Source organism: Acinetobacter sp. CIP 101966 (assembly GCF_000369725.1).
GTDB classification, from domain to species: Bacteria; Pseudomonadota; Gammaproteobacteria; order Pseudomonadales; family Moraxellaceae; genus Acinetobacter; species Acinetobacter lwoffii_Q.
Map to the genome: position 1 here is coordinate 549,367 of NZ_KB850160.1, position 114,124 is coordinate 663,490.

Annotated in this window: 129 protein-coding genes and 3 pseudogenes (1 of these 132 cut by a window edge); 49 read left to right on the forward strand and 83 right to left on the reverse strand. The window is 42.8% G+C overall.

Annotation, left to right across the window (positions count from 1 at the left end; all coding sequences use genetic code 11):
• The 6 genes from F891_RS08605 to F891_RS08625 form a co-directional block, all read right to left on the reverse strand.
• Window positions 1-857: tape measure protein (locus F891_RS08605; RefSeq protein WP_005263159.1), on the reverse strand; the 857-nt coding region annotated here is incomplete at its 3' end.
• A 58-nt stretch (window positions 858-915) separates the two neighbouring features.
• Complete coding sequence (locus F891_RS08610) at window positions 916-1,107, reverse strand: hypothetical protein (RefSeq protein ID WP_005263161.1); 192 nt, start codon at window positions 1,105-1,107, stop codon at window positions 916-918.
• Window positions 1,108-1,178: 71 nt separating this feature from the next.
• Window positions 1,179-1,505, reverse strand: a complete 327-nt coding sequence (locus tag F891_RS08615; RefSeq protein WP_005263163.1) for a DUF4236 domain-containing protein — start codon at window positions 1,503-1,505, stop codon at window positions 1,179-1,181.
• Window positions 1,506-1,514: 9 nt separating this feature from the next.
• Window positions 1,515-1,652 (reverse strand): YHYH domain-containing protein, encoded by a 138-nt coding sequence (locus tag F891_RS18550; RefSeq protein ID WP_415867430.1) that lies wholly within the window; start codon window positions 1,650-1,652, stop codon window positions 1,515-1,517.
• Between the two features lie 81 nt (window positions 1,653-1,733).
• Window positions 1,734-2,558 (reverse strand): BRO family protein, encoded by an 825-nt coding sequence (locus tag F891_RS08620; protein ID WP_034439549.1) that lies wholly within the window; start codon window positions 2,556-2,558, stop codon window positions 1,734-1,736.
• A gap of 74 nt (window positions 2,559-2,632) precedes the next feature.
• Window positions 2,633-2,791, reverse strand: coding sequence for an Arc family DNA-binding protein (locus F891_RS08625; protein ID WP_005103718.1), 159 nt, complete (start codon window positions 2,789-2,791; stop codon window positions 2,633-2,635).
• A 118-nt stretch (window positions 2,792-2,909) separates the two neighbouring features.
• Between F891_RS08625 and F891_RS08630 the strand changes: the two genes are divergently transcribed.
• Window positions 2,910-3,221: an Arc family DNA-binding protein gene (locus F891_RS08630; RefSeq protein ID WP_005263169.1), complete on the forward strand. Its 312-nt coding sequence runs from the start codon at window positions 2,910-2,912 to the stop codon at window positions 3,219-3,221.
• Between the two features lie 127 nt (window positions 3,222-3,348).
• On the opposite strand, the gene F891_RS08635 is transcribed toward F891_RS08630, so the two are convergent.
• From F891_RS08635 to F891_RS08780, 34 genes are all read right to left on the reverse strand, one after another.
• Window positions 3,349-3,834: a phage tail assembly chaperone family protein, TAC gene (locus tag F891_RS08635; RefSeq protein ID WP_005263171.1), complete on the reverse strand. Its 486-nt coding sequence runs from the start codon at window positions 3,832-3,834 to the stop codon at window positions 3,349-3,351.
• A gap of 40 nt (window positions 3,835-3,874) precedes the next feature.
• Window positions 3,875-4,339, reverse strand: coding sequence for a phage tail tube protein (locus F891_RS08640; protein WP_005263173.1), 465 nt, complete (start codon window positions 4,337-4,339; stop codon window positions 3,875-3,877).
• Window positions 4,340-4,410: 71 nt separating this feature from the next.
• Window positions 4,411-4,929, reverse strand: coding sequence for a Rha family transcriptional regulator (locus tag F891_RS08645; RefSeq protein ID WP_005263174.1), 519 nt, complete (start codon window positions 4,927-4,929; stop codon window positions 4,411-4,413).
• A gap of 118 nt (window positions 4,930-5,047) precedes the next feature.
• Window positions 5,048-5,419 (reverse strand): DUF3168 domain-containing protein, encoded by a 372-nt coding sequence (locus tag F891_RS08650; protein ID WP_005263175.1) that lies wholly within the window; start codon window positions 5,417-5,419, stop codon window positions 5,048-5,050.
• Window positions 5,416-5,874: an HK97-gp10 family putative phage morphogenesis protein gene (locus F891_RS08655; RefSeq protein ID WP_005263176.1), complete on the reverse strand. Its 459-nt coding sequence runs from the start codon at window positions 5,872-5,874 to the stop codon at window positions 5,416-5,418. Before F891_RS08655 ends, F891_RS08650 begins: the two co-directional genes overlap by 4 nt.
• Before the next feature lie 3 nt (window positions 5,875-5,877).
• On the reverse strand, window positions 5,878-6,207 hold the full coding sequence (locus tag F891_RS08660) for a phage head closure protein (RefSeq protein ID WP_005263177.1): 330 nt from the start codon (window positions 6,205-6,207) through the stop codon (window positions 5,878-5,880).
• 8 nt (window positions 6,208-6,215) lie between these two features.
• Entirely contained in the window at window positions 6,216-6,506 is a 291-nt protein-coding gene (locus F891_RS08665; protein ID WP_005263178.1) for a head-tail connector protein, read from the reverse strand.
• On the reverse strand, window positions 6,503-7,945 hold the full coding sequence (locus tag F891_RS08670) for a phage portal protein (RefSeq protein WP_005263179.1): 1,443 nt from the start codon (window positions 7,943-7,945) through the stop codon (window positions 6,503-6,505). The genes F891_RS08665 and F891_RS08670 overlap by 4 nt, the downstream gene beginning before the upstream one ends.
• A 10-nt stretch (window positions 7,946-7,955) precedes the next feature.
• Window positions 7,956-8,123 (reverse strand): hypothetical protein, encoded by a 168-nt coding sequence (locus F891_RS18080; RefSeq protein WP_005263181.1) that lies wholly within the window; start codon window positions 8,121-8,123, stop codon window positions 7,956-7,958.
• 88 nt (window positions 8,124-8,211) lie between these two features.
• The gene (locus F891_RS08675) at window positions 8,212-9,513 is read right to left on the reverse strand and encodes a phage major capsid protein (protein WP_005263187.1); all 1,302 of its coding nucleotides are present in this window, start codon (window positions 9,511-9,513) and stop codon (window positions 8,212-8,214) included.
• Window positions 9,510-10,100, reverse strand: coding sequence for an HK97 family phage prohead protease (locus tag F891_RS08680; RefSeq protein WP_005263189.1), 591 nt, complete (start codon window positions 10,098-10,100; stop codon window positions 9,510-9,512). The genes F891_RS08675 and F891_RS08680 overlap by 4 nt, the downstream gene beginning before the upstream one ends.
• Before the next feature lie 55 nt (window positions 10,101-10,155).
• Window positions 10,156-11,658 (reverse strand): terminase large subunit, encoded by a 1,503-nt coding sequence (locus F891_RS08685; protein ID WP_005263191.1) that lies wholly within the window; start codon window positions 11,656-11,658, stop codon window positions 10,156-10,158.
• Between the two features lie 35 nt (window positions 11,659-11,693).
• Window positions 11,694-12,035 (reverse strand): TerS protein, encoded by a 342-nt coding sequence (locus F891_RS08690; protein ID WP_228129152.1) that lies wholly within the window; start codon window positions 12,033-12,035, stop codon window positions 11,694-11,696.
• 233 nt (window positions 12,036-12,268) lie between these two features.
• The gene (locus F891_RS08695; protein WP_034439410.1) at window positions 12,269-12,601 is read right to left on the reverse strand and encodes an HNH endonuclease signature motif containing protein; all 333 of its coding nucleotides are present in this window, start codon (window positions 12,599-12,601) and stop codon (window positions 12,269-12,271) included.
• Between the two features lie 5 nt (window positions 12,602-12,606).
• Window positions 12,607-12,807, reverse strand: a complete 201-nt coding sequence (locus F891_RS08700) for a hypothetical protein (protein ID WP_005263197.1) — start codon at window positions 12,805-12,807, stop codon at window positions 12,607-12,609.
• A 53-nt stretch (window positions 12,808-12,860) separates the two neighbouring features.
• Complete coding sequence (locus F891_RS08705) at window positions 12,861-13,349, reverse strand: recombination protein NinB (protein ID WP_005263198.1); 489 nt, start codon at window positions 13,347-13,349, stop codon at window positions 12,861-12,863.
• Between the two features lie 37 nt (window positions 13,350-13,386).
• A complete protein-coding gene (locus F891_RS08710; protein ID WP_005263199.1) occupies window positions 13,387-13,626 on the reverse strand; it encodes a hypothetical protein in 240 nt (79 codons plus the stop codon).
• Window positions 13,627-13,792: 166 nt separating this feature from the next.
• The gene (locus F891_RS17395; protein ID WP_081401690.1) at window positions 13,793-14,068 is read right to left on the reverse strand and encodes a DUF968 domain-containing protein; all 276 of its coding nucleotides are present in this window, start codon (window positions 14,066-14,068) and stop codon (window positions 13,793-13,795) included.
• Window positions 14,010-14,231, reverse strand: a complete 222-nt coding sequence (locus F891_RS08715; RefSeq protein WP_005263200.1) for a hypothetical protein — start codon at window positions 14,229-14,231, stop codon at window positions 14,010-14,012. Before F891_RS08715 ends, F891_RS17395 begins: the two co-directional genes overlap by 59 nt.
• A gap of 207 nt (window positions 14,232-14,438) precedes the next feature.
• Complete coding sequence (locus tag F891_RS08720) at window positions 14,439-14,759, reverse strand: hypothetical protein (RefSeq protein ID WP_005263202.1); 321 nt, start codon at window positions 14,757-14,759, stop codon at window positions 14,439-14,441.
• Between the two features lie 184 nt (window positions 14,760-14,943).
• Window positions 14,944-15,384, reverse strand: a complete 441-nt coding sequence (locus F891_RS08725; RefSeq protein ID WP_005263203.1) for a hypothetical protein — start codon at window positions 15,382-15,384, stop codon at window positions 14,944-14,946.
• 11 nt (window positions 15,385-15,395) lie between these two features.
• Window positions 15,396-15,620, reverse strand: coding sequence for a hypothetical protein (locus tag F891_RS08730; RefSeq protein ID WP_005263204.1), 225 nt, complete (start codon window positions 15,618-15,620; stop codon window positions 15,396-15,398).
• An 11-nt stretch (window positions 15,621-15,631) separates the two neighbouring features.
• Window positions 15,632-15,934: a hypothetical protein gene (locus F891_RS08735; RefSeq protein ID WP_005263205.1), complete on the reverse strand. Its 303-nt coding sequence runs from the start codon at window positions 15,932-15,934 to the stop codon at window positions 15,632-15,634.
• A gap of 12 nt (window positions 15,935-15,946) precedes the next feature.
• Window positions 15,947-16,213, reverse strand: a complete 267-nt coding sequence (locus F891_RS08740) for a hypothetical protein (protein WP_005263206.1) — start codon at window positions 16,211-16,213, stop codon at window positions 15,947-15,949.
• A complete protein-coding gene (locus F891_RS08745) occupies window positions 16,213-16,629 on the reverse strand; it encodes a RuvC family protein (protein WP_005263208.1) in 417 nt (138 codons plus the stop codon). Before F891_RS08745 ends, F891_RS08740 begins: the two co-directional genes overlap by 1 nt.
• Window positions 16,622-16,768, reverse strand: a complete 147-nt coding sequence (locus tag F891_RS18085) for a hypothetical protein (protein WP_005263209.1) — start codon at window positions 16,766-16,768, stop codon at window positions 16,622-16,624. The genes F891_RS08745 and F891_RS18085 overlap by 8 nt, the downstream gene beginning before the upstream one ends.
• A complete protein-coding gene (locus F891_RS08750; protein WP_005263210.1) occupies window positions 16,765-17,064 on the reverse strand; it encodes a hypothetical protein in 300 nt (99 codons plus the stop codon). The genes F891_RS18085 and F891_RS08750 overlap by 4 nt, the downstream gene beginning before the upstream one ends.
• The gene (locus F891_RS08755; RefSeq protein ID WP_005263211.1) at window positions 17,057-17,281 is read right to left on the reverse strand and encodes a hypothetical protein; all 225 of its coding nucleotides are present in this window, start codon (window positions 17,279-17,281) and stop codon (window positions 17,057-17,059) included. Before F891_RS08755 ends, F891_RS08750 begins: the two co-directional genes overlap by 8 nt.
• Window positions 17,278-18,495, reverse strand: a complete 1,218-nt coding sequence (locus F891_RS08760; protein ID WP_005263212.1) for a hypothetical protein — start codon at window positions 18,493-18,495, stop codon at window positions 17,278-17,280. Before F891_RS08760 ends, F891_RS08755 begins: the two co-directional genes overlap by 4 nt.
• On the reverse strand, window positions 18,492-19,865 hold the full coding sequence (locus F891_RS08765; protein WP_005263213.1) for a replicative DNA helicase: 1,374 nt from the start codon (window positions 19,863-19,865) through the stop codon (window positions 18,492-18,494). The genes F891_RS08760 and F891_RS08765 overlap by 4 nt, the downstream gene beginning before the upstream one ends.
• The gene (locus tag F891_RS08770; protein WP_005263214.1) at window positions 19,865-20,752 is read right to left on the reverse strand and encodes a hypothetical protein; all 888 of its coding nucleotides are present in this window, start codon (window positions 20,750-20,752) and stop codon (window positions 19,865-19,867) included. Before F891_RS08770 ends, F891_RS08765 begins: the two co-directional genes overlap by 1 nt.
• On the reverse strand, window positions 20,749-20,913 hold the full coding sequence (locus tag F891_RS18090; protein ID WP_005103767.1) for a hypothetical protein: 165 nt from the start codon (window positions 20,911-20,913) through the stop codon (window positions 20,749-20,751). The genes F891_RS08770 and F891_RS18090 overlap by 4 nt, the downstream gene beginning before the upstream one ends.
• A 46-nt stretch (window positions 20,914-20,959) precedes the next feature.
• Entirely contained in the window at window positions 20,960-21,235 is a 276-nt protein-coding gene (locus tag F891_RS08775) for a type II toxin-antitoxin system HicB family antitoxin (RefSeq protein WP_005103768.1), read from the reverse strand.
• Between the two features lie 8 nt (window positions 21,236-21,243).
• Complete coding sequence (locus tag F891_RS08780; RefSeq protein ID WP_005103769.1) at window positions 21,244-21,429, reverse strand: Cro/CI family transcriptional regulator; 186 nt, start codon at window positions 21,427-21,429, stop codon at window positions 21,244-21,246.
• 79 nt (window positions 21,430-21,508) lie between these two features.
• Here F891_RS08780 and F891_RS08785 point away from each other — a divergent pair, with 79 nt between their 5' ends.
• The 15 genes and pseudogenes from F891_RS08785 (at window position 21,509) to F891_RS08850 (ending at window position 29,789) form a co-directional block, all read left to right on the forward strand.
• Complete coding sequence (locus tag F891_RS08785; protein ID WP_005263215.1) at window positions 21,509-22,189, forward strand: LexA family protein; 681 nt, start codon at window positions 21,509-21,511, stop codon at window positions 22,187-22,189.
• Between the two features lie 111 nt (window positions 22,190-22,300).
• Window positions 22,301-22,744: a hypothetical protein gene (locus F891_RS08790; RefSeq protein ID WP_034439413.1), complete on the forward strand. Its 444-nt coding sequence runs from the start codon at window positions 22,301-22,303 to the stop codon at window positions 22,742-22,744.
• Between the two features lie 216 nt (window positions 22,745-22,960).
• A complete protein-coding gene (locus tag F891_RS08795; RefSeq protein ID WP_005263218.1) occupies window positions 22,961-23,308 on the forward strand; it encodes a hypothetical protein in 348 nt (115 codons plus the stop codon).
• Window positions 23,305-23,925, forward strand: coding sequence for a hypothetical protein (locus F891_RS08800; protein WP_005262031.1), 621 nt, complete (start codon window positions 23,305-23,307; stop codon window positions 23,923-23,925). Before F891_RS08795 ends, F891_RS08800 begins: the two co-directional genes overlap by 4 nt.
• Window positions 23,922-24,428, forward strand: a complete 507-nt coding sequence (locus F891_RS08805; protein ID WP_005262032.1) for a hypothetical protein — start codon at window positions 23,922-23,924, stop codon at window positions 24,426-24,428. The genes F891_RS08800 and F891_RS08805 overlap by 4 nt, the downstream gene beginning before the upstream one ends.
• A gap of 1 nt (window position 24,429) precedes the next feature.
• Entirely contained in the window at window positions 24,430-24,864 is a 435-nt protein-coding gene (locus tag F891_RS18295) for a hypothetical protein (protein ID WP_005262034.1), read from the forward strand.
• 11 nt (window positions 24,865-24,875) lie between these two features.
• Complete coding sequence (locus F891_RS08815; RefSeq protein ID WP_005262036.1) at window positions 24,876-25,796, forward strand: recombinase RecT; 921 nt, start codon at window positions 24,876-24,878, stop codon at window positions 25,794-25,796.
• A pseudogene (locus F891_RS08820) lies at window positions 25,793-26,293 on the forward strand (hypothetical protein); the annotation flags it as partial. The gene F891_RS08815 and the pseudogene F891_RS08820, both read left to right, overlap by 4 nt.
• Window positions 26,294-26,381: 88 nt before the next feature.
• Window positions 26,382-27,401, forward strand: coding sequence for an IS21-like element ISAba8 family transposase (gene istA, locus F891_RS08825; RefSeq protein ID WP_005263221.1), 1,020 nt, complete (start codon window positions 26,382-26,384; stop codon window positions 27,399-27,401).
• Window positions 27,401-28,174, forward strand: coding sequence for an IS21-like element ISAba8 family helper ATPase IstB (gene istB / locus F891_RS08830; RefSeq protein ID WP_001053379.1), 774 nt, complete (start codon window positions 27,401-27,403; stop codon window positions 28,172-28,174). Before istA ends, istB begins: the two co-directional genes overlap by 1 nt.
• Before the next feature lie 81 nt (window positions 28,175-28,255).
• Window positions 28,256-28,411, forward strand: coding sequence for a hypothetical protein (locus F891_RS18095; protein WP_005263222.1), 156 nt, complete (start codon window positions 28,256-28,258; stop codon window positions 28,409-28,411).
• Between the two features lie 20 nt (window positions 28,412-28,431).
• Entirely contained in the window at window positions 28,432-28,815 is a 384-nt protein-coding gene (locus F891_RS08835) for a hypothetical protein (RefSeq protein ID WP_034439552.1), read from the forward strand.
• The gene (locus tag F891_RS17410) at window positions 28,815-29,189 is read left to right on the forward strand and encodes a hypothetical protein (protein ID WP_005263224.1); all 375 of its coding nucleotides are present in this window, start codon (window positions 28,815-28,817) and stop codon (window positions 29,187-29,189) included. Before F891_RS08835 ends, F891_RS17410 begins: the two co-directional genes overlap by 1 nt.
• Window positions 29,182-29,496, forward strand: a complete 315-nt coding sequence (locus tag F891_RS08845) for a hypothetical protein (RefSeq protein WP_005263225.1) — start codon at window positions 29,182-29,184, stop codon at window positions 29,494-29,496. Before F891_RS17410 ends, F891_RS08845 begins: the two co-directional genes overlap by 8 nt.
• A complete protein-coding gene (locus F891_RS08850; protein WP_005263226.1) occupies window positions 29,496-29,789 on the forward strand; it encodes a hypothetical protein in 294 nt (97 codons plus the stop codon). Before F891_RS08845 ends, F891_RS08850 begins: the two co-directional genes overlap by 1 nt.
• Here F891_RS08850 and F891_RS08855 read toward each other — a convergent pair.
• Together F891_RS08855 and F891_RS08860 are read right to left on the reverse strand one after the other, a co-directional pair.
• Entirely contained in the window at window positions 29,782-30,801 is a 1,020-nt protein-coding gene (locus F891_RS08855; RefSeq protein WP_005263227.1) for a tyrosine-type recombinase/integrase, read from the reverse strand. The genes F891_RS08850 and F891_RS08855 overlap by 8 nt on opposite strands.
• Window positions 30,802-31,102: 301 nt before the next feature.
• Window positions 31,103-31,324 carry a hypothetical protein gene (locus F891_RS08860; protein ID WP_005263230.1) on the reverse strand — a complete coding sequence of 74 codons (222 nt, stop codon included), beginning with the start codon at window positions 31,322-31,324 and terminating at the stop codon, window positions 31,103-31,105.
• A 178-nt stretch (window positions 31,325-31,502) separates the two neighbouring features.
• Between F891_RS08860 and F891_RS08865 the strand changes: the two genes are divergently transcribed.
• Window positions 31,503-31,718, forward strand: a complete 216-nt coding sequence (locus F891_RS08865; protein WP_005263231.1) for a hypothetical protein — start codon at window positions 31,503-31,505, stop codon at window positions 31,716-31,718.
• Between the two features lie 697 nt (window positions 31,719-32,415).
• On the opposite strand, the gene F891_RS08875 is transcribed toward F891_RS08865, so the two are convergent.
• The 4 genes from F891_RS08875 to F891_RS08890 all read right to left on the reverse strand — a co-directional run bounded on the left by F891_RS08875 (window position 32,416) and on the right by F891_RS08890 (window position 36,737).
• Window positions 32,416-35,055, reverse strand: a complete 2,640-nt coding sequence (locus F891_RS08875) for a bifunctional aconitate hydratase 2/2-methylisocitrate dehydratase (protein WP_005106643.1) — start codon at window positions 35,053-35,055, stop codon at window positions 32,416-32,418.
• Window positions 35,056-35,352: 297 nt separating this feature from the next.
• Entirely contained in the window at window positions 35,353-35,622 is a 270-nt protein-coding gene (locus F891_RS08880) for a hypothetical protein (protein WP_005263233.1), read from the reverse strand.
• Between the two features lie 208 nt (window positions 35,623-35,830).
• Window positions 35,831-36,190 (reverse strand): hypothetical protein, encoded by a 360-nt coding sequence (locus F891_RS08885; RefSeq protein WP_005103441.1) that lies wholly within the window; start codon window positions 36,188-36,190, stop codon window positions 35,831-35,833.
• Between the two features lie 112 nt (window positions 36,191-36,302).
• On the reverse strand, window positions 36,303-36,737 hold the full coding sequence (locus F891_RS08890; RefSeq protein WP_005263234.1) for an I78 family peptidase inhibitor: 435 nt from the start codon (window positions 36,735-36,737) through the stop codon (window positions 36,303-36,305).
• 350 nt (window positions 36,738-37,087) lie between these two features.
• Between F891_RS08890 and xseA the strand changes: the two genes are divergently transcribed.
• Together xseA and xseB are read left to right on the forward strand one after the other, a co-directional pair.
• Window positions 37,088-38,359, forward strand: coding sequence for an exodeoxyribonuclease VII large subunit (gene xseA, locus F891_RS08895; protein WP_005263235.1), 1,272 nt, complete (start codon window positions 37,088-37,090; stop codon window positions 38,357-38,359).
• Window positions 38,349-38,543: an exodeoxyribonuclease VII small subunit gene (xseB, locus tag F891_RS08900; protein ID WP_004278752.1), complete on the forward strand. Its 195-nt coding sequence runs from the start codon at window positions 38,349-38,351 to the stop codon at window positions 38,541-38,543. Before xseA ends, xseB begins: the two co-directional genes overlap by 11 nt.
• 229 nt (window positions 38,544-38,772) lie before the next feature.
• Here xseB and F891_RS08905 read toward each other — a convergent pair whose 3' ends face one another.
• The 7 genes from F891_RS08905 to F891_RS08930 form a co-directional block, all read right to left on the reverse strand.
• Window positions 38,773-38,973 carry a hypothetical protein gene (locus F891_RS08905; protein ID WP_005247241.1) on the reverse strand — a complete coding sequence of 67 codons (201 nt, stop codon included), beginning with the start codon at window positions 38,971-38,973 and terminating at the stop codon, window positions 38,773-38,775.
• A gap of 652 nt (window positions 38,974-39,625) precedes the next feature.
• Window positions 39,626-39,913 carry a hypothetical protein gene (locus tag F891_RS08910; protein ID WP_005263236.1) on the reverse strand — a complete coding sequence of 96 codons (288 nt, stop codon included), beginning with the start codon at window positions 39,911-39,913 and terminating at the stop codon, window positions 39,626-39,628.
• 159 nt (window positions 39,914-40,072) lie between these two features.
• Window positions 40,073-40,213 (reverse strand): hypothetical protein, encoded by a 141-nt coding sequence (locus F891_RS18100; RefSeq protein WP_004645377.1) that lies wholly within the window; start codon window positions 40,211-40,213, stop codon window positions 40,073-40,075.
• A 157-nt stretch (window positions 40,214-40,370) separates the two neighbouring features.
• Window positions 40,371-40,640: a hypothetical protein gene (locus F891_RS08915; protein ID WP_005263238.1), complete on the reverse strand. Its 270-nt coding sequence runs from the start codon at window positions 40,638-40,640 to the stop codon at window positions 40,371-40,373.
• Between the two features lie 308 nt (window positions 40,641-40,948).
• Window positions 40,949-41,152: a hypothetical protein gene (locus tag F891_RS08920; RefSeq protein ID WP_005103450.1), complete on the reverse strand. Its 204-nt coding sequence runs from the start codon at window positions 41,150-41,152 to the stop codon at window positions 40,949-40,951.
• A gap of 323 nt (window positions 41,153-41,475) precedes the next feature.
• Window positions 41,476-45,999, reverse strand: coding sequence for a translocation/assembly module TamB domain-containing protein (locus F891_RS08925; RefSeq protein ID WP_005263239.1), 4,524 nt, complete (start codon window positions 45,997-45,999; stop codon window positions 41,476-41,478).
• A 35-nt stretch (window positions 46,000-46,034) separates the two neighbouring features.
• The gene (locus F891_RS08930; protein ID WP_005263240.1) at window positions 46,035-48,791 is read right to left on the reverse strand and encodes an autotransporter assembly complex protein TamA; all 2,757 of its coding nucleotides are present in this window, start codon (window positions 48,789-48,791) and stop codon (window positions 46,035-46,037) included.
• 174 nt (window positions 48,792-48,965) lie between these two features.
• On the opposite strand from F891_RS08930, the gene F891_RS08935 reads away from it, so the two are divergent.
• Both F891_RS08935 and coq7 read left to right on the forward strand, forming a co-directional pair.
• Window positions 48,966-50,285 carry an MFS transporter gene (locus F891_RS08935; RefSeq protein ID WP_005263241.1) on the forward strand — a complete coding sequence of 440 codons (1,320 nt, stop codon included), beginning with the start codon at window positions 48,966-48,968 and terminating at the stop codon, window positions 50,283-50,285.
• Window positions 50,286-50,288: 3 nt separating this feature from the next.
• Window positions 50,289-50,924 (forward strand): 2-polyprenyl-3-methyl-6-methoxy-1,4-benzoquinone monooxygenase, encoded by a 636-nt coding sequence (gene coq7, locus F891_RS08940; protein WP_004278762.1) that lies wholly within the window; start codon window positions 50,289-50,291, stop codon window positions 50,922-50,924.
• A gap of 145 nt (window positions 50,925-51,069) precedes the next feature.
• Here the strand turns inward: coq7 and F891_RS08945 are convergent, their stop codons facing one another.
• Window positions 51,070-51,771, reverse strand: coding sequence for a DUF1003 domain-containing protein (locus F891_RS08945; protein ID WP_005263242.1), 702 nt, complete (start codon window positions 51,769-51,771; stop codon window positions 51,070-51,072).
• A 277-nt stretch (window positions 51,772-52,048) separates the two neighbouring features.
• Here F891_RS08945 and F891_RS08950 point away from each other — a divergent pair, with 277 nt between their 5' ends.
• Window positions 52,049-52,750 carry a VIT1/CCC1 transporter family protein gene (locus F891_RS08950; protein WP_005263243.1) on the forward strand — a complete coding sequence of 234 codons (702 nt, stop codon included), beginning with the start codon at window positions 52,049-52,051 and terminating at the stop codon, window positions 52,748-52,750.
• Window positions 52,751-52,988: 238 nt separating this feature from the next.
• On the opposite strand, the gene F891_RS08955 is transcribed toward F891_RS08950, so the two are convergent.
• The 5 genes from F891_RS08955 to F891_RS08975 all read right to left on the reverse strand — a co-directional run bounded on the left by F891_RS08955 (window position 52,989) and on the right by F891_RS08975 (window position 57,434).
• The gene (locus F891_RS08955) at window positions 52,989-53,921 is read right to left on the reverse strand and encodes an IS5-like element IS17 family transposase (RefSeq protein WP_000743272.1); all 933 of its coding nucleotides are present in this window, start codon (window positions 53,919-53,921) and stop codon (window positions 52,989-52,991) included.
• Between the two features lie 481 nt (window positions 53,922-54,402).
• The gene (locus tag F891_RS08960) at window positions 54,403-54,840 is read right to left on the reverse strand and encodes a 2-amino-4-hydroxy-6-hydroxymethyldihydropteridine diphosphokinase (RefSeq protein ID WP_005263244.1); all 438 of its coding nucleotides are present in this window, start codon (window positions 54,838-54,840) and stop codon (window positions 54,403-54,405) included.
• Window positions 54,797-55,177, reverse strand: a complete 381-nt coding sequence (gene folB, locus F891_RS08965) for a dihydroneopterin aldolase (RefSeq protein ID WP_034439422.1) — start codon at window positions 55,175-55,177, stop codon at window positions 54,797-54,799. Before folB ends, F891_RS08960 begins: the two co-directional genes overlap by 44 nt.
• Before the next feature lie 129 nt (window positions 55,178-55,306).
• Complete coding sequence (locus F891_RS08970; RefSeq protein ID WP_004278767.1) at window positions 55,307-56,605, reverse strand: ABC1 kinase family protein; 1,299 nt, start codon at window positions 56,603-56,605, stop codon at window positions 55,307-55,309.
• Window positions 56,606-56,663: 58 nt separating this feature from the next.
• Entirely contained in the window at window positions 56,664-57,434 is a 771-nt protein-coding gene (locus tag F891_RS08975; protein WP_034439425.1) for a HesA/MoeB/ThiF family protein, read from the reverse strand.
• 484 nt (window positions 57,435-57,918) lie between these two features.
• Between F891_RS08975 and F891_RS08980 the strand changes: the two genes are divergently transcribed.
• Window positions 57,919-58,449: a pyridoxamine 5'-phosphate oxidase family protein gene (locus tag F891_RS08980; RefSeq protein WP_005247254.1), complete on the forward strand. Its 531-nt coding sequence runs from the start codon at window positions 57,919-57,921 to the stop codon at window positions 58,447-58,449.
• A gap of 254 nt (window positions 58,450-58,703) precedes the next feature.
• Here the strand turns inward: F891_RS08980 and F891_RS08985 are convergent, their stop codons facing one another.
• The 3 genes and pseudogenes from F891_RS08985 to F891_RS08995 form a co-directional block, all read right to left on the reverse strand.
• Window positions 58,704-60,350, reverse strand: coding sequence for an AMP-binding protein (locus F891_RS08985; protein WP_005263247.1), 1,647 nt, complete (start codon window positions 60,348-60,350; stop codon window positions 58,704-58,706).
• A gap of 267 nt (window positions 60,351-60,617) precedes the next feature.
• Window positions 60,618-61,752, reverse strand: a pseudogene (locus F891_RS08990) (acyl-CoA dehydrogenase family protein).
• A 246-nt stretch (window positions 61,753-61,998) separates the two neighbouring features.
• Window positions 61,999-62,769: an SDR family NAD(P)-dependent oxidoreductase gene (locus F891_RS08995; protein WP_005263250.1), complete on the reverse strand. Its 771-nt coding sequence runs from the start codon at window positions 62,767-62,769 to the stop codon at window positions 61,999-62,001.
• A gap of 138 nt (window positions 62,770-62,907) precedes the next feature.
• On the opposite strand from F891_RS08995, the gene F891_RS09000 reads away from it, so the two are divergent.
• Both F891_RS09000 and F891_RS09005 read left to right on the forward strand, forming a co-directional pair.
• The gene (locus F891_RS09000; RefSeq protein ID WP_212749800.1) at window positions 62,908-63,930 is read left to right on the forward strand and encodes an AraC family transcriptional regulator; all 1,023 of its coding nucleotides are present in this window, start codon (window positions 62,908-62,910) and stop codon (window positions 63,928-63,930) included.
• Between the two features lie 229 nt (window positions 63,931-64,159).
• Window positions 64,160-64,513, forward strand: coding sequence for a hypothetical protein (locus F891_RS09005; RefSeq protein ID WP_004278774.1), 354 nt, complete (start codon window positions 64,160-64,162; stop codon window positions 64,511-64,513).
• A gap of 182 nt (window positions 64,514-64,695) precedes the next feature.
• On the opposite strand, the gene prmC is transcribed toward F891_RS09005, so the two are convergent.
• Window positions 64,696-65,514, reverse strand: a complete 819-nt coding sequence (prmC, locus tag F891_RS09010) for a peptide chain release factor N(5)-glutamine methyltransferase (protein WP_005263252.1) — start codon at window positions 65,512-65,514, stop codon at window positions 64,696-64,698.
• Entirely contained in the window at window positions 65,514-66,602 is a 1,089-nt protein-coding gene (gene prfA / locus F891_RS09015; RefSeq protein WP_004645400.1) for a peptide chain release factor 1, read from the reverse strand. Before prfA ends, prmC begins: the two co-directional genes overlap by 1 nt.
• A gap of 345 nt (window positions 66,603-66,947) precedes the next feature.
• Here prfA and F891_RS09020 point away from each other — a divergent pair, with 345 nt between their 5' ends.
• The 4 genes from F891_RS09020 to F891_RS09035 all read left to right on the forward strand — a co-directional run bounded on the left by F891_RS09020 (window position 66,948) and on the right by F891_RS09035 (window position 70,290).
• Window positions 66,948-67,364: a glycine zipper domain-containing protein gene (locus tag F891_RS09020; protein WP_005263255.1), complete on the forward strand. Its 417-nt coding sequence runs from the start codon at window positions 66,948-66,950 to the stop codon at window positions 67,362-67,364.
• Between the two features lie 246 nt (window positions 67,365-67,610).
• Complete coding sequence (locus F891_RS09025) at window positions 67,611-68,066, forward strand: hypothetical protein (RefSeq protein ID WP_004278778.1); 456 nt, start codon at window positions 67,611-67,613, stop codon at window positions 68,064-68,066.
• A 170-nt stretch (window positions 68,067-68,236) separates the two neighbouring features.
• Window positions 68,237-69,241, forward strand: a complete 1,005-nt coding sequence (locus F891_RS09030; RefSeq protein ID WP_005263257.1) for an LLM class flavin-dependent oxidoreductase — start codon at window positions 68,237-68,239, stop codon at window positions 69,239-69,241.
• A 485-nt stretch (window positions 69,242-69,726) separates the two neighbouring features.
• Complete coding sequence (locus F891_RS09035) at window positions 69,727-70,290, forward strand: NAD(P)/FAD-dependent oxidoreductase (protein ID WP_005263259.1); 564 nt, start codon at window positions 69,727-69,729, stop codon at window positions 70,288-70,290.
• Window positions 70,291-70,536: 246 nt separating this feature from the next.
• Here F891_RS09035 and F891_RS09040 read toward each other — a convergent pair whose 3' ends face one another.
• On the reverse strand, window positions 70,537-71,373 hold the full coding sequence (locus F891_RS09040; protein WP_004278781.1) for a posphoenolpyruvate synthetase regulatory kinase/phosphorylase PpsR: 837 nt from the start codon (window positions 71,371-71,373) through the stop codon (window positions 70,537-70,539).
• A gap of 154 nt (window positions 71,374-71,527) precedes the next feature.
• Here F891_RS09040 and ppsA point away from each other — a divergent pair, with 154 nt between their 5' ends.
• The 12 genes from ppsA to alr all read left to right on the forward strand — a co-directional run bounded on the left by ppsA (window position 71,528) and on the right by alr (window position 84,648).
• The gene (ppsA, locus tag F891_RS09045) at window positions 71,528-73,906 is read left to right on the forward strand and encodes a phosphoenolpyruvate synthase (protein WP_004278782.1); all 2,379 of its coding nucleotides are present in this window, start codon (window positions 71,528-71,530) and stop codon (window positions 73,904-73,906) included.
• A 419-nt stretch (window positions 73,907-74,325) separates the two neighbouring features.
• Window positions 74,326-75,123 carry an RDD family protein gene (locus tag F891_RS09050; protein ID WP_004278783.1) on the forward strand — a complete coding sequence of 266 codons (798 nt, stop codon included), beginning with the start codon at window positions 74,326-74,328 and terminating at the stop codon, window positions 75,121-75,123.
• A 298-nt stretch (window positions 75,124-75,421) separates the two neighbouring features.
• On the forward strand, window positions 75,422-76,516 hold the full coding sequence (gene cyoA / locus F891_RS09055; protein ID WP_004278784.1) for a ubiquinol oxidase subunit II: 1,095 nt from the start codon (window positions 75,422-75,424) through the stop codon (window positions 76,514-76,516).
• Between the two features lie 3 nt (window positions 76,517-76,519).
• Window positions 76,520-78,508, forward strand: a complete 1,989-nt coding sequence (gene cyoB, locus F891_RS09060; protein ID WP_004278785.1) for a cytochrome o ubiquinol oxidase subunit I — start codon at window positions 76,520-76,522, stop codon at window positions 78,506-78,508.
• 4 nt (window positions 78,509-78,512) lie between these two features.
• Window positions 78,513-79,133, forward strand: a complete 621-nt coding sequence (gene cyoC, locus F891_RS09065; protein ID WP_004278786.1) for a cytochrome o ubiquinol oxidase subunit III — start codon at window positions 78,513-78,515, stop codon at window positions 79,131-79,133.
• Window positions 79,133-79,459: a cytochrome o ubiquinol oxidase subunit IV gene (locus F891_RS09070; protein ID WP_004645410.1), complete on the forward strand. Its 327-nt coding sequence runs from the start codon at window positions 79,133-79,135 to the stop codon at window positions 79,457-79,459. The genes cyoC and F891_RS09070 overlap by 1 nt, the downstream gene beginning before the upstream one ends.
• Window positions 79,460-79,469: 10 nt before the next feature.
• The gene (gene cyoE / locus F891_RS09075; protein WP_004645412.1) at window positions 79,470-80,348 is read left to right on the forward strand and encodes a heme o synthase; all 879 of its coding nucleotides are present in this window, start codon (window positions 79,470-79,472) and stop codon (window positions 80,346-80,348) included.
• Between the two features lie 438 nt (window positions 80,349-80,786).
• Window positions 80,787-81,173, forward strand: coding sequence for a 30S ribosomal protein S6 (gene rpsF, locus F891_RS09080; RefSeq protein WP_004278789.1), 387 nt, complete (start codon window positions 80,787-80,789; stop codon window positions 81,171-81,173).
• 12 nt (window positions 81,174-81,185) lie between these two features.
• Window positions 81,186-81,413 (forward strand): 30S ribosomal protein S18, encoded by a 228-nt coding sequence (rpsR, locus tag F891_RS09085; protein ID WP_004278792.1) that lies wholly within the window; start codon window positions 81,186-81,188, stop codon window positions 81,411-81,413.
• A 9-nt stretch (window positions 81,414-81,422) separates the two neighbouring features.
• Window positions 81,423-81,869: a 50S ribosomal protein L9 gene (gene rplI, locus F891_RS09090; RefSeq protein WP_004278793.1), complete on the forward strand. Its 447-nt coding sequence runs from the start codon at window positions 81,423-81,425 to the stop codon at window positions 81,867-81,869.
• A gap of 216 nt (window positions 81,870-82,085) precedes the next feature.
• On the forward strand, window positions 82,086-83,528 hold the full coding sequence (dnaB, locus tag F891_RS09095) for a replicative DNA helicase (RefSeq protein WP_005247269.1): 1,443 nt from the start codon (window positions 82,086-82,088) through the stop codon (window positions 83,526-83,528).
• Window positions 83,529-83,577: 49 nt separating this feature from the next.
• Window positions 83,578-84,648, forward strand: coding sequence for an alanine racemase (alr, locus tag F891_RS09100; protein WP_005263263.1), 1,071 nt, complete (start codon window positions 83,578-83,580; stop codon window positions 84,646-84,648).
• A 50-nt stretch (window positions 84,649-84,698) separates the two neighbouring features.
• On the opposite strand, the gene F891_RS09105 is transcribed toward alr, so the two are convergent.
• The 6 genes from F891_RS09105 to F891_RS09130 all read right to left on the reverse strand — a co-directional run bounded on the left by F891_RS09105 (window position 84,699) and on the right by F891_RS09130 (window position 90,324).
• A complete protein-coding gene (locus F891_RS09105) occupies window positions 84,699-86,003 on the reverse strand; it encodes an IS4 family transposase (protein ID WP_005104965.1) in 1,305 nt (434 codons plus the stop codon).
• 95 nt (window positions 86,004-86,098) lie between these two features.
• Window positions 86,099-86,530, reverse strand: a complete 432-nt coding sequence (locus F891_RS09110; RefSeq protein ID WP_005263266.1) for a BLUF domain-containing protein — start codon at window positions 86,528-86,530, stop codon at window positions 86,099-86,101.
• Window positions 86,531-86,612: 82 nt separating this feature from the next.
• Entirely contained in the window at window positions 86,613-87,347 is a 735-nt protein-coding gene (locus tag F891_RS09115) for a proteasome-type protease (protein ID WP_005263267.1), read from the reverse strand.
• 13 nt (window positions 87,348-87,360) lie between these two features.
• Complete coding sequence (locus F891_RS09120; RefSeq protein WP_005263270.1) at window positions 87,361-88,140, reverse strand: transglutaminase family protein; 780 nt, start codon at window positions 88,138-88,140, stop codon at window positions 87,361-87,363.
• Window positions 88,137-88,739, reverse strand: coding sequence for an alpha-E domain-containing protein (locus tag F891_RS09125; protein ID WP_004278801.1), 603 nt, complete (start codon window positions 88,737-88,739; stop codon window positions 88,137-88,139). The genes F891_RS09120 and F891_RS09125 overlap by 4 nt, the downstream gene beginning before the upstream one ends.
• Before the next feature lie 22 nt (window positions 88,740-88,761).
• On the reverse strand, window positions 88,762-90,324 hold the full coding sequence (locus tag F891_RS09130; protein WP_005263272.1) for a circularly permuted type 2 ATP-grasp protein: 1,563 nt from the start codon (window positions 90,322-90,324) through the stop codon (window positions 88,762-88,764).
• 240 nt (window positions 90,325-90,564) lie between these two features.
• On the opposite strand from F891_RS09130, the gene F891_RS09135 reads away from it, so the two are divergent.
• Entirely contained in the window at window positions 90,565-91,572 is a 1,008-nt protein-coding gene (locus F891_RS09135) for a helix-turn-helix transcriptional regulator (RefSeq protein ID WP_005263274.1), read from the forward strand.
• A gap of 501 nt (window positions 91,573-92,073) precedes the next feature.
• On the forward strand, window positions 92,074-93,744 hold the full coding sequence (locus F891_RS09140; protein ID WP_004278804.1) for an FMN-binding glutamate synthase family protein: 1,671 nt from the start codon (window positions 92,074-92,076) through the stop codon (window positions 93,742-93,744).
• 69 nt (window positions 93,745-93,813) lie between these two features.
• On the opposite strand, the gene F891_RS09145 is transcribed toward F891_RS09140, so the two are convergent.
• Genes F891_RS09145 through F891_RS09160 form a run of 4 tightly spaced genes read right to left on the reverse strand, consistent with a single transcriptional unit; the run spans window position 93,814 to window position 97,548 of the window.
• Window positions 93,814-94,857 (reverse strand): alpha/beta hydrolase, encoded by a 1,044-nt coding sequence (locus F891_RS09145; RefSeq protein ID WP_005263275.1) that lies wholly within the window; start codon window positions 94,855-94,857, stop codon window positions 93,814-93,816.
• Window positions 94,857-95,996, reverse strand: a complete 1,140-nt coding sequence (locus F891_RS09150; RefSeq protein ID WP_005263276.1) for a YdcF family protein — start codon at window positions 95,994-95,996, stop codon at window positions 94,857-94,859. The genes F891_RS09145 and F891_RS09150 overlap by 1 nt, the downstream gene beginning before the upstream one ends.
• Before the next feature lies 1 nt (window position 95,997).
• Window positions 95,998-97,038, reverse strand: coding sequence for a UDP-N-acetylmuramate dehydrogenase (gene murB / locus F891_RS09155; protein WP_005263277.1), 1,041 nt, complete (start codon window positions 97,036-97,038; stop codon window positions 95,998-96,000).
• Between the two features lie 3 nt (window positions 97,039-97,041).
• Window positions 97,042-97,548 carry a low molecular weight protein-tyrosine-phosphatase gene (locus tag F891_RS09160; RefSeq protein WP_005263278.1) on the reverse strand — a complete coding sequence of 169 codons (507 nt, stop codon included), beginning with the start codon at window positions 97,546-97,548 and terminating at the stop codon, window positions 97,042-97,044.
• A 120-nt stretch (window positions 97,549-97,668) separates the two neighbouring features.
• Here F891_RS09160 and F891_RS09165 point away from each other — a divergent pair, with 120 nt between their 5' ends.
• Both F891_RS09165 and F891_RS09170 read left to right on the forward strand, forming a co-directional pair.
• Window positions 97,669-98,829, forward strand: coding sequence for an iron-containing alcohol dehydrogenase (locus tag F891_RS09165; protein ID WP_005263280.1), 1,161 nt, complete (start codon window positions 97,669-97,671; stop codon window positions 98,827-98,829).
• Window positions 98,830-98,873: 44 nt separating this feature from the next.
• On the forward strand, window positions 98,874-99,308 hold the full coding sequence (locus tag F891_RS09170; protein WP_005263282.1) for an acyl-CoA thioesterase: 435 nt from the start codon (window positions 98,874-98,876) through the stop codon (window positions 99,306-99,308).
• Here F891_RS09170 and dnaX read toward each other — a convergent pair.
• The 5 genes from dnaX to F891_RS09195 all read right to left on the reverse strand — a co-directional run bounded on the left by dnaX (window position 99,298) and on the right by F891_RS09195 (window position 105,884).
• Window positions 99,298-101,460 carry a DNA polymerase III subunit gamma/tau gene (gene dnaX / locus F891_RS09175; protein ID WP_005263285.1) on the reverse strand — a complete coding sequence of 721 codons (2,163 nt, stop codon included), beginning with the start codon at window positions 101,458-101,460 and terminating at the stop codon, window positions 99,298-99,300. The genes F891_RS09170 and dnaX overlap by 11 nt on opposite strands.
• 133 nt (window positions 101,461-101,593) lie before the next feature.
• Window positions 101,594-102,037 (reverse strand): copper resistance protein NlpE N-terminal domain-containing protein, encoded by a 444-nt coding sequence (locus F891_RS09180; protein WP_005263287.1) that lies wholly within the window; start codon window positions 102,035-102,037, stop codon window positions 101,594-101,596.
• A 78-nt stretch (window positions 102,038-102,115) separates the two neighbouring features.
• Complete coding sequence (locus F891_RS09185; RefSeq protein WP_005263294.1) at window positions 102,116-103,381, reverse strand: serine hydrolase domain-containing protein; 1,266 nt, start codon at window positions 103,379-103,381, stop codon at window positions 102,116-102,118.
• 59 nt (window positions 103,382-103,440) lie between these two features.
• Window positions 103,441-104,295: a MaoC/PaaZ C-terminal domain-containing protein gene (locus F891_RS09190; protein ID WP_005263296.1), complete on the reverse strand. Its 855-nt coding sequence runs from the start codon at window positions 104,293-104,295 to the stop codon at window positions 103,441-103,443.
• A 197-nt stretch (window positions 104,296-104,492) separates the two neighbouring features.
• Window positions 104,493-105,884 (reverse strand): 3-oxoacyl-ACP reductase, encoded by a 1,392-nt coding sequence (locus tag F891_RS09195; RefSeq protein WP_005263298.1) that lies wholly within the window; start codon window positions 105,882-105,884, stop codon window positions 104,493-104,495.
• Window positions 105,885-106,124: 240 nt separating this feature from the next.
• Here F891_RS09195 and F891_RS09200 point away from each other — a divergent pair, with 240 nt between their 5' ends.
• Entirely contained in the window at window positions 106,125-107,642 is a 1,518-nt protein-coding gene (locus F891_RS09200) for an acetyl-CoA C-acetyltransferase (protein WP_005263300.1), read from the forward strand.
• Between the two features lie 52 nt (window positions 107,643-107,694).
• Here the strand turns inward: F891_RS09200 and F891_RS09205 are convergent, their stop codons facing one another.
• The 3 genes and pseudogenes from F891_RS09205 to aceI all read right to left on the reverse strand — a co-directional run bounded on the left by F891_RS09205 (window position 107,695) and on the right by aceI (window position 111,895).
• Window positions 107,695-108,999: an IS4 family transposase gene (locus F891_RS09205; RefSeq protein WP_005104965.1), complete on the reverse strand. Its 1,305-nt coding sequence runs from the start codon at window positions 108,997-108,999 to the stop codon at window positions 107,695-107,697.
• A 100-nt stretch (window positions 109,000-109,099) separates the two neighbouring features.
• Window positions 109,100-111,282, reverse strand: a pseudogene (locus F891_RS17840) (beta-propeller fold lactonase family protein).
• A 175-nt stretch (window positions 111,283-111,457) separates the two neighbouring features.
• On the reverse strand, window positions 111,458-111,895 hold the full coding sequence (aceI, locus tag F891_RS09215) for a chlorhexidine efflux PACE transporter AceI (RefSeq protein WP_005247293.1): 438 nt from the start codon (window positions 111,893-111,895) through the stop codon (window positions 111,458-111,460).
• Window positions 111,896-111,994: 99 nt separating this feature from the next.
• Here aceI and F891_RS09220 point away from each other — a divergent pair, with 99 nt between their 5' ends.
• From F891_RS09220 to leuE, 3 genes are all read left to right on the forward strand, one after another.
• The gene (locus F891_RS09220; protein WP_005263303.1) at window positions 111,995-112,885 is read left to right on the forward strand and encodes an HTH-type transcriptional regulator AceR; all 891 of its coding nucleotides are present in this window, start codon (window positions 111,995-111,997) and stop codon (window positions 112,883-112,885) included.
• Between the two features lie 89 nt (window positions 112,886-112,974).
• Window positions 112,975-113,952 carry a transaldolase gene (tal, locus tag F891_RS09225; RefSeq protein ID WP_004645437.1) on the forward strand — a complete coding sequence of 326 codons (978 nt, stop codon included), beginning with the start codon at window positions 112,975-112,977 and terminating at the stop codon, window positions 113,950-113,952.
• Window positions 113,953-114,027: 75 nt separating this feature from the next.
• A protein-coding gene (leuE, locus tag F891_RS09230; protein WP_004278829.1) for a leucine efflux protein LeuE crosses the window boundary here: on the forward strand, window positions 114,028-114,124 show its beginning. The gene runs 563 nt beyond the window's last position; only the first 97 of its 660 coding nucleotides appear in the window; its start codon is at window positions 114,028-114,030; the stop codon falls past the right edge of the window.

Below are 114,124 nucleotides of genomic sequence, written 5' to 3' on the forward strand. Positions count from 1 at the left end.
ATAAATGCAGCGCCCACCATCATACTATTGACAACCCCTTCCATGTTTTCAGAAAGTGTTGTGATGCCCTCCACAAAGGTTTTGGATGCACCAGTAGCAGAATCAAACTCCCCGACCATTTTCGTAACTTCAGTGGTGATCAGGTTAAAAGAGGCAGCAATGGTGGTATCTGTTTTAGAGTACAACTCATCAACACTATCACCCGCTTTTAGTAATGCCTCGGTGATAACTTGGCCTGAAAGTTTCCCGTCTAGCATCATCTGACGCAATTCGCCACGAGTAACACCTAGACCTTTTGCCATGGCATTTAGTAAGCCACCAGCACCATCAACCAAACTGTTATATTCCTCAGCTCGAAGGATGTTTCCATCAAGAGCTTGTCCGAACTGAAATAAAGCCCCTGCTGCCGCCTCAGTTGTAGAGCCACTAATAGAAACTGCTTTTGATGTAACCTCAGTAAGCCTTGCAGTTTCTGCTTGGGTTAAGTTGAGCACCTTGGCATTTGACATGTATTTTGAGTAGACAGTATTTACCGCCCCCCAACTTGACGCAGTAGCTTGTGCAATCTTATAGGTATCATTCATTGCGGTATTTAATTCAGCTTGCCCATTGGTTACAAGCTTGAGCTGATTAACAATACCGGTGTAGCTATCTGCATAATTCTTAATTTGATTAATAGAGAACACCGTGCCTGCTGTAGCTGCTAATTTCCCAAGCATGCCATTCATGACATTTACACTACTACTGGCCCGCTGCATTTCACGTTCTGCTGAGGATGATGCTTGGCGCATTCCTTGTGTAAAGTTGCCAATCTTTGCAACCAGATCAAGAGTGAGTGTTCCGAGTTTTGTAGCCATAACTTTTCCTCTAGGCGTAAAAAAACCGCCTAGTGGCGGTTGTATTGTTTAAGTGAGATTAACCAAACGCTACTCGGCTATTACTGCACATACTCTTAACTTTTGTATCAGCAATCTCGCCGCTAGGTAGTTTTGGGTACATATCCACGTCTTTATAATATTGAACACCCTTCTCTACACACTCATTAAATGAGCTTTTCTTACATCCAACCAGCCCAACAACCAAAGCTAATAAAATAATTTTCTTCATATCCAATCCCTCTTTATTTAGAACAAGATACTAATTCCAGCACAAAAAAACCACCCGAAGGTGGTTTGGTTTTAACTAACTATCCATATAACGCCAATTAAAATGATAAATCCGATAATTGCTGAGACTATCCATTCAGACTTAGGGTATCCAAGAAAATTATCAGGATTACTAAAATCTGGTTGGCGTTTTATAGATGGTGCTGACTTTTTGTGTGGCTTATAGGAAGAATAAGATAGCCCTGTACCCGGTGCACTTACCGTAGTTCTAGTTCCTTTCTTGCCGAGGCTTACGCGCGCCCCTTTTCCACCAACTGAAACACTGCTTATGCCTTTCTTACCCACATTAAGACGAACGCCTGGAGCAATCTTAAAGCTCTTTCTAAAATTAAAACCCATATTTCCCTCTTAATGGCAGTGTCTCGTGCCTGTTTTCTTCTCATTGTGACAACCATTCTTATCTGTGCGCCCGCCATGAGAATAAGCAGTTGTCGCAAGACAGGTTATTAAAATCAGCAATATGACTTTTTTCATAATTATTCCCATTTTTATAATATGAATAATAGTTATAGCTGACTTTGTATATTTTTCAAGCAAAAACCACTCCGAAGAGTGGTCTTGTTTTAATTAAGCATTTCGCTCTTTTAGAAAATGCCGCCCGACTCGCAGTGTATCAGTACCATAAAGCAGATCCAGCACACTATCAAAACGCTTGGTGAACTCAGCAATATCCATGGTTGGATAAAATCCCGGTGGCAGTGGCATTGCAGTCAATACACCATTCCGAGCACTCACATGCCAAGAATCATATCGAGAGTTTTTAAATTCTTGATTAATCTGCTCAGCAATTTGAACAACCTCTTGTGGATAAGGTAGAGCTTTAACCTCTTCTTTCTCAACTCTCTGCTTAACTTCCATTTCTAGCAGGTACTTAACTGCATCCTCAAAATGAATGGCCAGTAGCTCGTGATAAGAGTTAATCTTGAAGTGTCGGTTATGTCGCGTCCAGACCTGTGCACGTAAACCTTGATTGCCATTCACCTTATGGTCAACGATTTTGTGAAGCGTGTCTTTTTGCTCAGGTGAAATGGATTGACGGCCTTCAAGCCGCTTGGTAACAACTTCACGATCCAAAACATCCAAAACCCATTTGCGGAATTTTTTAGCGATTGCTGTTTTGGAAAACATTGCAATTAAGTGAGCACCGCGTAGGGAAAAAATTCTTGTCTCCTTACCGCGCTTACTATTATTGATTCCATTGACACTCAATTTGAGGGTCAATGTCATAGATGAAGTAAACTCATCTTTATTGCGCTCATAAACCTGACCAACTGCATCAGATTTTGAATACCCTAAAGCACTCGCCAGCTCGGGAGCTGTTAGCCAAATTTGACCATTCTGCTCTACTGGTGAAAAATTTACTTCGTTAAAACTTAATGCTAAACTAGACATAGTTAATATTCCTTTGTTGACAGCAATCAAGCCCTTGTTTTCCAGACGGTGGGCTTTTTTGTTGTCTATTGATTTCATGCTTTCGCACTCTTTTGGTTTTGTTTGAGCCATTCTTCAACAATAGTATTCAACTGTGCTGTCAAAGAACGACGGTTTTCTGCTGCTGCCTTTTTCAGCCCATCTATATTTTCATGAGCCATTCGGACATTTAGCTGCTTGTCATGTCGTGTCATTTTTACTCCATTTAAAGTGTTTTGCTTTATAGCTTTTTAATTTATAGCAAAATACTTTATTGAAGTAAAGCGTTTTGCTATATATCATTAAAATAATTTCACACTTTGCTGAACTGCTATGGCTCAAGAATATTCACAAGTAAACTTCAGAATACCCTCAAAGCTAAAAGAAGATATAGAAAAGGCAGCTTTCGCCAATAACCGTTCAATTACATCCGAACTCGTGTCTCGGCTTGAGGATAGCTTCACTCCAAAAACACTTACCCCATCACCAGAAATGGTAAAATATAAAGAGGAAATGGAAGCTCAGACTAAGATTCTTCTAGAAAGCCAGCGTGTTTTATTGGAGCAAAATGAAAGGCAGGCCAAGATTTTAGCTGAACTTAAAGACTTTCAAGCTTGGAAAAATCAACAAAAGAAACCAATCTAAATCAGTTTCTAATCTTCAAAATCAAATTCATCCATTTCGCTTTCAGGTTTTTCCTCATGAGTCATTAGGTCATGAAGTTTTACATCCTTAACGCCTTTCAGCATTAAAATAGACTGGTGAATTCTTGCTAATTCTTGCTCGAATCTTCTTCCGAGGTTGAGGCTTCCGTATTTTCGGATGTAGGCGGTGTACTTTTTGATTTCTCGGTATGGGAGGTCTGCGATTTCGCTGTACGTTTTACCGAGCGCGATACTGATTTCGATGAGGATTTCGTCGTCTTGGTTGAGTTCAGTTGCTTTCCCAATACGTTAATATCCACAATTTTTGACCAAAGCGCATCCACTAAGGCTTGGTTGAAATGGGTGCGTATTTCATCTTCAGTGAATGCAAGTTGTCCTTTTTCATCACAGATAACACTTGCCAAAACACCAGCTAAAGCCTCTTTGTTTTCACCATAGGCCTTCATTTGAGCTACTGCTGTGCTGTAGCTAAATGGCAGAATATGAGTATCAAATTCCGCATCTTCACCAGCAACTTTAATTTGAACAGTTACGTGCTCCGGCTTACCCATTAGAGCGCCAGATTTAATGTCTTTTAAAGTTAATTTTTTCATGATTCACCAAGAAAGCAAAAGGCCCTGTACGGGCCTTAAATTAAACAGTTGCTGGAGTTAGAGTCACACCAGTTGAACGCTGTAAAGTGAACTGGTAGCCCACAATGGAATCCGCTTCAAATGTTGGCACTGCTGGAGTTAATGCGCCTTTAAATGACCAGAATGAACGGCCAGTTGGTAGAGCTACAGCATTTGTAGCTACTGTTGGCGGAGCAACTGAATCACTCGCACCAATATAAAATTCAAGTTCGGTGCGATTTTCTGCCCATTGAATAAGCTTTAGGTGTGAGTCGTTTTCTGGGTCAAGTCGAATTGAAAGTGAGCCATCACCCGGATCAGATAGCCCCGGCATATAGGATTTGGATTTTGTTTCTTCAAGACAGGTTGTTTCAATTTTTGAAGTACTGTCACTTCCCAAGTCGATACCGGTTACACAGACAAGTTGCGTAATGTCGGTACCATCAAAAGCAAAGACGTTTGTCCCTTGCGTGCGTAATTCTGCCATTTGCGAGTACTCCTCAATTTTAGGCATAAAAAAAGCCACCGAGTGGTGGCATTGGTTTGGAAATAATTTGGTTATTCAAATAGACAGGGTTGAATCTGCCGATCTACATTTGCAATTGCAGTGGTTAGGCAGTCACGCTGCTTTTTCCAAGTCGACAACCCTTTTCCGCATGCGCTTGCAATCTCTTTTTCACATTCGAGTTTTGCATTAAGCGCTTCACGTTGCTGGATCAAGGCAAAATAATCTGTTTGCAGCAAGGTTCGAGCCTCAAAGAAGGCTTTCACCAATGCTTTTTTGAATGCAATAACACGTGGGCTGTTTTTCAACAGTGTCATTAAGAAGGTGGCTTGCTGCTCATCCAATACTGCATATTCGGTGGCTTTGGCAAAACCGCCTTGTGGCAAGGCTTCTCCCTTTCGGATTTCAAATCTGATAGGGCTAAATTCTGCAAAGTCTGGTCGATATGTTCTCACCAATTTAATAACACTCGCATGCTGCAATCCAAGACCCAACGCGATCTGCAAAGTCGTCGTGTGAGGCTTAGCATCTTTAACATCAACCAGTTTTACTGGGTTAAATTTCGCATTCATATAAATCTCCTTAAGTAAAAACACATGCCTGAATGCAAATCAGATAGCATGCGTAGTTGATAAAAATCAGGCATAAAAAAAACACCCGATTGGGTGCTATGTGGAAAAATAAATTTGCTTAACGATCTAAAAACCAATTCGCATCAAAGCCGCGACCAAAAATATTGGTGTCAGCAATGCGTTCAAAGTGGTTTGGGTGAATATTGGTGACATAGCAATGAGGCTCTAAAGCCTGTCTAATTGCTGCTCGAATATCTGATGCTCTTTTCTGCTGGGTGTCGTAAACCACAATCTGAAATGACACATGATCGATATTGGCTGGGCAATCCAAGTGGTTTTCAGGATTTGCTGTGACTACCGACCAGACTGCATAAGGATATGGCGTTTTGTGTGGTGCAATGTCTTCAAATACCCTTAAAGGATTGGTGCCGAGCAATGCTGTGACCGCTGAAGCTAATTTCAGTGTAGAAACTACGGGTAAAATATTCATAATTTTGCGAGTTCCTTGTCAATTTCTTTATTGAAGTTTTCAGCAAAGCTATTGGTTACGGCTTGGATGTTGTTTGCTAAAGCCGGTCTTAAAAACGGTGTCGGCGGATTGTTTGCCGATCCAAATTCAACCCATCTGAAGTGCCGCGTATCGCCACCACTTGTATTAGGTGGATTGGGGTTAGAAAATGATGCACCACCACGCACACCGACACGCATTACCACTTCATTCGGGTTTCGTGTTTTCCCCGCAGCAATAGCAATGTTTTTCCAAATCTTTTCGGCTGTTTCTGGATCATCAATCCCTTTTGCTGCATTGCGAGCGCTATCTCGCACAATCGCCATGGCTTTACGCATGGAGCGCCTTGCAGCATTTTTCATTAAGCGAGGATTGCCAAGTCTTTTAAGCTTTTCCTGAACTTCATCCAAGCCTTCAATATTGAACTCTACTGACATGGCTTACTCCACTAATGACAACTCCAGCGTCATATAAATACGGCCGTTTTCATTGTCAGGTTTAGGTGGTGAGACGATCTGGAAAGTCTGTCCATCGAATAAAACACGCATTCCGGTATGAATTTCATCACGTTTTCGCAGTTTTAACCGAGCTGTCGTTTCTGATCCTGCGGCCTTAGCATTTAAGCTGTCTTTCACAGAAAGGAACTCAATTTTTCCCCAGAGCTTTTTGTATTCAGTCCAAGCTTCGGTTTCATAGTTGTATTCATCATAAACCGTGGTTTTTTGCTGAATCGTCACACGGTGGCATAGTTCGCCTGCACGTTGGGCCATAGATCACCTCAAATCGCTGTAGGCTTACGGTATGGATAAAGCAGGCTTTGCACAGGCATCGGCAAGAAGTTGCCATTTACCGGCATTTCCTGCTCAGCATTGCGGTACTGGTCCCAATATCCACACAGTAATAAAATTGCCTGATGAATTGCTTTGGGGTAATCAGGTTCAAGTTCATCAGTGATGTAATTCAACACCGCCGAATCTGCTGCATCCAAATACCCCTGAAGCATCATGTCATTTGAATCATCGTCATAGCGCAAATGCTCTTTTAGGGTCTCAAGACTTACAATACTCATTCTGCACCCCATTTTTTCTGCGCTAATTTGAAGTTTTCATGGCTAAAATCACCCGAATGATCTTTTTCACAGTGCCACAATGAGCCTTTATGCGTCACAAACTGGCCTGATTTATACTGATTTTCAGCCTTAAAAACGCCTTGATACTGGCCTTTTTGATCTGAGTTTTCAGTATTTTTAGGCATATTTGGTGCGGATTTACCAAAAGGATCATCCAACTGATCACGCTTAGACAGCGCCTCAAGAGAAAAGTTCTGCTGCTGCATGTAAACCGTGTCACCACCCTCTAATGGGCCTAAACCAAGTTTTTGACGCGCCTCATTCGGAGTCATGATTGCTGCACCAACACCTTCTTTAAGTCGCTGCATCTGGGATACTGAATCCATGCGGATCAATGTATCCAGATCAAGAAAGGCTTCTAAACTGGATTCTTTTAGACCAAGACTTTCATCAAGCAGGTTTTCACGCGCTTCTATCAGACTTTGCAAGCAATCCGAATAATAGATTTCATTTAGATCTGAAACTTTTTGCCCTGCTGGAATGGTGCCAATACCTAACTTGAATTGCGGTACATGGAAAACAGCACAAATGACTTCGTTGCTCATTCGCATTTGTTCAATCAATTGAGAATCAGCGGCTGAAACTGAAATGGCTTCAAACTTCATACCATCGCCAACTACAGCCGTGCAGCCAGCATTCGCACCACCATAGTTTTCATTCCATTGCGTTTTGACTTCTTGAGCCTTCTCTTTTGATATAGGTCCAGGTGCTGTCAGGATTCCACCCGGTCGGCTGTTATTTCTAAAGTGTTGGCGCTGGCTTTTCTGGATTTCCAAGCCATGCCCTGCCGCCACCGCACACGCTGTAATTGGCGATAAACCCACAAGTGGATGATAGAAGCAGTTAATACGATCATGAATAATTTCAGATGCCGGCACCACTTCATGCGAAGTCTGATTGAGTTGATCATCGTTGAGTTGATAAAAGACATCGCCAGCATCACTGATCAACGGCTTTGTCAGGTCGGGATTTAAAACTTTTAGTCCAACAATCTTGCCTGAGAAGATATCTCGCACCTTAAACACATAGGTATTGCCGCGAAGCAATAGTGATGTAGTCCATTGCTCACTGAATTGCTGCCATGTTTGGTAGTGATTTGGCTTATTTAGGACGCTAAAACGCTCTGGAATATCTTGATCAATCCAGACGCTTTGCTGCTTCTTTTTTAGCAGAATCGGCATCTTACCAATGTCTTGAGAGATCAATGAAACACAGCTAAAAACAGCATGATGTGCTGCCAAATCTTCCCGGGTCAGCTCATCGTTCTTTTGCCAAGCACCAGAATAAGGCTCATGCACAAATAAAGAAGTCCACCCTTGGTTTGAATGGACTCCTTGGAGGGATTTCTTTTTACCAAATAAATTTCCGAAAAAGCCCATTCTTTACATCCTATTCTTTGGTTTTATCTTCTTTTTTCGCTTTTGGTGCTGCTTTTTTCGGTTCTGTATAGACCTCTGCAACACCAATTTTGAGCAATACATTTGCCTGAAAATCAGGAATCTCTTTCACATCCCCAACATTGGAATCGTGGGTCATCTTTAAATATTTAATCTTCATAGACTGTTCCTATAGCTAAACAATTGTGATGCTTAGATATAAAAACAGCCCCAATTAAGGAGCTGTTTTTGAATAATCGATTAGGCGATTAAGGGGTTGAATAGTCGATCCATGCAGCAGCAATTGGGCGGCGTTTTGCCCAAGTGATGAACTTCTCAACACGTACAGCAAATTTATTCTCTTGCCATAAGTTGGTGATGGTGCCATCCGCATCTTCAAGAGTCGCCTGGTCAGAGTAAGACACATCCACACCACCATCCTGAGCAAGCAATAGCTCAGAAGTTTTAATGAGGGCGATCTTGTCACCGACAGTTTGTGATGTGATGACTGGACGACCATTCAGCTCTTTATTGATACCCTGCATGCCTGAGAAGTAGTAGTTACCCAATGCATCACGAATACGACCCATGCGAGCAGCGCGTGTTTCTGACATCAAGTAATAAGAACCATCCAGTGAAAGGTTTGCTTCCAAGAAGTTATCTTCAAGTTGTTGTAGATCTGCATCATAAGCAGCTGCTGTTGTGCCGCTGGCAGTGATTGCAGTTACGCCATTCAAAACACCAGCCGGAATCACATCGGTCTCTGCCTGAACACCCAAGAAGGTTTCATCAATTAAGATTTGAGAAGCTTCAATCAAGTCATCACGAACCAAAATATCCACTGCTGGATCGGAGCGACGCATTAATTCCTGTGTATACACAGTAATTGCAGCAAGTTTATGCTCTTTGATTTTCACATCACCAAATTCAGGATTGGTTAAAGGTTTTTTCTTACCTTCACCCACCCAACTTGCTTTACCGCGTTTTGTTTTAGCTGGAATTGTGCTGTTAAATGGAACATTCCGCATGCCTTGCAACTTATCAAAAACTGTTGCGGCTTTGAGTAAATCAACAAATTCACCCACTAAGCGGTTTTCTTGAACCAGTGCTGATGCAAAAGCAGCGTCTGTAGTTGTTCCAACTGTTGCCTTTTGTACCAAGTCTTGAACTTCATCGCTAAAGCCCATTTGCTTGGCCATATCAACTGGTGACTTAAAGTTACCTTTTTTGGCCTCAAGAGCTGAGGCTAATTTTGCACGCGCATATTGGGCGAAACCGATACCCTTATCTAAAGTTTTAACGATTTCAATTTTTGGTGCCGGATCTTGACCGGGTGTTGGCGCTGGCTCTTGAAGGCCTTTCTTTTCAGCTTCTTCAACAGCCTTGATTTGTTTTTTGGTACGTTCAATATTCACTTCAATCGCAGCGATATCTTTTTCAATCGCCTGAATTTCTGCTTCAGTTGCTTCATCAGGCGTACTGCCCTCACCCGCTGACTTTGATAACGCTGTTTGCATTGCTTGGTTTTTTTCAGCCAATGCCTTAAGCAGCTTTGCTAAATACTCTTTCATAGTTTCACTCCACCCTTTGTTGGGCTATTAAGTTTTACGACAACGTGTTTTTGTTCAGATGAATCGCCACCTGGAACGTCTTGAGGTTTTTTGCCCAACGCGGCTTTGTGTTCCTCAAATGCTTTTGAAAATTCTGTTTCTGATTCGCGGTTACAAGGGATAGTCACCAATGAAAGCTCATACCATTCCCATGAGTTGAACTGGATGCCACCACCCTTAATCATTTCCGCTTCATCCCAATTCGGGATAAATCCAACTGATAGGCCTTTGACTAAACCGTATTTCAGTGATTGGTATGCCTTATCAACTTCGCGTTTCAGGTCACCTTCTTCCTCAATTTCAGGAATATGAATCTCGACCTCGATACCATTTGCGGTAACTTTTGCGCTTGTCACATGGCCAATGGCTGAACGTGGGTCATGATGGAAAAGTAAAGGCATAGGCAGATCGAAATCTGCACCTTTTGGCACCATCACATCCTTGGCACGATCTTGGTTTGGTGTGCTTGCGATTCCTTTGAAGGTTCGCTTTTGCTCATCAAGGCTCTTAATTTCGACAGAGCCAAAGGTTTTATGTAGAGCAGACATAAGGCTCTCCCAATAAAAAAAGCCCGCGTAGTGCGAGCTTTGGAAAGTGAATAAATTAAACGAAATAGATGTTGTATGTTGCTTGTTTTGTTTCTTCAAAATTAGAAACACCACATGCCATCGCTAGAGCAACCATAGGGTCAATCCTATTTGTGGCTTTGGATTTATCCAACTTGCGACCACCAGCCGGGTCTTTGACTACCACAGCATTCGCGGCTGCCATGTTTAGCGCAGGGTTATTGTTGTGAACGATTCGAGCGTTTAAGAGTTGCGCCTCCAATGTATCTAAGGCGGGGGACATATCTTTAAATCCTTGACCAAATGCCACAAGCGGCAATTCCAACCCTAGCTTGTCACACTCTTTTTTAAATACATCAATCCGCCATCGGTCAAACGCGATTGCATGCAGAATTTTTACATCTGAAGCAATTTCACCAATGTGCTTTGCCACATATTCGTAATCCACAGTAGCGCCAGGAGTGGTAAATAAATACCCTTGTTTCACCCATAAATCATAAGGAACCCGGTCACGTTTAGCTCGATCAACCAAACCTATCTCTGGTGTCCAGACGGTAGGATATGTGTAGTATTTCTCACCCTTTCTACCTAAAAAAACACAAGCAGTTAAGTCGGTGCGAGCTGACAAATCCAGCCCAGCCCAAACTTCATCACACTCATAAATTGGCGGCAGATCCCCAAGGCATGTATCCCATGTCTGCTTGGCAATAAATGGTGAAACAGTAGAAACGCGCTGATTTAAGTTTAGGTTTCGGAAAGTGTTTTCAGCGCTTGGCATTCGACTGGCCTTTTCTGCTAATTTTTGCATATCAGGTTCCGATCTAAACTTGCCCAGCGCTGGATTAGATAACTTCCAAGATTCCTTATCCAGAATGTCGCTTTCCATTGGCGTTGTATACAGGTGACATACTGTCTTTGGATCTTCACCTTTTAGCGCGTCATCAATCCAGATACTCAACAGGTCTGCATCGGTGGCGGCTTGTGTACTAATCACCATCAGTAGCGGTGCTTCATGTGCACCCTGTGCTGTCACTACAGCATCAACAAATTCGTCTTGCGGTCCTTTTACCTGTCCCGTCTCATCAAGAATTGCCAGAATAGGTGATAGGCCGTGTGTTGTTTTGCCTTCAGCAGATAACGCCCTAAACTCTACGTTTTTTGCCAAGCCAACTAATGTTTTTGTTGATGGGATGATATGTACCAGATCTTGCAATGCTTCATTCAAGTTAATCATCTTCACGGCTAACTTAAAAACAATCGCCGCCTGATCTCTGGAGAGTGCACCACTTACAATCTGACTGTTTTGCTGCGCCTCTGGCCCTATTAAATGCGCCAACAGGATGCCTGCAATCAATGCGGTTTTACCATTCTTACGCGCAATACTTAAAATCGCTGTATGTGTGCCATGCGGATTGTCATAAACATCTAGGATGAATTTCTTCTGAAAATCCTCAAGGATAATTGGCTGTCCAACGTGTGCACCCTCTGGTGCTTTGCAGTATCTCTCGATAAATGCAATTACTCGTTCACCGCGTGTCATATATTTCACCTATAAGACGATAGGCATTAAAAAAATCAGCTCGGTCGAGCCAGTAAATCATCAGCTTCTTTAGTTTTGTCAGCGGTCTTTCTGCCTTTTGCGGCTGCTGAGTTCTTGCCTCGTTGCTTATCCGACTCGCCAACTGTTGCCACCGCATGCACTTGAATGTGTTTTGATAGTGCGATTGATCTTCGGCTAAGTGTTTCCAGTAGTGAATGTTTGGGGTTTAGGACAACCGTTCCCCGATCATTGGTTAGCGTGTCACCTTCTTCCAGAATCTCTTGCTGAATGCGTTCAATGTCTGCCTGGCATCTTGCCAAGTTTGCTGCATGTTGTAGGTCAACTGTATTCCAACTATCCTTTACGCGCGCGCGCACGAGAGCATACCAAAACGGCATGTCAATATCTCGAAGCCGGACATGTTCTGGTGGCGCAATATCTTGATCATCTACTAATTGCGTTTTGACATGTGTGCTGTCTGATCGCTTCCTTCCTGCCATGTGTTCTAGCCCTTAAAATCCCAATAGAATTAAGAAGATGGTACAGGGGCGGTCTTTAACTGAAACGTTATTTTTCAAGGAGATACCCGCCCCATGCCTTTGATTTTATTCTATTTATTCCAATGATGATCAGGATTGAGTGGAAAGCCAGACTCATCACAACCAACAACAATGTTTTGCTTTTCCTGTCTCTGGATTGTTGAATCATGATGTAATTTGCAAACCGCTTGCCAATTACTCTTATCCCAAAACAAAGACTGATCACCCTTATGTGGAATAATGTGATTGACTACGGTTGCAACCACAATCTTATTTTGTTCCTCACACATAACACACAAAGGATGTGACCTTAGATATGACTCTCTAGCCTTACGCCATCTTGAGTTATATCCACGTTCGCTTGATGTTCGCTTATCGCTGCGCCATGATGGAGTATTGCTCATACTACTCACCCATCCAAACACTGTGACTTAGGTTGCTCATCCTCATCACCTTCCAACTGAATCAATAGCTCATTAATCTGAGCATTCTGTTCATTGTTGATCTGGATGACTTGGGCCACTTGGTTTATTAGCTGGTTGTTCTGTTCGATTAGCTTTAGGAGTAAGTCGTTCGATACACAACCGCATTCTTTCTTTTGATCGCTCATATTGCTCTTTCATCCATTTGCGTCTTGCTTCACAGCCTTGGCATGTCATTAACCTACTCCTGATAACACCACTTCAAATCATCCGGCACAGTTAAATGCACACCCAACCTCACCACAGCAAAGTCATGCACATACCCCAAATACTCAGTCATCTGCTTAACGCTTAATTTTGTCGTGCTGCAAAGTCTTATCACTTGCTCTGCAATCACCCGGTATTCTTCACACTCATTCTGCTTGAGCATTGCAATCGCATTACAGGTCTCAGCAAACTCCTGATCATCACGACGGTAGATATAAATCAGAAAGCGTTTCTTAAATTCGTAATGAAGTGAATCTTTATCCTGACCAGTCTTTCTCTCGATCTGACCTAGCCACATCCACATGAGCCTATTCTGTGCAGTGGACCTGTCATCCTGCTTCTGATCTATACGAACAACCAAAGGCTTACCATCATTAATCGCCTGGGTGTAATTGGTGTGCATGTAGTTAATGGCTTTGGTGATGTCGGCATGACTCTGGATAGGAAACACGGCTTTTTGCATTTCCTACTCCTGAAACTTCGTGCGATAATAATTTCAATCACTTAAGTGACGGCAGCTCATCAATAAACTCTAAAGCTTCATCTAGAGTTTCTGCATAACCACACTGAAGTTGTGGCTCACAATCGGGATCAGAGTCTAAAAGCTTATTCTCAACATCAACATCGATGTCAATAAAATATGCTCCACCACCACCGTAGCAATCAGACATATATTCCCAATGAACTTCTGCCTCTATACCTTTCTTTTTAAGTGCTGCTCTTATTTTTCTACTGCTCATTCGATCACCTTAATATTTTTCATTAAGTAGTTTGATGCGGCTGGGTATCTCCACTCTTGAAGTTCCTCATACCAGCACATGAGATTGCCATTTTCGATTTTAAAGAATCTTGTTTGCCCACTCAGAGCAGTAAAGAAGTGAGTGGCATCTTTAGGTTTAGTTCTCATCAAAACACCTCTCTATCTTCCATCACCAACATCCGATCCACTCTCACCAACCACTTCTCAAACATTACTTCGCTCTCTGCCCGATTACCCAATTCAAAACGATCAAATTGACTGTGGCAGGAATGGCATAGCGGTACTGTGAACTCATCACTGGCTTTAATCGATCTACCCTTGCCGTGCTTGGCTGAATTACTGTGAGCTGCTTGTGAGTCTGGATTACCGCACCGAATGCATGGCAGCTTTCTGATTGCTGCGAGTCTTTTTTGATTCCGCATTTAATTGTTCTTCTATGCCTGCAATCTGTTTGTTTACTTTGCGGAGTTCAGCACCGCACATTTCTTTAAATGCATAGCTTGAGAACAGATGGTTGTAATTCATTAATCGGCTGCGATTTCTTTCAAGTACTTCTAAATTCCGTTTTGCTTCTATTGTGTCCATGATCACCACCAATAAGAAAAAAAACCCCGCCAAGTTCGTTATCTAGGCGAGGTCTTATGTGCCGTAATACGTCCGGCTAAGTCACCGAAGTGACGAGGGTTTATTCATCTAGCCATTTGCCACACTTACGACATTCGATCTGGATAAAAATATCTGACTCGTAGTCATATTCATGGAAGCAGAATAATCGTTTTAGGAATTGGAGCATCACAGCACCTCGAATTGATCTCCCTCATACACAAACTGGAAGCCCATACAGCGAGCATCTTCAGTTAATGATGGGAACATTGGTGATTTCTCTTTTGAGCAGATAATGGCAATACATTCAGCCTTGCATTTATCTTCACGATCTACAGCCAGAATCATTTCGTTATTATCTTCATCGGGTAGCGACTCAATAACACATGGAGCCAAATAACCAAACTCATCAGCAATACCCCAGGCGTAATCCCATGCTTTATCACCTGCTTTGGCAATATGCACATCATTAAACTGGAATTCATTGTTTTGGTATTTGATTGTTTTCATGATTGGCTCGGTTATTTTTAGAATCTGGGTGGCGGCATTAATTTAAAAACCACTAGAAATTAATGAAACCGCCATAATGCAAAAAGCCCACCATTTGGCGAGCTTTTAAATCAATCTAGTGCCTTAACGTACACTTCGATCACTATAACAGAAATATGCCATATCTTGGCATGCCAGTCAAATACTATTCGATTCTCAATCGTTTATCGTGTCCAGCTAGATAAAACTTACCTGCATAGATCATATTTCTCAGGACATTTCGACCCAATTTGAATTCTTCTTCCATTTTACGATCAGACAATCCGCGTACATTGCGCTCTACAAATAATTGCACCGCACGCTTACCAGACTCACAAACCGAACTCGACTTATTAAAATCCACAATCAACTTCCGGACCTGCTCAGCTTCAAAATCATTAATCTGGCAAATGACCTGATCCTTACGTGGTGCCATCCCTTTGTTATTTTCAAGAATCAGCCAGTAAATTTGATTTACCCCAAGTGAGTCTGGTTGATTTCCTGACTTCATGCGAGAAATCTGGATGTATGCCCCATACTGCTTAAGCCAATCTTCAATACTAAAACGATCCCAGTTCATCACTTCTGCCTTAACCATCGCATTCATCCCTATTCCCCTTAAACCTTAAATTTTTTCCAAGCACCGCATTTTTTGCACTGGCATTGAATCTCTGTACGATCAAAAGCCCTGTAGCCAAGACTAATGTCATAAATATCTCTTACTTTTTCAGTGCGCCATTCATGCTGGCATGGCGGATTAGTTGAGTATTTTGCAAGCCTTCTAGCAAGCAAAATCACAGTAACAACTAGAATAAAAATTATTAATGCAAGTGCCTCGATCATCCCTATTCCCCTTAATCCAACTGCTCTTCATGCATTTCTATCGTGTAAAGACCACCGCAATAATTTGATATTGAAAAACCTGTGATGTTTGCAGCTTCTTTGAATTCAGCATCCAGTTTTCTACAAGACTCAATATGAGCACTTAACTCCTCATCTGAGCAGTTAAAGTCCAAGGTAGGAGCTTTGCTTAAAAACTCCCGAGCCAAACCTAAAACATTTAAGGCTTTCTCCTTGTTCTGGGTGCGATAAAATGCATGAAACCCCTCTTCATATTTCTCAAAAGTTCCAACCTCATAAACAACGTCTTTATTCATCCCTATTCCCTCTTAAATCACATTCAATGCTTTCAATAATGCGAAAATCAGCAAACCCTGAATACCTAAAGCACATGCTGATGCAATCTTGTGCGTCCAAACCTTTTCACCACGATTAAGTTGGTTGTATTGGTCTTCGTGGTACTCCATGCGTTTTTTAACCTGCTTGCCCCGATACATTGTGTAATACAGCGGGTCAACCAAACCGATGCAGTTCAAGAAAAATTGGTATGCAATCGACACCACCAAAACCCATAACGCTATTTGTTCTAATTCCATCACTTCATCCCCACAATCAACATCGCAGCATCTCGTTGTTCTTGATTCGTTCTGCCCTGCCAACCTGTAATTCGATTAAAATCTTCTGCCTTCAACTTTGTGCGTGTCGGCTTAACCAATACCACCGCTAAACCGCATTCTTTTGCCATCTCTGCGAGCAATTTGCCTGTTGCGTGGTTCTCCCCTACATTCTTGGCAATCTTCTCTCCTGCGTTCTTGGAATGACCAAAACGGAAGTTTGATTTTTTGTTCAACCAACCCGCCTCAATGACGACTTTCTTGATTTCATCTTGATGGCTTCGGAATAGCTCTACAGTTTCAGGAAAGGTTAAGTTTTTAAGTTCCAGTGACTGCCCTAAGACAGCCACTCCTGATTTTTCCAAGTCTGGATCGATGCCGATAATCAGGTCAGTCATTGGCACCTCGCCACATCATTACAACAAAGCAAGCCATAAGAATAAGCATCAGCGCACCCGGAATTGCAGCCCTGAACTCAGCAAAAAGAACAGTATTGCAAATCAAAAGCACTGCGGTTTCTTGTTGGAATTTATTCATGACTCACCTCGCAACGCCTTCTCCAAAACAAAGACCAATAAGGCTGCATCATCCTCATCACAGTAATTCCCTGTCACTGATAGCGCTTTATTGGCTCTAGCCTGCAACTCCTCAGCCTGCTTTTTCTTCTCGATATAACAAGCCTCCATGTTGTTGAGCTGGGCTTTGAGATCAGCTATTTCCAGATCTTTCTCATGGCTGATTTCACTTAGTGCATCTACGGTGTACTGTTTTTCTTTCAACATATCGAAAAGCTCAGCAACGGTTTTATGTGCTATATCCTTAAAATCACTCATGCTCAATCACCTTCGTATTCGGGCTGATATGGTTCTTGATGTCACTACAATGGTCAGTTTCCTCATCCGACCACTGTTTTACATTCACATAAAAAGGTTCTGTTTTTTGTTCTGAGCAATAGGTACAGATCAACTGGCGCTCAACACTCTCAACTGTGGAAATATTTTCCCAGTCATGGTCGCAGTCTTTTAATTCTGTTTTTTCGATTAAGTTCATGCTGCTGCTCCTTGCAATTGCGCCTTAAACTCTTTGATTTTTTCCCACTGCTGATCTGGAATTGCCGCATTCCCTAATCCATAATTTGAAACCGTAGTGATGGACACACCTAAGAATCTGGCCAATGCTGAAACCCGTCCGTTCTTCTCATCACTTCTTAAAAATTCCCGAAGCTCGATTGTTCTTGGATTGCTCTCAAGTTCGGATCGAGTTCGCAGTCTGGTTTTTTGCATAGCTTCAGCAGCACACAACTTGCACTTGAATGAATTAATATCGTGAATGCGGAACGATGTTTCTCCATGATGCTTACACACCCCGATAAACGATTTAAGATTTTGAGCTTGCGCCTCAAGCATCCGCTTTCTGTTTTCCGATACCTTGCGTGGTTTTTTTGCAGTTAATTCACGCTTTCTCTTTTGCGAAGCCTTACTACACGACACACATGCAGATACGTCACGAGTCGCATAGATACGGAAAATTGTTTCTTTATTTTCCTTGTGACAAAACCCGATAAATTTACGATGGCCTTTTGCCAGAGCTGCATTTTTGGCCTCATGGTTTCTGATCCACACTTGGCGCTTTGGTGAAATTTCCCTTGCCACCACCTTGCTGCGGTTTATATGTGTGCCGTATTCAAAAGTCGGTAGGATTTCTTCAAGCAGTGCCAGGCGCTTTACATTCAACGCCACACCACCAGCAGCCAGTTTGCTCATGATGTCTTTCTTAAATCCAAGCGCTCTAGACATAGCCTGAATATCACCAAGCTGCGCCTTGCTTCTAAACTCAGCCAATAGCAACATTTGACGATTGATTCTTGCAGCACGATCCACCTGAACCTGAGTCTGACCCAGTGCTTTAAGTTCCGCCTTGATCGCTGCCTGTTCTTTTTTGGCTGCATCACGTTCAAGCTTGGCAATCGCACGTTCGATCTTTCTAGCTTCCATCTCCTTTTGACGCTTGATTCGATCCGCTTCTTTCTGGCGCTTGATTACTGCTTTGGATTGACGCGCCTCCTGATTAATTCGTTCAAGCTTGGCATTGCGCTCAGCTTCAGGTTTTACAATCTGCTTTCGATCTAATGGAATGTTTCCATCCTTGAAATTAGTAAAGCCTAATGGCAGCTCAGTCACTTTGTTTTTTTCCAGCCACTCACTAATATCCCAATCCGAACGGTCTTTAATTTGAGTCGATACTTTTTCTGTTTCAAAAATCACACCCCACCCCCTGCGCTTTGCAGCTGCTCAATTGCTTGACTATCCAAATTCGAGAACTGGCAATACCTCAACTGCGAATGCATAAACGATGTGCCAATTTCCCCATGTCGGTTTTTCCCTAAAATCGCCTCGGCAATTCCCTGAAATTTAGATTCCTTGTGATAAACCTCGTCCCGGTATAAAAACAGGATCTGGTCAGCGTCTTGCTCAATGGCGCCTGATTCACGTAGATCAGACATGATTGGCCGCTTATCTCCACGCTTCTCCAGCTCACGATTCAATTGAGAAAGCAGTACAACCACACAATCAAACTCTTTCGCCATGGCTTTAAGCTCACCAGTGAAATAAGCAATCTTTAAATCTTCCCGGGCAAACGATTTGTTGGTTTTCATGATTTGCAGGTAATCGATAAATACAGCCCCGATAGAGCCATACTGATGTTTCATCTTGCGCATGGATTCGCGGATATTAGCGATAGATGGGCGTGAGGTATCATTGATCTGCATTGGCACGTTTTGAAGCATCGTGACGGCCTGTGTGTAGGCTGAAAACTCATCCTTAGGCAAAGTATGCGGTGCATTGCGAACCTTGCTGATATCCGCAGGAGCGGCTGCACAGCACATACGCATAGCAATCTGCTCTTTCGGCATTTCGCCCGACATGATCAGCACTGGCTTTTGCTGAAATATCGCCACATTACTGGCAATCACCTGAAGCATTGTGGTTTTACCCATCGCAGGACGCGCAGCAATTACCATCAGGCAGCCCGGCTCTACATCACCGAGTTTTTGATCTAGATCATGAATACCAGTCTGAATACCCTTGATCATAGTCTTGCCAGAAACCATGGCTTCCATCTTGTGATGCATCTCAATGAAAGTATTGTTTGCAGCTTCATGGATGTGGAACAGGTTTTCAGTGCCTTGCTCTGTATTGATTTCTGCAAAAGCGCTCTGAGCATTCAAAACAAGATCGCCACGGCTCACAGTTAGGTTGCGTGCATCCCGAATTACTTTTAAGGCCTGAGCTTCAACATTTCGGCAAGTGGTTAGGTCTTTGAGTTTTTCAGCGTATGACACCAGGTTGTAAAAACTGGACGGTGTATCACTCAAAATATCCATGATGTACTGCTCACCGCCAGCAGCTTCTGCAAAATTACGCATTTCTAGCCACTGGTTGACCAACACAGCGTCATAAGGCGAGTTCTTGGAGTCCAGGTCTACAATGGCCTGAAAGATCAGCTTATGGCGTGTAGCGTGGAAATCCTCATCAGTCAGCAGGTTCTCAACTTGAGTGTATGAGTTCGCAACTGTCATCAGTGCAGCCAGTACAGCTTGTTCAATTTGCAGGTTGTGGATAGGTGTATTCATCACTTCGCACCTCCCAGGAAACCTTTTGGTTTTGAAGGAAGGTCGATTAATGGCTGGCCTTGGCTTTGTTGATCAGGGTTTGGTGTTGACTGTGGATTTTCTAACTGCTCAATCTCAGCATTTGTTTCAGCCCAATTCCATGCAGCCTTGAATGACTCCCAGCCACGTAGAACGATAATCTGGAATACACGCTCATTTGAAAGCTTAGCTTCAATCGCTTGGTTGAAAATGATTTTTAGAGAACGGTCAGTGATGGTTTTACGTTTCTTGTTTTTCAGATCAATAAACTCTTGAGCTGTTTTTTCAGATACACCGTTTTCGATTAAGAATTTTTTAGCAGAGAATTTTTTAGGTTGCTCAGGTGCGGATGCGCCTAAATTAATATCTGTTGTATTCTCTGTTGTATTCTCTGTATTAGATTGCCCGATTTGAGCGTACAGCATGTCCGAATTGAGCGTACAGTCTGCACGATCTGCGCTTTCAGCATGTACGATTTGCGCATTCAGTATGTCCGAATTGCGCATATCAGGAATAGCAATGGTTTCAGAGTATTCAACCAATGCTTGGTATAAATTTTCACGCTCTACACGGAAAAATACGCGACGCGGTACACCCATTTTTTTCTCAGAAATAAATCCAAGATTTTTTAATGTCTTGCGAGCTGTTTCCTGCTCTTTGCGTGTGAGTCCAGTTTCCATGGTCCACTCGCTTTGTGTTTTGTAAATCCACCCCTCTGCACTCTTTGAGCGTGAAGTCCAGTACACCAACTGGGAAAGCATTAACGCACCATTGATGCCGCACCCCAGAAAAACGTAATGCTTGTTGAAGGCAATCGGTTGTTCATTCATGGCTTCTATCAATTTGATAATTGGAATTGCCTTGTTCATGCTTCACCTCGTGCAAATACAAATAATTCATGACGGGCCTTGGCAACCAAACAAGCATTGTCCAGACTTGGGTTTTTAATGTTTGCTTTAAGTGCTTTTTCCAAAAGTTGAATTTTTTGAATAAGCATTTTTTCTCTAAAATTTCGTGTTAAACTACTCATGTTCAACTCCTGCTCGGTTTTGAATACAAAAGCCTGATCTCATCCATCAGGCTTTTTCTTTGCTTGAATCCCAGTGACTCCCTTCCAATCCCTCTCCAAAGCTGATGTCTGTAGACAGATCCCTTACTAAAGCTCCTAATCCCAAGCGCTCGAATGATTTTGCTTGTAAATTAAGTACATGCCACTCACCGACGATTTCCTTCTCTAGGAGATACGCCAGGTATTGAGCAAGGTCTTTACCCTTAATTTCGGCAAGTAGTTTTGCCCGCTCATGGATTTCAGGAGACAAGCGAACATGTGTAGATTTCTTTTCAAGACTCATAAATTCACCTATGCAACTTCTTTGCTGTGTTTGATTGGCTGCTTGCCAGCAGCTAAATCTCGAATTTGGTATTCACGTGCTAATGGGATTTTGTTGTTAGGCCACTGGTAAACAGCAGAAGGTTCAATTCCTAGCAAGCCCGCTAGTTCAACGCCATTAACCCCAAGCAACTTGTATGCTTCTTGTTTGGTCATTGGTATTTACTCAATAAAGTAAGATTTCTTAGTATTTAATCAAAGAAAACTTATAAAAGCAATATGTAAGATTACTTATATGGAAAAAACAACTATTGGTCAGCGCATACGTGCGCTTAGACGTTCGAAAAAATTAACTCAAGCGCAATTAGCAAAGATTGCTGGAGTGAGTTCGCCCGCTGTAACTGAGTGGGAAAAAGATAGTTATTTGCCTAAAGCAGGATCATTAGAAGCAATGGCAAATCATTTCGGGGTAACGACTGAATACATACTGACTGGCAAGGGTGATCCTAGCGCCACGCAAAAAGAGCAGTCTAATGTGGTTCCTGTGGCACCACGCATGGCCCCTGTCTTGTCATGGGTTCAGGCCGGTACGATGACTAATGTCGAATCTGTTGACATGTCCCAGGTGGAAGAATGGCTGCCACTTCCAGATGGTGATTGTGAAAAATGCTTTTACCTAAAAGTTCAAGGCTTAAGTAATTACCCAGAATTCCATGAAGGCGATTACATTCTTGTAGATCCGACTCTGCCATTTTGTGACATGAACTCAGGGGATATTGTTGTTGTTAGAAAGTTTGATGATGCGACTTTTAAACGCCTTGTGATTGAACCGGACGGCACTAAATATCTCCAGGCAATAAATCCAGAATTTAAACCAAATATTATTCCGCTTGATGAAAATTGCGAGTTTGTTGGCGAGGTAGTGGATTGTATTCGTTACGTTTATCGAGCTAAGAAAAAACCGCGCAAGAATTAAAAATAAAAGCCGCTAGTCATGCGGCTTCTTCTTTTTTCGACCAAAAGTGATTATCCCGCTACCACATAAAAATCCATAAATTAATGACACTACTGAATAAAAGAGAGTTAGATGAACGTCTCCCTTGTTTCTCTCATAGAACAATGCCAAGCGATCCAAAATATTAATATTATCGCCCCCTTGATTACCCTCTTTATTGGCGCCTGGTTGGGTAATAAGTATGCCGTTAGTCGAGATCAAAGAAATTCCTTTTTGGCTATCACTAGGCCAATTCATGAAATCCTGACTACTCAGTTGGCTCGTGAAGGTGATGAGATTTTCACTAGTATCGTTAAAGAAGATCAACTCTTGAGATTGAGAAGCTATTACGCCCATGGATCTTGGTGGTATCGAATCAAAGGCATTGGTTATGACAAGGCAGTTCAAGACTACAAGGATTGTGGAAAAATAGATTCTACTTTTGATGAATACAATTATTCTGTGCATGTCTATCCTGATGTGGCTGAGTATAGGAATGCTATAAAAAACTTATTGAGATACACCCCAATAAAGTAAACAAACCCGCCACCCAACCCACCCCAGCGGTGGGTTTTCTTTTGTCTATTAAATCATAAAAAATAAGTTTTCTAAAAATAAAACTAACATTTCTTATATTTCTGCTTGACACTAAAACTAAGTTTTCTTATATTTATCTCACAAACAAAGAAAAGCCCCAGCGTTGCAGCAACAACCTGGAGCGTGACCCACATACTACCTGTGAGTGAGATAAGTATGACAACTAAATCCAATATTCTCAAGTCTGCATTCATTGCAGCATCAATCAGCGCGGGGATAGCAGTAGCTTACGCTTTCCAGCCTGCCAAAGTGGCTGATGATAATCCTCAAGTGGTTATCACCGCTCAAAAATATGAAGTGCTTAAACGTACTTGCCATGAAACCTGTATCGCTACTGTCAAAGCTGACGATTACAGCATCTATGTCGAGTATGCCTTGGATGATGCTTCAGTCGAGTTTCTGGACATTCTGAACGTGGTGCATTTTGACAAGACTGTGAATGCCTATGTTGATCGTTATGAAATTGAAAAGATTAATGCTGCGATTGCTGGGGGTGTGAAGTGAGTCATCCAACTTTAGAGCAATTCTTGAAAGATGTTGCCCACCATCAACTGACTGTGAACCTAGATCAAGATGTATTCCGCGATATTACGATTGCGAACCCTAACACCATGGAGATGCATTACAACATCACTACTCGCCCTGGCTATCTAATGATTACTGGCGATATGGGTGATTTCATTTTTCAACGCACAAATGACATGTTTGGATTTTTCCGCCCCCAGTCTGGTTATTACATCAATCCGGGTTACTGGGGAGAAAAAGTAGAAGCTGGTGTTATTAGTGAGTTTGATATTGATACAGCCAATTCGTCTGTACAAGGCTATTTAACCAATTTTCTAGAAGATTTAGATCTGTCCGATCCTGAAGATAGAGAAAAATCCAAGCAGGCACTGGAGGCTGTCACCAGTTTCATAAGTGGAACTCAAGGATCAGGTGAGTTTGATTTCTGGAATGAAATCAATTCTTGGGATGCAGATGAAGCAGGTGGCATGGATTTAACAGATTTTTTTGAAGCCCCAACCACCAAAGCTACTTTTCACTATATCTGGTGCTGCTACGCCATTGTTCACGCAATCAAGCTGTATGACGCGCATAAATCTAATGAGGTGCCAGCATGAACACTTACGCTCAATTCTGTGGATGTGGTGCGGCAATGCGCCCGATCCATCACATCGGAAACCAGTCTTTGTTCCTGTGCCGTGATGGTCATAGCACCAAGGTAATTGACTGCAAAGTAAATGAAGATTTCACCCGCGATTTGTACTTTTCAGACCTACCAAGTTTCAAGGTTGATTCGGATATTTCGATTGAAAATAACGTGTTGACGTTTGGTTTGTATCGCCAGATTGGTGAAAACCTTTATGCAACGGCTGATTGTTCAATGGCTGTATTGCCTCACACGATGACTGAGATACGTAGCTCGAATGGTGATATGCGATATGCAGAACCAGTGGATATTGATTCTTGGCTGGTGGTGAAAGATACGCCTGTGACTTTGCTGGATGTTTGGAACTTTGAAGCTGAGGAAGGTCGGACATTTACGCTGAATGATGAGCAGATTAAAGAATTACAGCGTCTCGTGAATGAGTACGCGGAACAACTATTTGAAGAGGTGGTTTGAGATGAATGAATGGGATCGCCTCCGCGCTAGATACTCAAGTAAAGGCCAGTATTTAAATCGAAAGGTTTTATTTAAGCGTGGTGATTTTGAAGACTTCTCGAACTGGCTTGTGGATCAAGGTGCTGAGGTTTTATCTGAGCCTAAGCAAGATGAAGCTTTGCGTTTCAAGCTGAATGGTGAGCTTGGGATTGTTTACGGCAAAGGCTCTGGAAATCTGCTGGCCCATGATCTTGGATACAAGTATGACCAAGATCGCGGCTATGACGTTACTCGGCATAACGCAATGAATATGAACTGGAATCTGCCAGCCAAAAAGCAGATACCCGGCACACCTAAGAATGATGTGGCGACTTTTGAATATTGCTACTCGTGCAAAGACATTCAGGAACTTTGCGGTGATCAGTGTTCAGTTTGTCATAGCTACATCAAATTTTAAGGAATAAGAATATGAATGCACCAGTAAAAAAAGAAAATCAGATCGCTGAACACGACCCAAAATCAATCAAGGCTTACGTGTCTGATGCAAAAATCCGTCAAAAATTTGAAGAAGTGCTTGGTAAAAAAACTCAAGGCTTCTTGGCTTCGGTGATGCAGGTAGCAAACCAGCCACAACTTAAAGGTGCAGTACCAGCAACTGTAATCAATGCGGCAATGATGGCAGCAACACTTGATTTGCCAATCAATAACAACCTTGGCTTTGCTTACATTGTTCCATACAAGCGCAAGTTCAAAGATGCTCAAGGCAAGTGGTCTGAGTCTTTAGAGGCTCAATTCCAGATGGGATACAAAGGCTTTATTCAGTTGGCACAGCGTTCAGGCCAGTTTGCACGTATCGCTGCAACGCCAGTGTATGAAGGCCAATTGATTTCAGCCAATCCTCTACTTGGTTATGAGTTCGACTGGACTATTCCAAATCAGGGTGAAGCTATTGGTTATGTGGCTTTCTTTAAACTGCTGAATGGTTTTACAGCTGAGCTTTACATGAGTACTGCTGATGTGAAAAAGCATGCTGGGAAATATAGCCAGTCATTCAAATATGGTTCTGGTGTCTGGAAGGACAACTTTGAATCTATGGCCCTTAAGACTGTGACTAAACTTTTGCTATCAAAACAGGCACCACTTTCAATTGAGATGCAGACAGCACAACTTGCAGATCAAGCAATTGTTCGCGATGTAGAGACCAATGATTTTGATTATATCGACCATAACGAGTCGGTAGGCGCAATCGAAACTAAGATGACTGTTCCAGATGCTGAGTTTCCAGTGCTTCTTGAGCAAATCAAAGGTGGTGCATTCGAGAAAGATTATGTGCTGAGTGAGTACGCGCTGACAGATGCGCAACGTCAAGCTGTGGAGGTGCTGCCATGAAGCTATTCCGCTGTTCCTCCTTGAGCAACTTGATTGGTACGCCAAAGCTTAAAAGCGAAGTGCTTACAAGTGATGCTAAGAACTCCATTCGCAAGATTGTGAAAGAAGATCTTTATGGCTTCCGATCATTCACCGGCAACCAGTACACGGCTAAAGGGAATTTGCTTGAAGATGTGGCGATTGAAATGTCTGGAAAGATGCGATTTCGCAAGCTTATAAAACATGTTGGTCGGGTCAGTAATGACCTGATCACTGGTGAGTGTGATGTGCTGGATCTGGAACGCAAGCTGATCATTGACACGAAATGCACCTGGGATATTGGCACCCATCCCTTCTTTGTTGATGAAGCAATGGAGAAGGTTAAAAAAGCAGGCTATGACGTTCAGATGCAAGCCTACATGTGGCTGTATGAATGCGAAGTTGCTGAGGTGGATTTCTGGTTATTCCCCACTCCACTGGAACTCACAAAGGATTGGGATGATCGAGAGCAGTTGATTTGTTAGCGGCAGTGTAAAAATGACCCCCTAATGGCATTTAAAAACTGACCCCCTTGGTTAATATAGCGGTCATTTTGGACTGCTCAATATGTTAACTTTGGAGCAAGCAGTGACAATCCAAATACTTCATCAACAAGGTAAATCTATTAAAGCCATTACTCGTGAACTGGGGGTGTCCAGAAATACTGTGCGTAAATATTTACGGCAAAACACCACACCTCAGTATCAGCGTATACAGCCTAGAATAAGTATCCTTGACCCATATAAACCCTATTTACTCCAACGTGTAAACGCAGCTCATCCTGAATGGATTCCTGCTGTTGTGCTCTACCAGGAAATTTTAAGGTTGGGATATCCAGGAAAGATCAGGATCTTGAGGGAATATCTTGCAACATTAAAACCAGTTGCTCAACCGGAACCGATCATTCGTTTTGAAACCCAACCTGGCCAACAAATGCAGGTGGATTTCACCACAATTCGACGCAACAACACGACTTTAAAAGCCTTTGTCGCAACATTAGGGTATTCCAGAGCGACTTTCGTGAAATTTTATGATCATGAACGTACGGATGCATGGATCGATGGTCTAGAAAATGCATTTCAGTTTTTTGTAGGAGTACCTCAAGAAATCCTGTTTGATAACGCTAAAACGATCATGATTGAACGGGATGCCTATCAGGAGGGGCAGCATAAATGGAACCCCAAACTGCTCGACTGCGCCAAGAAATACAGCTTTCGTCCTCGCGTATGTAAGCCCTACCGTGCACAGACCAAAGGCAAAGTTGAACGCTTTAATGGATACCTCAAATCAAGCTTTATTGTGCCATTAAAAGCAAGCCTGAAGACTTCGGGTTTACTGTTAGATGTTGATGTCGCCAATGCCCATATTGGCCGGTGGCTGCATGAAACCGCCAATCAGCGGATTCATGCCACCACGCAAGAAAAACCGGCTGTTCGACTGCAACAGGAGCAGCAAAAATTTACGCCATTACCGCAATCAGATACAGGTTCCAGCACTGTACCTGTTGCAGCAGCAGAGCATGTCATGCCCTACGAGAGTTTGCAGCATCCCTTATCGGTATATGACCAGTTGCTGGGAGTTTCCTGATGAATCTGCAATACGACCGTATAGAGCAGCTTTGCCAAAAGCTCAATCTGCCTGCCATCGCATCACAATGGTCACATCATGCACAACAAACATTAGGTCAGGATGGAAGTTATGCCGACTTTGTTGAAGCGATCTTGACGCATGAATATGCTGCCAGGCAACAGCGCAGCCAGCAGGTACTGATGAAACTCTCAGGCCTGCCTCAAGTCAAAACCCTGGAAGACTATGATTTTAATTATGCCCTAGGGGCCCCTAAATCACAGGTGATTGAACTGTTCAATCTGAGCTTTATTGCTAGAGCAGAAAATGTGGTGTTTCTCGGGGCTAGCGGAGTAGGAAAAACGCACTTATCTATGGCATTAGGCTATAAGGCCATCATGAACAACATTAAGATCAAGTTCATTACCGCCGCCGATCTCATGCTGCAACTAAGTACAGCCTACCAGCAAGGTAAACTGAAAACCTATATGCAACGTGCGGTACTGGGACCAAAGTTACTGATTATCGATGAAATTGGTTATTTACCGTTTGGACGTGAAGAAGCGAATCTGTTCTTTAACGTGATTGCCAAGCGTTATGAAAAAGGCAGTACGATATTGACGAGTAACTTACCCTTTAGCCAATGGTCTAAGTCATTTGCGGATGATGTTACGTTGACCGCTGCGATGTTAGATCGGCTATTACATCACTGTCATGTGGTACAGATATCGGGTGAGAGTTATCGTTTGAAGGATAAAAAAAGAATTGGGATTCAGCCGCAGGTTGAAACTTAATACGAGATCAAAGGGGTCAATTTTACTTCGCCATTTTTAAGGTAAAAGGGGTCAATTTTAAAATGCCGTTGACAGATTGACATGGTTGAAGCTATCGACATTCGTGAACGCCTGACCACTGTGACCATTGAGCGTGATGAATCCATCATCCAGAAGATCAAAGACAAAATTCCGCACTGTCAGGAGTATTACGCAAGGCTTATGTCTGAACGTAGCAAGGGAGTGAAAGCAGCATGAAAATTAAAGAAGGTGGTGGGATGGAAAAGAATAAATTGTGGTGCGTAGGAATCTGCCCTGAAGATGATAGTCCGCATGAACAGTCACCTGCTGCATCAAAAGAAATTGCTGAACGTGCTTTGGCTCGCTACAGAGCTATGACTAAAGCTGAAGGTAATCAGTTCATGATCGAATCATTTGATGAATACTTTCAGGTTCAAGAGTGGGAAGGCACAGCCGAAGCACATCAGGAACAAATGTTTTATACAGAAGACTGGTTTAAAGAGCCGATGTACCAGTGCAAAAACATGCAACAGGCTGAACAAGTATTTAAGTACGGTGAAATCGTGCACTGCTACAAAGATGATGCTGAGTTCATTACTTCTGATTTTGATGAAGCCAAGCGCTTCTATGAGGTGGCGTGATGACTGAAATTCAAAATATTGATTTAAGACGCGGTGATTTTGAAGGAATGCACCCAAAAGCAAAACTGTTTGGCTTTGATGAAGATAAAAAGCTATACACCGGAGATGGTGTTGAGAGCATTAACGACCAGTGGACGACTTGGTGCGCGTGTATTGGTATGTTGCACTTGGGTGGTAAGGAAGCCCAAGCGGTGCCGGAAGGGTTTGTTTTGGTTTCTGCTGAGCAAATGAGCCAATGGGGCCACATGGCTAATTGTGCTGAGGAATATGGGTGTCCTGAGTGTTATGAGTCCAGAGGGTATGCGCATAGTTTGGCTTGTGAAATTAATGCTTATTTCAATGTAAGTGAAGCACAGGAGCCAACCAATGACTGAAATTCAATTAACCAATGTGCAGTTCGCCCAGCTTCAGATCGACAACCTTGTGGCCAAAGATAAGCCATACAACGAAACATGGTCTGCCGGTGATGTTGGTTCATTCAATGCGATTTTAAACGCGGTGGATTTTGACAATGAGTTCATGTGTCACATGCGCGGTTGGTCACGTCAACGAGTTAAGAGTGGTACTGGTGGGATTATCACGGTAGATGAAAGTAATGCGGATAAGTTGTATCACCTATTTACTTGTTATTTGAGCAAGTTGCCGAGTGGTGTGGTGAAGAGTTTGGGGGAGGTAAGCTGATGGGAGCACTTAAGTACACCATTACGGTTGAAGCTGATGTTGAGCCTCAACTTTATCTTGGACAGAGCATCTTTGGTGGGAAAATTGTTCAACTTAAGATGGAGGATTTGCCAGCTTTGGTTCCAGTGTCGTGGTTGGTTGAAAAATATGGATTAACCAAAACCACAATCATCAAAAAGCTTGAAGGCTATAACCAAGGAACTGAAGGTAAGCATCTTTATGAAACCAAGGTGGCCATGATGATCCTATTAAAGCCACAAAGAAATAAACGCGGAGCAAAACGGGTCAATTAGACCCGTTCAGCATCTCACTGATTTCGCTTGCCGTGGGATTATAATAAGTATTAATCAAAATACCGGCAGTCTTGTGACCGGTAATTTTCATTAGAATCTCAATTGGCACCTTTCTTAATTTAACCAATCTGGTAATACCTTCATGTCGGGTATCATGGAAATGTAATTCTTTGATATTCGCCTTTTTCACCCTTTTACTAAACGTATTTTGAAAAGTGCTGCTGCTTATATCAATTAGCTTGTCGGATCCATTGTCTGGAATTAGTTTTAATAACTCTTTCGCACTATCCATCAATGGCACATCACGCGAGTGGCCATTCTTGGTGTCAGGCAGATGGATATAGTCTTTATGGATATTCGACCTTTTAATGGATAGTATCTCCCCTTGCCGCATAGTTGTTTCAATAGCAAAAAGAAAAGCCCAAGCGATAAAATGCTGTATCTCGGTTGGAATCTGCCCTCTCTCATAATTATGAGCCTCTAGCACCAAATCAATTTCAGCATTGCTTATGCGTCGATTTCTCGATTTTGGCTGAGATGGTTTGCTAACCATGGAGAACGGATTGCTTTCAATAAGGAAAAGCTCTTTCTGGGCATAAGTGAAGATAGCTGAAAACAAAGATATATCGCGAAGTACAGTACCAACACTCACGCTTTTTAATCTTGAGTTGCGCCAGTCAGTCAGAATTTGTGGCGTAATGTCGTGCACTGACATTTCCGAGATAACAGGATAAGTATCAAGAAATTGTTTAATTGAAATCCTGATGGTTCTGCTGGACTTCTTGTGCCTTCCAATTTCCTCATAGTACTTATGCATTAGTGCGGAAAATGGATAATGTTGTTTGACTTCGCTTTGATTTTTATTTTGCTCAGTTTTTAATTCTAGAATTTTGAGCATGGCCCATTGCTCACATTCCTTTTCAGTGTCTCGCGTAGCACTGATGCGCTTACCGTTAAACATCAGCTCAATGCGGTATGACTCTCCACGTTTCCTTGCTTTTGGTAGTCTCATTTCTGGCGTAATCTTGGCGTAAATAGTCTTTCATCTTAACTTATTTTTCGTCCAAAACGTCCAATATGTTCAATTAGAATGGATTTAAGAAGAAGTTTTTAAGGTGTATCATGTTATTCATTTTTATTTAATTTGTTGTTTTATATAGTCTTATTAAATAACCCCATAGAATATTATTATAATTCAGCTATTTGGGATAGCACTTAACCATGGGGCTTTTTATTGTCTGAACATTTTAAAACGTATATAAAAATAGGCTGACGATAACACCAACCCATGTCTTTCTTTATCGAATTAAATATTATTTTGACTCAATGTCATAGACCCAGTTTCGTGCCTGTTTGTCTGTGGTCGTTTCACAAACGTAGTAGTCGTGATCCCATGAATCAGAATGGAATATTTCCCTTTTGGTATAGGTGACATTTTTGCCTTTTTCGACGCAGATAAAGCTGTCACCTTGGTCTTTGACCTGCGTTCCGTTGAGGAAACCACCAATACAGAGGAAGCGGGATTGTTTTGCCATTTGGTTAGATCAACTTTTAAATCATTTTTCAATATGGGGATTAAACGATGTATTTAATAAAGTGTAAAGTATCAATATGGTAGCTCATTAAAAAGAAGTAAGAGATAAGGTTATTTGGAATATGCAATACGAAAAAGTTAAAATAGAAAATATGAAAAAGACAGTCAACGATTAAAATATGAAAATATCGCGTTTATGTTGGATATGTAACATTAATATTGCAGATACTGCTGAACATGCTTTAAAAAAAACAGATATTGTTCGTGCTTATGGTAAAGGTTCTTATCATAATTTAGGGGAAAAACAACCAATTCATTTTAAAAATGGAAAGCAAACCAAACTTCAGGGTGCAAACTCTGATGTAATTAAAAATCCGAAAGATTTATGCAAGTAATGCAACAATACACTAACGCAACCTTATGACTTTGCATATGACAAATTCATTCAATATGTCATAAATAATTGTGATTTAATTTTAGAAAGACGCTTTATTGATTTTGAAGAAATATATGGAGCTAATTTCCCCTCTCAACAAACCAATTTATTTAAATATTTTATAAAGTCTTTTGGTTGCAGAATTTATGCAAATCCAAATTTTGAAGTTCCTATAGATGTAGTTGAAATAATCAAAAATGATTTGAATCACTTTACAACTGGTTTAAAAATCACAATGAGTATAAATAATGAAGTTATAAATAAATTCGGGAATCACTGTTTCCATTTTGTAGGAAAGACTGAAATGCATTACTACAATTTAACAAATAACCCAAATCAATTTGGTTTCAGTTTCAGCGAACATATAGGTTGGTTTTTTATCAATTATTATCTTATAGATATCAATGAACGAAGTGGCACTGAATGGATTGCTAACCGAAAGGTTTTATTCATAGGTGAATTAGAAGAATTTAATTTTATTAAATAATTTCAGTTATCAGTTTTGAGATTGGTTAAATTTTACAATAATATTAACTAGATAAGGGCTGATTACTCAGCCCTTATCTTATACCGCTTATTTCTTAATTAACAAAGCAAATCATAGATTTGCTCTTGCGCTAGGGAAAAGCCTTTCGGCTTTTCTTAGTCCTAGCTCATTAAGTCAACTGAGCAGCAGCAATTTTCTTCGTATCAACGTCTTTAGCAGCGTTAGTATATTCGCTCATCTTGTCAAAGCTTAAGTATTGATAGATGTCAGCTGACATGCTGTCAATTTGAGCTGCGTACTGTTGGTATTCTTCTGGAGAAGGCAATTTACCCAATACAGCAGCAACAGAAGCAAGTTCAGCAGAAGCTAAGTAAACGTTAGCACCTTGACCTAAACGGTTCGGGAAGTTACGCGTAGAAGTCGATACACAAGTCGTGTTCGGAGCTACACGTGCTTGGTTACCCATACATAATGAACAACCTGGCATTTCAGTACGCGCGCCAGCTTTACCATAAATGTTATAGAAACCTTCTTCCATCAATTGATGTTCGTCCATACGCGTCGGTGGAGCAATCCACAAACGAGTTGACAACGCACCACCTGGAACTTTCTCAAGTAACTTACCAGTTGCACGGAAGTGACCGATGTTCGTCATACAAGAACCAACGAATACTTCGTCAATTTTCGCGCCTTGAACGTCAGAAAGAAGTTTCGCATCATCTGGATCGTTCGGGCAGCAAAGAATAGGTTCTTTGATGTCTGCAAGATCGATTTCATACACTTTCGTGTATTCAGCATCAGCATCAGCTTTGATCAGGCTTGGGTTAGCCAACCATTTTTCCATGTTCTCAACACGACGAGCCATCGTACGCGCATCGCCATAACCTTCAGAAATCATCCACTTCAACATGGTGATGTTTGAACGAAGGTATTCAGCAACTTTCTCTTCAGAAAGTGTGATAGAACAACCTGCAGCAGAACGTTCAGCAGAAGCATCAGAAAGTTCGAACGCTTGCTCAACAGTCAGGTCAGTTTCCATTTCTGTTAAGTCGATCTCAAGGATACGACCAGAGAAGATGTTTTTCTTACCTTTCTTCTCTACAGTTAAGTCACCTTCCTTAATTGCGTAGTAAGGAATTGCATGTACAAGGTCACGTAGAGTGATACCAGGCTGCATTTTACCTTTGAACTTCACAAGTACAGATTCAGGCATGTCTAATGGCATAACACCAGTTGCTGCAGCGAACGCTACAAGACCAGAACCCGCCGGGAATGAAATACCGATTGGGAAACGAGTATGCGAGTCACCACCAGTACCAACAGTATCCGGAAGAAGCATACGGTTTAACCAAGAGTGAATAATACCGTCACCTGGGCGTAAAGACACACCACCACGGTTCATGATGAAATCAGGAAGCGAGTGTTGCATTTGAACGTCAACTGGTTTTGGATACGCAGCTGTATGACAGAAAGATTGCATAACAAGGTCAGCAGAGAAACCTAGGCAAGCCAAGTCTTTCAATTCGTCACGCGTCATTGGACCTGTTGTATCTTGCGAACCAACAGTAGTCATCTTAGGTTCACAGTAAGTACCTGGAAGTACACCTTGACCTTCAGGAAGACCACAAGCGCGACCAACCATCTTCTGAGCTTGAGTGAAACCTTTACCAGTTGCAGCAGGTTGAACCGGAGTACGGAACATTGTAGATACTGGAAGACCTAAAGCTTCACGAGCCTTAGTCGTCAAACCACGACCAACGATCAGGTTAATACGACCGCCAGCACGTACTTCGTCTAGAAGAACTGGAGTTTTAAGTTCAGCTTCAGCGATTTGCGCGCCGTCTTTGAACGCAGTTACTTTAGCAGCAGCGTGATCGATCTTAAGAACGATTTCATCGCCCATGTTCATGTTGGCAACATCGATCTCGATCGGTAACGCACCAGCATCTTCCATCGTGTTGAAGAAAATTGGAGCGATTTTAGAACCTAGGCAGTAACCACCGTCTTTTTTGTTCGGGATGTGCGGAATGTCGTCACCGAAGAACCAAAGTACAGAGTTAGTTGCAGATTTACGAGATGAACCTGTACCAACAACGTCACCAACGTAAGCAACCTGGTTGCCTTTCGCGATCAATTCTTTAATTTGGTTAAGTGGACCCACTTCACCAGGAACTTCTGGATTGATCCCGTCACGTACGTTTTTCAACATTGCATTTGCGTGCAATGGAATGTCTGGACGGCTCCAAGCGTCTTGTGCAGGTGACAAGTCGTCAGTGTTGGTCTCGCCAGTTACTTTGAAAACAGTCAGTTTGATTTCTTCAGGAACGTCTTTACGGCTAGTGAACCATTCAGCGTCTGCCCAAGACTGCATAACTGCTTGAGCATTTGCGTTACCAGCTTTTGCTTTATCAGCAACGTCATGGAATGCATCAAATACAAGAAGCGTTTTTTTCAATGCTTCAGCTGCAAGTTCAGCAAGCTCAGCATTGTCTAAAAGTTCAACTAAAGGCGCTACGTTATAACCACCAAGCATAGTACCTAGTAAGTAAACAGCACGTTCTTTAGAAACGAGTGGAGAGGTTGCTTCGCCTTTTGCCAATGCAGCTAAGAACGCAGCTTTTACATATGCAGCTTGGTCAACACCTGCTGGTACACGGTTTTCAAGCAAATCTACCAAGTATGCTTCTTCACCAGCTGGCGGGTTTTTTAGTAGTTCAACTAATGCAGCTGTTTGGGCATCGTCAAGTGGCTTCGGTGGGACTCCGAGTGCGGCACGTTCTTCAACGTGTTGGCGGTAAGCTTCTAGCACAGTGTTATTCCTCTTTTTTAAAAAATTACTTATGAATTCCTGCTTATTCCAAGCTTCATAAATAATATGGACTCCGAAATTTTACTAAATTTCCAGTTAAAAGTTAATGCAACTCAAGTGTTTCTTCGTGATGCTCGTTATTTTATAACTAAATGATGCTCTTAATGATTATTCCATAATCAGTTACAGCTTACACCACACGAAACAAGCCCATGAATAGGCCCTTTTAACTGAATTTAATGCATAAAAAAGGCAACCCTGATGTTGCCTGATTTGACGTTAAAAAGATACTCCACCTTAGTGTACAGTGGTCGAGTTTAAATACTGCTGATATGAGTCTCGGCAGCCTTGGAATTTCACCACGCATTCATCTTCATAGGTGGTACTGTGATTATTGCTGGCAAAGGAAATATCAATCTGATAAAGCTTTTTATCTTGTTCTAGCATCTTCTTTAAAACGACTTTGTCACCAACGCTGAGTACATAGCGACTGCCGCCAATAATGACCACACCTTCTTCATCTTCCAGCAGTAGATCAGAATGATGCAAATATCTTACGACTTCCATATTGTGCTACTCCTTGGTTAGTTGGAGTTAAATTTATTATTCAATATAAAGATAAGTATTTCTATATTTTAGATTTAGAAATTGTCACAAAGTGTACATTTTGCTTAGGCTATTTCTATTTTTCAGTCTTTTGAAGATGTGTATATTTAAATACGTTTAATGGGAAATATGAGTTGAATGATTTTATGCAGATTTTAAAAACCGTTCCTTAGAACGGTTTGTAATCTGGTAATTCATCATGCGGTGTCGCAATACACTTTGCAGTAAATTCAGCGCGGACTTTTTCACGGGCTGCTTTTACATCTACCTTAATCTCTTCGGCTGGAATCGCATAGACTTCATCAATAATATTCAGGATAAAACCTTTGGTGGTTTCATCATCGATCTTGTTAGCATGCTCGATTGCTTTTTCTTTCTCAATCGCATTCTGACGATCCAGCATAATGGTACGCGCCGCATTACCGACGCTTCGACAATAACCTTGCCACTGCTCTTCAGGGGTTAAGGGTTTCTTCTCGGCACAACCGGCCAGCGCCAGCATAAACGATAAAGCCAATAACTTTTTCATGAATTTCTCCTTCCGAGGGGCAATATAAAAGATCGGGGAAGATTTGTCATTTCAAAATGCCAGTTGTATGGAATTAAAAAAGCCCACTAATGGGCTTTTTCATTTTGTGTAATTAACCACATGAAGCCTGGATAATCTTTTTGCTTGTAGGATCCACCGTTACAGTCACTCGTTCTTCACGATAATCCATCGTCACCGCTTGACCCGGCTCAACCATACGTACAATTTGTGCCTGGGTTTTCTGCTTGATTTGCGCTTCAGTCAAATTGGACTGACCCACCAATGCCGCTGCCTGATCAGCAATACATTTAGGTTGATTCATGTGCAGTAATTCCCACTCCTCGACCACCTGACCATTCTTTAAATGGCAATATCCGACCTGACCATTGCTTTCAGTACGAATCTCAAGCTTGCCACCCTGATTGACACAATAAGCGCTTGCAGGATTCGCTGAACCTATTTTAGGAGCTTCCGTCTCAGATTGCGGCGTGGTGGTACATGCGCTTAGAGCGAAAGCCAGCAAACCGAACAACATTGTTTTTTTCATGAGAGCCTATTCTTCTTCAATAATTCTTCACCAATTTAGCATATTTCCTTGTCCTTGCCAGAGACAAGTCTGTGTACATTTTTAACCGTACTTTTTCATTAAAAAATGGAAATAAGACCTTTGTAAATTAAGGACTTCAACGCTATAACTTCTTTCAATGAACAAGAAAAACAGAAGAGAAGAACCTCTACAAAATACGAAAATTCCGGATGAATAGTCTGAACCAAGTAATTATGCACCTCAATAGCATTGCATTGTCATTACATCAATCAAATATGACTTCACTTTTAGATTTGTGATCTGTGCTGGATTGATTTAATATTTGATTGAATTTTAAACTTTCTATTGGCATGACAGACGATCCTCAACTCTCCCTCAAGGAATATCTTGCTACGGTTCAGGAAGTGGTCAAACTCACTTTCGATACACCAGTATGGGTCAAAGCCGAAATTCGTAATCTAAGTATTAAAGCCGGCCATTATTATCTGGAGCTGGCAGAAAAAGAAGCCGATAGCGATCAGGTGATTGCCAGTTGCCGAGCAACCATCTGGAAATTTAGTGCCCAGAAAATTGTCACGCAGTTTGAATGTGAAAGCGGGATTGAGCTGAGTCGTGATCTGAAAGTGCTGATTAAAGTCAAAGCCAACTTTGATCCGCAATATGGCTTTTCTTTAAATATTGTCGAGATTGATTCGAGCTATACCTTAGGAGATATTGCCCGGCGTTATCAGCAGATTGTTGAGCGGTTGACGACTGAAGGACTGATTCAGCGCAATAGAAACTTGCCCAGTCCTTTTGACCTGAACCGGATTCTGGTGATTGCTCCCGAAAATGCAGCAGGCCTGGGAGATTTTAAAAAAGATGCCGATGCACTTCAACGTGCGCAGGTGTGTGAGTTTATTTACTACAGTGCGACTTTTCAGGGAAATACTGCCCCGCAAAGTATTATGCAAAATCTGGCGCAAGCGCTCAAACAATGGGCACAGACTTATAATACAGCACCGGATCTGATTGTGATTATACGAGGTGGTGGCGCAGTCAATGATCTGGCTTATTTGAATGATTATGATCTGGCTGCCCTGCTCTGTAAACGTTCGGTACCTGTCTGGGTCGGCATCGGGCATGAAAAAGACCGTACTATTCTGGATGAGATTGCGCATCGCTCCTTTGATACCCCGAGTAAAGTTATTGCTGGAATCCGCAATCATATCTTTGAACTAACCCAGGATGTCCTGAATTATCTACAGCGGATTCAGCGTTTATCTCAGCAACAGATTCAGGCTTATCAAAATCAGAATGATCAATTTTTGAAACTGATTCAAAGTCTGGCCAATAACCAGATTATGGATGCGCTGCAACGTCTGCAACAGATCAAGGCCAATACTGCCAGTCTGGCCCAACAGCATACCCTGCTCATCAATCAACAGCTCGATGCCCTGATGCGGGAAACGCTACTACAAAATCCTAAACATGTTTTATCCAAGGGTTATGCCATCGTGCGCCAGCAAGAACATATGGTTGCCTCTATTCAACAGATTCAGTCCAGCGATCTGGTTGAAGTCGAATTACATGACGGCATTTTTTCAGCACAACTTATACAGGTACTTCCTTATGAATCATGATACTTTGAGCTTCCAACAAGGCTATGACATCTTGAAAAAGAATGCGGAACTGCTCGAATCTCAGCAAGAACCGGATATTGATAACTTGATGAAAATCGTGGAAGAATCCATGACTGCCTATAAAGCTTGCAAGGCCCGGGTTGAAGCGGTTCAAACTGCTTTAAATGAGACGTTTAACGATTAATTGCACCCCATTTTAAATATCTTATTAGGCTATTTTGCTAGATTGAATTGACATAAAAGCTCTCATGAATGAGGGCTTTTTTATTAAGTGAAAAAAATCATTTCAATGACTATTTAAATTTTCTAGATGGGGATTTTGATCAATCCGCTCAATTCTAAATGGGAAATATTGTATTTTCATTCTCATCCACCAGACGATAAAAAAGCCCAATATTAAATTGGGCTTTTTATTACTCTTCAATTTCTATCGGATCACCGTCTTCAGGGCGAATATGACGCGTCCCATCATCCGCAGGATCAACACTAGAACCATCTTTGGTAATAGCATTGTACATTTCATCCTCTTTCTTATCATCGATAAATTCTTCATCTTCGAAATCTTGAGGCTCACTATCGTTGTCGAAGTTTAAAGGCTTTTCTTCATTTATCATGGCGATCCATCACTTATTTAACCAATAAAATATCATGCTTAAATATTTGAAAGATTCATTCAATAGTCAACGATGATCATTTGTGTAACTGAATAAACATAATAGTCATTGGAACATTATTTTCTACCGACAAAAAAATGCCTCCTTAGGGAAGGAGGCTGAAATTGGAAAGAAACTACAGCGATAGAATCTATTCATGAATTATATATAAACTTATAATTTATACATTAGCATAATATTACATTAATTTTTCAATTAAAAAGCCCGCTTACTCTTTCAAATAAGCGGGCTAGTGCTGTAGTCATTTTCTTCGTATTATTTGCGTCTTCTTGTTTTCGCAAAATGACTATAGCACTGTGAATTTATCAATAAAGTATAGGGAGTATTAATAAACTGTTCTCTTACATTTGCTTTAAGTTACTTTTCGTTCAATAAGCTGTACAAGTTAAAAAAGCCCACCTTTCGATGGGCCTTCCCCTTTATCACTTTTGCGCTGATTCAGATATGTTGTCAAAGTGAGCAACGACTAGAGAATAAGCAAGCTGTTGATAAAAATATATAAATACCCCATTAACATATAACAAAACTATAGTTTTATAAAAAATAACTATACTTATTGAAGTAATTGACGATTTTGACCTTCAAAGGCACTTTATAGCTGACTTAATTTGCTAGACATATAAGTTAAAAATAACGTCTTATCCTGAAAATTAGGCATTTCAAACACCCAAAAAATGTAATTTTTAGATCTCAATTTAAGTTTCACATTCACAGCCTTTACTTGAATTATTACATCCTCATGCTGCATTTCTGCGAATAATTCTAGAATCAAGGCAAAGAATCTGAGTTTGTTGACTGTGTTGTATTTTGTTGGCTTATATATTCTCAAGGCTTCAGAATATATAAGCTCGCACCATTCATTTCCACCTTCATCATCCATTAGCTCTCATTTAATTATTTAAAATAGATCACGAGGTAGGTTTATAACATGGTGGCTATAATTAAACTGCTTTTAATCTGAATATTAAAATTATAAATTTTTAGAAAATAAAAAAGCCCATCTTCCGATGAGCCTTTTTGGGAAATATATCGTGAAGAACTAAGCTGCAAATTCTTGCAGTACAAATCGTTTTACACTTTCATCAAAGTCAGGTTTTGAAAGAGCAAGCTTGCCATTCTTCATAGTTTTATAACAATAACTCGCTGCTACTCCCATACCAACCAAAGTCAACAACTTCATTGCTCACCTCTTTACTGGGAAGATTTGAATACAAAGTTATCATTCAAATTTGTAGTTTTCCAACTCAGTTTCGATTGTTTTCTGTACTACATGTTAATGAATGTATGAATAATAAATGAAAACCTGCCGTATGATGCGTTTGCTTAAAGTCTTTCAACTAGTGGTTAATTTGCGTATCTATCCAGTTAAGGAAATTTTCCTTATTGCTGAATTCTGGCATAGACCCTAAATTTATAGTTTCTTTAGCACCAAATTTTCCAGCGACAGTATTCGGTGCTTGAACTCTGAAATCCAAAGGATCACTTTCATGTAGAGTTCTAAAATATTCTACCGCTTTATCAAATTCACTTTTATCCTTAAAACCTGGTCGTTCCTTTAAAAAGTCATAAACTTGTTCTAGAGCTGGTAGATAATTATTTTTAGGCATTCTGTTTTCTCTAAAATAATGAGTTTTATGATGAAGACCTATTTTGAATGAATAATGATAAGAATATTCCCTTATTTCTTAGAGTTTATGTAAATTATGATGATTTGAGAGTTAAATCTAAATTCTGGAGTAAGCTGATAAAAAATGAGCGTAAACATACACTCATTTTTACTACATTTTCTGATGCATGCTTAACTGACCCGCATTGCTTTAAAATAAGGTCTATTTTATTGAACAAAGTGCAAATGTCGGCTGCTCTATCAGTAAAGATCAGATGCACTTTAAATGCGCCAGTTTAAGGTTCAAGCCTAATTAACGCTATGAATATCAAGTTCATCATTGGTGGTCAATACAACAGAAGCCAAAATTGGAATGCCCAAAATGAAAGGTACAGCGAAAATCCATAGAACTACGGTTACATCCGATTTAAAGAAAAATTGAATGGCTAATGCAGTCAAAATAAGTACAGAAAATAGAATCGCAGCAAAACGGATGATAAATTTAGTCGACATGCGAAGGTGCTCTTATGCGTGAAATCGTATTTTCAATATACACCTATTTTTATTATGGTTTTATTGATTTTCAGTCTGTTCTTGCATGTTTTAATTGATTTTCTATATGTGATAACTGAATTATACGACGAGCAGTTTTCTTCAGCATAAAAGCCCATCGTAAATTCAATGTTCACTCTCAACTCATTTGCCGTATATGTATAGGGTTGAATTTAGAGATCAATGCTTCCGCTGGTCCATAAATTAATCTACTTTATAGCCAATAAAATCTGTGTGCTGTCTCAGCATAAAAAAGCCCTAAAATTAGGGCTTTGTTAGTGGAATTAGAATCGCCAGTTATAGAACAAGTCAATCGCACGTTCTAAAGACTGACTCGCTTCCAGATACAGACGCTGATTTACCTGATAACGTAAAGTCAGCTTATTTACCGGTGTAAACACGCCGACTCCATAACGAAGATATAAATCAGGCGTAATATAACCGGTCACAGAAACCTGGGTATCATCTCCTGTACCTTGGGCATCCAGAGCTAGACCAGTTAAGCCGAAACTGCGCCCGATCTGGTTGGTCAGTGCGCGGGTGCCACCTAAGCCCAGACTGATCCCCGCAGCAGCGATCGTATTATTCACATCGGATCTAAATCCTTCGGCCTGGCTTAAACCAGATACACCTTCATTGACACGACCGGTAATCAAGGCATTCAGGGCTTCCTGTTCTGACAGGCCCGCATCATTATAGATCTGAATACTTGGACTCGACGCAGTTCCTGTTACGCGCACTCCCACTGTACTACCCTGAACCGATTTATTGGCATCAATGTCCAGTGTCGGATTGGTAAGTTCACCATTAAAACGCGCGATAGCACGATTCAAGTCCAGACTTTGGCCATAGGCTTCGATTTTCACCCGCTGTGATACCCCGATTGCACCATTGGCACGCATTGCAGTTTCCAGACCACGCTGTGACAGATTGACTCGACCCAAGAGTGGAATACGACTGTCAAAGCCCTGGAAAATCACCTGATTGCCTAAAGAAACAGCAACATCTGCCCGGATATCCCAAGGACGTGCAGACTTCAAGATCGCCAGCTGATCATCACCTTCATGTACGACACGTACATCTGAAGATAAACCGACTACAGGTTCTGAGGCTTCAGGCATTGAAATCAGCGCACGCGGTACATCGACTGTGCCACTCAGACTCAGTTTTTTATTAAATGGATACATGTCCAGAGTCAAATCAGGTGTCACTACAGCGGTAATTAATGGGGCCTGACGAATCAGCAGATTGTCCCCTTGCAGTTTTAACTGCACCCGCGGATCACCTTTCCATTCCACAGAACCGGTTAATTTGCCCACACCACGGCCACTGTTAAATGCGCCATTGATGCTGGCCGAATTCTGACGTATGGATGAATAGAGCTGTACATTGGTCAAATTCACCGGTAGGGAGATCATGCTGATTGAAGCATCTTTGACACGAACCTCACCTTCAAGCAAAGGATCCGTTAAAGTTCCGCTAATTTTTCCGGCATAAGATAAAATCCCGTCCAGATTACGGATGTCCTGAATAAATGGCTTAAAGACTTTGAGCCGTACCTGGTTAAAGGCAATTTCGCCACGCATCGGTTTACTGTCACGGTATGGATCAATGATGACATTGGCATAGCCGGTTCCGATATCCGGGGTTTTAACGTCCAGCCGAATTTGCAAGCCATCTGCCACGCTTTTTGCCACCAGACCGACTTCATCATATTTCAGTGTAGAACCCAAATAATCTGGATCTTCGGAAGATAAGCCCACCACACCATTACGCGTCACCAGACGCGCGTCGATTTTAGGTTTGGCGCCTTGTGCCCAAGCAGCCTTGGCATAACCATTGACTTTACCCGTCAACGCCAATCCATCAGGCAGGAATGCACTGAAATCTTCCAGATCAAGGTTTTGGGTAACAAAAGAGGCACTGCCACGGGTTTTATTAACCCGAATCGGCTGGTCAAAACATAGCTGACTTTGCTGACTCATCCAGCAATGAGCACCGATGAACAGATCCGATTGAGCACTGTTATAAATCACGGCTGCATTCTGACGCTGTACCAGACGGGCACGTAAAGAGTCGAAATCACCTCTTTGAATTTGACCCAGCCAGTTATTCTGGGCATTAAAACCGCCGGCAAGCTGCACAAAGAATTCGGACAGGCGGTTTTCGGCCTGCACTTTGAGAATGTGTGCAGCACGGGTACCGGCCAGTGAGATCTCACCACGTACAATCTCGCGTGAACCGCTACGCAGACGATCCATGGTTGCAGTCAATAAGGTTGGTGTGCTTTGCGATGTCGGCAACTGGCCGCGAACACGAACTTTCTGCACGCTAAACAAGTTTTTAAAGGCAAAATTATCAATAGACAGGTTAGCCGAAGCCTGTAAGCGAGGCTGTGCCTGCATATTGATATAGCCCTGCGCCCGACCTCTTAAGCCTGGATACAGCTCAAACAGCGCCGGTGCATTGACTTTGAGTTGCAGATTCTGCGCATTACCAGTCGCCTGAATCTGGTTGCTGGCATAAGACAGGAACAGGTTATTGGCTTCAAACTGCTCTGGGACAAAACCGCGCTGATTTGAGTTAATAATGACCGATAAATTCCCTTTACCACGTACCGGTTTATTATTCAGCATACCAGCCAGATTCAAGCGTTGAATCTGAATGCGTTTTAGCGCATCTGACCACACACCTTTGGTCTGAACATTGCCTGACAATTCGCCTTTCAGTTTGGCATTAAAATATTGCGGCTTAAAACGGATTAAGGATGCATTGATATCCCAGCCAATCCCATTCGCCAGGTTGACCAGACCGCTAGCATTAATCTTGCCAGCCACACCATCATGACGGAATTCATTGATCTTCAACATGTCCGGGGTACCTGAAACGCGCAGTTTTAGCAGACCCTGACTGGCTTTAAGCTGGCTGGCATTTAAAGCACCATCATAATTAATCGCATACCCTCTAAAACCGCCGCCCGCTTTTTCATTATGGAATAACAAGGCAATGGTACTGTTACCGGTCAAACGTACAGTTTCATTCTGCTCTGCCAGTCGCCCAGTCAGGTCGACACTGTTCAGTTTAATAATCTGCTGATTCGGTTGCGCATAACCATTGGCTTTAACCTGACCATTCAAACGATCTACCGGTGAAGCTGCGGCAATACTTTGGGTATTTAAATTTTTAGCATTTAATATCGCGGTCCATTTTAACTGACGTTTTTCCTGTGGCAGTTCAATCCGTGCATTACCGCTTAAGCTGCCTGCCTGTGCATTGGCGCTGTAATTAAAGCTCGGGACATTCAGGATATTCTTGTTCAGATTGAGTTTGGCCTGATACATGCCTGCAGGTAAAAGACCCTCTTCATGCTGCTCAACTTTGGTCGCCACATGAATATTCTGCTGACCTTCGACCAATGCCAATTTGACATCGCCAGACTCACTACTGAGCCAGCCCACATAAGGTACGGCGCGATCAATATTTTTCCAGGCAACATCCAGCAGCATCGGTTGTATTTTATTGGCCTTGACCGGATTTTGATCCAGCTTCAGATTCCAGCTTTCATAGCGGTCAAAATCAACCAGTCCGGTAAGGTGCAGGCCATTTTCCAGGTTACCCGCAGAAGCGATATTGGCATCCAGACTTGGCGGCAAGAAATCTTGTACGACTTGCGGAATGCGCTCATGTTTAGGATCAATCCCATTCAAACGCCCAGCCAAATCCCAGCTGACCCGGTCTTTCCAGCCCACTGTCCCGGCAAGGCTGACTGCGCCTTTCATCAACTGACCATTCAGATCGGTAATATTCAGCTGATTGACCAGATCGGTATACATCACCGCACTATACTGACCTTGCGGAATATTTTCCCCAATCAGGTCAGTCTGGACATTCAGATCTAGACGTTGGATATCACCATTGAACTCGGCAATGCCGTCTTTGGTAAACAGTTTCTGTTCGGCCAGAATAGGCCAGTGATAATCCTTGAACTTCAACTCGCCGCGCATCGGTACCTGAGGGCGCATAGGATGTACAATAACCCAACCGGTTAATAAATCAGGCGTATTGGTCGCTACGCCAGCCTGAATCGTGTCCAGTGTTCCACGTGCCCTCACCTGAATATCATGAATATTCAAGCTATCTCTTAAGGAAGGCAGATTGACGATGCCCGTAGCATCTAGAGGGTATTTGCCTTCAAACTGCATTTTACCCGTGGCTTCACGTACTGACAGATAGCCCATATCCATCCGGGAATCTTCAAAATTTAATTCGGTGCCAGACCAGAGCGCCTCATTTAATTCAATATTATAGAAATCAACTGCATTGGTCTGGGTTTTAATGACCAAATGATCCAGCAGTAAATGATCAACGCGCAAGATAAAAGGCAAACGGATAGCATTAAACTTGAACGGTTCGCCCGTTGATGGTTGCTTGTTAATAATTTGCAGATTGAGGACATCGGCTTCAGTCAGATGAATTTCTTTTTTGACAATCGCGCGCCAGCCCAGCTTAACATCAGCACGATCAATTTTGACATCGACTGGTTTCAGGCTGACCAGCACATTTTTAAGAATAATCCCGCGCCATAAATTACCGCCCTCATATTCATATTGAATAATTTTCTGGCGTTCCAGCACCTGATCCAGCAGGAATTTACTGCCCTGATTGGTCGAAAATAGTAAAGCCAGCACAGACAGCAGAAAAATCAGCGAAAAAAGCACCGACAATAGGATGCTTCTGAATATACGGCGCTTTTTCGGCACAACGCTATCTTGTGGTTCTTGTTCTGGCTGTGGTTGGTTCTCGACCATGATCTACTCAAATAACTATTTTTTAAAATGATGTTTTATAACTGCGACCCAATAAAGAAATGTAAACGAATCGGATAATTGTCATCAGACAGTCCAGTCGCTACATCTATACGTATAGGCCCAATCGGTGAAGCCCAACGTACACCCACACCCGCGCCATATTCGGTCGGATTATTGAATTCTTTATTATAGGCATTTCCGGCATCTGCAAAGACCGCAGCACGCCAGCCTTCCTTGAACTGATAATTATATTCTAATGAAGCCACGCCTAAAGCCTGACCACCTACTTTAAAGCCCTCAATTTCCGGAGAAAGGCTCTTGTAGTCAAAACCACGGATACTCTGGTCACCACCGGTGAAATATCTAAGGTTATACGGTACCTTGGCAAAATCTTCAGTGAAAATATAGCCTGCATCGGCACGACCCACAAACTGATGATCTGCATTTTCACCCAGCGAATAGATAAAACGCCAGCCCGCATTCACAATGGCCATATCTGCATCAGAGAGTAAAGCCTCGCTGCCCAGTTCAATCTTATAGGTCTGTTTAAAACCCTTGGTTGGGTTGACCCGACGATCGCTCTCGGTACGTGAAACTTCATAACCGACTAATAGCGATTGCTGTTCATCTTCGGTATTAAAGCGAAAAGCTTCTGGAATCTGGTTAAAGTCGACAGAACCATCCTGCTTCAAGCGATCCAGACGATAACGTGCGCCGAAAGTACGTTGCCAGCTACCACGTGGATTCTTGATAATCCGGTCTGCACCTAAGACTGCAGATTCAATCAAAAGGCCTTCACCCTGTGCGACACCTTCACGCTCTTCACGCTCATACCCCCCCACAATACTGACATAGTCATTCAGCGGATGGTGATAGGGAATATTATAACGTCCATCAATCGACTGACGGATGCCTGATAACTCGATGTTGGCATCAAATGAATGTCCGCGCTTGTTCACAATGGCACGGCGATATTGACCACGTAAACGGATATCGGTATCTGTGCCATAACCCAGACCCACTTCAGCACTGTTTAAACGGTCTGCATTTAAAGTCACAATCACTGGAATCTTTTTCTCTTCCCGTGCCTGTACTTTTAAACGGTCCTGTTCATTCTCTTTGGTTTGCTGCTCAACCCGCAAAGTTCTTAAATTTGCACTTTCCTGATCGCGGCTACCGGCAAACTGGTCTTCATCTACGACATTCTGGGTCACTTCCTGAGAAGAGGATACCGAGCGAGCTGGTTGCATCGTAGCAGCCTGATCTTCACTCCGTTTCTGTTCTTCAATCAGGCTTTGAATATCGGGTGCCAGTTCCAGCTCTTTATCAAGCGGATCAGGGCGAATCGCATCCACCAGGGTATAGTTAAAATAACGTGAGTTGGTCAGGTTGTTGGCCAGACTATTGACTCGCCAGAAGGTATAATCTGCACCCTCTTTCCAGGTGACTAGGCTTTCCAGTACGTCTCGGTCCAGCGGAAATTCCTTTTCAGGATCGCTCATTCTGAACTCGACATTGCCTAATTTATAACGTTCACCCGTTTCAAAACGCAGGTTCACATCGGCGGTATTTTGTGGCTGAGCAATCTTTACATCATGCAGACGCCAGAATGAATCAAAATAACCATTGTTATTGGCTGCTGTGGTAATGCGTGTCTTGGTTTTTTCATAATTACCATGATTGAAAATATCGCCTTCTTCCTGTTCAGGTAAAAGACTGATGACCTGGAATTGTGGCTGTTCGGCGCCCTCTCCAGTAAATTCAATATTTTGAGTACTGATCAAGACAGGTTCATTCGGGTTCACAAAAACCCGAACCCGGCTGTCAGAGATTTTTTCAAACCTGAACTGGGCATTATAATAACCCACTGCCTGCGCTGCCTGTCTGGACAAGGTGCGTAATTGCGGCAAAGCCGAATTAAAGTCGCCAAAAGACTCTTGGGTAAAACTGGATAATTTGGCTTTGACATTATTTCTTAAATTCAGATGGCCTTCAGGCACCTCTTTACCATTCAGCATACCTTTGCTTTGTGCAACACCTTGCCCATTTATGATCACCACATCTGCACTAATGCGAGGAACTCTTGCGGTCATGATCTGTCGTGGAGGACGGATTTTATAAAATAGCCGTTTGAACAGATTCGGACGTTTATCATCCTCAGCAACCAGTGGCCCTTGCACTTCTGGCAAGGTCAATCCGGCTTCATTATTTTTTACAATAATCTGGCTGTCTGCCTGAATCGATTGCATCAACTGATCGACATTCACCGGCGCCTGATTGATTTCCAGCAGTTCTTGCTGGCTGACATCAGCCACCACCGTTTCGCTGGTCTGAGTATTGCGATAGTTTTGTGCTTCCTGTTTGGCTTGCTCGGCTACCTGGTAAATTTCATTGGCCATGTTCTGGTCAATGGTCTGCATAGGCAGATCTTCCAGATCATCAAATTCGATCGGCGTAAATTCACCCAGACCAGATCCTGCATTTTGCTGTTGTTCCAGCATCAACATACTGTCGACTGGTACTTCCGGCTCCAAGGCTTCTTCAATTTTTTCTTTCGCTTCCGTTTCGGACGTAGCCACACCCTGACGAATCGCTTCTTTGGATAGCTCGTCTACCATTTCTGCCTGAGAAATGGCCACAGGTGTTTCGGGCTGTTCGGTTTGTGCCATGCTCTGATGGGATAACATCATAAAAAAGATGCTCATACACAGCTGCATACCACTATGCTGTGGTATGAGAGGCCCCATACTGCGATTTAGCATCGTTTTTTTAAAATTTTTCTTTGCAGGCATAGCAAACTCTAAACGAATACATTCTTTAATTGATTATTTGACCGAAAAATATAAGCTAAGGAGCTTAATTAATTGGTTTTTACCTTTACATGGCTGAAAGTATCTTACATGATTTTTCTCAATGTTTACGCATAACTGACATTTCTTAATAAAACTTAATGTAGCACGGCCTATATGAACAAAAATGAACATTTGTTAGCTTCTCGGCGCTTTTTACCGATGTTTCTGACGCAGTTTTTTGGTGCATTAAACGATAATGTATTTAAACAGGCGTTACTGCTGGTCATCACTTATGGATGGATTCAACAGCAATCGGCCAACATCAGCACTTTAAATAATCTGGCGGCTTTACTGTTTATCTTGCCGTATTTTATTTTTTCAGCCACTGCCGGTCAGATTGCCGACAAATACGAACGTTCACAGCTAATTCGCTATCTTAAGCTTCTGGAAATTGCCATTATGTTGCTGGGAACTGTCGGTTTTCTCATGGGTAATTTATGGATTCTGTTATTTGCCCTGTTCCTGATGGGCACCCATTCCACTTTCTTTGGCCCGATTAAATATGCCATTTTACCTGAAGTGCTGAAACCAAATGAACTGATGTCCGGCAATGCCCTGTTTCAGTCCGGAACTTCTCTGGCAATCCTGTTCGGTATGATTCTAGGCGGCGCAGTTATTGCAGCTTCTGCCGGCAACTTGATCTGGATCAGTTTAACCGTCATCAGCATCGCCTTGATTGGTTATATATCCAGTCGCTATATCCTGAAACAAAGTATTCCCGCGCCTGAGCTGCAAGTTGACTGGAATTTCTTCCGCACCAGCTTGCAGACCTTGAAATATGCCAAAAGCTTACCTCTGATTTTTACCATTTTACTGGGCAACTCATGGTACTGGTTTTATGGTGCAACCTATCTGACCCAGATTCCTCAGCTGACATTACAAAATCTGCATGCATCTGAAAATGTCGCCAGTCTGCTCTTAACCTTTTTTTCTGTCGGAATTGGTCTGGGTTCATACTTATGCCGTAAAATTGGTGGCAGCCAGGTCAATATCAAGATGGTGCCTTTTGGCGCGATCGGTCTGGTGATCTTTGCCCTGTATCTGGCCGCGAGTCTGGCCTTTGTTCCGGAGCGTACAGGTGCATTAATCGGCTTGGCAGATGTCTTTCAGCAAGGCTGGAGCTATTATCATGTGATGCTGGCCGTCACCTTACTTGGAATTAGCGGCGGTTTTTATATTGTACCGCTGTATGCCATGATGCAGGCGCATTCTCCCCGCTCACATCGTGCGCGTGTGGTTGCAGCAAATAACATTCTGAATGCCGTTTTCATGGTATCTTCTGCTATATTCTCGATTATTATTTTAAGTGTTTTAGAGCTTGATCTTAAAATACTTTTTTGTATTACCGCAGTATTAAGCGGCCTGTTTACTCTCTGGCTACTTTACCGGCTGAAACCAATGATCAAAACTGCAAAAGCGCCCTTGGAGGATTAATTCATGCGTCAATATACAGGTCTCGATAAACTGATTCACTCTTTTGACCAGGCATTACGCAGTCTAGTCCCGGGCACGACTTCGGCCCAACGTGAAAATCCGGCCCAACCGGTAGAAACACAGTTAACCGTCAGTGATGCACGTCATGTGGCAGGTTTAATGCGGGTCAATCATAGTGGTGAGGTTTGCGCACAGGCGCTGTACCATGGTCAGGCGATGACGGCGAAACTCCCGAATGTACGTCGCGAAATGGAACAGGCAGCGATTGAAGAACAGGATCATCTGGCTTGGTGTGAAAACCGCTTAAAAGAACTGGATAGCCATACCAGTCTGCTCAATCCGGTCTGGTACGGTCTTTCCTTCGGTATGGGTGCAATTGCCGGAATCGCAGGCGATAAATACAGTCTGGGTTTTGTGGCTGAAACAGAACGTCAGGTCAGCATGCATTTACAGCATCATCTTAGCCAGTTGCCACCGCAGGATGAACGTTCTCGTCGTATTCTAGAACAGATGAATGAAGATGAACTGCATCATCGGGATACAGCGTTAAATGCTGGCGGTGTAGATCTACCCGTTCCAGTTAAGATCGCCATGACAGGCATTTCCAAGTTGATGACCAAAACCAGTTATTTTATTTAAATCCCACTATTTTAATTTTAGCCCACTCATTGGTGGGCTGTTTATTACGCTTCAAATCTTGAGCGAGATAATAAACTCAAGGCATCTGGCGATCTTATTACTTATAAGTTCTATGAAATAATAGAGATTCCCCCAACAGCACCCTTTAATCTTTTTTGCTCATTTCAGAAAGTAGGTCCAGCTGGATTTCCTGAATTTGCGCCAACCGTTCCCATTGATGCAGCAACAGATGATCTAATTTTTCATGTAAATGCTGAATTTCCAGTTCAGCTTTTAAATTAATCTGATAATCATTTTGCGAACGTAAGCGGTCTTTTGCTTCCTGTCTGTTCTGGCTCATCATAATAATAGGTGCTTGAATCGCCGCAAGACACGAAAGGATTAAATTCAACAGAATAAATGGATAAGGATCAGCAGGTCGTGTCACCATCACCACAGTATTTATCATAATCCACAGACCCAAGAAAATTGCAAAACAAATCAAAAAGGTCCAGCTTCCACCAAAAGTTGCAATTTTATCGGCGAGCCTTTCTCCCAAGGTCCACTTTTGCTCTAAGGTCGTTTCCACATTTTTGGTGATCAGTTCATGCTGATGCATGCTATCAATCACTTCAAACTCAAGATCAGTCACTTCACCCTTTTCCGAACTTAATAATGAATGTACATACTGCATGCGATAGCGGGTTAGATCTGTCTGACAAATATAATCTTGCGGCGTCCAGACTGGAATATCCTTGCCAATCTCTTCAGTAATGACTTTTCTGACCGTTCCCATCGGAGTAAGATCTTTCAGAAGAAAGTGCTTGCCGCACACCAAACATTTATGGCTCTCATTTTTTTCTTTCATGATAATTCTCTTTTTAAACCAGCTCACTCAGCTATAATTTTTATATAATTGTTTTTATTAAATAAGTTTGATCCCTTGGATATCAATTATATATCAAGTCCGTCTGGTCTTTTGAATAAATGAATTTCACCTCGGTTTTATTTTGGATTGATAAAATACTTAACCAAGCGCACTATGATCTGATCATTCAAGGTAATTTTCAGATCGATTCAATCCTACTATCTATACATGACTTAAATTTACTATAATCATAATGATAATAAAAAAGGGCTTCATTGTGCGCCATTCATACCATCTTGAAAAACATTATATCGAACGTGCGGGCTGGCTTCGTGCAGCTGTACTGGGGGCAAATGACGGGATTATTTCGGTCACCAGTCTGGTGGTGGGTATCGCAGCCAGTGGAGCATCCACTGAAATTTTATTGGTGACCTGTGTTGCCGGATTGATTTCTGGCGCCGCATCAATGGCGGCCGGTGAATATATTTCAGTAAAATCCCAGCAAGATATTGAAACCAATGATCTACTCATGGAAGAGCGCGAACTGCAACGCCATCCCACCCATGAATTAAATGAACTCAAAACGATTTATATACAACGAGGTCTGGAACCCGCTTTGGCACAACAGGTCGCTGAACAGCTGACCGACCATAATGCCTTGGATGCCCATGCCCGGGATGAAATTGGTATTTCAGCACATACCTCGGCTCAGCCCTTTCTCGCTGCATTTTCTTCGGCTATGGCATTTACGATAGGTTCATTATTTCCTTTAATTTCAATCATGATTCTACCGGAACACTATCTGGATAAAGGCGTCATGCTGATTGGCGTTTTAAGTTTGGGGATGATGGGTGCACTGGCGAGCTATGCCGGTGGAGTAAGTGTCTGGAGAGGTGCAGTCCGGGTGATGCTCTGGGGAATTATCGCCATGTTATTCAGTGCGTGGATCGGATCATTATTTAATGTGTCTGTTGCCTAAATATGGGTTTATTTTTTAGTTAAATACAGAATAGGATTGAGCGGTTCTTCTATTAACATCACTGAAAAATGTTTTTTCGAAAAACTAACGGCTCTAACAAAACTTGAGTTTAATTAATATATGTTCGGTCTTAATTTAGATGCTTAAAACCTAAGATCTATGCCTGAGAGGTATTGTTATGGAAACGGCTTTGTTGCACAAAGATTTGAAATGCAAAGCGCCCCTAATTGAGCCAAATTTAAGGCGTAACTTGGGTAAGTGGTCGACCTAATTCCGTAAATCTGTTGAGGACTGCTACACGTGCATGAATTTCATTCACCTGACTAGGAAAGCTTCTTGCCATTAATTTATCGCCTAATAATTTGATGCAATGCATCTTGGTTTCCACCAAACTGCGCCGATGATAGCCTGACCATTTTTTCCATAATGTCCTGCCTAAACGTTTAACTGTTCGAAGTAATTCATTTCGCTCTAGCGAGCTACTCTTTGTATCTTTCCATGGTTTCGCATTTTTTCTAGGTGGAATCACCGCATGTGCTTGCCGATCTGCAATGACCTGACGGCATTGCTTGGTGTCATAAGCTCCATCGGTATAAACAGAGTCAATCTGCTCATCTTGTGGAATCTGATTAAGTAAATCACCAAGCACCTGTGAATCACTGACATTATTGGTTGTGAGCTGAATAGCGCGTATTTGTAGGGTTTTGGCATCTATACCAATATGTAGTTTACGCCATTGGCGACGATATTCAGCTCCATGTTTCTTGCGTTTCCATTCGCCCTCACCTAGAAACTTCATGCCTGTAGAGTCTACGAGTAGATGCAGCCCATCGCTACTTTTTTGGTAGCTGATTGCAATATCAATATGCTTTTGTCTTCTACAAAGCGTACTGTAATCTGGTGCGGTCCAATTTAATCCGCAAAGTTTAATCAGACTTTGCACAAAGCCAGTGACCATACGTAAAGATAGACGGAATAAGGATTTAATCATTAAGCAGCATTGGATAGCTGCGTCGGAGTAGGTTTGATTTCGCCCTTGTTTGCCTTTTGATGGCGCATACCATTGCGTAGCAGGATCAAACCAAATGGCAATATTTCCGCGACTCATGAGTGCTCGGTTATATGCGGGCCAATTGGTTGTGCGGTAGATTTTGTGTGTAGGCTTCTTCATTTGAAAATTATATCGCTGAAAAAGCCTTTACAGATAGGTTTGTGCAACAAAGCCTATGGAAACTACGATCATTCTTGCCATCTTGGCGATCATTATCGTATTGCTGATCATTTTTTATAACAAGAAAAAGTGAAATAGCGATGATTCATTTCTTGCTACTTTGAGGTTTTTTATCGAGCTTAAAATAAATTCCAGAGCTTTAAATCAATCAAATATTAATTCCCTGTCGGAAAACCATGAAATCCCCATTGGATCACATAAAGGATCCCAAGGATTAAAATCACCGAAACCACAATTTCCAATATTTTCATTTTTAAATGATTCCTAAACTCTGCCTGAGCTATCTTATCTGAATTTTTCTTTTCATATAAAAACAAAAAACTGCATCATAAAAAAGCCTGATCTTGTTTGATCAGGCTGGTTAATTATTCTTATATTCTTACTGGATAAATTGTATTAGCAGAAAATTAGGTGATTCGATTTAAATCAGCTGTTCAACTGTTGGAAAGCTATGTGATCCGTGCTCGAACATTGCATCCTTCCAGATATCAAACATCGGCACTTTCACATCCAGAGCCAAAGGTAATTTTTTTTCATTAAACTGCATATGTTGAAAATCTGATCCCCAGGCAATCAGATCCACATCTAAGCTAATCTGATGCGATGGGCGTACTCGGCCTGATGCCTGTTCCAGTTGTTTGAGCAGCTCAATCAGCACATCACTGGACAGCGAACTTCGCAATAAACATGCTGCATTCCAGTAATCGGCGCCTATGCCATCGCGGCAAGGAATCCTATAAACAGGAGAAAACTGTACTTCTCCCCATTCGGAAATACGTTGCTGTGCAGCTTGAAAATGTTGCTGAGGATGACAATTACTCGCTAATGCTAGGGCGAAAATCGTTTCGGTGGCGTTCAAGACGTATCCCTACAGAATTGGCTTGCGCGATAATGGCAGGCTTACGGATCGTAATATTAATCGATTCAATTGCTGTAAAGGTAGTAAAAAGTGCATTCAACACCAACTTTGCTGCATGTTCAATCAATTCAGGCTTGGCCTCTTGAATGACTTTGCTGGAAATCTCACAAATTTCTGCATAATTCAGCGTATCTGCAAGTGCATCTGAATTTGATGCCTGTTCTAAATCGGTTTGAATGGTCAAATCCAGCATTAGAGGCTGAATAATTTGACGCTCCCAGTTAAAGCAGCCCACGACTGTCTCAACCTTTAAACCTTCAATAATAATGGCGTCCATTGGATTGCTCGAGAATTTAATACTGACCACATCCCTCTCAAGCTCCTCTTTAAAGGGAGGAGCTTTTAAAGTCCCCCTTTAAAAAAGGGGGATTTAGGGGGATTTTTCCAAGTCTAGATGGGTTTAAGATTAATGCTTTAACAGCAGATTCGGATCCATGCTCTGCACCATTTGCAAACGCTGATCGGCATAGATGTCGGTATACGGTGCAAGAATTCGCATAAAACGGTCGAAATACAACATTTGCTTAAACAGCAAAGCAAAGTCGCGCGGGAAGCGAATCCCGTGACGTTCACCCACAGCCACCATATCCATCATGATATCGTTCAGGTCAGCAGGATTAGACGTTAATAATTCCTGCGGATCCGCCATCAACACGCCACTAAATAAACGTTCCAGATCAGCAGCCAAGACTTTGGTGTCAATCTGCACAGCGGTCATACCCATTTTCAGCATGTTTTGCGCCATCAGCTCATAATTGGTATGTTGCAATGAATCCATAAATGCCATACATGCCGTCCAGACCTCAGGCTTGAGCTGACCAACAATACCGAAATCAATAAAACCGACACGGCCATCTTCAAGGAGCATCAGGTTGCCTGCATGCAGATCGGCATGGAAGCTGTTACACATCATCAAGCTGCCAAACCAGGTATTCATCGCAGTGATGAGTACTTGAGATGGATCTTTGGATACTTTTTTGACCACTTCAAAATCTGTCAAAGGCACACCGTATAAACGCTGCATGGTGAGCACACGACGGGTCGAATATTGATGATAAACCTTAGGTGCAGTGGCTGCCTGATTGTTGGTGATATTCAGGTAATTAACAAAATCATCCAGATTCTGGGCTTCTTCGATAAAATCGACTTCACGCACCATACGGGTTTTGATTTCTTCGACAATGTCAGCCAGTGAAGCAAACTTAACTTTCGGGACTGCTTTTTCCAGCAACTTGGTTGCCCAATGCAGCACATTCAAGTCAGTGTACAAAATGGTTTCTACGCCCGGTTTTTGTACTTTAATCACGACATCTTCGCCAGACACCAGTTTGGCCGCATGCACCTGTGCAATAGATGCAGAGGCTAATGGGGTTTCGTCAATTGATGCAAAGATTTCATCCAGATTACGTCCTGCAAATTCAGAAGCCAACACTTGCTGAATATAGCTAAACGGCAAGCGTGGTGTCTGATCCAGACAACCCTGAAATTCTTCAACGTATTCACGTGGAAACAGCGACGGTGTGCTGGCAATAAACTGACCCAGCTTGATATAAGTCGAACCTAAGGATTCAAAAGTTTCACGCATGAGTTTGGCATTGCTCGGCTTTTCAGTGGCATATTTAAAGCCAGCCTTTGCCGCAACGACTGCTGTTTCTCCCATACGGGCAACTGAACGTATTCCATCTAACCAGATATTGTTTTTCATAATGTCTTAGGAAAAATTAATTAAACGCAGTGTAGCAAAAAAAATTCACTTTGCAGGCTTATCTTGCCTGACAGATTGGGCAATCTGTATCTTTTTCGAAAGCGAGAATCCGCTGTTTAAAGCTCAGCCCATCCCACAACAACAGCTTTTGTCGAAGTGGCATCTGGCTCAATCCCAGATATAACAAGGCATGATGTGCCTGCAAACTGGCCATCACATTCGGGGTAGTCGCCAGTACACCGGAGTCTGCACAGCGCAAACTTTCATCGGCCTGATTTTCTGGCGGGAACAGGCAGGCATAACAGGCAGAATCCCCTTCGACCATAAACAGCTGGCCTTGCAAGCCAATCGCAGAGGCACTCAATAAGGGCACATTCAGCTCCACGCAAATGTGATTGACCAGATAGCGTGTGGCAAACTGGTCACAACCATCTAGCACCAGATCCTGATGCTCGATCACACTTACTGCATTTTCAGCCGTTAAGGCCTGATTCACATATTCAACCTGTACGTTCGGATTAACCTGACTCAGTCTTTTGGCCAGAGTTTCTGCCTTATAAAATCCAATATCCTGCGGCATAAATGCCAGTTGTCGCTGTAAATTACTCATCTCGATAGTATCTGGATCGATCAGGGTAATTTTTCCCACACCTGCGCGTGCCAGAAGTTCTGCCAGTGTACAGCCAATCCCGCCACAACCAATAATGCAGACATTAGAAAATTTTAACCGCTCCTGAGCGTCAATATCCCAGCCATCCAGAAGAATCTGACGGCTATATAGATGCAATTCAGCATCAGTGAGTTCAAATTCTGGGGAGATGGCATCCATGTTAAATGTAGACAACGTCTTTCCTTGTTTCGAAAATTTTTAAAAGCGGTGGCAAAGATTAGCTTTACCGAAGTGTTTAAGTACTGATAAATTTCTGGAATATCAATCTCACATTCAATTCACAGCACATCAATAAATGGTTCGGCCATCGTTGATGGCAACTAGCATATCAGCTAAACGCTCGGTATCAAGATGCAGCGGCTATGGCTTGGCAAGATTTTTTGAATCACCTCAATTCAATGGTTCCGGCAAACAGCTTTTTCTAACTTATAAAAGGTGTCAGACCTGAAGTTTTTAAAATCTTTGTTATTAAATTTCCCTGTAAATCGAGCTGTCTTGTTTAGCAATTCTGTAGTCTCTGCCTATATTTGAGTATGAAAATGTATGAGTTCAGTGAGACCTAAGGCATCTGTCTCTAAATATGATTAATCTGAAAATACCAAGCAATCTTTTCAGCTTTCATAAAATCGTATGGAGAACATACATGACCGAGCATAACAATACTCAACATGATAATCGTGAAAAATTATGGGAATTGATCAAGGATGTTCGTTACACCATGATCAGCCATTTAACCGACACACATGAAATACACTCCCAGCCGATGACCATGCTGAACTCCGAGCAGATGAATGAACGTCAAAACTTATATTTCATCCTGCGTAACACCAATGATCTGGTCAAAGCAGCAGAAACAGGCCGTGGTCAGATTGGTCTGTCTTTTGCAAAACCATCAGATGGTATTTACGTGTCGATTAGTGCACATGCCCAGATCAGTACTGACCGCATTCTGATTGAACAGTTGTGGAATCCGTGGGCTGAAAACTGGTTTGAAGGCAAAGATGATCCTACCGTACGGGTATTGATTGCTGAAGCAATCAGCGCAGAATATTGGAATGTGACAGACAACAAAGTCACCCAGCTTTTTAAAGCCTTAAAAGGCGGCGTAACCGGTGAAGCGGGCGAACCGCATGCAGAACATCAAAAAGTGAATCTACAAAGTAATATCTGGTAATGAATGAGATTTAGCCTCTTTATCTTAAGAGGCTAAATTTTTGATATATTTAGTTTTAAATATTAATGTAATTTTACTGTAATGACATAAAAAATATAATTTTTGCTTGCCTTAATCTGCTCTCTTAAAAATATAAGTTCGGGAAAATCAGCTCAATATCTGATTAAAATTTAAGTAGCAGATTTATTTCTTAAAAAACCAAAAGGCTGCTATGGCAGCCTTTTAGCATTCAATCAAACAATTAATTTGAAAAATTAGCTGACTCGCTTCATCTCTTGAAGTTTGGCAACTTCCTGCTGTTTGAGTAAATTTCGCTGAATCTTGCCACTCGATGTTTTAGGCAAAGATGCCACAAACTCAATCTCTTTCGGATAGGCATGTTTGGATAAGCGTGAACGTACATAACTTTGCAGTTTCAACATCAAATCTTCAGTAGCCGGATAAGCCGATTTAAGCACTACAAAGGCTTTCACAATTTCAGTTCGTTCTGGATCTGGCTTGCCGACTACGGCAGATTCAAGCACTTCTTCACATTCAAGCAAGGTACTTTCTACATCAAAAGGCCCAACCCGATATCCCGAGGTTGTAATGACATCGTCTGCACGCCCAATAAAATCAATACCGCCATATTCATTCAGCTTCACGGTATCACCAGTGAGATAATACTGCCCGACAAATGACTTGCGGTTGTGGCCTGCATAGCCTTCAAACCACATCAACGGTGAAGCTGCACAGTCAATTGCCAAGGTTCCAATCCCGCCTGTTTCTACTTCCTGATGTTCTTTGTCCAATACAGCAAAACGATGCCCAGGAATGGCAAAACCGGCTGAACCAACTTTTTTATAATGCTCCAAGCCATGATGATTGGCGATCACCATACCCAGTTCAGTCTGTCCATATTGATCGTAAATATTCACATTTAAATCATGATTGAACCACTGAATCACTTCAGGCGTGAGCGGCTCACCTGCACTGCTTACCACGCGTAAATGCGAACTGATGCCTGCATCAAATTTTTCTTTAAAACCAAAGAACATGCGAAATGCGGTTGGCGAACCGATCAGGTTACTAACCTGATATTTTTGAATGATTTGTACGGCATTATCGACACTAAAGCCACGTTCATCCATGATGATGCTGTGCCCTAAACTGAGCGGCCCTGCAATGCCATAATACAGTCCATACGCCCAGCCCGGGTCTGCCAGATTCCAGAAGGAATCTTCATCTCGCAGATCTACCGCGTGCAGCATATAGCCTTTAAAGGCCAACAAGGCTTTTAAAGGCACAGGAACCGATTTTGCCAAGCCTGTCGTACCTGAAGTAAACATCATCAGGAAAATATCATTAAACTGGCAATTTACCGGTTCAAACTCTTCCGGTTGCTGCTGTAAGGCTGTCCAGAAATCAACATCTTGATAATCATCTGCCGCTGTTTGATGCACAGTCAGAATATTAGGGACATTGAGATCATGAAGTTTCAGTCGCTGCTCTTCATCAGTAACAATCAACTGGGTGCCAGCGGTACTGATGCGATGTTCAATGGCTTTGCTTTCAAAGGCAGTAAATAAAGGTTGGTATATGGCACCGATCCGCCAGGTGGCCAATATGGTAATTAAGAGTGCTGGCGTTCTTGGCAGCAATCCTGCAATACAGTCACCGGCCTTTAAACCCAGAGAATGCATATAATTGGCCAGCTGTCCTGAAGCTGTTGCCAGCTGTTCAAAGGTCCACTGCTCTGCATCTCCATTTTTACCTTCCCAGATCAGTGCAGTTCGGTTTTGACCCAGGTATCGACCACAGCATTCGGTATACGCATTGATGTTCTCTGCGCTTCCAACCAGATGTTCCTGAACCATATTTTCAAAATTAAAATCAGCATATGCCTGCTCTAGTGTCTTCATGACGACAACCTCTTTCCTATTGTAGTTTTCAGGCGACCTTGCCTGAGTTTATCCATTTGTATTTGTTGTTCCTGCTGATTCCCTCAGCATACTTTCTCAAATCTGCATTCATGCCCTAGGGCTAGAACATGAATAAGGCTTATTTTTCGATTATTCGTACTGTATGTCTTTAGATCATCATGTTCAGTTGAATCCTGCAATTTCCATATCCATCAACGTAAGTGCCAGATTTGAACATCAATCAAAGTCTGTTTTTTAAATTAAAAATCAGCGCTGACATACTTCACGTGCAATCACCAGACGTTGAATATCCGATGCACCTTCATAAATCTGGCTCACTCGTACATCACGATAAATTCGCTCGACCGGAAAATCAGAGACATAACCGTAGCCACCATGAATCTGGATCGCATCCGAGCAGACTCTTTCTGCAATAGTCGATGCAAACAGTTTTGCCATCGATGCTTCTTTTAAACACGCCAAGCCTGCATCTTTTAATGTTGCAGCATGCAAAACGAGCTGACGTGCGGCTTCAATTTGTGTCGCCATATCTGCAAGCCTGAACGCCACAGCCTGATGCTGCACAATTTCCACACCAAAGGCTTTGCGTTCATTGGCATATTCCACTGCAGCATCTAGTGCAGCCCGCGCCATACCGACTGATTGTGCTGCAATCCCGATGCGACCCGATTCAAGATTCGACAAGGCAATTTTATAGCCTTCACCTTCCTGGCCCAGCAGGTTGGCAGCCGGAATCCGGCAGTTATCCAGAACGATGGTCGCGGTATCGGAACAATGCTGACCCATTTTCTCTTCTAGGCGTGACACGATATAACCCGGTGCATCGGTCGGCACCAGAAAGCATGAAATACCCTTTTTCCCTGCAGATTTATCAGTCACAGCAAAGACTAGTGCAATCTGTGCGTGTTTACCTGTCGTGATAAACTGCTTGGTACCATTTAGCACCCATTCATCGCCATCGCGTTCGGCTTTACACTCCAGCGAACTGGCATCCGAACCGGCCTGAGGTTCCGTCAAGCAGAAACAGCCTAGCCATTCACCTGTTGCCAGTTTAGTCAAATACTGCTGTTTTTGTGCCTCTGTGCCATAACGCTGGGTGATACCACAAGGCAAAGAATTCTGCACACTGACAATCGTCGAGATTGCACCATCACCTGCAGCGATCTCCTCTAGTGCCAAGACTAGTGAAACATAATCTAGGCCTGCCCCCCCATTCTTCAGCCACTGTCATGCCGAGTGCGCCAAGCTCGCCCAGCTCTTTAAGTTCTTGTGCTGGGAATTGTGCAGTTTTGTCGCGTAAGGCCGCTGTCGGTTTCAGTTTCTGCTGCGAATAATTTCGCATCATGTCCTGAATCATTTTTTGTTCATCATTTAAAATCATTGAACTTCCCTTTCTATATCTATTTATTTACTTCAAGCTTTTTACTATTGAGATCGTTGGCACGTCGGATAAGGCGGTATGGATGTCGCCTGCGAAACTGAGATACAGGGATGTATCTTCAGTTTCGCAAAGGATTTTTGTTTCTTTTGATCCTTCAAAAGAAAATGCATGCTTAAGCAAATTCATTTAAATTCAATGAGAAATTGGTAGCTGTGCAAATCATCATGTCCTATATAAATCGAAAACTTATTTAGGCTGCATACGGATTGCGCCATCCAAACGAATGACCTCACCATTCAAATAACTATTTTCAAAAATATGTCCCACCAGATGGGCAAATTCCTGTGGTTTTGCCAGACGTGGTGGAAACGGCACCATTTGTCCTAAAGCATCCTGGACATTTTGTGGCATGCCTTTTAGCATCGGAGTTTCCATAATGCCCGGCGCGATGGTCATGACACGGATCGCTTCACGGGCCAGTTCACGTGCCAGAGGTAAAGTCATTGCGACGACTGCACCTTTAGAAGCCGCATAGGCAGTCTGACCAATTTGGCCGTCATAAGCGGCAACCGAAGCGGTGTTCACAATCACGCCACGTTCTTCTTCACCAGCTTGCAGCTCATATTTTGCAATTAAAGCCGCCGCATGACGCAACATATTAAAAGTACCGTTTACATTAATATTCAGCACTTTTTGGAACATTGCCAATTCATGGATGCCGTTACGACCCAATACTTTGGCGGATGGCGCAATCCCGGCACAGTTGATCAAACCATTCAGTTGGCCATATGTGCTTTCAACATGAGCGAAGAAAGCTTCAACTGTCTGTTCATCGGTCACATCGAGCTGTACAAATTCAGACTGTGAGCCCAGTTGCTGCTGTAATGCCTGACCCTGCTCCTGATTCATATCGACCAGAATCACTTTAGCACCGTGTTCAACCAAATGAGTCGCTGTAGCTGCACCCAAACCTGAGGCACCACCAGTGATCACAATAACTTTTCCCTGAATGTTCATGTTTATTTCCTAGCGATTTTTCTATTTCAGATACGACTTAATATGCAGAGTAAACAGAGTTTTTATTCTGTACAATTTCCAAATATTGCATCTTGCATGATGTATTTGGACAATGAAAACAAGGATGTCAGACTGAATATGCATAAGCCTGCACTGGAATATAGCAAAGGCACCATCTCGATTGACCTGGTGAACGAAGCATTGCTGGATGCCAAACGGCTGCAATTTGATATCGCTGCCATTTTGAAAAAAGCCAATATCCCAGCAGAAGTATTAAATGCTCCCAAGGCACGCGTGTCGGTCAGCCAATTTGCCCAATTATGGACTGTGCTTGCAGACAGCATGAATGACGAATTTTTTGGCATGGACAGCCATGCCATGCGTCGTGGCAGTTTTAAATTGCTTTCGAAAATGGTTATGCAGGCAGATACACTGGAAAAAGCGCTGCAAAACATTCTGCAATTTCTCAACTTGGTTTTGGACGACCTGCAAAGCACGCTCATGGTTGAGGAACACTATGCCTATATCGTGATTTATGATTTAAAAACAACCAAACGCATGTTTAGTTATGCGACTTATCTGATGCTGATTCATACCCTGATCTGCTGGTTAAGTGGACAACGGATTTTGCTTAATCAGATTCAATTGAAATGTGCAGCACCACTGAATGATTTTGATTACAAAGTTCGATTCTGTGAACAGATTGAATATCAGGCCAGCGAAAATTACGTGCAATTTGATGCCAGCTATCTGCAACTGCCGATTAAACAGGATACTCAGTCTTGGTATCAGTTTATTCAGCAAACACCACAAAATTTATTGGTGCGTTTTAAAAACCCCTATGCCTTGAGCACCCAGATTCGCCGAAAATTGCTACAGGTTTCGCCGGCAGAATGGCTGGAACTGAATGAACTAGCCTTAAAAATGAATATGTCTGAAGCCACCATGCAACGGCGTTTAAAAAGTGAAGGTGTCAGCTATCAGCAATTAAAAAATGAGATACGCCGGGATACCGCAATTGAATTACTGACCCGTACTGAACAAAGTTTACAAGAGATCAGCGATCAGCTTAACTTTCAGGAATCCAGTGCATTTCATCGTGCATTCAAAAAGTGGACTGGCGTCAGTCCAGGTGCGTATCGACAAAATAATATTAGATAATTTATATAAAATTAGACTTTAAAAATATTACCGAAAAAACACTTGGATTCTAAACATTTATTTTTATTATGATTATATATTTCAAGCCCTAAAATATATATTAGCAGGACTACACAGTCACCCAGAAAGCTTTGCAATTCACCCGGAGATAGATTATTTTTCATTCAATTTATAGCACTTTTGCTATTGGCTGTACTCTCCATTTTCCTTTCTAGTTGAAGGTATCTCCATGTTAAAGATGACTGATGTACTTGGGCAAAATCTTGTCCAAAACTTCTCTAAAGCTTTATTTTCTTCGACTGATCTCATCACAGAACAGTTGAATCAAGGGATTTTAAATGCATCGGATGCAGAACTGAAAGATGCAATTTTGCACTTCTTTAACCAAGTAGATGCTGTGGAAGCAGCTCAGGCCCTTGAAATTCCGGCAGAACGTATCAACGAGTTACAACAAGGTATTGCCTTGAAAGATGAAAAATCTCTGGCAGACACTTTGAAAGTTGTAGCGCTTTGTCTGGCAATGGAAACTGGCAGTTTGGATCAGGTAGAAGTCTATGACTGTCTACAAGACTATCCAATGTAATTATTTTTAAAAATTCCTCGAAAGCGGTGCTCTGGCATCGCTTTTTTGTTTTTAGTTATACTGCGTTGGCGTCATGTCATTCAAAATACTTAAGGTTTCAGATGCAGTCAGGAATTTATAAAGAAAAAATCCAATAAAAAAGCGACCACATCGGTCGCTTTTTTATAAAGATAGATGACAGATTAATGTGGCCATTGACCCAAAGTTACGCGATCATTCCCGCCATAATCTTTAACCGTGCGGACTTGCTTATAACCCGCCTGTTTAAATAGATGTTGTACGGCGTCTGCCTGATTATAACCATGCTCAAGCACCACCCAACCATTCACGGTCAAATGCTTCTTGGCTTGCAGAATAATCATTTCAATATCGGCCAGCCCCTTTTTATCTGCCACCAGCGCACGTTCCGGTTCAGTCGCCAAATTCTGCATATGCACATCATCAGGGTCGATATAGGGTGGATTCGATACAATGGCATCAAAGAATTGACGGCCAAATGGTTTCAACCATGAACCTAGAACGAATTCTACATTCTCAATATCATGTTGTTCCGCATTATATTTCGCCACCTCAAGCGTAGGCTCGTAGATATCGGAAGCCGTTACTGTCCAGTTAGAACGTTCAGATGCCAGTGATAAGGCAATTGCGCCAGTACCTGTACCCAAATCTACCACACGGGCATCATCAGGCAGATCCAATTTCAACACAGTCTCAACCAGTACTTCAGTATCCGGACGTGGCACCAAGGTATCTTTGGTCACTTTGAGGTCCAAAGTCCAGAATGGCTGTGAACCAGTGACATAAGCCAAAGGCTCGCCAGCAGCAATACGCGCCAACCCGTCTTTATAAGCTTGTTCCTGCTCAGAGGTTAATTCCTGATCCTTTTTCATCAGCAGATCAAATGAATCAATCTTGGTGATGTGTTCCAGTAACCAGGCATTTTCCTGACGTTCGTAACTTTCAGCTTCGCCGCGCAAAGCCAAGGCTTGTAAAATATTCATTATCCACCATTCTGCTGTGCAAGCATGGCTAACTGATCCGCCTGATATTCGCGATGCAGGCTATCCAGCAATTCAGTCAAATCACCTTCCATCACGGCATCCAGCTTGTATAAAGTCAGGTTAATGCGGTGATCGGTCATACGACCTTGCGGATAGTTATAAGTACGGATACGTTCTGAACGATCACCCGATCCCACCAGGTCACGACGCATTTCCGAGGTTGCTGCATCTGCTGCTGCACGTTTGGCATTTTCCAAACGTGATACCAGCAGTGCCATCGCTTTGGCCTTGTTCTTATGCTGTGAACGTTCTTCCTGACATTCCACTACGGTGCCGGTTGGAATGTGGGTAATACGTACTGCAGAATCGGTTTTGTTAACGTGCTGACCGCCTGCACCTGAAGCACGATACGTATCAATCCGCAAATCGGATGAATTGATTTCGACCGAGGTATCAACATCAATTTCAGGAAGAATCGCAACGGTACATGCTGATGTATGCACTCGGCCTTGTGATTCGGTCGCCGGTACACGCTGTACACGATGCGCACCACTTTCGAATTTTAAACGACCGTAAACACCGTCACCATTAATCAGGCAGATGACTTCTTTATAGCCGCCATGTTCGCCTTCATTTTCAGAGAGGATTTCAATACGCCAGCCTTGGTTTTCTGCATATTTACTATACATACGGAATAAATCGCCCGAGAAAATCGCTGCTTCATCGCCACCTGTTCCGGCACGAATCTCAAGATAAGCCGAGTTGGCATCATTCGGATCTTTCGGAATCATCAGGATGTTTAAGTCTGCTTCAAGCGATTCAATTAAAGCTTTATTCTCTTTAATTTCTTCCTGTGCCATTTCCTTAAAGTCCGGATCTGACAGCATGGCCTGAGCTGTTTCAATGTCTTCTTCAGCCTGTCTGTACTTGGTCCAGACATTGGTGATTTCTGTTAAGTCATTATGCTCACGTGACAATTGACGGAAGCGCTTATTATCAGAAATGACTTCTACATCAGCCAGCAATGCGGTCAATTCTTCATGGCGGTCAGAGAGTTGGTCTAATCGTAAACGTAACGATTCTTTCATTTTCTAAAAAATCTCAAACATAGGCTGCGACTAAAAACCGATTTAGCACAGCGAAATCAAAAAATTGCGCCTAGTTTAACGACTCTGGCTTCTAATGAACATCATTATTGAGTAAGTCAGCGTTGCTATCATTCGTGCTCTACAGCATTTGTTAACAAATATGATTAAAAACAGTGGAATTGCTTTTTTTATAGTCGATCTTATTCTTATTTCTTGCCGATTTTACAATTCGCCAAATAAAGCAGGGAATTATGAAGAAACATCTTCATATTGTTTTGGGCATGATTTGTTACATTTTCCGCATCGAAATAATTACAGTCCTGTTGATGGACACGGAGTGATGACATGAAACTCAACGCACTTTTAATGAGTACAGTTTTAGCTGCTGGTTCAATGATGACCGTAAACGCACATGCCGACAGTACAGCGCGTGTTGCAGCAGCAAGTGCTTTAGGTAGTGTTGCAGGTACAGCATTAGGTAAAAACATGGGCGGTAACACCGGCGCAACCATTGGTGCTGCTTTAGGTGGTGCTGGCGGTGCAGCAGTTGCAAGCAGCAAGAAAAACCGTACTGAATCTGCCATTGGTGGTGCCCTAGGTGGCGGTGCCGGTTATACCGTAGGTAAAAATATGGGCGGTACTAACGGTGGTTATATCGGTTCAGCCTTAGGTGCTGCCGGTGGTGCGGCACTGGGTAACAAGATTGCCAAAGATAAAGCAGTGGAAAAACGCTCTAAACACTGGAAAAAACGTCACCGTTAATTTGCGCTCAGGCAGTTTAGACCAGACACTACATTTAACATGAAAAGCACCTTTTGGTGCTTTTTTTTATTACTGTTTCATAACATGAAATTTCAAGTAATACATGGAATTATCCTGTCCACATCATGAATCAATTAAGGAGATAAAAATCACAATTCGCCAACATTGCCTCCATGCTGTTTGGCGCTTGCTAGATTAAATTTATCTCATCAACAAAATATAGCTAGATATATAAAAGGTGTCCTCATGAACTATAAATCTCTAATGATCGCTGTCGTAGCAACCTCAGCCATGGGTATGACAGCTGCCAATGCAGGCAATACAACCAATACAGCTTTAGCTTCTGCTTTGGGTGGTGTCGTTGGTGCCGCAGTAGGCAATAAAATGGGCGGTACTACTGGTGCAACAATCGGTTCAGCGATTGGTGGTGGTGCGGGTGCCGCAGTAGCAGCAAATAAACGTGACCGTAATGGTGCGATTATCGGTGGTGCTTTAGGTGGCGGTGCAGGTTATGCAGTTGGCCGAAACATGGCAGGCACCAACGGTGGTTATATCGGTGCGGCACTGGGTTCAGCAGGTGGCTCAGCTTTAGGTAAGAAAGTCAGCGAAGACCGTCGTTATGATGACCGCAGCGAACGTCGCTATAACTCTTCTCGTAACTACCGTTATAACGATTATCGCTATAACAACCGTCGTCGTTAAGATTCTCCCCCCCTTATTCTTTCCTCCTTTATAAGCATCTTCGGATGCTTATTTTTTTGCCTTTATTTTTTATCTTTATCTTTTGGTTTACACTTATATCGATTTTTTTCGATATACAAACGCCTTCTAAAGTCGTATGCTTTTAGAGATGTCTATTTAAGAGTAATACTATGCGTACGCTTAACGATACCCAGTTCTCTATACTCGAACTGGTTCCTGTTCGTGACGACAAGAGCATTCAATTCGCGCTGAACCATGCGCTGGAACTTGCCCAAACAGCAGAAAAATTGGGTTATCGCCGGATGTGGCTGGCAGAACATCATAATATGGATGGCATTGCCAGTTCAGCAACCGCAGTTCTCTTAGGCTATTTATTGGCGAATACCAAAACCTTAACTTTAGGCTCTGGCGGAATTATGCTGCCGAATCATGCTCCACTAGTAGTGGCAGAACAGTTCGGCACCTTGGCAACGCTCTATCCAGATCGTATTGAACTGGGTCTGGGCCGTGCTCCCGGTACCGACCAAATGACCATGCGTGCCCTGCGTCGTGGCCGTCAGGAAACCGAAGACCAATTCCCGCAGGATGTTCTGGAAATTCTGCAATATTTTAAAGATCCAATTCCAGGACAGCGTATTGTAGCAACGCCAGGTCAAAGCACGCATGTACCCGTATGGCTTTTAGGTTCCAGCCTGTTTAGTGCACAACTGGCGGCAAAACTTGGTCTACCTTATTCCTTTGCTTCGCATTTTGCCCCGCGTATGCTGGGTCAGGCCATTCAGCTGTATCGTGACAATTTCGAACCGTCTGAATATCTCGATCGTCCCTATGTTTCCATGGGCGTACCGATCTGTGTCGCAGATACCGATGAAGAAGCACAATATCTAGCGACTAGTGCCTATCAGCGGGTTTTATCACTGATTCGTGGGCAAAGCCTGAAACTTAAAGCCCCAATTGATTTGATGGAAGGCCTGTGGTCACCTCCAGAAAAAATGTCAGTTGATAATTTCTTTGCCATGGCTCAGGTCGGTTCCAAAGAAACCGTTAAAGCCGGTCTGGCATCGCTTTTAGCCAAATATGACGTGGATGAGTTTATCTTTACTTGCGACATCTATGACACTGACAAACGCCTACATAACTTTGAGCTGTTGATGCAAATTAAAAATGGTCAGTAAATAAGAGTTGCATCTACCTATTCTCAGCAATGGGTAGATGTTTTTAATATTTAAAGATAAATGACCAAAAGAAATATCTCAGTAAAAGCATTTCTATCGACCTCCTCCATTAAAAAACTTCTTCCCTAAACGAACACTTCACTTCTTTTCCTTCATCCATCTCAGCAAGTTAAAAGTCATTCCTTTTGGATCGCATGTAAATCTATTCAGTCTTCAATAAAGTCAGATTTTATATCGACTACACCATTAAACTGCTTCTTCTTTGACAAATAACTCAACTTTATTTCCTTCGTCGATCTCGTCAAGTTAAAAGTCATTCCTTTTGGATCGCATGTAAATCTATTCAGTCTTCAATAAAATCAGATTTTATATTTTGCTCAAATAGATGACTGTCTAAGTTAAATTTTTCACTTTACCCTGGCTTGAGTTTTTGTTTATATCTCATACAAAGAAAATTAATTATTAAATAAATTCAAGGAATTCTAATGTCTACCAAGCAGGATCCACACGCTGGTATTTTTGAAAATCGCCCCGAACATTTTCAGCAGTTTAATGGAATTAAAGTGCCCTCTTCCGAACTGTTAGAATTGGATTATGCAGATAAAGATATTGCTATTATTGGCACAGATCAGTTTACCGTGAGCCAGCTGGATAAAATCAGTCAACATGCCCGTTCGGTAAAAGTTTTCCAGATTAATCCTGCTTTTGTACTGCCCGGTTCCGACCGAATTCTGCAACGAATTATTAATCACCCATTGATTGGTAAAAATCGCCGCTTATTTAACAACCGCATTAAAAGCTTGCTTTCTCTGCGGTTTTTAGAAAATCAGGTGCAGAATTTGTGGCTAAGACGCCAGTTAATGCCAAATCTTGCATCTTCCCGTAAAATTTATCTGAAATCAGATCATTATTATGCTGCCCTACAACGTGAAAATTGCCAGCTGATTACCTGGCCGATTCTAAAAATTTCGGAAAATACGATTCATTGCATCAATGGTGAACAGCATCCCGTGGATATCATTATTCATACTTATTCAGCAGAAAAATAACTCGTACTGACAAGTAAAGATAAGGAATTAATGAGCTGATAATGAGATTCTGATTTACGCGCCAAGAACCAACATGATGATTTATTCAACAAAATGAACAAAGAAGACCCTCTTATATTTTAAAGTATGATAGTTGGTATTTCGTTGGTATTATAAAACTCATACATTATTTCGATTAATCAGTGCTTACTTGTAATTTTTAGCTATAAATCAAAGCCAAACCGAAGTTTGGCTCTGGTTGGTTTCTTAACCGATTCGACGTTTTAAACCGGTCATCTGCAACACACGTGTTGAGATTTCCTCAATCGACATTTCAGAGACATTCAGGTACTTGATGCCTTCCGAAATATAAATCCCTTCAATCGCACGTAACTCCATCTGACACTGACTAAAGCTGGCATAACGGCTATTCGCCTTACGCTCAGAACGAATGGCTACCAGGCGTTCCGCATCAATCATCAGGCCAAACAGCTTGTTTTTATGCGGTCGCAGCACGGCTGGCAGGCGGTTATCGTCCAAATCTTCTTCAGTTAGCGGATAGTTTGCTACACGAATACCGAACTGCAAAGACAGATAAATAGAGGTCGGAGTTTTACCTGAACGCGATACACCAATCAGGATCAGGTCAGCTTTATCATAATGACGGGTACGTGCGCCGTCGTCATTGTCTAAAGCAAAATGCACTGCATCAATACGAGCTTTATAGGACTCAGAGTCGGTCACCGCGTGGGTCTGCCCGACTAAAGTTGTAGGAATCGTGCCTAATTCATCAGCCAATTTGCTAATAAGCCCTTCAAATACATCGAGATTTACTGCATTTGCAGTATTAATAATGTCGCGCACATAGGGATCAACTAGGGTATCAAATACCAGCGGTTTTTCACCGTCGATTTGAGCTCTTGCATTGATCTCTGCCACCACATTTGTAGCCGCTTCTTCGGAACTAATGTAAGGGATAATATGAATGTCAAATTTCACATGCGGAAACTGCGCTAACAGCGAGTGTCCAAGGGTTTCAGCGGTGATGGCGGTACCATCTGAAATAAAGAAAACACTACGCTGAATTTGTTTACCTTCCGACATTAAAATTCTCCTCCAACATTTGTCTTAGTGCTATATAATCTTTATAGTAAACCGATCTTACATGACTGTCGCTTAGTAAAATCAAAAACCTAGATGATTTGCTATACTCTCATGCCGAGATAGTGATTAATACTGCAAAAGTGGAGTAACAACTTTGGAAGCGCGCGTAATTGGTCTGGAAAAATTAGGGAAGCACGACGTTGAGCTGGTCGGTGGGAAAAACTCATCACTAGGCGAAATGATCAGCCACTTATCAAATGCTGGTGTATCTGTGCCAGGTGGTTTCGCAACGACTGCCGATGCCTACCGTGAATTTCTCGAGCAAAGTGGCCTAAACGCTAAAATCAATGCAGAGCTTGCTGCACTCAATGTTGATGATGTAAATGCACTTGCTGAAACTGGCGCAAAAATTCGTCAATGGATTGTGGATACTCCACTTACGCCTGCATTAGAACAAGAAGTTCGTACAGCATTTGCAGAACTTTCTAACGGCAACCCTGACATCGCGGTTGCCGTTCGTTCTTCTGCAACCGCAGAAGATTTGCCGGATGCTTCTTTTGCCGGCCAGCAAGAAACTTTCCTGAACATTCGTGGTATTGATAACGTTCTGATCGCAATCAAAGAAGTATTTGCATCTTTGTACAACGACCGCGCCATCTCTTACCGTGTACACCAAAACTTTGCCCATGATGTAGTTGCGCTGTCTGCTGGTGTACAACGCATGGTTCGTTCAGAAACTGGCGCTGCAGGTGTGATGTTTACGCTAGATACTGAATCAGGCTTCCGTGATGCAGTATTCATTACTGCATCTTATGGTTTGGGTGAAATGGTCGTTCAAGGTGCAGTTAACCCGGACGAATTCTATATTTCTAAACCGCTTTTAAATGCAGGCCGACACGCGATCCTTCGTCGCAACCTGGGTTCTAAGCACCAGAAAATGATTTATGGTGAAGAAGCATCTGCAGGTAAATCTGTCGTTGTCGTGGATGTGGAAAAAGCTGAACGCCAACAGTTCGCTTTAAACGACCAGGAATTACAAGAACTTGCTAAACAAGCGCTGATCATTGAAAACCACTACGGTGCACCAATGGACATCGAGTGGGCAAAAGATGGCGATGATGGCAAGATTTATATCGTTCAGGCGCGTCCTGAAACTGTAAAAAGCCGTGAAAATGTCGGCACCATGGAACGCTACCTGTTGAAACAACGTGGCACTGTAATTTGTGAAGGTCGTTCAATCGGTCAACGCATTGGTTCTGGTAAAGTCCGCATCGTAACGTCTATTAAAGAAATGGACAAAGTACAAGATGGTGATGTTCTTGTATCTGATATGACTGACCCGGATTGGGAACCAGTCATGAAACGTGCAGCTGCGATTGTAACAAACCGTGGTGGTCGTACTTGTCACGCTGCAATCATTGCACGTGAGCTTGGTGTTCCTGCAATCGTTGGTTGTGGTAATGCAACTGAAGTTCTTGTAGACGGTCAGGAAGTGACTGTGTCTTGTGCCGAAGGTGATACTGGCTTTATCTATGAAGGCGCACTAGATTTTGAAATTCAAAAGAATTCAATTGAGTCTATGCCTGCTCTTCCATTTAAAGTCATGATGAACGTGGGTAACCCGGACCGTGCATTTGACTTTGCTCAAATTCCAAACGCAGGTATTGGTCTGGCGCGTCTTGAATTCATTATTAACCGTATGATTGGTGTTCACCCGAAAGCATTGATCAATATTGACAGCCTTCCACGTGAAACACGTGCAGCAGTCATGGCGCGTACTGCAGGTTATGCATCTCCAATCGAATTCTATGTAGAGAAACTGGTTGAAGGGATCTCGACACTTGCTGCTGCATTTGCAGACAAGCCAGTCATTGTTCGTATGTCAGACTTTAAGTCTAACGAATATGCAAACTTGATCGGTGGTAAGTTATACGAGCCAGAAGAAGAAAACCCGATGCTAGGTTTCCGTGGTGCAAGTCGCTACGTTTCTGATAACTTCCGTGATTGTTTCGAACTTGAATGTCGTGCATTGAAAAAGGCACGTGATGAAATGGGTTTAACCAATATCCAGATCATGATTCCATTTGTTCGTACTGTTGCTGAAGCGAAACGTGTCATTGAACTTCTTGCATTAAATGGTCTTAAGCGCGGTGAAAATGGCCTTAAAGTGATCATGATGTGTGAACTTCCAACCAATGCTTTATTGGCAGATCAGTTCCTTGAACATTTCGATGGTTTCTCTATTGGTTCAAACGACTTGACACAATTAACACTTGGTCTTGACCGTGACTCTGGTATTGTCTCTCACCTATTTGATGAGCGCGACCCTGCGGTTAAAGCGTTGCTTTCTCTTGCAATTCAAGCATGCCGTAAAGCTGGCAAATATGTAGGCATTTGTGGTCAAGGTCCTTCTGATCACCCAGATCTTGCACAATGGTTAATGGAACAAGGTATCGACTCTGTATCTTTAAACCCAGACTCGGTACTTGAAACTTGGTTCTTCTTGGCTGAAGAAAAAGTGCAAAAAGCATAAGCAATTTTGAATAAAAAAGACCCTTTGATAGGGTCTTTTTTATGAGACAGCTATTATGATTTATTGTTTGAAAATTAATAACTAAAGTCCCAATCACAAGCTAAACAATTGAATTTATAAAAATAATTAAAAAAAAGCTTATCAACACATGAAAACTGTAATGACAAACAAATACCAACAGTAAAGTCATATCAAAATGGCAATAATAATGAATAACCATTGGATGTTCGGGAAGATATTTTTAAGAATGGTGATCCTTGCAATTTTGTATGGGCGCATTTTTAATAAGAAATATGATTGAAAATCCTTAATTAATCTATATCTTACGATGAGAGAATGTTTGTTTTCAAAACAGAATTCAATACAATCTTGTTCAAAGCTATTATCAGTTCACATTTATATATTGAGATTCAGTCTATATGCAGATTTACTTGGCACGAAACAATCAACAAGCTGGTCCATATACGCTCGAGCAATTGAATCAGATGCTGGCGAATCAACAAGTCATGCTGACTGACCTGGCATGGCATCAAGGCATGACCGAGTGGAAAGCCTTAGGTGAACTTACCCAAGGAAAATCGGTATATCAACCCGAAGGTTATGTCGCTCCAGCAGTCACACCTGAAACGCCGGTATTCCAGAATAGCCAACCAACGACTTCGGCCTACTCACAGCCTCATACTCAAACAGCAACTCAAAAAAATGAACTTGCCAGTATTCCAAGCCGTATCCTGGCCAAAATTGTAGACGTATTACTGTGGCTACCAGCAACCTTCATTTTGACTGCTTTTTTTACGCCTGAACAGGAAACCCGGTTTGCTCAACTGAATGAAGAATTCATGAATGTTGTGCTGAGTAGCGATGCAGATCCTGCAATGGCTCAGCAATTACAGACTCAAATGTTTGAGATGTTTTCTCAGCAGGCGTGGCTTGCCACAGCGGTCTATTTGATTATCATGCTGGCCATTCAAGCCTTTCTGATTGCCAAATCAGGCCAAAGTATTGGTAAAAAGCTCACGAAAATCAAAATTGTAGATGTAGAATCAGGTGAAAAGACCAGCCTGTTGCGCGCCTTTACTATTCGTAGCGTATTTTTCATATTTTTAAATATTGTATTTATGCCACTGAGTTTAATTATTGACTGGGCCTTCGGATTGGGCAAAAAACGTCAAACCTTGCACGATAAACTCGCAAAAACGCAAGTTGTGAAACAATAGTGCAGGAATACACAAAATGGGATGAATATCATCCCATTTTGATTACAGAACTTTGAAATTGAAATAAAATTCCCATAAATCCTCCCCAATCCAGACCAGCAAAATCGGTTTTTATTACAGGCATTTAAAGCGCCCTAGATATAGCTTAGTTCGTGAATCTCAGGCATAATGCCCTACAACGTAGCGGTGTATTGTGATTAATAGGATGTTTTGTAAAATTCAGCCTTTTTTGTCATGTGCACTTTAATCGCTATCCCATATTAAATTAGGGAATGGGACTCTTCACCGAGGTTGTAAAATGAGACAAACGATTTTAGCTGTATTGTCTTTATCTGCGATGACTGCACTCTTGACCGGGTGTGGTGGTGATATGGTACTTCTGAACTCTAAAGGTCCAGTTGCAGCAGGTCAAAGTAACCTGATGATGACTGCGATTTACTTAATGCTTTTGGTGGTTATTCCATCAATCATCATGGCATTATGGTTCGGTTGGAAATATCGTGCATCGAATAAAGACGCAGACTATAAACCTACATGGGCACACTCTACTGCGATTGAAATTGTGGTATGGGGTATCCCTGTCATTATTATTGGTATTTTAGCTTGGTTAACTTGGTGGGGTTCCCACAAGTATGACCCATACCGTCCAATTGAAGCAGATAAAGCACCTTTAACTGTTCAGGTTATTGCTGAGCAATTTAAATGGATCTTCATCTATCCTGAGCAAGGCATTGCAACTGTTAACGAATTACGTTTCCCAGAGCAAACTCCGGTAAGCCTTCGTTTAACCTCTAACTTCACGATGAACTCGTTCTTCATCCCGGCGTTAAGTGGTCAGATTTATGCAATGGCAGGTATGCAAACTCACCTTAACTTCTTAGCTGATGAAACTAGTCCAGCTGAAGGTTATCGTGGTTTCTCTTCAAACTATTCAGGCTATGGCTTCTCACAAATGCGCTTCCGTGCACATTCTGTGACTGATGCTCAATTCGCTGAATGGATTTCTGCTGTTCAGGCAGGAAACGGTACTTCAGTTAACCCTAATGCAGTACAAAAAACTGTTCTAGACCAAGCTGAATTTGCAACTTTACGTGACGGCAACCGTGGTAAACACCAGATCGAAGCGATTATTGCAAAAGCTGAAACTCCTGAAGAGAAGGCTGCTGCTGAAGCAATGAAGCCTTACCCTACTAAGCCACATCCTGTGACTTACTACTCTTCTGTAGAGCAAGGTTTGTTTGAATCTGTGATTCACAAGTATATGAGTAACTATCACGGTGCTGATCATTCAGCTCCTGTAGAAGCTGCAGCGACTGATGCTGTTGCTCACGAAGCGGCTGCTTCTGAAGCTCATGTAGCTGGTGAACATGCGACTGCTTCTCAAGGAGAATAAGACATGAGCTTCTTAGGTAAGTTAGGTCCAGATGCAATTCCTTACGATCCAATCGTATTGGCAACTGTTGCAATGATGATCCTGGGTGGTATCGCAGTTTTTGCTGGTATTACCTACTTCAAAAAATGGGGCTACCTGTGGAACGAATGGTTCACATCTGTAGACCATAAAAAAATTGGTATCATGTATATCTTCGTATCTGTGATCATGCTTCTGCGTGGTTTCGCCGATGCGATCATGATGCGTCTTCAGCAGTTCCTTGCAAAAGGTGGCGGCGAAGGTTATCTACACCCTGAGCATTACGACCAGATCTTTACCGCGCATGGCGTGATCATGATCTTCTTCGTGGCAATGGGTCTTGTAGTTGGTTTAATGAACATCTCTGTACCGCTTCAAATCGGTGCACGTGACGTTGCATTCCCATTATTGAACTCTTTAAGCTTCTGGTTATTCGCCGGCGCTGCGGGTCTGATGATGGTTTCACTTGCGTTAGGTGAATTCGCTGCAACAGGTTGGATGGCATACCCTCCACTGTCTGGTATCGAATACTCTCCAGGCGTAGGTATGGACTACTATATCTGGGCACTGCAAATTTCAGGTCTAGGTACGCTATTAACGGGTGTTAACTTCTTCGTTACCATCATCAAAATGCGTGCGCCTGGCATGAAACTTATGGAAATGCCAATCTTTACCTGGACATCTTTATGTACAGCAGTATTGATTATTGCGGCGTTCCCAGTGTTGACTGCAACAATTGCAATGTTAACGCTTGACCGTTACTTTGGTTTCCACTTCTTCACCAATGACTTGGGCGGTAGTCCAATGTTGTACGTGAACTTGATTTGGACTTGGGGTCACCCAGAAGTATACATTCTGATTTTACCAGCATTTGGTATTTACTCAGAAGTTGTTGCGACTTTCTCGCGCAAAGCATTGTTCGGTTACAAATCAATGGTGTATGCAACAGTAGCAATCACAGTATTGTCATTCGTTGTATGGGTTCACCACTTCTTTACCATGGGTGCAGGTGCCAACGTTAACGCGTTCTTCGGTATCATGACCATGATTATTGCGATTCCTACAGGTGTGAAGATCTTCTCTTGGTTGTTCACCATGTACAAGGGTCGTATTGTTTTCACCACTCCAATGCTATGGACACTAGGCTTCCTGGTAACTTTCGGTATCGGTGGTTTAACAGGTGTATTGATGGCAGTTCCACCAGCGGACTTCCTGGTACACAACTCTTTATTCCTGATTGCTCACTTCCATAACGTAATTATTGGTGGTGTGGTATTCGGTATGTTCGCAGGTATCATCTTCTACTGGCCGAAAATGTTCGGTTGGAGACTGAATGAGACTTGGGGTAAAGCAGCGTTCTGGTTCTGGTTCTTCGGTTTCTATTTTGCATTCATGCCACTTTATATCCTTGGTTTCATGGGTATGACACGTCGTTTGAATACATTTGACAACCCAGAATGGGACCCGTATGTAGATATCGCGATGTTTGGTGCGGTTCTGGTTGCACTAGGTATTCTATGTTTCATCATGCAAATCGTGGTTGGTTTCCTACAACGTGACCAACGTCTAGATTTGACTGGCGATCCATGGGATGGTCGTACCCTTGAATGGGCGACATCTTCTCCTGCTCCGTTCTATAACTTTGCTCATCTTCCAAAGATCAATGGTATTGATACTTTCTGGATCGAGAAAGAAAATGGTGTTGCGTATGCAAAACCAACGAAGTACGAAGATATCCACATGCCGACTAACCGTGCTGCCGGTTTCGTTATCGCGATGTTCATCACTGTTATGGGCTTCGGTTTAATCTGGCACATCTGGTGGTTAGTAGTTGTTACGTTCATTGCTTCTATCATTAGCTTCATCGTGTCTTCTTTCACCAAGAAAGTGGATTACTATGTTCCAGCTGCTGAAGTTGAACGTATTGAAAACGAACGCTATGCGATTCTTGAAAAACACTTGAAGAAGGACTAAGACAATGGCTGAAGTACTTCATCACGATAACCACGGACACGATGAGCATCATCATCACGATGATACTGACATCACCGTCTTTGGTTTCTGGACTTACTTGATGAGTGACCTTGTCCTGTTCGGTACACTCTTCATTGCGTTCGCTGTTTTGAGTAGCCACATTCCTGTGGGTACTCCAAGTGCGAGAGACCTGTTTGGCGACTCTTTAGGTTTCGTTCTTACTGAAACCTTCGCCCTCTTGATCTCTTCTGTAACCTTTGGTTTTGCAGTTCTTGCTGCATACAAAAAAGACGTTGCAAAAGTACTAACTTGGTTAGCGATTACTTGGGTATTCGGTGCTATCTTCATCGGCATGGAACTATATGAGTTCAATCACCTAGTTCATGCTGGTCACGGTCCAAGCACAAGTGCGTTCTTATCTGCGTTCTTTACTTTGGTAGGTACGCACGGTATTCACGTAACTTCTGGTCTGGTCTGGATGATCGTGCTTATGGTTCAAATCAAGAAATATGGTTTGACTCTTGCAAACACGCGTCGTCTAGCTTGCCTAAGCTTGTTCTGGCACTTCCTTGACATCGTTTGGATCTGTGTATTCAGCGTAGTTTACTTGATGGGAGTTCTGTAATGAGTCACGATCATAACGCTGCTGGCGAATCACACGGTAACGTTAAGCAATATACTGTTGGCTTCATCCTTTCTGTCATCCTTACCGTAATTCCATTCGGTATGGTGATGGCAGGCGGTTTTGGCCGTGGTATCTTGATTACTGTCATCGCGATTACTGCGGTTGCTCAGATTCTTGTGCAGTTAATTTACTTCCTGCATATGAACTCTTCTTCAGAGCAACGCTGGAACGTGATTGCATTCGTGTATACCATCTTAACTATCGCTATTCTTTTAGTGGGTTCTGTATGGATCATGAATTACCTACACTACAACATGATGATCTAAACTGGTCGTCATGCTGAAAAAGTATTTATTCCTGACTAAGCCAGGAATTCTCTTCGGTAACTTTGTTACCACTTTGGGTGGCTACTTCGTAGCCACCCAAGGTTCTGTAGATTTCCTTCTCCTGCTTATTACCCTTCTCGGTACTACGCTTGTCGTAGCATCAGGATGTGTGGTCAACAACGTGATTGACCAGGACATCGACCAAAAAATGCAGCGCACCCAAAACCGTGCTCTGGTCACCAAAACCATTTCCGAACCTGTTGCCTTGGCCTTTGCCCTGGTATTAGGCATCGCTGGTTTTAGTCTTTTATGGTTCTGGGTAAATGCGTACGCTTTCTTATTCGCGGTGATTGGTTTTGTCGTATATGTTGGTTTCTACAGCCTATGGACAAAACGAACCACAATTCATCAAACTGTTGTAGGCAGTATTTCTGGTGCAGCTCCGCCTGTCATTGGTTATACCGCAGTGGCCAATCAATTTGACCTCGGTGCGTTACTGATCTTTTTAGGTTATGCGCTATGGCAAATGCCTCACTCATGGGCGATTGCGATTTACCGTTTTGATGATTACAAAAATGCAGGCATTCCGATCTTGCCTGTGGCACGTTCGATTCATCGTACCAAGATTGAATCACTGGTTTATGTGGTGTTATTCACGCTGACCATGAATGCGTTATTTGTCTTTGGTTATGCCAACTGGTTCTATGCAGTGATTTTAAACTTACTGTGCATTTACTGGTTGTATATCGGTGTCATTGGATTTAAAGCTGAAAATGATCAACTTTGGGCAAAGAAATATTTCTTGTTCTCGGTGATCCTGATTACTGTCATTAGTATTATCTTTAGCTTTACCTCAACTGCGCCATCTACACAGATTGTATTTTTTTAAAAAGATAGAGTTAGTCTCTATCTTTTTTTATTTTGATTTCTCTTAATCCCCTACTTCCAATAGTTGTAGAGCAGAATCAAAAATTCGGCTTTATAAAGCTAAACCTCGATCTTCCTGATCGCTTAGAAAATTCAATCTTTCTGATTCCAGACTCCGATCCTTCAGTTTTCTAGATTTTCTGGCCTGATAAGTAAAGCTTGATCTTCGCAACAATACATGTGCTGAATTTAACCAGTCCAAATTTGCTTAAAGCCAAAGTCAGGTTCTGATGATCGATCTGGTTATAGAGATAATTTCGCAAAAATGTCTTATTTGGTTGAAATTATCCCTAAAGATCACTACAATTCCCCCTTCGCAAACACTGCGACACAACTTTGGTTGTGACTCCTTGCTTCAATTTACTTAAATTGGGGCTGTCCAAACCGTAAGGAGCTGACAATGCGTCATTACGAAATCGTACTTTTAGTACACCCTGATCAAAGCGATCAAGTAGTTGGTATGGTAGAACGCTACCTAACTCACATCAAAGAAGCTGAAGGTCAAATTCACCGTCTTGAAGACTGGGGCCGTCGTCAATTGGCTTACCCAATCAACAAGATCCACAAAGCTCACTACATTCTTATGAATGTTGAGTGTGGTCAAACTACTCTTGATGAGCTTGAAGAATTGTTCCGTTATAACGACGCAATCATTCGTAGCCTTATCATTCGTCGTGAAAACGCTATCACTGAAGAGTCACTATTGGCGAAGAGTGCTGAAGAAAAACGTGCGCGTAAAGCTCAACGTGAAGAAGCACAACACGCTCAAGACTCTGCTGAAGCTTAAGGAGAACATAACATGGCACGTTTTTACCGTCGTCGCAAGTTCTGCCGCTTTACAGCTGAGAACGTTACGTACATCGACTACAAAGATATCGACACTTTAAAACAGTACATTACTGAAAACGGCAAGATTGTTCCTAGCCGTATTACAGGTACTAAAGCTCGTTACCAACGTCAATTAGCGTTAGCTATCAAACAAGCTCGCTACTTGTCTTTGATCCCTTACACTGACAATCATAAGTGAGGTTGAGCTGTGGATATTATCTTATTACAACGCATTAAAAACCTAGGTAAACTAGGCGATAAAGTTTCAGTTAAAGCTGGTTACGGCCGTAACTTCCTTATCCCTCAAGGTAAGGCTGTTGCTGCAACTGAAGCAAACACTGCTGCTTTTGAAGCTCGTCGTGCTGAACTTGAGAAAGAAGAAGCTGCTATCTTGGCTGCTGCTCAAGCACGTGCTGACCAATTGAACGAAGTGAACATCGTTATCACTGCGAAAGCTGGTGATGAAGGTAAACTATTCGGTTCTATCGGTACTCGTGACATCGCTGACGCGTTGACAAATGCTGGTCTAGAAGTAGACCGTGCTGAAGTACGTCTTCCAAATGGCGCGCTTCGTCACACTGGCGAATTTAACATCGCAATCCAATTGCACCATGATGTTACTGCAGAAGTTCTAGTTACTATCGTAGCTGAGTAATTTCTCGCCTCAAAAAGAGCATGCGAAAGCATGCTCTTTTTTTATCTCTAAAAAATATAATCTAGCCAACACTGTCAAATTCATTTTATTATTCGTGTTTACAAAAAATTGCACTTCGCATTTTTGATCAGAGCGCGTATCATTTCATCTCGTAGTGAATAAACGCTATTCATCTCCGACGATATTTAACCATTGTATTTAAAATCAGGGATTTATATGTCACAGGCGAATGCCAGCAAAAAGGTAGCTACTGCTAAACCGGAAATTGTTACTGAAAATAGCAATCTCAAGGAGTTCCGTACTCCACCTCACAATTTAGCAATTGAACAGGCTGTACTTGCTGCCCTTATGACTGTGGCTGAATCTTTTGAGCAGGTCGGTGATGTGCTGACCGAAAATGATTTTTATGCCACCCGACACAAATATATCTTCCGTGCCATTGAGCAGCTCTCTAAAGAAAACTCGCCTTATGATGCGGTTCTGGTGCATGACTGGCTCATCAAACAAAACTTGCTCGATGCAATTGGTGGCGAAGAATATCTGATGCAGTTAATGGCAGATTCGCCATCGAGTTTCTATAACCTGGAAACTTATGCAGGCAAAATTAAAGAATTCTCTACCCTGCGTAGTATGATTAAAGTCAGCTCTGAAATTTTACAAAATGCCTATGACACCAAAGGCCGTACTGTCAGTGAAATTCTGGATCTGGCTGAGACCAATATTTTCTCGATTGCCGAACAGCATAATAACAATGCCAAAGCGCAAGGGCCTAAGCCGATCAACTCGGTGGTCGCGGACGTATTCGACAAATTAAATGAACTGTCGCAAATGGAAGGCAGCATTACCGGTTTAACCACTGGTTTTGTGGAACTGGATAACAAAACTTCCGGCATGCAATCCGGCGACCTGATTATTGTTGCGGCGCGTCCATCCATGGGTAAAACCACCTTTGCCATGAATCTGGTCGAAAGTGTCTTATTCAATAATAATCTGCCTGCTCTGGTCTATTCAATGGAGATGCCCGCCGACTCGATCGCCATGCGTTTGATTTCCTCATTTGGTCGCGTGCATCAGGGGCATTTACGTTCTGGTAAAATGGACAGTGATGAATGGTCAAAAGTCACCAGTACCATTGTGCATTTACAAGAAAAAAATCTGTATATCGATGATTCTTCTGCGCTACCACCAACAGAATTACGTGCCCGTGCGCGTCGTATTGCCAAAATGCATGGCGGAAAGCTGGGCTGTATCATGGTCGATTACTTGCAGCTGATGAAAGTACCCGGTATGGGCGATAACCGTGTCGGCGAGATCTCGGAAATCTCCCGAAGCTTAAAAGCTTTAGCGAAGGAAATGCAATGTCCGGTAATTGCCCTGTCACAGCTCAACCGATCGCTGGAAAACCGTCCAAACAAACGTCCGGTGATGTCCGACTTGCGTGAATCCGGTGCGATTGAGCAGGATGCCGACTTGATCATGTTTATTTACCGGGATGAGGTTTATAACAAGGAATCCAAGGAAGCTGGCACCGCCGAAATTATTATCGGTAAACAACGTAATGGCCCGATTGGTACCGTGCGTCTGGCATTCGAAGGTCAATATACCCGCTTTAGTAATCTCTCACCTGAGTTCTATGCTCAGTATGATGACGAAGAGTAATCAGGCTCTCGTCATCACATTTCCATCGTCCCTCTAGGAGTAATTTAGGGTGCGTCAAGCTACAGTTTATATTGACAGCGCTGCGCTGCAATATAATTTAAACCGTGTCAAACAACTTGCCCCAACCGCGAAAATCGTCAGCATGGTGAAAGCCAATGCTTATGGACACGGAGTTAAAGACTGCTTAGCAGCCTTAAGCGAAACCGATGCCTTTGGTGTCGCCTGCCTGCAAGAAGCCTTAGAAATTCGTGAATTAGGCTATCTACAGCCGATCACGCTTATCGAAGGTGTTTTTTCTGCAGATGAAATGCCAATCGTAATCGAACAAAATATTGAAGTCATTGTGCATCAACAGGCTCAAGTCGACTGGTTAATTGCACATAAAGATGCCTATATCGCCAAAGGTCTAAAAGTCTGGGTCAAACTGAATAGCGGCATGAACCGCCTAGGTTTTAAGATTGATGTGATTAAAACCGTGATCAATCAGTTGAAAGCAGAAGGCTTTACTTGTGTACTTGCCATGCACTTCGCTAATGCCGATGCCGAGCATCCACTGAATGATGAACAAATCCGTCAATTCCTGGAAATTAAAAATGACTGCGCCCCACTTTTAGCCTCTTGCTGTAACTCGGCTGCAATCTATAAATATCCAGAATTGCATTTTGACTATGTGCGTCCAGGGATCATGCTCTACGGTGCGACGCCCTTTTCAGACCGGGATGTGCATGATCTGGACTTAAAGCCGGTCATGACGTTTACAGCTGAAATTATTGCCTTGAATGATATTCAAGCAGGTGAGCATGTCGGTTATGGTTCGACATTTACCGCAAATCAAGACATGACGCTAGCCATTGTTTCAATTGGCTACGGTGATGGTTATCCACGTGCTTTCCCTAAACAGAACTATGTCGCAATCAATGGTCAGCAAACTCGCGTGATTGGCCGGGTTGCCATGGATATGATTGCTATTGATGTGACAGGACTAGATGTGCAATTAGGTACCGAAGTCGAACTTTGGGGTAAAACCCGTCTGGTTGATGATGTGGCTGAAGCGAATGGCACGATTGGTTATGAACTATTATGCAGGCTCAGCAATCGTCCACTACGCAAAATGGTCTGATCTAGTCCTCAAAATAAAAAAAGCCCAACCGATGTTGTAATGCCAGTCAGTTAAGAAATTGACTGGCATTTTCTTGGGTATTTCTGCGGTTTTCCTTTCACAACTCGTGGGCAACTTCTAACCCTTCTCTCAGGCAAAACATACCTCCTCGATTTCTCCAGTAAACTTTCTAGATGTTTAGGTAAATTCCCTGCGGAGTCTAAAGAATCAAATCTTAATATATTCAGGATGCTGATAGAGGCAATATGAAAGCTGATTCTCAAAGGACTGACTTTTGCACGTTGAGCCATATGTTTCATTTGTCTTCTTAGAATATTATAGGCAATGAAGACCCCCCATAATTCTTGATAAATTAAATCAGGTTGCTTGCTCCTCAAATGCTTACCTTCCTGTAAATCACTTTTGATTTCTCGGTAACACATTTCTATTTCCCAGCGCTGGGCATAAAGCTTCGCCAAGCCTATCAGTGGATATGCCTTTGAATCCATTAATGAAGTGATATAACGTCTAATTTTCCCTGCCTGCTCAACTTCAATCAAACGCGCTTCCCAATATTCTCCTAATGATGGATTTAGCTTCCTGGCTCTAGCTGAAAGAGGCATTTTGATTTGAAAGTCATGCGGGGAATTACGTTTAATGATCTCATAGCGTAAATTATCTTTTGCTCTCATTAACCAATGACTGGCTTCTACTCGTGTTTGCCAGTCAATCAAGAAATCAGCAGAGAAATAGGCTCGATCAAACAAGGTAATACTATGCGATGGAGGACATAATCGATTTGCCAGTGTAAGTTCACCCTGATCCATGCTACCTATTTGGGCATCAATGATTTCATGGGTGCTGGTATTTACCAGGCAGGTTGCTCTCACTTGTGGATAAGGGGCTGCAGCGGTTTTACCCTTAGATGAGCCAAAGTGTTCAAAATTCTCGTCTGTATAAGGCATAGACCAAACCACCCCGTCAACAGCACATACACTAAGGCCATGAAAGTTTGAGTATTGCTGTTGGGATTCTTCAAACCAGGCTTGGCTGAGTAGAGAAAACAAGGTATTCAAGGGCTCTCGTCCTAAACGTTGTCGTGCTTGCACTGCTGCACTGGGGACACAATATTCTGTTGTACCAAACACAAGTTTTAGTTGCTCTACGACATACCCGATCGGTTGATCTCGAAATAGGGCAAGCCCAATTACCAGCCATACCACATGTTCGGCAGGTAATTTTCTTCTCCTGATAGAAGCCTTACCTGTTTGATGTAGGCTTTCTTTAATCCAGTTTAAATCAATGAGTTCACTGAAATGGCTGAGTGAAGGCAAAGAATGTTGAAGGGTGCAATCTAAATTTTCAGATAAAGTCATAAAAAAAATGAGCGTATTGGCATACACTCATTTTTACTACATTTTTCTAATGTCTGCTTAACTGACTGGCATTAAACCGATGTTGGGCTTTTTCTTTAGGCTGACTTTTGTTCTTCGCCCTGTTCTATGCATAATTGCATTAATAATGCATCGACATGGCTTTGCTGAAAAGCAAAAGGATTAAAGTCATCAAATCCCATGTCCTGACAGAATTGCTGGATCTGACTGCGTTTGGAAATATATTTCATGGACCAGTCCGGGAAACTTGGATATTCAATTTCCTTGGTTTCAAATAGTTTAATGTCCTGATGGCGAGGATCTTTATTCAGTCGCTCCACCAGCAGACTTTTTAAAGTGGGACATTCACCTTCGAGACATTGAAAAAAATGACCATCTGCGAAATAAAGTACACCTGTCACTTGATGCTGGTAATTAAAATCACGAGCTTCTTTCAGGATATTCGCCAAATCTTCGAGTAAGTCAGGTTTGGGAGAAGTACTTTTACTGGCGTAACAAAATTGGTACATGCGCTAACTCCTCTATTTTTATTATGCTGAACTGCATAGAAGTTAACACTGTACGCGAAAAACCTGAACCCGGATAGGTTTATTATAAGAAATACTCATTAGAGGGAACCGGAAGTTCTGCCAGTCCTTTTTTCAAGGTCTCTGACCATTGCCGGCTGATTGACGTGAAATACTCATCATCTTCAGCAATACGCTTGCCTCTTGGCATGATCAGACTGTCTTTTTTATAGACCAGCACATCAAGTGGCATACCGACCGATACATTGGAACGTAAGGTTGATGCAAATGAAATCAGGGAACAGCGCAAAGCTTCATCCAGCGGCATATCATAAGTCAGCGCACGATCCAAGATCGGCTTGCCATATTTACTTTCGCCAATCTGGAAATACGGCGTATCGCGTGTGGCACAGATAAAGTTCCCTTGTGGATAGACATGATAAAGCTGCATGTCCTGATCTTTAAGTTGCCCACCGACCAGCAGATTGCAATAATAATTACTTTGTTCCGAAATATCGCTCGTAACATTCGCAATCACTTTCTTCAGTATACTACCTACCAGCTCAGCGACATCAAACATGGTGTGCAGACTCAAGATATTGGGTTCCTGCTTCAGTTCGAGCTGATTTTTAATATGCCCAATTACGGCTTGTGTTGTTGCCAGATTTCCGGATGCCTGTATGACGATCATACGTTCCCCAGGAATACCAAAGGTATACAACTTTCGAAATACAGAAATGTGATCTACTCCGGCATTTGTCCGGGTATCACTGATAAAAAGCATACCTTGCTCTAAACGTAGTGCACAACAATACGTCATTCATTCGTCCTTATTAATATCCTAGCACTTGAACGATGGAATGCATGGATTCCACACCGCCCTTTTCTCTGACACCGCGTACCGGCGCCACATCCCAATAATCCCGTCCAATCGCCACATAAACATGCGAACTTGGAGTAAACAACAGATTACTGACATCAAAACAATACCATGTCTGGTCTACAAACACCTCTGCCCAAGCGTGACTGGCCAGATGCGAAGCATTTTGTGCATATAAATAACCAGAAACATAGCGGGCAGGTAAACCTAGATATTTGCACATGGCAATAAAAATATGACTATGGTCCTGACAGACGCCCTGTCTGGACTCAAAGGCATCTATTGCAGAGCCTTGCACTGAAGTACTGTTGGAAATATAAGGCACATGCTCCAGCAAGGCCTGTGCCAGTCCAATCAAATGCTGACGGGTTAATGCAGGAACATGACGTTGTGCAAAGTCTTTCATTGCTGCATTACATTGTGTCGATTCGGTCGGCTGTAGAAAAAGATTGGGATTGATTGAATCATTCAATCCACTCTGATGCGCAGGATTCAACTCGACTATTCCTTGTGCCATGATAGTCAGGGAATGATAAGGCTCCCGCTGGCTACAGGTCATCCACAGATTATGAAATGCATCTTTCCGGATTTCTTTATTACCCGGTACACTGATATCCCAAGAATGCACCCGCTGATGCGCATTGCTCGAAGGCATCATTTTAATGTACTGAATACTGTTCCTCACCTCGGCCGTGTACATATAGTGCGTTTGGTGATTCACCATCAATTTCATACATCTGCCTCAAACAGTTGATGGATATGGTCGCTAAACTGATAGAACTGAATCCGGTTCGGTTCTGTACGCAACTGCTCCCAGTATTGCTCCAGATCATTCCAGCCCATTTCCACCAGAATTCTGACCACATAATCAATCTTGCACAATGTGGTACTGGTTTCTTCACCTAGGCGTAACTGGTGATCCAACTGTTCTACACATTGCCCTAAACTGAAAAACAGAAAGATATCGGAAGATTCTGCTTCCAGAATATCTTCACATTCCGTTACCACTTCACAGATATAACCGGCATTTTTATCAGCGGTTTTGATCAGTTTCATCAGTTCCGCATAGCCTGAAGCAGACAATACACCACGTAATTCCTGAATATTGTCTTTGGCCACTTTAAACTGCTGGCTAAAAGACGCCACTTGCGTAGGATCCAGTACCAGCTCATTTAAGGAACTGGCATCAAAGGCAGGTAAACAAAAGGCATGGGCATACGCTACTGCCGCTTCGTCTTCTAAAAATGGAAAGCGCGCACATAAAAAATGAGTGCGAGATAAATAACGCCCTAACCAAAAAATATGTTGTGCATTGCTATTCAGCAAAACCATGACATTTTCCTTCTTTGGAATCTTATGAATGTAAATTGTCGACTACCCAGGTATCTTTGATACCGCCACCTTGTGATGAATTCACCACCAGTGAGCCGGGCTGCATCGCCACACGGGTCAAGCCACCCTGTACGATTTCAGTACGATAAGGCGAACTTAATACAAATGGGCGTAAGTCGATATGACGTTCAGCAATACCAAAATTGGTCAAAGTCGGACTAACCGATAAGTCCAAAGTTGGCTGCGCAATATATAAATGCGGCGCAGCTAAAATTTTCTCCCTGAAAGTTTCAATTTGCTGTTTAGAGGCTTGTGGTCCAATGAGCATGCCATAACCGCCCGAACCCTGCGCTTCTTTCACCACCAGTTGATCCAGATGAGCCACGACATAGTCTAATTCTTCAGAATTACGACATTGATAAGTCGGAACATTTTTTAGAATTGGCTGCTCGCCCAAATAAAAATGAATCATTTTGTCGACATATGGATAAACCGATTTGTCATCTGCCACACCGGTTCCCGGTGCATTGGCAATCACAACATTATTTTGCAAATAAGCTGACATCAAGCCAGCCACACCCAAAGTGCTATCCGGTTTAAAGCATAAGGGATCAAGAAACGCATCATCGACCCGTCTATAAATAACATCGACTCGTTGGCGACCACGTATGGTTTTTACATAAACCTTCGAGTCATCAACAAAAAGGTCACGTGATGTTACTAATGGCACATCCATCTCTCTTGCAAGGAAAGAATGTTCATAGTAAGCACTATTAAAACGTCCTGGGGTCAGTACCACCACAAATGGCTTGTCGACATAAGCATTTTCGATCAGGATTTCTTTTAATAATTGTGGATATTGCTCGATTCCGGCAATCTTGGACTGCTCGAATACTTTCGGCATCAGTTTTTCACTGATCTTGCGGCATTCCAGCATATAAGACACGCCAGATGGCGTTCTGAGATTATCTTCTAAGACATAAAACTCGCCCTTGGAATCACGGATCACATCGATCCCGCTAATCTGGCTATAAATCCCGCCTTTCAAGCTATGTTGATACATATGCGGCTGATAGGCCTCATGCGTCAAAATCTGGAGTTCAGGAATAATATTGGCTTTTAAAATATCCTGTTGATGATAAATGTCATGTAAAAACAGATTCAGTGCGCGCACGCGTTGTGCCGACCCCAGAGCCACCATATTCCACTGTTTGCGGTCAATCACTCGTGGAATGATATCGAAAGGAATGCTTCGCTCTACCCCCTCTTTATCTTCGTAAACCGTAAAGCTAATGCCATGATGTAAAAAATGTTCTTTTGCCACCTGATTTAAAGCATTCAATTCATCCAGCGTATGTTGTGATAACCATTCTTCCAGTCTGTGACCAGCCTGACTGGACAACACATGTTCATCCTGCATTTCATTAAAGAACTTTGAAGATAACTGCTGCAGTAAAAGTTGTGGATTCGTTGTAGTAGATACCGCTGTAGTTTTAGTGTCTATAAAATTTTTTCCAATATTCTGGGAACTAAATTTATCAATTGTTTCAATCACATTTGTATCCTGATTTCCTTTAATAAGCATACAAACCCTCGTATTATCATCTATTATAATTAAATCAAAGCAATATCCATGCCATGACATCTGTATTTCAATTACCATTAATCTAATAAATGCCCTTTGAACTCAATGCCATTTTCGACCAAGTTGTTTTAGAATTGTAGGACAAATGTTGCACAGAGGGACTTGCGAAAAAATGAGAGTTTTTTTATTGTGTTAAGCTAAGCCTAAATCCCCTCTTCTTTATTGCCAGCAAAATAAATTATGTCAGCACAAGAAAAAGAAACTTCAAACAGTCTATATCGCCAATGGCAAATCTTGTCGCGTCTTTCTACCGGCAAATGGATGGGAACACGTGAATTACAGGAAATCCTCAATCGTGAAGGCATCGATATCAGTCTGCGCACCATTCAGCGCGACCTGAATCAGATTGCTCAACGCTTTCCGATTGAAAGCAGTAAAACCACGCCGCAAGGCTGGCGTTGGCGTTCAGATGCGCCGCTGCAAAGTTTGCCGCATATGACCAGCTCGCAAGCGGTCACTTTCATGATGGTCGAAGAACATTTAAAACATCTGCTGCCACCGAGCCTGATCGAGGAAATGAATCCGTGGTTTGATCTGGCACGACGCAGTCTTTCTTCCCAGAACAATGTCCGGCAATGGATTAACCGCGTACGCATTGTTCCGGCTACCCAACCCCTGATTCCACCTGTGGTAGATAAGGCTGCGCAGCAAGCGGTGTATGAAGGTCTGTTACAGGACAAACAGCTGGAATGTGTGTATCAGGGCCGCGGTCATAATAGCGAAGAAAAAACCTATATTCTCAATCCTCTGGCATTGGTACAAAAAGGGTCAATCATCTATCTGGTGTGTACCCGTCATGACAAGTCCGATATCCAGACCTTTGCCCTGCACCGCTTTAAATCGGCCGTCGTGCTGAATTCACGTGCCTTGCATCCGGTCAATTTCGATATTGATGAGTATATTGATTCTGGTGCGCTGGGCTTCCGGGTGGACTTCAACCACCCTACTGAAAATGTCACGCTAAAACTCAGGATGTCGGAATCGGATGCACATTACTTTGAGGAAAGCCAGCTCAGCAAAGACCAGAAAATTGAAAAAATGGAAGATGGCATGTCGCTGATCACTGCTACCGTGCCATTTACCTCGCAACTGGTCTGGTGGCTACGTAGCTTTGGTAAAAAGATTAAACACATTGAACCGAGTATTGTAGCCAATGCAGTCGATCAGCCGGATGAAGAAAAGCCTTAATCACACAGGCTTCATCCAGATTCTTTTAGGTATTCCAGAATAAAAAAATCCCCAAAGTGGGGACTGGAGAATTTTGCTTATATTTTTGTTCTTGTTGTAGTGAGCTGTCGCTGTGCCAAGCTACTTTTCTTTAACACCCCAAAATGTAGCTTGGATGAAACATCAATATTTAAAAATGACTGAGACATAAGCAAGCCAGCTCAGCATTATTAAAGCGAATGGATTTTTTGGTCATGGTTTAAGACTCCTATAAAGTGAATAAACCGACTATAAAGTCATCCGCCTTACTTGTGAAATAAATAGAATGCATGTCTTTTGCAGATTTTTTCTATAGGACTTTTTTCGAAAAACTTATCTGTAATCGCTGCTGATTTATTGCCTGGCTTAATAGCATTTTCGGCAAGTGGATAAAATCGAATAACAATTCTCTGCTTGTATAAGATACCTCGCTCTGCACATCATAAAGCCCTATAGAAGTAGAAATAGGGACTTAATTTTACAATGGCTAACCCTGCTCAATTAGTACGTCACAAGCTGCTCAATACTTTCTTTTCCCGCCATTCGGTCTGGTTTGCCTGCATTCTGATTGCAGTGATTTTTACCACATTTCATATCGGTTATTCGCCGCGTTATATCTATTATTTTATGCCGCAAACGTTGGTGAATACCCTGTGGATCCTGAGCATTCTGCTGAGTCTGCTGGGTTTGTATGATGTACTGCAAAACAAACATTCTATTCTGAAAAATTACCCCATCATGGGACATTTCCGCTTTATCTTTGAGGAATTCCGTCCGGAGATTCGTCAGTATTTTATTGAAGCCGACCGCGATGCACTGCCCTTTTCCCGTATGCAACGCAGTCTGGTGTATCAGCGAGCGAAAAATGAAAATTCAGATAAACCTTTCGGCTCGATTCTGAATGTCTATGAAGATAATTACCGCTTTGTTAGTCATTCCATTACGCCCTGCAAAGTTGCCGATCCGCAGACTTTTCGCATTCTGATTGGAAATGAGCAATGTACTCAGCCCTTTTCAGCTTCTATTTTAAATATTTCAGCCATGAGCTTTGGCAGCATGAGTGCCAATGCGATACGAGCCCTTAATCTCGGTGCTAAAAAAGGTGATTTTTTCCATGATACTGGAGAAGGCAGTATCAGTCCCTACCATCTGGAATATGGCGGCGATCTGGTTTGGGAGATTGGCAGTGGTTATTTTGGCTGCCGTACTTTAGATGGGCAGTTTGATCCGGAACGTTTTGCTGCACAAGCCAAATTACCCCAAGTGAAGATGATTGAAATCAAGCTTTCGCAAGGTGCAAAACCTGGCCATGGCGGTATTTTACCTAAAAGTAAAATTTCGGAAGAAATTGCCCAAATTCGAGGCATAAGCCGTGATCATGATTGTGTGTCACCTTCGAGTCATCCGGCATTTAGCACACCGATTGAAATGATGCATTTCATACAAAAATTACGTGAACTTTCCAACGGAAAACCGGTCGGATTTAAGCTGTGTCTGGGTCAACCGTGGCAGTTTATGAGCATGGTCAAAGCCATGTTACATACCCAGATTTATCCAGATTTTATTGTGGTTGATGGCTCTGAAGGTGGAACGGGAGCTGCACCCATTGAATTAATTGACTATGTTGGCGCCCCTTTAAGAGAAGGTTTGCTGTTTGTACACAATACCCTTGTTGGTGCAGGATTGAGAGATAAGATCAAAATTGGTGCAAGTGGTAAAATAATTAGTGCATTCGATATTGCCAGTACGCTTGCCATTGGTGCAGACTGGGTCAACTCGGCCCGGGGCTTTATGTTTGCAGTGGGCTGTATTCAGGCTCAAAGCTGTCATACCAATCAATGTCCGGTTGGGGTCACGACCCAGGATAAAGATCGCCAGAAAGCCTTACATGTGCCGACCAAGGCCGAACGGGTATTTCATTTTCATAAAAACACCTTACATGCTCTGTCTGAACTGATTGCTTCCGCAGGTCTGAAACATCCTTCAGCCATTAAGGCGCATCATCTGGCACAACGTGTGAATAATCACGAAATAAAAAACTTTGCGCAGATTCATTTTTGGCTGAAAGAAGGCGAATTATTGTCCTGTGAAAATAAGGATGAGGAGAACTTCTACTTCAGGATGTGGAACTTGGCCCAATTAGAAAAATTTTAATTTGATGCATTTAAAATCAAAAAAGGCGTTTAATTCAAACGCCTTTTTTAATATTCAATTTTCACTCTATTAATAATAAGTTTTGCTGCCATGTGCATGCAGAAAGGCAGGAATCAGTCCCGTGAGTGCAGCACGAATATCAGCACGCTCATTGATTAACTGATGCGAACCTTCTTCCAGCATCAGCAAAGTCTGGAGCCGGAATTTACGTCGGATAAATTCGATATTATAACGCCAGTCCACAGTCTGATCCTGTGCACCCTGTGCCAGCCACACCGGAATACGACAAGCCGGACGCGCTTCCATTTCCAGCATCCAGCGTGACATCGCTAAAATCCAGTCCATGCCCATCATTCGCGGTTGTAATGGATCTTTAAGCCGGATAAAACGCAAAAACTCGGGATTATGGTTATTACGTCTAAAATGCCGGGGAACTTCACGTTTGATTCGACTAATAATGCCCAATCCGACCGAATTATGCCACCAAGCAGTTTTGGCGGGACGAATCAATGGTGATAACAGCAGAACTCGTTCCACAAAAGGATTTTCGCGACGCTGCGCAAATTCCAGTAAATGGTGCATCCAGATCGCACCGCCGGTACTCTGCCCGATGCCAACCCAAGGTTTCGGTAGTTGTGAGGCGTGCTGCACATAACGATGCACGGCATGTAAAACCTGCTGATAATGATCAAAATTCTGAATGCTGGCAGGTGAACCATCACTAAGACCATGTCCAGGCAGATCATAGGTCAATACACTAAAACCCTGTTCCAAAAGCTCTTTGACAATGGGCTGATAAATACCGCTATGTTCCAGATAACCATGCAGCAAAAAAGCGGTTCCCTGGATCTTGTCAAAGCGGGTATTTTCCAGATTCGGTTCAAACACCTGTACATGCAACCTGAATAAAGGCATCTGTACATAGCCCTGCCAGTGTTTGCAATCCAGCAAATCAAAACCATAAAGCTTGCGATAGGACTGCAGATCAATCGGCGGTTCATCACTACGATTCAAGTTTAAAGGTGGCAAGAGTTGAGGCGTAACATCCCGACTCGGAATGGGTAAATCCAGCTGTTTCAGAATGGTGGGATTTAAAAATGGGATATCAGACATTATGGCACCTCCCGACAGTCACTGGATCCAAACCACATGTCGCGCATGGTCGCCAACATTTCATAATTGGCACGACGACTGTGATCATAATTTTGTGCACTTGGACGCCATCGTGTCAATGGCGTTGGCATCGGCGCTTCTACCGGAATGGTTTGTATGCCATTTAAAGCAAATAAACGGCGGGTACGCGGCATATGATAACGATCCGTAATCAGAATCACTGTAGGCGCTCCACCTTTCTTTTGTAATAGTAATGAACTGAATCGGGTATTTTCACAGGTGTTCATGCTGCGATCTTCCAGTAATTTGGCATCGACACCATGATTTTTTAACCAGCGCTGCATATACGGCGCTTCGACCCCACTCAGAACAATCGGCAACTGATAATGTTTTTCTACTGCCAGCGTGGTTTCCAGACGTAGTCGCGTATAGTTATTGACGATGATCTCTTTGCCTTGGTCATCTAGGGTTAAGCCACCACCCAATACCACAATGGCATAAGGTTGGGAGCTATTCGCCGGTTTAGCCTGCTGTTGCTCTTGTAGTAAAGCCAAGTCCTGCTGGATTTCCTCTCCATCGGTTTCCTGTACCGAACTGGCTTCACCCTGCTCAAGTGGATGCGTCGTCAGAAACTCCATATATTGCTCAATGCGTTCCTTATTTTCACTACTGTCCCACTCCAGCAATTCCCGGACATTGGCTGTCGGATCGGCTGGTTCTGCATCTTCCTGTGAGGACAATAAGGGCACCTGAGCAGGTGGACTTTGCTCTGCTTTTTGATCTTGCTGTTCGCGCTGATATTCTTCAATCACCTGCTGCAGTGCTTTATAACGTGCCTGAATCAACATGAGGTTGGCCGAGTTATTTTGCTGGATATCCTGTTCCATGACCTTTAAATACGCCTGACGGGCAATCCACAAATCAGAGCCAGGTTCCAGATTTTCATGTTCGCTGAGTGCAGCCATTTTCTGGCTTTGAGCCGCGACTTCATTTAGCTCTAAGGAGACAAACTGGTTTAAGCCCTTGACGATCATTTTTGAGTAAAAAGGCGTATAAACCAACACCAGTAGACAGCCGCATAGCACAAACAGTCCAGTGACAATTTGTAGCAAACGTACCATCCAATGGGTGTTTTTCATGTTATTCCTCTTCCTGATGAGAACGGATCAAGCCATTTTTATCGAACAATACAGGTTCAGGCTCCAGCATTAGACTAAATTTTTCCCAAACTGACTGTTGTACTGCACGATACGTTTTACGGACATCGGTGAGAGAGGCCTGACCATAATTCACCAACACCAGCGCCTGTTTATGAAACATGCCGACAGGCCCCAACTGTTTACCCTTCCAGCCCGCCTGATCAATCAACCAGCCTGCTGCCAGTTTAACTTGAGCATTCGTTTGCTGGTAATGGGGTAAATTCGGGAAAGATACAGCAATTTGGTCAAAGACCGCCTGATCAACCACCGGGTTTTTAAAGAAGCTGCCCACGTTGGGAAATTCTTGTGGATCAGGCAATTTACTCTGGCGAATCTGGATGACCTGTTGCTGCAAGTTTTCTGCTGTGAGCTGATCACCGACCGCAGTCTTCAGATCACCATAATTCAGTTTCAAATCTGGCTGCTTAAGTAATCTAAAAGTCACATGGGTAATCACATAACGATTGGGATCATCTTTAAAAATACTATGCCGGTAGGCAAACTGACAATCTGCTGCCTGAATCGAAGCAAACTGTTTCAATTGTCGGTCATAGACCTCAACAGAATCGATGAATTCTCCGACTTCGACACCATAAGCGCCAATATTCTGTACTGGCGATGCACCGACCCGACCCGGAATTAAAGCTAGATTCTGTAGGCCATATAAACTTTGTGCCGTGGTCCAGAGCACGAAGTCATGCCAGCCTTGTCCGCCGCCTACACGTAAACGTTGCGACTGATCATCAGCATCCAGCATTTCAATGCCTTGAATATCCATATGCAGCACCAGTGCATCAATCTGCTCCGGCAACAACATATTGCTGCCACCTGACAGGATCAGTACATTGAGTTGCTGCTGTTCAGCAAAATCCAGTGCCGCCAGCAAATCAGCAGTGGACTGAATTTGGGCATAGTATGAAGCAACTGCTTCTAAATTTAAGGTATTAAAAGGTTTAAGTTGAACCTGGGTTTGAATCTGCATCGCTTAAACCTTGTGTAAATTCTGTTTAAAAATCTCAATCCAGGCCTGGCTGCTGGATTCACATTGATCAAGCACCCGCTCAAAGCCATCCGCTTCGCCATAATAAGGATCGGGTAAGGCCTGTTTTGGATAAATCTGATCATGTTCACTCATTAATGCCACGCGTGCACGTACATGACCAAACTGAGTTTCTGCCAGACGCTGTATGTTCTGGATATTGGATAAATTCTCCAGATCCATCGCCAGAATCAGATCATAATCAATAAAATCATGCGGAATAAGTTGACGTGCGCGAAGTGCTGAAAGGTCATAGCCACGTTTTAGTGCATGCTTCTGGCTACGCAAGTCCGGTGCCTTGCCCGGATGATAATTACTGGTTCCGGCAGAATCGACCATAATATTGAGTTGCTGTTCATCACAATAATGTCTGAGTACAACTTCTGCCGTGGGAGAGCGGCAAATATTTCCCAAACAAACACATAACACCTTATATGGCGTTCTGGATGACATAAACAACCTCAGAGTTACTTCATTTTAAGGATTCTTATGTTAAGTTATTTATATAATGAATCCTATATCAGCAGCATAGAATAATCTCGTATTTGCAATAAAAAAATCAAGGATAACGCCATGAATCGTTTTCAGTTTCAAACCGTCCCCAATATCATTGCCGGACTAGGCACGATTCAGGAATTATTTAAAATTCTAAAAAATGGCCGTTATCAACGTCTTCTACTGGTGACTGATCCGGGTATGCTGAAGCAGCAATTACATCTGCCGATTCTGGATATTATTGAATCTGCCGGGCTGGAGTACGTGATTTACTCGGATGTCCAAGCTGACCCACCCGATACCGTGGTGCTTGAAGCGGCGGCTTTTGCAAAACAGGAAAATATTGATGTGGTGCTGGGCTTTGGTGGTGGTAGCTCGATGGATGTGGCCAAACTCATTGCAATTTTGGCGCATCCTGAACAGCATCAGACGCTGTCAGATCTATATGGCGTCGATAATGCTACCGGACCTCGTTTAGCTTTAGTCCTGGTTCCAACTACGGCTGGAACAGGTTCAGAAGTGACGCCGATTTCGATTGTCACCACAGGTGAAACCACCAAGACCGGCATTGTCGCGCCCATTCTCTATGCAGATGTTGCCATTCTGGATGCAACCTTTACCCAGAATCTTCCGGCACAGATCACTGCGGCCACCGGCATTGATGCCATGGTGCATGCCATTGAAGCCTATACCTCAAAACACAAGAAAAATCCTTATTCGGATATGCTGGCCAAACAGGCTTTAAGATTACTGAATGCCAATCTGCAGCGCGTGCTGCAAGACGGTTATGATTTAGAGGCCCGTCAAAATATGCTGGTCGGTTCCATGCTCGCCGGACAAGCCTTTGCCAACGCACCGGTCGCCGCCGTACATGCGCTGGCTTATCCATTGGGTGGACATTTTCATCTGTCGCATGGGCATAGCAATGCGCTGGTTCTAACTGAAGTATTAAAGTTTAATGCGCCAGCGGCCAAACAGCTCTATGCGGAATTGATGACCTGGTTGGATCCTTACAGTAAAGGTTGTCATGATGGTCTGACCGATCTGTTTATTGATCATTTTAATAATCATCTGCTGCAAAGCGGTTTGACTCTAAAACTAAATCAGTTGAATGTTCCGGAACATATGCTGCAGGTCATGGCAGAAGATGCGATGCAACAAAGCCGGCTGTTACAGAATAATCCACGTGAACTCAAGGTGGAGGATGCTTATCAGATTTATCAGGCGATCTATGCCTAGACCAATTTCCACCTAAGCCTTGTCTAGCTGAGGACTGAATACTGATGAAAGCCACGATCAAGCAACGCGAACACTATACATTTTTCTTACCCATTCAAACCCGCTGGGCAGACAATGATTTATATGGTCATGTCAACAATGTGACCTATTACAGTTATTTTGATACCGCAGCCAATGCCTTGCTGATTCAGGAAGCCGATTTTGATCCGAAATATTCCCCGATGATTGGACTGGTGGTCAGCTCCAACTGTCAGTTTAATCAGGAACTGTCTTATCCGGAAATTATTGAAGTTGGCGTGGCCATTGAAAGCATGGGAAGCTCATCGCTCAGCTATGATCTGGCCATTTTTAAACGCAATTCAGATACAGCGGCTGCACAGGGCAATTTTGTTCATGTATTTGTCGATCGTGAGACACGAAAAAGCACCCCGATTCCAGTCGAAATGCGGGATGCTTTATCTCGATTTGTTACGCCTTAAAGCCCTGCATATTTCCTGCCTGTTTCAGCTGAATATTTTGCAGTTCACCATCAAATTGCTGTAACAGATCGCGTACTGCCGGTTCAGCATGCAACAATTCTTCGGCACGTTTAAAAGCACGCGCCTTACGCTGATGCTGCATGGTATACGGCGTGAGCTGGTCCACATTTTCAAATTTCACTTGGAAATTGGTTTGCGGCCATTGCTGTTGCAAAGCAGCTTCCAAATTATGTTGCAACTGGGTCAACAACTGCTGGTACTGTTCAGGAATATGGAAAACGGATTCACCATTAATCTGGCCAGTCATGATGCCATACTGTGCCAGTTCCTGTACTGCCGGAGAAAGCTGGCTGTTACGGAACCAGTATTCCCATTTTTCTACGCTCCACTCGCCTTCTAAGGTTTGCTCAGGTATTTTTAAAATATCCTGTGGCATCAAATTCTGCGTATTTACATCTTGGGAAATATCTTCCAGCAAAGCTGTCTGTGCGACTGGCTGGACCGGCGCTGTATTTTCAAGAGCAGGCTGATCGGTTGTTTCCTGTGAAAGCTCTATTTCCGGTGCAGCAAGACTAAATTCCTCATCAGCAGACATACTGTTTTGTGCTGGCTCGGTAGGAATGACAGCATCTGCAGGAATAAATTCTTCAAGCAGGAAATCATCCGAGCTGCTGCTTGTAGCCGCTGTTTCTGTGGTGCTCTCGATTTCATCAAAACCAAATAGGCCTTTGTCGTCATTTGGATCAAAAACAATCTGATCCGCAGACTGAATCTCTTCAATCACTGTTTGAGTTGCTACAGGCTGGACAGGTTCAGGTGCATTGATGTTGGTTGGCTCTTCCTCATCCAAAAAATCATCCGAAGAAGGTTCAGACGCTGATGCGACATCAATCTCCTCATCCGACTCATCGTCCAGAGAGAAATCATCAAATACCGGTTCTGCCTCCAATGATTGTGTTTCTACTGATTCAGATTGAAGTTGTGTCTGAACGGGCTGCTGTAGGCGTGTTGTAAGGGTCGCTGCCTGTTGCGGTGCAGTCTCCTGCATCACCGGAATTTCGCTTGGCTGTAATGGACGGAAAGCCAGCAAACGTAGCACCGTCATTTCAAAGCCTTGTTCTTGCGTAACTGCAAGCTGTAAATCGGCACGACCCTTACAGGCAATCTGATAATACAGTTGCAGATCCTGAGCAGAAATCAGACCGGACAATTGCATAATCTTTTGATTGATCTCAGCACTATATTTCAGGCTTAAATCTGGTAGGTATTGCAATAAGGCCAGTTCATGCAGTGTCGAAATTAGCTGGTCTAGCACCAGTGACACATCCAGAGCTTGCTGACGGAACTGTAGCAATAATTGACTGACCTGCGCTTTCTGGTTCTGATGAATCGCCAGAATCAGGTCATAAATAATGGTACGGTCAATCAGACCGAGCATGTCTTTGACATCCTGATGCTGGATTGCACCCTGACCATAGGCAATCGCCTGATCGGTCAGCGACAAGGCATCACGCAGAGAACCTTGTGCAGATTCAGCAATCTGCCAGATCGCATCCTGATCTGACTGAATACTTTCTTTGCTGAGAATATGGCCTAGATGTTCGGTAATTTCATCAACTGCCAATGGGCGCAAGGTAAATTGCAAGCAACGTGAAATGACAGTAATCGGCAGTTTTTGCGGATCAGTGGTTGCGAACAGAAATTTGACGTGTTCCGGTGGTTCTTCCAGCGTCTTTAACAGCGCATTAAAAGAATGCGTGGAGAGCATGTGCACTTCATCGATCAGGTAGACCTTGAAGCGACCTTGAGTCGGTGCATAAGGCACATTATCGAGCAGCTCGCGGGTATCTTCGACCTTGGTACGGGATGCCGCATCGATTTCGATTAAATCAATAAAGCGGCCTTCATTGACTGCGGTACAGGTCGGACAAACCTCACAAGGGGTCGAAGTAATACCGGTTTCGCAGTTCAAGCACTTCGCCAAAATACGTGCAATCGTGGTTTTTCCGACACCACGTGTTCCTGTAAACAAATAGGCATGATGCAAACGGCCACGTTCGAGCGCGCTGGTTAAAGCACGTGATACATGGTTTTGGCCCACCAATTCATTAAAATTACGAGGACGGTATTTTCGCGCAAGTACTTGATACATGTATGCTCCTTTTTACAGGTCTAAGCATACTGTTTTTTTATAAAATAGTGAAATGAATGCCGGTTTATAAAGAATAATAATCCCTTCATCAAAATCATTGAAAAAGGGATATAAAACAGATGCTTTTTTAAAATCAGACCGATTCAAACAGGATAAAGTCACTTTGCATCTGGTAGCGTTTGCCTGTTTGATCTTCACGAATTTCCAGAACATGCTTTTTCAGATCGACATAGAGCAGATTTCGGGTATCGACATTCAGCAGTTCAATCTTTTGTTGTGATTCATCCTGAAACCGAATCTGCCCGCTCATCGTTTCAATTTCATTATGTCCACTTAAACTTTCACGCTGTAAAGTAAAGGTCTGATCTTCATTTAAAGTTAAGGCCACTGCCATGCCCGGACAGTCTTCACAACTTGAAAAGCATCCCATACACGGCGTTGTGCCCTGATAACTCCCGACCCAGGCAGGAATCTGAGCTTTGGCTTCCATCACTGTATTTGCAGCCGGCTGATTCGGCTCCTGACATCCGAACAACACACTGCTTGCGACCAGAGGAATCACCAGCACTTTTTTCATTACTTCACACCACAGCCATGGACTGCGCGACAAAATAACATATTTAGCTGACGGGCTAAACTCCCAAATCAGGGATATTTAGCGCCAGCCTTTGCGCCCGGTCAGTACCGCATCCGCACAGCGCAATGTTTCCTGCGTCGACCCCCAAAGACGGTAATCTCCAGTCAATGAACCTGTTGGAAAGTTATGTGTATAGGCAAAACTTAAACCGCGCTCAGGATCGCACCAGGCACCAGAGCCATTAAAGCCCATATGACCAAAACCTTTAGAGGCTTTTCCTAAAGTGAGAACACGGTGATAACCCAAGCGCCAGTGCATCGGTAAAGGCATGACCCGATCTCGTGTTTTGTATTGCACCTGACTAAGTCGCTGGAACACTTCCGGCGAAATGAATTGTTGTCCTTGCCATTCACCACGACTGGCCAGCATGGCATAGATTTTTGCCAGACTCTCTGCGGTAAATACTCCATTGGCAGACGGAATAATGGCCTGTAGACCCTCATTACTAAAGAAACTAAAATTCTTCATGCCCTTTGGAATCATGGCATCCTGAAAATCCTGAGGATCCTGCCCGCTAAAAACCAAGGCTCGTTCCATCAGGTTTGGTTGCCTTGGCGCAGTTTTTTTCGCAGGCTGTGTCTGAGACTTGGCTGCTTTAGGCTTTAAAATGGGTAAGGCCACCCGAGCTAACTCATGCGTCGGTACGCTAAAATAAGCACCATTTAATTGTAATGGCTGAACCAGATATTCCTGCATCAGTGCACCCAGTTTTTTACCAGTCGCTTTTTCTAATGCGCCACCCACCTGCCAGCCAAAGGTTAGCGGTTGATAAGCGGCATCTGTAGCAACCTGAAAACGTGGTTCAGCTGCCGCAATCCGGTCCAGCATATGCGACCAGTCGGCCATTTCAGTGGCATCATCAATGATATTACGGATATCAAACAATCCGCTTTGATGACTGAGCATATGCGCCAGAGTAATATTTTCTTTACCCTTTTGTGCAAATTCAGACCAGTATTCTGCAACCGGTCGATCATAATCCAGATAACCTTGACTGACCAGAATATGCGCCAAAGTCGCCAGCACACCTTTACCTGTGGAATAACACAGCGACATGGTATCCGGTTGCCAGTTTTCAGTGACAGACTTTTTACCGGTATAAATATCGACGACCTTTTGTCCCTCAAAATATACCACCAGTGCGGCACCACCCTGTTCGGTACGTGCATCCTGCAAACGGCTAAACTGACGGGCAAGGTCACTGAAACGCTCATCGACATTGCCCTGATAATTATGCTGATCAGCAAACAGATAATCTTTAATTGGCTGCATCATTCTATCCATAGAATATTGATCCCTTAAAATGAAAAAGCCTAAATCGGGTTTAGGCTTTTGATTCAGATTTAAATTGCTTTGATATGGCCGGTGACGTGTGGTTTTTGATTTTTACTGCTTCGTATCAGAAAATCTGTATCATTGGCTGCCTGTGCCGTCAGGAACTCAACTTTAGATGGCAAGTACATCGGCAAATTGAACCAGACATCAGCTTCATAAGCATCTGGCAATGACAGATTCGCCAGTGCTTTGGCCTTGCTCCACATACCATGTGCAATCGCCTGTTTAAAACCAAAAGCTTTCGCTGTGACTGCATGAATATGGATCAAGTTAAAGTCGCCTGAGGTCATGGCATAACGACGACCAGTATTCTCCGAGATGTTCCATTCATTATTGAGTATATATTCTGGCGCTTGGCTTTCTGCAGGTTTTGCAGCAGCTTTAGCATTGGTCTTTTGACGTGACAGATAAGTCGTCAATGCTTCAACTACGACCTCGCCTCCCACTTTGACTGTAGTAATGAAATCAAACTGCACGCCTTTATCGTGCGGCTGCAATTCGCCAAATTTGCATGATAGGGTCAAGGTTTCATTGACGCCAATTTTACGGTATTGCTTCACTTGGTTACGGATATGTACCAAGCCCAAGATCGGAAATGGAAATGCTTCTGAAGTCATCATGTGCATTTGCAGACTTTGTGAAAGCACCGTCAGATAGATTGCTGGAATATAACCATTATTTTTAAAACCGCAGACTTCATTATAGGCTTTCAGATGTTTCTGATCGACCTTGAATGAATCCACCACATATTCAACTTGCGGTAGAACTTTTTCAGCTTTCGGCTTTTTAAAAATCAAGCCCTGAATCACTTTTGGATAGGCTAAATAAGGTTTTGGAAGTTGACTAAAATGGCGCGTATTCATACTGAACCTTTGGAAATTTTATTATTTCAATTTGTCTAAAAGCGCCTTCTCTTGCACCATATATGGCTCAGGGAGAAGGCTGGGATGAGGGTCAATTCATCCCCTTTTTAATTTAATTTTTACCTCTCCCTAACCCTCTCCATTAAAGGAGAGGGATATCTCCCCCTTTTCAAAGGGGGATTTAGGGGGATTTTAAATTAAGCCCCTAACAGACTTTGACCACACACACGTACCACGTTGCCATTTAAACCGGTTGACGCAGTAGCAGCAAACATTGCAATGGTTTCTGCAACATCGACAGGTAAACCACCTTGGCTCATGGAATTCATACGGCGGCCCGCTTCACGGATCGCAAATGGAATCGCAGCCGTCATTTGTGTTTCGATAAAGCCCGGTGCAACGGCATTAATGGTTATACCATTTTTTAAAGTTGGTGCTGTGAATTTCACCACACCAATCACACCCGCTTTAGACGCTGCATAGTTGGTTTGACCCAGGTTACCTGCAATGCCTGAAATTGAGGATACACAGATAATACGACCATTGGCATTTAGACCATCGTTGGAGATTAAATAGTCATTTACACGTTCAATCGCAGACAGGTTGATGTTAATCACCAGATCCCATAGCTCAGGCTTCATATTGGCCAAAGTCTTGTCACGGGTAATACCGGCATTGTGCACAATAATGTCCAGACCACCCTGCTCAGCTGCTGCCGCTTTGATTTTCTCACCTGCATCTGCAGCAGTAATATCAATAGCTAAAGTTGAACCGCCAATTTCACCGGCTACACGATCAAGGTCCGCTTGCTGCTGCGGAACATCCAGACAGATGACATGTGCACCATCACGTGCCAATACATGAGCAATCGCTTCACCAATACCACGGCTCGCACCGGTTACTACAGCAGTTTTGCCTGCTAATGGTTTAGTCCAGTCCACATCCACTTTTTCAGCAGGTGAAACACGGATCACCTGACCAGAAACATAGGCAGACCGTGGAGAAACTGCAAAACGTAAAGCAGACTCAAGATTTGCTTTAGCACCAGCATCTACATAGATCAGGTTCGCTGAAATTCCCTTTTTAAACTCTTTACCCACAGATTTTACAAAACCTTCCAGTGCGCGTTGAGCAATGGACTGGCTGACTGATTTAGCAGTTTCAGGCGTAGTTCCTACAATCACGACACGGCCAGAACTTTGGATTTGACGTGCAATCGGGTTGAAGAAATCATAAAGTGATTTTAACTGTTCTGAGTTTTCGATTCCTGAAGCATCAAAAATGACAGCTTTGAATTTTGATTCTTTATCGCCTGGATTAAATGCACCCAGATTCAGTCCAGCTGATGCAGCAGCCTGTTGTAATTCAGCATTGTTACCTGCATAGCTATTGGCATGAATATTTGCCAGAACCTGAGCAATAGCACCAGTCAAGGTACTTGCCGGTGCTGCTCCAAACAATACTGCACCTTTGACTACAGGTGTAGCAGACTCAAAACGCTCTAAAGAAGTTGGGGATGGCAGACCCAAATTTTTAATGACAAATTTACCAATAGGAGATTTTGCAAAAGTTTGGTACTGATCAGTCATGTTTATTATCTCTCATACAAATTAATTTTTGGTTGATCTAAAGTTATCCTTAAACTTCAGTATGATGCCAGACACTTATATTTCAATAGATCTACCAGTTTCCGCCCAATCATACTTGAGATAACAGGCAGATGACTTGACCTAAGCGCAGTCTGTAATGTCATTGTAGTCAATACAGCTTATCTTCTTCTATGCTAATGTAACCGCCAAGAAGACGATCTATTTGCCTGGTAAAGCCTTATGAGCAAAACAACTCAAGATAATCCAGCAGTCGAGAACTCTGCGACAGAAACTGTGTCAAAACCATCAACGCGTAGCAAGCGTAGCACTAAAAATCCTGATACAGCCAATGCCACAGAAAAAAGTCCGGCTAAAACCACACGTACACGCAGTACATCTGCACGTACCAAAAAAACGACTTCAAGCCAACAAGATTCAACATCTATAACACAGACTTCTGTTCAACAGGAACCAAACATGAGCCAAAATACAGTTCGCCGCGTTGCGATTATTGGTGGTAACCGCATTCCATTTGCACGTTCTAACGGTGCTTACTTTACGGCATCCAATACTGATATGTTCACAGCAGCCCTGAATGGTCTGGTTGAACGTTTTAACCTTCAAGGTCAACGCTTAGGTGAAGTGGTTGCAGGTGCTGTACTGAAACACAGCCGCGATTTCAACATGACTCGTGAATGTGTACTAAATACTGCTCTTGCACCGGAAACCCCTGCTTATGACATTCAGCAAGCATGTGGTACTGGCCTTCAAGCGGCATTTCTGGTAGCGAACAAGATTGCTCTAGGTCAAATCGAAGTAGGCATTGCAGGTGGTGTAGATACGACTTCTGATGCACCGATTGCTTTTGGTGACGGTTTACGTAAAGCATTACTTGAGCTAAATATCGCGAAAACTGCAAAAGACCGTCTGAAAGCATTGACCAAGATCAATGTGAAAGACCTGATGGATGCACCAAAAAATGGTGAACCGCGTACAGGTCTGTCTATGGGTGATCATCAGGCGATTACCACACTGGAATGGGGAATTTCCCGTGAAGCGCAAGATGAACTGGCTGCATCTTCACACCAGAAAATGGCTGCAGCTTATGAAGAAGGTTTCTTTGATGACCTGATTACACCATTCTTGGGTCTTCAACGTGACAATAACCTGCGTGCTGATTCTTCAGTTGAGAAGCTGGCAAAACTTAAACCTGCTTTTGGTAAAGGTGATGCACGTACCATGACAGCGGGTAACTCTACACCGCTAACAGATGGTGCTTCTTGTGTGCTATTGGCTTCTGAAGAATGGGCGAAGGCAAATGGCCATGAAGTGCTAGCTTACCTGACTTTCCAGGAAACTGCCGCAGTTGATTTTGTCGAGAAAAAAGAAGGTCTGTTGATGGCGCCTGCATATGCCGTACCACGCATGCTTGAGCGTGCAGGTCTGAAACTGCAAGACTTCGACTATTATGAAATTCATGAAGCTTTTGCATCTCAAGTATTGTCTACGCTGAAAGCTTGGGAAGATCCAAAATTCTGTAAAGAGCGTTTAGGTCTGGATGCACCTTTAGGTTCAATTGACCGTGCCAAACTGAACGTAAAAGGCTCTTCACTTGCTGCCGGTCACCCGTTTGCAGCAACTGGTGGTCGTATCATTGCGACAGCAGCAAAACTGATTAACCAGAAAGGTTCAGGCCGCGTACTGGTGTCGATCTGTGCAGCCGGTGGTCAAGGTGTGACGGCAATTATTGAAAAATAATCCGTTGACCGATCCAATTAAAAAGCCCCTCAATTGAGGTAATGCCAGTCAGTTAAGAAATTGACTGGCATTTTCTTGGGTATTTCTGCGGTTTTCCTTTCACAACTCGTGGGCAACTTCTAACCCTTCTCTCAGGCAAAACATACCTCCTCGATTTCTCCAGTAAACTTTCTAGATGTTTAGGTAAATTCCCTGCGGAGTCTAAAGAATCAAATCTTAATATATTCAGGATGCTGATAGAGGCAATATGAAAGCTGATTCTCAAAGGACTGACTTTTGCACGTTGAGCCATATGTTTCATTTGTCTTCTTAGAATATTATAGGCAATGAAGACCCCCCATAATTCTTGATAAATTAAATCAGGTTGCTTGCTCCTCAAATGCTTACCTTCCTGTAAATCACTTTTGATTTCTCGGTAACACATTTCTATTTCCCAGCGCTGGGCATAAAGCTTCGCCAAGCCTATCAGTGGATATGCCTTTGAATCCATTAATGAAGTGATATAACGTCTAATTTTCCCTGCCTGCTCAACTTCAATCAAACGCGCTTCCCAATATTCTCCTAATGATGGATTTAGCTTCCTGGCTCTAGCTGAAAGAGGCATTTTGATTTGAAAGTCATGCGGGGAATTACGTTTAATGATCTCATAGCGTAAATTATCTTTTGCTCTCATTAACCAATGACTGGCTTCTACTCGTGTTTGCCAGTCAATCAAGAAATCAGCAGAGAAATAGGCTCGATCAAACAAGGTAATACTATGCGATGGAGGACATAATCGATTTGCCAGTGTAAGTTCACCCTGATCCATGCTACCTATTTGGGCATCAATGATTTCATGGGTGCTGGTATTTACCAGGCAGGTTGCTCTCACTTGTGGATAAGGGGCTGCAGCGGTTTTACCCTTAGATGAGCCAAAGTGTTCAAAATTCTCGTCTGTATAAGGCATAGACCAAACCACCCCGTCAACAGCACATACACTAAGGCCATGAAAGTTTGAGTATTGCTGTTGGGATTCTTCAAACCAGGCTTGGCTGAGTAGAGAAAACAAGGTATTCAAGGGCTCTCGTCCTAAACGTTGTCGTGCTTGCACTGCTGCACTGGGGACACAATATTCTGTTGTACCAAACACAAGTTTTAGTTGCTCTACGACATACCCGATCGGTTGATCTCGAAATAGGGCAAGCCCAATTACCAGCCATACCACATGTTCGGCAGGTAATTTTCTTCTCCTGATAGAAGCCTTACCTGTTTGATGTAGGCTTTCTTTAATCCAGTTTAAATCAATGAGTTCACTGAAATGGCTGAGTGAAGGCAAAGAATGTTGAAGGGTGCAATCTAAATTTTCAGATAAAGTCATAAAAAAAATGAGCGTATTGGCATACACTCATTTTTACTACATTTTTCTAATGTCTGCTTAACTGACTGGCATTACTCAATTGAGGGGCTTTTTTTATGTTTTAGGGATTTGTTATTGGATTATTTTTAAAATATTCATCTACTTTATTCCATGGTGCAGTCGATGCCACACCTTTTACCATATTCTGGTTCACACCCTGACAAAGTGCACTGTCCGGCGTCAAGTGAAAAGCATTCACATTTGGGTCCATATAAGGAATTGAACCTGGACGGCGCTGGAAATAGAAGTTTAACCAATCGACCATAGCTTCAAAGCCATAATTCGACATGGCCCATGCACTATTATGCCCGCCCCAATGATGACCAAATTCATGTGCAACAATTCGATAGCCAGATAATCTGTAATGGCCATAGAACAACCATGTATCTACCCCCAAGACTGCACCCCCACCTAGACCACCGCCCATATGGGTAATACCAAGATTAATTTCATTGCGGTTAAGAATTTCCCGATAGATCCGGACATAATCTTCTGGCTGAAAGAAACCATTCGGTCCTTCTACCTGACCATGATTGCCAAAAAAATCGTGTCCCATGACTGCTTTATGGTTAAACCATAAGGTTTCAAATTCTGGAGTACTCAGCATATAGGCCAGATTGGTCATCATCATGACCCATTCCCGGGCATAGACCGGCGTAATACGACACCATTTGTTCGGTTCATCATAGGTACCGAAATAAATTTTCCATTTGGCTTTAATCTGGTTCAGCTTTTGACGTGCTCATCAGTCTCAGAGCTAATTTTCAGATCAAAAATATTGCTTGGATTTTGCGTGGTCTGACTCAGACCTGCTAGCTGGATCGAGCCTGTGCCATCGAGCAACGGGAAACGGGATTGATCGGTCAACTTGAGATCAAAGCTGGCATTCGAAAATGGCGTCAACTGATCCAGCTTCGCCAGAATCACCCAGTCTTCTGAGTTTTTAATCTTGGCACGAATCTGCAAATCACGTACAGGGACAGCACTGTAGCTTTTCAAATGCAGGCGATTGCCATTTAGGGTTGCCGATAAAATCTTGTCCATATAGACATAACGCTGGCTGCTATTGGTCAAGGTTTCCCATGATTCACCATCCTGCAAGACACGGCTTCTTTCGCGCGCTTTAGATTCGGTTAAAATCATAGCTTGGTTTAGCTGTGTGGATTTATTCTGTTGCAAGGTCAGCATTGGCAGAATATGAATTTTCTGATTGGCCATGTGTAATAGATTCTGACCATAAATATAAAGATCGCTGGCCTTGGCTAGTCGGCTGCTCTGGTTTTGCCCTTTTAAAATATAGTCTCGGAAGGTATCCACACTTTTATTGGGTAAGATAGACTCCAAGTTAAAGGATTTTTCCTTGTAACTTTCTACAGTGCCATCATTTCGTGACACATAGACCAAGCCATCGTTATGACGATGCATGACTGCCGACAAATTGGTTTCTGTTAAAATGGGCGTAATATTATTTCCATTTTCCTGAATCTGATTGATATCGTGGACATAAGTCATACCATCCGGCAGGCTGGTATACAGATAGTCGCCCATGACCTCCATACGTGCATTACAGTTGCGTGCACAGCCCGGCAAGCTGAGCCGTGCAAATTTGCGGGCCTTTAAATGGTTTTGCGCTGTCACATCACTTTGACGCCAGACATTGATCCGGCCTTCAATATCAGGTACATACACATAACGGTCGTCAGCAGTCACTGCATTGCTATGTACCAGCGCGTAATTAAGCGCATCGCCCCACCATACACCTGTGCCGAGTGCCATAATGAAGTTCGGTTGCTCGCTATTAATATCTAAAACATCAATCCGGTTCGAGCCATAATTGGCCACATACAAACGCCCTGCTTGAATTTCCAGATCATTCAGGCTATCCCATTTTTTGGCCAGACCCGAAATTTTCGTAGGATCAATCGCACTGAGTGCACGTTTTTGTTTTAAGTCATAACGTAAAATATTCGATTCGGCCTGACTATTGGCAATATAAAGCACATCGCCATTCACCACCATGGCGGTGGGATTCCAGGTTTTCAGACCAAAATTCCCTGCTGTTAATTCTGAACCTACATCCAGAACCTTAAATTCCGCAATTTTGCTCAGTTGCTCTCCCGTACTGGGTGATGTCATTGAATCTGGCCCTGTTGGCTGTGAGGTACTGCTATCGCTTCCTCCGCCCCCACAACCAGACATCAGCAACACGATGGACACTGACAAGATCGCTCGTCTAAATAGCATTGAATTCCCCAATAAATTTAAAAATTAAAATAAAAAATCAAAGTCTTATAGCTTAATTTCTAGTTGGATTCGAGCATAAAAAATGAGGACTTGATCAAGTCCTCATCGCTGAATATTTCACCTTTCGCATTCTGAAAAGGGAGTCTGAACTGTGTGGTATTTTTTATGGCATATTTTATGATGAGATTTTCCGATAATCCGGCTGTAGCCCCAGTCTGGCTTCTAGATGATCATAAATCCACTGAAAAATGAAGGTATACACCAAGATACAAAGGGTCAAAGCCAAATCCAGCAGAAAGGCCTGAGCCAGACTCATGTGTAAGGCATAAGCCACCATCGGAATGGTCGCCAGCATCAAACCACCTTCAAAGCCAATTGCATGGGCAATCCGCACTTTAATGGTTCTTTTCAAACGATGTTTTGCTTCAAATTTTTCAAAATAATGATTAAACAGCATGTTCCAGAGTACTGAAGTCACAGCCATGGCAATTCCTAGCATACCTGTGACCTCAAGCGGCATATGCATCAACGTACTTAGCAGGACAGCGATCACGACCAGTAAAATGCCTTCATATAAGGCAGCATGAATCAGTCTTCTTTTGGAAATTAACATATTAAATCAGCTCAATTCATTACATGATGCAAGAATTTTATTTCTTTAAATCTGATTATTCGAGTTAGAATCTATCAATAAAAATGAAAGATTAAAGATATGAATGTTAATCAAGAACAGCTGCTGATGTTTAAAACCGTGATGGAAACCGGTTCTTTCTCTGCGGCTGCACGTCAACTGGGCAAAGTACCTTCAGCAGTCAGCATGGCCATTGCCAATCTGGAAATTGACCTGAATCTGGAACTGTTTCAGCGTATAGGTCGTGAACCGAAACCAACTGCACAAGCGCAGGTATTGTATGAAAAAACCCAGCAGCTACTGGTAGAAATGAACCAGTGGAAACAGCATGCTCAAGCCCTAAGTTCAGGCTTGGAATCTGAATTGAATATTGTGGTAGTTTCAGAATTGCTGCATACGCGCTGGACCGATTATATTGTGTTGCTAGAACAGGAATTTCCTGCACTGCAAGTCAATGTATTCAGTGCACCTCAGGAAGATGCACATCGTATGCTGTTTGAAGGTTCAGCGCAGCTAGCCTTGATGTTTGAACGCGAACAACTGGAAACACGGGAACAGTTTGTGGAATTGAAACGTGAGGTACTGGTGGCTGTAGTCGCCAAACAGCATCCCCTAAGTCAGTTCGATCAAGTCAGTTATGAACAGATTTTGCAAAACAGGCAGATTGTGGTGGCCAGTCGGGATCGCACCATCAAGCCGGAACTACTCTTTTCACGAAATTACTGGCGCACCGACAACCACCACTCGGCTTGCAGCATGATTCAGCAAGGACTGGGCTGGGGGGTTCTGCCACTCGAAATGCTGAATGAGCAGCCACATTTGCAAGATCAGTTACAGGTTCTCAACCTGCTCGATTTCACCCCAAAGTTTGAATATTTTGTTGATCTGGTCTGGAGCAGAGAAACCCGATTAGGCACAGCTGCTCATTTTTTGATTAATCACTTGCGCAAACAACGTAAAACCGGGCATTAATCACAGAAATTCAACGACAGTCTACTTGGTAAACCGGCCATTTATGATATATAAGAAAGCATAAGCAATAACCATAGAACTAGATCGTAATGACATTAACTGCATTAAACCAATTAAAAAACTTGACGACCATTGTGGCAGACAGCAGTGATTTGAGTGCCATTGAAAAATTTCGTCCGCTTGATGCAACCACCAATCCATCGCTGATTACTGCAGCAGCAAAACAACCTGAAAATCAGGCCTTGATTGAAGCTGCTTTTCAGCAAGCCCAGCAAGAAGGCTATGCAGATGACGCTCTGATTGAACGGACTATTGATATTTTAACGGTCAAATTTGGTGTAGAAATCTTAAAACTGATTGAAGGTCGTGTTTCAACGGAAGTCGATGCTTCGCTGTCCTTTAATACTGAAGCTACCATTGCCAAAGCCAAAGAGTTACTGGCACTTTATGCGCAATATGGAATTGACTCAGACCGCATTCTGATCAAGATCGCGTCTACCTGGGAAGGCATTCAGGCAGCGAAAGCACTGGAAGAACAAGGCATTCATACCAATCTGACTTTATTGTTTGGTCAGCATCAGGCCCATGCCTGTGCTGATGCCAAAGTAACATTAATCTCGCCTTTTGTCGGCCGTATTCTGGACTGGTACAAAAAAGCTGAAGGCGTTGAGTCTTACCCGATTGAAAAAGATCCGGGTGTACTTTCGGTTAAGCGTATTTATGAATTTTATAAAGCGCATGGTATTCAGACTGAAATCATGGGTGCCAGCTTCCGCAGTATTGATCAGGTTCTAGGCTTGAGCGGCTGTGACCTGCTCACGGTAGCACCAAACCTGCTGGCCGAACTGGAAAATGATCAGCGTGAAGTGCAGGCCCAACTCTCAGCCAAAGATATTAAAGTTCAAGGTGAACTCAGCCCAATCAGCCCTGCCGATTTTGAAGCACAACTGAAACAGGATCCGATGGCCAGTGAATTATTGCAAGGCGGCATTGACGGTTTCATTAAAGCCCGTGAGCAACTGGCTGCTTTATTACGTGAAACTTTCCTGAGTACCACTGAGATTTAAAGAAAATTTAGCAAATTTCTCCAAGCCGATGTTGCTATAATGCCGCATCGGCTTTTTTGTTCATGCGAGTTTTTCGTGTTTGGTATCACAGATCTAACGACCTTTATCATTGGAACCACGTTGATTGTGCTACTGCCCGGGCCGAATTCCCTGTATGTCATGTCGATTGCTT

Bases quoted from the DNA above. Each gene is read 5' to 3' on its own strand.
- F891_RS08610 (WP_005263161.1), bottom strand. From the start codon at position 1,107: ATGAAGAAAATTATTTTATTAGCTTTGGTTGTTGGGCTGGTTGGATGT.
- F891_RS08615 (WP_005263163.1), bottom strand. From the start codon at position 1,505: ATGGGTTTTAATTTTAGAAAGAGCTTTAAGATTGCTCCAGGCGTTCGT.
- F891_RS18550 (WP_415867430.1), bottom strand. From the start codon at position 1,652: ATGGGAATAATTATGAAAAAAGTCATATTGCTGATTTTAATAACCTGT.
- F891_RS08620 (WP_034439549.1), bottom strand. From the start codon at position 2,558: ATGTCTAGTTTAGCATTAAGTTTTAACGAAGTAAATTTTTCACCAGTA.
- F891_RS08625 (WP_005103718.1), bottom strand. From the start codon at position 2,791: ATGACACGACATGACAAGCAGCTAAATGTCCGAATGGCTCATGAAAAT.
- F891_RS08630 (WP_005263169.1), top strand. From the start codon at position 2,910: ATGGCTCAAGAATATTCACAAGTAAACTTCAGAATACCCTCAAAGCTA.
- F891_RS08635 (WP_005263171.1), bottom strand. From the start codon at position 3,834: ATGAAAAAATTAACTTTAAAAGACATTAAATCTGGCGCTCTAATGGGT.
- F891_RS08640 (WP_005263173.1), bottom strand. From the start codon at position 4,339: ATGGCAGAATTACGCACGCAAGGGACAAACGTCTTTGCTTTTGATGGT.
- F891_RS08645 (WP_005263174.1), bottom strand. From the start codon at position 4,929: ATGAATGCGAAATTTAACCCAGTAAAACTGGTTGATGTTAAAGATGCT.
- F891_RS08650 (WP_005263175.1), bottom strand. From the start codon at position 5,419: ATGAATATTTTACCCGTAGTTTCTACACTGAAATTAGCTTCAGCGGTC.
- F891_RS08655 (WP_005263176.1), bottom strand. From the start codon at position 5,874: ATGTCAGTAGAGTTCAATATTGAAGGCTTGGATGAAGTTCAGGAAAAG.
- F891_RS08660 (WP_005263177.1), bottom strand. From the start codon at position 6,207: ATGGCCCAACGTGCAGGCGAACTATGCCACCGTGTGACGATTCAGCAA.
- F891_RS08665 (WP_005263178.1), bottom strand. From the start codon at position 6,506: ATGAGTATTGTAAGTCTTGAGACCCTAAAAGAGCATTTGCGCTATGAC.
- F891_RS08670 (WP_005263179.1), bottom strand. From the start codon at position 7,945: ATGGGCTTTTTCGGAAATTTATTTGGTAAAAAGAAATCCCTCCAAGGA.
- F891_RS18080 (WP_005263181.1), bottom strand. From the start codon at position 8,123: ATGAAGATTAAATATTTAAAGATGACCCACGATTCCAATGTTGGGGAT.
- F891_RS08675 (WP_005263187.1), bottom strand. From the start codon at position 9,513: ATGAAAGAGTATTTAGCAAAGCTGCTTAAGGCATTGGCTGAAAAAAAC.
- F891_RS08680 (WP_005263189.1), bottom strand. From the start codon at position 10,100: ATGTCTGCTCTACATAAAACCTTTGGCTCTGTCGAAATTAAGAGCCTT.
- F891_RS08685 (WP_005263191.1), bottom strand. From the start codon at position 11,658: ATGACACGCGGTGAACGAGTAATTGCATTTATCGAGAGATACTGCAAA.
- F891_RS08695 (WP_034439410.1), bottom strand. From the start codon at position 12,601: ATGAGCAATACTCCATCATGGCGCAGCGATAAGCGAACATCAAGCGAA.
- F891_RS08700 (WP_005263197.1), bottom strand. From the start codon at position 12,807: ATGAGCGATCAAAAGAAAGAATGCGGTTGTGTATCGAACGACTTACTC.
- F891_RS08705 (WP_005263198.1), bottom strand. From the start codon at position 13,349: ATGCAAAAAGCCGTGTTTCCTATCCAGAGTCATGCCGACATCACCAAA.
- F891_RS08710 (WP_005263199.1), bottom strand. From the start codon at position 13,626: ATGAGCAGTAGAAAAATAAGAGCAGCACTTAAAAAGAAAGGTATAGAG.
- F891_RS17395 (WP_081401690.1), bottom strand. From the start codon at position 14,068: ATGCGGAATCAAAAAAGACTCGCAGCAATCAGAAAGCTGCCATGCATT.
- F891_RS08715 (WP_005263200.1), bottom strand. From the start codon at position 14,231: ATGGACACAATAGAAGCAAAACGGAATTTAGAAGTACTTGAAAGAAAT.
- F891_RS08720 (WP_005263202.1), bottom strand. From the start codon at position 14,759: ATGAAAACAATCAAATACCAAAACAATGAATTCCAGTTTAATGATGTG.
- F891_RS08725 (WP_005263203.1), bottom strand. From the start codon at position 15,384: ATGAATGCGATGGTTAAGGCAGAAGTGATGAACTGGGATCGTTTTAGT.
- F891_RS08730 (WP_005263204.1), bottom strand. From the start codon at position 15,620: ATGATCGAGGCACTTGCATTAATAATTTTTATTCTAGTTGTTACTGTG.
- F891_RS08735 (WP_005263205.1), bottom strand. From the start codon at position 15,934: ATGAATAAAGACGTTGTTTATGAGGTTGGAACTTTTGAGAAATATGAA.
- F891_RS08740 (WP_005263206.1), bottom strand. From the start codon at position 16,213: ATGGAATTAGAACAAATAGCGTTATGGGTTTTGGTGGTGTCGATTGCA.
- F891_RS08745 (WP_005263208.1), bottom strand. From the start codon at position 16,629: ATGACTGACCTGATTATCGGCATCGATCCAGACTTGGAAAAATCAGGA.
- F891_RS18085 (WP_005263209.1), bottom strand. From the start codon at position 16,768: ATGAATAAATTCCAACAAGAAACCGCAGTGCTTTTGATTTGCAATACT.
- F891_RS08750 (WP_005263210.1), bottom strand. From the start codon at position 17,064: ATGAGTGATTTTAAGGATATAGCACATAAAACCGTTGCTGAGCTTTTC.
- F891_RS08755 (WP_005263211.1), bottom strand. From the start codon at position 17,281: ATGAACTTAATCGAAAAAACAGAATTAAAAGACTGCGACCATGACTGG.
- F891_RS08765 (WP_005263213.1), bottom strand. From the start codon at position 19,865: ATGAATACACCTATCCACAACCTGCAAATTGAACAAGCTGTACTGGCT.
- F891_RS08770 (WP_005263214.1), bottom strand. From the start codon at position 20,752: ATGAACAAGGCAATTCCAATTATCAAATTGATAGAAGCCATGAATGAA.
- F891_RS18090 (WP_005103767.1), bottom strand. From the start codon at position 20,913: ATGAGTAGTTTAACACGAAATTTTAGAGAAAAAATGCTTATTCAAAAA.
- F891_RS08775 (WP_005103768.1), bottom strand. From the start codon at position 21,235: ATGAGTCTTGAAAAGAAATCTACACATGTTCGCTTGTCTCCTGAAATC.
- F891_RS08780 (WP_005103769.1), bottom strand. From the start codon at position 21,429: ATGACCAAACAAGAAGCATACAAGTTGCTTGGGGTTAATGGCGTTGAA.
- F891_RS08785 (WP_005263215.1), top strand. From the start codon at position 21,509: ATGGAAAAAACAACTATTGGTCAGCGCATACGTGCGCTTAGACGTTCG.
- F891_RS08790 (WP_034439413.1), top strand. From the start codon at position 22,301: ATGAACGTCTCCCTTGTTTCTCTCATAGAACAATGCCAAGCGATCCAA.
- F891_RS08795 (WP_005263218.1), top strand. From the start codon at position 22,961: ATGACAACTAAATCCAATATTCTCAAGTCTGCATTCATTGCAGCATCA.
- F891_RS08805 (WP_005262032.1), top strand. From the start codon at position 23,922: ATGAACACTTACGCTCAATTCTGTGGATGTGGTGCGGCAATGCGCCCG.
- F891_RS18295 (WP_005262034.1), top strand. From the start codon at position 24,430: ATGAATGAATGGGATCGCCTCCGCGCTAGATACTCAAGTAAAGGCCAG.
- F891_RS08815 (WP_005262036.1), top strand. From the start codon at position 24,876: ATGAATGCACCAGTAAAAAAAGAAAATCAGATCGCTGAACACGACCCA.
- istA (WP_005263221.1), top strand. From the start codon at position 26,382: ATGTTAACTTTGGAGCAAGCAGTGACAATCCAAATACTTCATCAACAA.
- istB (WP_001053379.1), top strand. From the start codon at position 27,401: ATGAATCTGCAATACGACCGTATAGAGCAGCTTTGCCAAAAGCTCAAT.
- F891_RS18095 (WP_005263222.1), top strand. From the start codon at position 28,256: ATGGTTGAAGCTATCGACATTCGTGAACGCCTGACCACTGTGACCATT.
- F891_RS08835 (WP_034439552.1), top strand. From the start codon at position 28,432: ATGGAAAAGAATAAATTGTGGTGCGTAGGAATCTGCCCTGAAGATGAT.
- F891_RS17410 (WP_005263224.1), top strand. From the start codon at position 28,815: ATGACTGAAATTCAAAATATTGATTTAAGACGCGGTGATTTTGAAGGA.
- F891_RS08845 (WP_005263225.1), top strand. From the start codon at position 29,182: ATGACTGAAATTCAATTAACCAATGTGCAGTTCGCCCAGCTTCAGATC.
- F891_RS08850 (WP_005263226.1), top strand. From the start codon at position 29,496: ATGGGAGCACTTAAGTACACCATTACGGTTGAAGCTGATGTTGAGCCT.
- F891_RS08855 (WP_005263227.1), bottom strand. From the start codon at position 30,801: ATGAGACTACCAAAAGCAAGGAAACGTGGAGAGTCATACCGCATTGAG.
- F891_RS08860 (WP_005263230.1), bottom strand. From the start codon at position 31,324: ATGGCAAAACAATCCCGCTTCCTCTGTATTGGTGGTTTCCTCAACGGA.
- F891_RS08865 (WP_005263231.1), top strand. From the start codon at position 31,503: ATGAAAATATCGCGTTTATGTTGGATATGTAACATTAATATTGCAGAT.
- F891_RS08880 (WP_005263233.1), bottom strand. From the start codon at position 35,622: ATGGAAGTCGTAAGATATTTGCATCATTCTGATCTACTGCTGGAAGAT.
- F891_RS08885 (WP_005103441.1), bottom strand. From the start codon at position 36,190: ATGAAAAAGTTATTGGCTTTATCGTTTATGCTGGCGCTGGCCGGTTGT.
- F891_RS08890 (WP_005263234.1), bottom strand. From the start codon at position 36,737: ATGAAAAAAACAATGTTGTTCGGTTTGCTGGCTTTCGCTCTAAGCGCA.
- xseA (WP_005263235.1), top strand. From the start codon at position 37,088: ATGACAGACGATCCTCAACTCTCCCTCAAGGAATATCTTGCTACGGTT.
- xseB (WP_004278752.1), top strand. From the start codon at position 38,349: ATGAATCATGATACTTTGAGCTTCCAACAAGGCTATGACATCTTGAAA.
- F891_RS08905 (WP_005247241.1), bottom strand. From the start codon at position 38,973: ATGATAAATGAAGAAAAGCCTTTAAACTTCGACAACGATAGTGAGCCT.
- F891_RS08910 (WP_005263236.1), bottom strand. From the start codon at position 39,913: ATGGATGATGAAGGTGGAAATGAATGGTGCGAGCTTATATATTCTGAA.
- F891_RS18100 (WP_004645377.1), bottom strand. From the start codon at position 40,213: ATGAAGTTGTTGACTTTGGTTGGTATGGGAGTAGCAGCGAGTTATTGT.
- F891_RS08915 (WP_005263238.1), bottom strand. From the start codon at position 40,640: ATGCCTAAAAATAATTATCTACCAGCTCTAGAACAAGTTTATGACTTT.
- F891_RS08920 (WP_005103450.1), bottom strand. From the start codon at position 41,152: ATGTCGACTAAATTTATCATCCGTTTTGCTGCGATTCTATTTTCTGTA.
- F891_RS08925 (WP_005263239.1), bottom strand. From the start codon at position 45,999: ATGGTCGAGAACCAACCACAGCCAGAACAAGAACCACAAGATAGCGTT.
- F891_RS08930 (WP_005263240.1), bottom strand. From the start codon at position 48,791: ATGCCTGCAAAGAAAAATTTTAAAAAAACGATGCTAAATCGCAGTATG.
- F891_RS08935 (WP_005263241.1), top strand. From the start codon at position 48,966: ATGAACAAAAATGAACATTTGTTAGCTTCTCGGCGCTTTTTACCGATG.
- coq7 (WP_004278762.1), top strand. From the start codon at position 50,289: ATGCGTCAATATACAGGTCTCGATAAACTGATTCACTCTTTTGACCAG.
- F891_RS08945 (WP_005263242.1), bottom strand. From the start codon at position 51,771: ATGAAAGAAAAAAATGAGAGCCATAAATGTTTGGTGTGCGGCAAGCAC.
- F891_RS08955 (WP_000743272.1), bottom strand. From the start codon at position 53,921: ATGAAGAAGCCTACACACAAAATCTACCGCACAACCAATTGGCCCGCA.
- folB (WP_034439422.1), bottom strand. From the start codon at position 55,177: ATGGACGCCATTATTATTGAAGGTTTAAAGGTTGAGACAGTCGTGGGC.
- F891_RS08970 (WP_004278767.1), bottom strand. From the start codon at position 56,605: ATGAAAAACAATATCTGGTTAGATGGAATACGTTCAGTTGCCCGTATG.
- F891_RS08975 (WP_034439425.1), bottom strand. From the start codon at position 57,434: ATGGATGCCATCTCCCCAGAATTTGAACTCACTGATGCTGAATTGCAT.
- F891_RS08980 (WP_005247254.1), top strand. From the start codon at position 57,919: ATGACCGAGCATAACAATACTCAACATGATAATCGTGAAAAATTATGG.
- F891_RS08985 (WP_005263247.1), bottom strand. From the start codon at position 60,350: ATGAAGACACTAGAGCAGGCATATGCTGATTTTAATTTTGAAAATATG.
- F891_RS08995 (WP_005263250.1), bottom strand. From the start codon at position 62,769: ATGAACATTCAGGGAAAAGTTATTGTGATCACTGGTGGTGCCTCAGGT.
- F891_RS09000 (WP_212749800.1), top strand. From the start codon at position 62,908: ATGCATAAGCCTGCACTGGAATATAGCAAAGGCACCATCTCGATTGAC.
- F891_RS09005 (WP_004278774.1), top strand. From the start codon at position 64,160: ATGTTAAAGATGACTGATGTACTTGGGCAAAATCTTGTCCAAAACTTC.
- prmC (WP_005263252.1), bottom strand. From the start codon at position 65,514: ATGAATATTTTACAAGCCTTGGCTTTGCGCGGCGAAGCTGAAAGTTAC.
- prfA (WP_004645400.1), bottom strand. From the start codon at position 66,602: ATGAAAGAATCGTTACGTTTACGATTAGACCAACTCTCTGACCGCCAT.
- F891_RS09020 (WP_005263255.1), top strand. From the start codon at position 66,948: ATGAAACTCAACGCACTTTTAATGAGTACAGTTTTAGCTGCTGGTTCA.
- F891_RS09025 (WP_004278778.1), top strand. From the start codon at position 67,611: ATGAACTATAAATCTCTAATGATCGCTGTCGTAGCAACCTCAGCCATG.
- F891_RS09030 (WP_005263257.1), top strand. From the start codon at position 68,237: ATGCGTACGCTTAACGATACCCAGTTCTCTATACTCGAACTGGTTCCT.
- F891_RS09035 (WP_005263259.1), top strand. From the start codon at position 69,727: ATGTCTACCAAGCAGGATCCACACGCTGGTATTTTTGAAAATCGCCCC.
- F891_RS09040 (WP_004278781.1), bottom strand. From the start codon at position 71,373: ATGTCGGAAGGTAAACAAATTCAGCGTAGTGTTTTCTTTATTTCAGAT.
- F891_RS09050 (WP_004278783.1), top strand. From the start codon at position 74,326: ATGCAGATTTACTTGGCACGAAACAATCAACAAGCTGGTCCATATACG.
- cyoA (WP_004278784.1), top strand. From the start codon at position 75,422: ATGAGACAAACGATTTTAGCTGTATTGTCTTTATCTGCGATGACTGCA.
- cyoB (WP_004278785.1), top strand. From the start codon at position 76,520: ATGAGCTTCTTAGGTAAGTTAGGTCCAGATGCAATTCCTTACGATCCA.
- cyoC (WP_004278786.1), top strand. From the start codon at position 78,513: ATGGCTGAAGTACTTCATCACGATAACCACGGACACGATGAGCATCAT.
- F891_RS09070 (WP_004645410.1), top strand. From the start codon at position 79,133: ATGAGTCACGATCATAACGCTGCTGGCGAATCACACGGTAACGTTAAG.
- cyoE (WP_004645412.1), top strand. From the start codon at position 79,470: ATGCTGAAAAAGTATTTATTCCTGACTAAGCCAGGAATTCTCTTCGGT.
- rpsF (WP_004278789.1), top strand. From the start codon at position 80,787: ATGCGTCATTACGAAATCGTACTTTTAGTACACCCTGATCAAAGCGAT.
- rpsR (WP_004278792.1), top strand. From the start codon at position 81,186: ATGGCACGTTTTTACCGTCGTCGCAAGTTCTGCCGCTTTACAGCTGAG.
- dnaB (WP_005247269.1), top strand. From the start codon at position 82,086: ATGTCACAGGCGAATGCCAGCAAAAAGGTAGCTACTGCTAAACCGGAA.
- F891_RS09105 (WP_005104965.1), bottom strand. From the start codon at position 86,003: ATGACTTTATCTGAAAATTTAGATTGCACCCTTCAACATTCTTTGCCT.
- F891_RS09110 (WP_005263266.1), bottom strand. From the start codon at position 86,530: ATGTACCAATTTTGTTACGCCAGTAAAAGTACTTCTCCCAAACCTGAC.
- F891_RS09115 (WP_005263267.1), bottom strand. From the start codon at position 87,347: ATGACGTATTGTTGTGCACTACGTTTAGAGCAAGGTATGCTTTTTATC.
- F891_RS09120 (WP_005263270.1), bottom strand. From the start codon at position 88,140: ATGAAATTGATGGTGAATCACCAAACGCACTATATGTACACGGCCGAG.
- F891_RS09125 (WP_004278801.1), bottom strand. From the start codon at position 88,739: ATGGTTTTGCTGAATAGCAATGCACAACATATTTTTTGGTTAGGGCGT.
- F891_RS09130 (WP_005263272.1), bottom strand. From the start codon at position 90,324: ATGCTTATTAAAGGAAATCAGGATACAAATGTGATTGAAACAATTGAT.
- F891_RS09135 (WP_005263274.1), top strand. From the start codon at position 90,565: ATGTCAGCACAAGAAAAAGAAACTTCAAACAGTCTATATCGCCAATGG.
- F891_RS09140 (WP_004278804.1), top strand. From the start codon at position 92,074: ATGGCTAACCCTGCTCAATTAGTACGTCACAAGCTGCTCAATACTTTC.
- F891_RS09145 (WP_005263275.1), bottom strand. From the start codon at position 94,857: ATGTCTGATATCCCATTTTTAAATCCCACCATTCTGAAACAGCTGGAT.
- F891_RS09150 (WP_005263276.1), bottom strand. From the start codon at position 95,996: ATGAAAAACACCCATTGGATGGTACGTTTGCTACAAATTGTCACTGGA.
- murB (WP_005263277.1), bottom strand. From the start codon at position 97,038: ATGCAGATTCAAACCCAGGTTCAACTTAAACCTTTTAATACCTTAAAT.
- F891_RS09160 (WP_005263278.1), bottom strand. From the start codon at position 97,548: ATGTCATCCAGAACGCCATATAAGGTGTTATGTGTTTGTTTGGGAAAT.
- F891_RS09165 (WP_005263280.1), top strand. From the start codon at position 97,669: ATGAATCGTTTTCAGTTTCAAACCGTCCCCAATATCATTGCCGGACTA.
- F891_RS09170 (WP_005263282.1), top strand. From the start codon at position 98,874: ATGAAAGCCACGATCAAGCAACGCGAACACTATACATTTTTCTTACCC.
- dnaX (WP_005263285.1), bottom strand. From the start codon at position 101,460: ATGTATCAAGTACTTGCGCGAAAATACCGTCCTCGTAATTTTAATGAA.
- F891_RS09180 (WP_005263287.1), bottom strand. From the start codon at position 102,037: ATGAAAAAAGTGCTGGTGATTCCTCTGGTCGCAAGCAGTGTGTTGTTC.
- F891_RS09185 (WP_005263294.1), bottom strand. From the start codon at position 103,381: ATGGATAGAATGATGCAGCCAATTAAAGATTATCTGTTTGCTGATCAG.
- F891_RS09190 (WP_005263296.1), bottom strand. From the start codon at position 104,295: ATGAATACGCGCCATTTTAGTCAACTTCCAAAACCTTATTTAGCCTAT.
- F891_RS09195 (WP_005263298.1), bottom strand. From the start codon at position 105,884: ATGACTGATCAGTACCAAACTTTTGCAAAATCTCCTATTGGTAAATTT.
- F891_RS09200 (WP_005263300.1), top strand. From the start codon at position 106,125: ATGAGCAAAACAACTCAAGATAATCCAGCAGTCGAGAACTCTGCGACA.
- F891_RS09205 (WP_005104965.1), bottom strand. From the start codon at position 108,999: ATGACTTTATCTGAAAATTTAGATTGCACCCTTCAACATTCTTTGCCT.
- aceI (WP_005247293.1), bottom strand. From the start codon at position 111,895: ATGTTAATTTCCAAAAGAAGACTGATTCATGCTGCCTTATATGAAGGC.
- F891_RS09220 (WP_005263303.1), top strand. From the start codon at position 111,995: ATGAATGTTAATCAAGAACAGCTGCTGATGTTTAAAACCGTGATGGAA.
- tal (WP_004645437.1), top strand. From the start codon at position 112,975: ATGACATTAACTGCATTAAACCAATTAAAAAACTTGACGACCATTGTG.